The sequence below is a fragment of the Carnobacterium sp. ISL-102 genome (genome assembly GCF_018612935.1).
GTDB classification, from domain to species: Bacteria; Bacillota; Bacilli; order Lactobacillales; family Carnobacteriaceae; genus Carnobacterium_B; species Carnobacterium_B alterfunditum.
Genome location: NZ_JAGGRF010000003.1, coordinates 325,785 through 441,127, shown reverse-complemented (window position 1 = coordinate 441,127; position 115,343 = coordinate 325,785). Strand labels below are relative to the sequence as shown.

The 115,343-nt window shown below is 34.8% G+C and carries 106 protein-coding genes, 1 tRNA gene, 1 other RNA gene, 4 pseudogenes and 3 other annotated features (1 of these 115 only partly in view); of the genes and pseudogenes, 97 read left to right on the top strand and 15 right to left on the bottom strand.

The window, feature by feature from the left end:
• The 24 genes from J7E16_RS03720 to J7E16_RS03605 form a co-directional block, all read left to right on the top strand.
• Positions 1–899: the 3' portion of an amidohydrolase gene (locus tag J7E16_RS03720; RefSeq protein ID WP_214888781.1), read on the top strand. It extends 700 nt beyond the left edge of the window; only the last 899 of its 1,599 coding nucleotides appear in the window; its start codon lies beyond the left edge, outside the window; it ends in the stop codon at positions 897–899.
• A 152-nt stretch (positions 900–1,051) separates the two neighbouring features.
• Positions 1,052–1,729: a redox-sensing transcriptional repressor Rex gene (locus J7E16_RS03715; RefSeq protein WP_034548263.1), complete on the top strand. Its 678-nt coding sequence runs from the start codon at positions 1,052–1,054 to the stop codon at positions 1,727–1,729.
• A gap of 115 nt (positions 1,730–1,844) precedes the next feature.
• Complete coding sequence (gene tpx / locus J7E16_RS03710; RefSeq protein WP_214888779.1) at positions 1,845–2,363, top strand: thiol peroxidase; 519 nt, start codon at positions 1,845–1,847, stop codon at positions 2,361–2,363.
• Positions 2,364–2,390: 27 nt separating this feature from the next.
• Positions 2,391–2,629 (top strand) — a binding site (T-box leader).
• Between the two features lie 75 nt (positions 2,630–2,704).
• Positions 2,705–5,350 carry a valine--tRNA ligase gene (locus J7E16_RS03705; protein ID WP_214888776.1) on the top strand — a complete coding sequence of 882 codons (2,646 nt, stop codon included), beginning with the start codon at positions 2,705–2,707 and terminating at the stop codon, positions 5,348–5,350.
• Between the two features lie 124 nt (positions 5,351–5,474).
• Positions 5,475–6,779, top strand: coding sequence for a bifunctional folylpolyglutamate synthase/dihydrofolate synthase (locus tag J7E16_RS03700; protein ID WP_214888773.1), 1,305 nt, complete (start codon positions 5,475–5,477; stop codon positions 6,777–6,779).
• 26 nt (positions 6,780–6,805) lie between these two features.
• Positions 6,806–7,465 (top strand): HAD family hydrolase, encoded by a 660-nt coding sequence (locus J7E16_RS03695; protein ID WP_214888770.1) that lies wholly within the window; start codon positions 6,806–6,808, stop codon positions 7,463–7,465.
• A 68-nt stretch (positions 7,466–7,533) separates the two neighbouring features.
• A complete protein-coding gene (gene radC, locus J7E16_RS03690; RefSeq protein WP_214888767.1) occupies positions 7,534–8,226 on the top strand; it encodes a RadC family protein in 693 nt (230 codons plus the stop codon).
• A 157-nt stretch (positions 8,227–8,383) separates the two neighbouring features.
• Complete coding sequence (locus J7E16_RS03685) at positions 8,384–8,584, top strand: cold-shock protein (protein WP_013710476.1); 201 nt, start codon at positions 8,384–8,386, stop codon at positions 8,582–8,584.
• Positions 8,585–8,883: 299 nt separating this feature from the next.
• Positions 8,884–9,084 carry a cold-shock protein gene (locus J7E16_RS03680; RefSeq protein WP_034548280.1) on the top strand — a complete coding sequence of 67 codons (201 nt, stop codon included), beginning with the start codon at positions 8,884–8,886 and terminating at the stop codon, positions 9,082–9,084.
• Positions 9,085–9,288: 204 nt separating this feature from the next.
• Complete coding sequence (locus J7E16_RS03675) at positions 9,289–9,489, top strand: cold-shock protein (RefSeq protein WP_034548280.1); 201 nt, start codon at positions 9,289–9,291, stop codon at positions 9,487–9,489.
• A gap of 215 nt (positions 9,490–9,704) precedes the next feature.
• Positions 9,705–9,905: a cold-shock protein gene (locus J7E16_RS03670; RefSeq protein WP_013710476.1), complete on the top strand. Its 201-nt coding sequence runs from the start codon at positions 9,705–9,707 to the stop codon at positions 9,903–9,905.
• 348 nt (positions 9,906–10,253) lie between these two features.
• On the top strand, positions 10,254–11,267 hold the full coding sequence (locus J7E16_RS03665; RefSeq protein ID WP_214888764.1) for a rod shape-determining protein: 1,014 nt from the start codon (positions 10,254–10,256) through the stop codon (positions 11,265–11,267).
• Positions 11,268–11,411: 144 nt separating this feature from the next.
• Positions 11,412–12,263 (top strand): rod shape-determining protein MreC, encoded by an 852-nt coding sequence (mreC, locus tag J7E16_RS03660; RefSeq protein WP_214888762.1) that lies wholly within the window; start codon positions 11,412–11,414, stop codon positions 12,261–12,263.
• A complete protein-coding gene (mreD, locus tag J7E16_RS03655; RefSeq protein ID WP_214888759.1) occupies positions 12,264–12,782 on the top strand; it encodes a rod shape-determining protein MreD in 519 nt (172 codons plus the stop codon).
• A 12-nt stretch (positions 12,783–12,794) separates the two neighbouring features.
• A complete protein-coding gene (locus J7E16_RS03650; protein ID WP_214888756.1) occupies positions 12,795–13,529 on the top strand; it encodes a septum site-determining protein MinC in 735 nt (244 codons plus the stop codon).
• Entirely contained in the window at positions 13,520–14,314 is a 795-nt protein-coding gene (minD, locus tag J7E16_RS03645; RefSeq protein WP_214888753.1) for a septum site-determining protein MinD, read from the top strand. The genes J7E16_RS03650 and minD overlap by 10 nt, the downstream gene beginning before the upstream one ends.
• Before the next feature lie 24 nt (positions 14,315–14,338).
• Positions 14,339–14,592 (top strand) — a binding site (T-box leader).
• A 95-nt stretch (positions 14,593–14,687) separates the two neighbouring features.
• On the top strand, positions 14,688–15,485 hold the full coding sequence (locus tag J7E16_RS03640) for an amino acid ABC transporter substrate-binding protein (protein ID WP_214888750.1): 798 nt from the start codon (positions 14,688–14,690) through the stop codon (positions 15,483–15,485).
• Between the two features lie 207 nt (positions 15,486–15,692).
• Complete coding sequence (locus J7E16_RS03635) at positions 15,693–16,328, top strand: amino acid ABC transporter permease (RefSeq protein WP_214888747.1); 636 nt, start codon at positions 15,693–15,695, stop codon at positions 16,326–16,328.
• Positions 16,329–16,341: 13 nt separating this feature from the next.
• Positions 16,342–17,019, top strand: a complete 678-nt coding sequence (locus tag J7E16_RS03630) for an amino acid ABC transporter ATP-binding protein (RefSeq protein WP_034548294.1) — start codon at positions 16,342–16,344, stop codon at positions 17,017–17,019.
• Between the two features lie 109 nt (positions 17,020–17,128).
• Positions 17,129–17,200, top strand: a sequence feature (ribosomal protein L21 leader region).
• A 15-nt stretch (positions 17,201–17,215) separates the two neighbouring features.
• Entirely contained in the window at positions 17,216–17,524 is a 309-nt protein-coding gene (gene rplU, locus J7E16_RS03625) for a 50S ribosomal protein L21 (protein ID WP_013710487.1), read from the top strand.
• Between the two features lie 17 nt (positions 17,525–17,541).
• Positions 17,542–17,877 carry a ribosomal-processing cysteine protease Prp gene (locus J7E16_RS03620; RefSeq protein WP_034548299.1) on the top strand — a complete coding sequence of 112 codons (336 nt, stop codon included), beginning with the start codon at positions 17,542–17,544 and terminating at the stop codon, positions 17,875–17,877.
• A gap of 28 nt (positions 17,878–17,905) precedes the next feature.
• Positions 17,906–18,190 (top strand): 50S ribosomal protein L27, encoded by a 285-nt coding sequence (gene rpmA, locus J7E16_RS03615; RefSeq protein WP_034548302.1) that lies wholly within the window; start codon positions 17,906–17,908, stop codon positions 18,188–18,190.
• 245 nt (positions 18,191–18,435) lie between these two features.
• On the top strand, positions 18,436–19,443 hold the full coding sequence (locus tag J7E16_RS03610; protein ID WP_214888744.1) for a class I SAM-dependent methyltransferase: 1,008 nt from the start codon (positions 18,436–18,438) through the stop codon (positions 19,441–19,443).
• 25 nt (positions 19,444–19,468) lie between these two features.
• The gene (locus tag J7E16_RS03605; RefSeq protein WP_214888741.1) at positions 19,469–20,659 is read left to right on the top strand and encodes an acetate/propionate family kinase; all 1,191 of its coding nucleotides are present in this window, start codon (positions 19,469–19,471) and stop codon (positions 20,657–20,659) included.
• Between the two features lie 63 nt (positions 20,660–20,722).
• Here the strand turns inward: J7E16_RS03605 and J7E16_RS03600 are convergent, their stop codons facing one another.
• From J7E16_RS03600 to J7E16_RS03590, 3 genes are all read right to left on the bottom strand, one after another.
• A complete protein-coding gene (locus J7E16_RS03600; RefSeq protein WP_214888738.1) occupies positions 20,723–21,181 on the bottom strand; it encodes a universal stress protein in 459 nt (152 codons plus the stop codon).
• A gap of 833 nt (positions 21,182–22,014) precedes the next feature.
• Positions 22,015–22,202, bottom strand: a non-coding RNA gene (gene ssrS / locus J7E16_RS03595) — 6S RNA.
• A 90-nt stretch (positions 22,203–22,292) separates the two neighbouring features.
• Positions 22,293–23,579 carry a replication-associated recombination protein A gene (locus tag J7E16_RS03590; RefSeq protein WP_214888735.1) on the bottom strand — a complete coding sequence of 429 codons (1,287 nt, stop codon included), beginning with the start codon at positions 23,577–23,579 and terminating at the stop codon, positions 22,293–22,295.
• Between the two features lie 229 nt (positions 23,580–23,808).
• Between J7E16_RS03590 and J7E16_RS03585 the strand changes: the two genes are divergently transcribed.
• The 8 genes from J7E16_RS03585 to recD2 all read left to right on the top strand — a co-directional run bounded on the left by J7E16_RS03585 (position 23,809) and on the right by recD2 (position 34,271).
• The gene (locus J7E16_RS03585; protein ID WP_214888732.1) at positions 23,809–24,933 is read left to right on the top strand and encodes a hypothetical protein; all 1,125 of its coding nucleotides are present in this window, start codon (positions 23,809–23,811) and stop codon (positions 24,931–24,933) included.
• A gap of 84 nt (positions 24,934–25,017) precedes the next feature.
• Positions 25,018–25,545 carry a pyrophosphohydrolase domain-containing protein gene (locus tag J7E16_RS03580; protein ID WP_214888729.1) on the top strand — a complete coding sequence of 176 codons (528 nt, stop codon included), beginning with the start codon at positions 25,018–25,020 and terminating at the stop codon, positions 25,543–25,545.
• Complete coding sequence (gshAB, locus tag J7E16_RS03575; protein ID WP_214888726.1) at positions 25,546–27,837, top strand: bifunctional glutamate--cysteine ligase GshA/glutathione synthetase GshB; 2,292 nt, start codon at positions 25,546–25,548, stop codon at positions 27,835–27,837. It abuts the gene before it with no gap.
• An 88-nt stretch (positions 27,838–27,925) separates the two neighbouring features.
• Positions 27,926–29,074 (top strand): cysteine desulfurase family protein, encoded by a 1,149-nt coding sequence (locus tag J7E16_RS03570; protein WP_214888723.1) that lies wholly within the window; start codon positions 27,926–27,928, stop codon positions 29,072–29,074.
• Positions 29,075–29,218: 144 nt separating this feature from the next.
• Positions 29,219–29,560 (top strand): DUF1831 domain-containing protein, encoded by a 342-nt coding sequence (locus J7E16_RS03565; RefSeq protein WP_214888720.1) that lies wholly within the window; start codon positions 29,219–29,221, stop codon positions 29,558–29,560.
• A gap of 181 nt (positions 29,561–29,741) precedes the next feature.
• The gene (mnmA, locus tag J7E16_RS03560) at positions 29,742–30,866 is read left to right on the top strand and encodes a tRNA 2-thiouridine(34) synthase MnmA (protein WP_214888717.1); all 1,125 of its coding nucleotides are present in this window, start codon (positions 29,742–29,744) and stop codon (positions 30,864–30,866) included.
• A 181-nt stretch (positions 30,867–31,047) separates the two neighbouring features.
• Positions 31,048–31,728 (top strand): tetratricopeptide repeat protein, encoded by a 681-nt coding sequence (locus J7E16_RS03555; RefSeq protein ID WP_214888714.1) that lies wholly within the window; start codon positions 31,048–31,050, stop codon positions 31,726–31,728.
• 47 nt (positions 31,729–31,775) lie between these two features.
• Entirely contained in the window at positions 31,776–34,271 is a 2,496-nt protein-coding gene (gene recD2 / locus J7E16_RS03550) for an SF1B family DNA helicase RecD2 (RefSeq protein ID WP_214888873.1), read from the top strand.
• 101 nt (positions 34,272–34,372) lie between these two features.
• On the opposite strand, the gene J7E16_RS03545 is transcribed toward recD2, so the two are convergent.
• Positions 34,373–35,323, bottom strand: coding sequence for a diacylglycerol/lipid kinase family protein (locus J7E16_RS03545; RefSeq protein ID WP_214888711.1), 951 nt, complete (start codon positions 35,321–35,323; stop codon positions 34,373–34,375).
• A 183-nt stretch (positions 35,324–35,506) separates the two neighbouring features.
• Here J7E16_RS03545 and J7E16_RS03540 point away from each other — a divergent pair, with 183 nt between their 5' ends.
• The 13 genes from J7E16_RS03540 (at position 35,507) to J7E16_RS03480 (ending at position 47,498) form a co-directional block, all read left to right on the top strand.
• A complete protein-coding gene (locus tag J7E16_RS03540; RefSeq protein WP_214888708.1) occupies positions 35,507–36,382 on the top strand; it encodes a YitT family protein in 876 nt (291 codons plus the stop codon).
• A 344-nt stretch (positions 36,383–36,726) separates the two neighbouring features.
• Complete coding sequence (gene alaS / locus J7E16_RS03535) at positions 36,727–39,375, top strand: alanine--tRNA ligase (RefSeq protein WP_214888706.1); 2,649 nt, start codon at positions 36,727–36,729, stop codon at positions 39,373–39,375.
• Positions 39,376–39,527: 152 nt separating this feature from the next.
• The gene (locus J7E16_RS03530) at positions 39,528–39,794 is read left to right on the top strand and encodes an IreB family regulatory phosphoprotein (protein ID WP_034548343.1); all 267 of its coding nucleotides are present in this window, start codon (positions 39,528–39,530) and stop codon (positions 39,792–39,794) included.
• Positions 39,794–40,216 carry a Holliday junction resolvase RuvX gene (gene ruvX / locus J7E16_RS03525; RefSeq protein ID WP_214888701.1) on the top strand — a complete coding sequence of 141 codons (423 nt, stop codon included), beginning with the start codon at positions 39,794–39,796 and terminating at the stop codon, positions 40,214–40,216. The genes J7E16_RS03530 and ruvX overlap by 1 nt, the downstream gene beginning before the upstream one ends.
• Before the next feature lie 65 nt (positions 40,217–40,281).
• A complete protein-coding gene (locus J7E16_RS03520) occupies positions 40,282–40,590 on the top strand; it encodes a DUF1292 domain-containing protein (protein ID WP_214888698.1) in 309 nt (102 codons plus the stop codon).
• Positions 40,591–40,766: 176 nt separating this feature from the next.
• Complete coding sequence (mltG, locus tag J7E16_RS03515) at positions 40,767–41,921, top strand: endolytic transglycosylase MltG (protein ID WP_214888695.1); 1,155 nt, start codon at positions 40,767–40,769, stop codon at positions 41,919–41,921.
• Between the two features lie 73 nt (positions 41,922–41,994).
• A complete protein-coding gene (udk, locus tag J7E16_RS03510; RefSeq protein WP_034548355.1) occupies positions 41,995–42,621 on the top strand; it encodes a uridine kinase in 627 nt (208 codons plus the stop codon).
• Positions 42,622–42,833: 212 nt separating this feature from the next.
• Complete coding sequence (greA, locus tag J7E16_RS03505; protein WP_214888692.1) at positions 42,834–43,307, top strand: transcription elongation factor GreA; 474 nt, start codon at positions 42,834–42,836, stop codon at positions 43,305–43,307.
• A 605-nt stretch (positions 43,308–43,912) separates the two neighbouring features.
• Entirely contained in the window at positions 43,913–44,647 is a 735-nt protein-coding gene (gene liaF, locus J7E16_RS03500) for a cell wall-active antibiotics response protein LiaF (protein WP_214888689.1), read from the top strand.
• Positions 44,644–45,729, top strand: a complete 1,086-nt coding sequence (locus J7E16_RS03495) for a sensor histidine kinase (protein WP_214888687.1) — start codon at positions 44,644–44,646, stop codon at positions 45,727–45,729. The genes liaF and J7E16_RS03495 overlap by 4 nt, the downstream gene beginning before the upstream one ends.
• On the top strand, positions 45,726–46,358 hold the full coding sequence (locus tag J7E16_RS03490) for a response regulator (RefSeq protein ID WP_034548367.1): 633 nt from the start codon (positions 45,726–45,728) through the stop codon (positions 46,356–46,358). The genes J7E16_RS03495 and J7E16_RS03490 overlap by 4 nt, the downstream gene beginning before the upstream one ends.
• A gap of 65 nt (positions 46,359–46,423) precedes the next feature.
• The gene (locus tag J7E16_RS03485) at positions 46,424–47,083 is read left to right on the top strand and encodes a potassium channel family protein (RefSeq protein WP_214888685.1); all 660 of its coding nucleotides are present in this window, start codon (positions 46,424–46,426) and stop codon (positions 47,081–47,083) included.
• 121 nt (positions 47,084–47,204) lie between these two features.
• Positions 47,205–47,498, top strand: a complete 294-nt coding sequence (locus J7E16_RS03480; protein ID WP_034548373.1) for a HesB/YadR/YfhF family protein — start codon at positions 47,205–47,207, stop codon at positions 47,496–47,498.
• Between the two features lie 57 nt (positions 47,499–47,555).
• Here J7E16_RS03480 and rnjA read toward each other — a convergent pair whose 3' ends face one another.
• Positions 47,556–49,226 carry a ribonuclease J1 gene (gene rnjA, locus J7E16_RS03475; protein WP_034548376.1) on the bottom strand — a complete coding sequence of 557 codons (1,671 nt, stop codon included), beginning with the start codon at positions 49,224–49,226 and terminating at the stop codon, positions 47,556–47,558.
• The gene (locus tag J7E16_RS03470) at positions 49,226–49,441 is read right to left on the bottom strand and encodes a DNA-directed RNA polymerase subunit epsilon (protein ID WP_034548377.1); all 216 of its coding nucleotides are present in this window, start codon (positions 49,439–49,441) and stop codon (positions 49,226–49,228) included. Before J7E16_RS03470 ends, rnjA begins: the two co-directional genes overlap by 1 nt.
• Positions 49,442–50,060: 619 nt before the next feature.
• Here J7E16_RS03470 and J7E16_RS03465 point away from each other — a divergent pair.
• From J7E16_RS03465 to J7E16_RS03450, 4 genes are all read left to right on the top strand, one after another.
• Positions 50,061–51,791 (top strand): ABC transporter ATP-binding protein, encoded by a 1,731-nt coding sequence (locus J7E16_RS03465; protein ID WP_214888683.1) that lies wholly within the window; start codon positions 50,061–50,063, stop codon positions 51,789–51,791.
• A complete protein-coding gene (locus J7E16_RS03460; protein WP_214888681.1) occupies positions 51,788–53,563 on the top strand; it encodes an ABC transporter ATP-binding protein in 1,776 nt (591 codons plus the stop codon). The genes J7E16_RS03465 and J7E16_RS03460 overlap by 4 nt, the downstream gene beginning before the upstream one ends.
• A gap of 135 nt (positions 53,564–53,698) precedes the next feature.
• Positions 53,699–54,478 carry a Cof-type HAD-IIB family hydrolase gene (locus tag J7E16_RS03455; protein ID WP_214888679.1) on the top strand — a complete coding sequence of 260 codons (780 nt, stop codon included), beginning with the start codon at positions 53,699–53,701 and terminating at the stop codon, positions 54,476–54,478.
• A 53-nt stretch (positions 54,479–54,531) separates the two neighbouring features.
• Positions 54,532–54,602 (top strand) — tRNA-Ala (locus tag J7E16_RS03450).
• Positions 54,603–54,704: 102 nt separating this feature from the next.
• On the opposite strand, the gene J7E16_RS03445 is transcribed toward J7E16_RS03450, so the two are convergent.
• Positions 54,705–55,853: a site-specific integrase gene (locus J7E16_RS03445; RefSeq protein WP_214888677.1), complete on the bottom strand. Its 1,149-nt coding sequence runs from the start codon at positions 55,851–55,853 to the stop codon at positions 54,705–54,707.
• A gap of 50 nt (positions 55,854–55,903) precedes the next feature.
• On the bottom strand, positions 55,904–56,614 hold the full coding sequence (locus J7E16_RS03440; protein ID WP_214888674.1) for a helix-turn-helix domain-containing protein: 711 nt from the start codon (positions 56,612–56,614) through the stop codon (positions 55,904–55,906).
• A 121-nt stretch (positions 56,615–56,735) separates the two neighbouring features.
• On the opposite strand from J7E16_RS03440, the gene J7E16_RS03435 reads away from it, so the two are divergent.
• The 18 genes from J7E16_RS03435 to spxB all read left to right on the top strand — a co-directional run bounded on the left by J7E16_RS03435 (position 56,736) and on the right by spxB (position 69,146).
• Entirely contained in the window at positions 56,736–56,954 is a 219-nt protein-coding gene (locus J7E16_RS03435) for a helix-turn-helix transcriptional regulator (RefSeq protein WP_214888671.1), read from the top strand.
• A 30-nt stretch (positions 56,955–56,984) separates the two neighbouring features.
• Positions 56,985–57,263, top strand: a complete 279-nt coding sequence (locus J7E16_RS03430; protein WP_214888668.1) for a helix-turn-helix domain-containing protein — start codon at positions 56,985–56,987, stop codon at positions 57,261–57,263.
• A 49-nt stretch (positions 57,264–57,312) separates the two neighbouring features.
• Complete coding sequence (locus tag J7E16_RS03425; RefSeq protein ID WP_214888665.1) at positions 57,313–57,543, top strand: hypothetical protein; 231 nt, start codon at positions 57,313–57,315, stop codon at positions 57,541–57,543.
• A gap of 12 nt (positions 57,544–57,555) precedes the next feature.
• A complete protein-coding gene (locus J7E16_RS11495) occupies positions 57,556–57,678 on the top strand; it encodes a hypothetical protein (protein ID WP_285439364.1) in 123 nt (40 codons plus the stop codon).
• 1 nt (position 57,679) lies between these two features.
• Entirely contained in the window at positions 57,680–57,838 is a 159-nt protein-coding gene (locus J7E16_RS03420; protein ID WP_214888663.1) for a hypothetical protein, read from the top strand.
• Between the two features lie 111 nt (positions 57,839–57,949).
• Complete coding sequence (locus tag J7E16_RS03415) at positions 57,950–58,243, top strand: hypothetical protein (RefSeq protein WP_214888662.1); 294 nt, start codon at positions 57,950–57,952, stop codon at positions 58,241–58,243.
• Positions 58,244–59,095, top strand: coding sequence for a bifunctional DNA primase/polymerase (locus J7E16_RS03410; protein ID WP_214888660.1), 852 nt, complete (start codon positions 58,244–58,246; stop codon positions 59,093–59,095).
• Positions 59,076–60,635: an AICE element replication initiation protein gene (locus tag J7E16_RS03405; protein ID WP_214888658.1), complete on the top strand. Its 1,560-nt coding sequence runs from the start codon at positions 59,076–59,078 to the stop codon at positions 60,633–60,635. Before J7E16_RS03410 ends, J7E16_RS03405 begins: the two co-directional genes overlap by 20 nt.
• 304 nt (positions 60,636–60,939) lie before the next feature.
• Complete coding sequence (locus J7E16_RS03400; protein ID WP_214888655.1) at positions 60,940–61,122, top strand: hypothetical protein; 183 nt, start codon at positions 60,940–60,942, stop codon at positions 61,120–61,122.
• Positions 61,123–61,152: 30 nt separating this feature from the next.
• The gene (locus J7E16_RS03395) at positions 61,153–61,650 is read left to right on the top strand and encodes a hypothetical protein (protein ID WP_214888652.1); all 498 of its coding nucleotides are present in this window, start codon (positions 61,153–61,155) and stop codon (positions 61,648–61,650) included.
• Positions 61,647–61,937 carry a hypothetical protein gene (locus J7E16_RS03390; protein ID WP_214888649.1) on the top strand — a complete coding sequence of 97 codons (291 nt, stop codon included), beginning with the start codon at positions 61,647–61,649 and terminating at the stop codon, positions 61,935–61,937. Before J7E16_RS03395 ends, J7E16_RS03390 begins: the two co-directional genes overlap by 4 nt.
• A 36-nt stretch (positions 61,938–61,973) precedes the next feature.
• On the top strand, positions 61,974–62,588 hold the full coding sequence (locus J7E16_RS03385; RefSeq protein ID WP_214888647.1) for a hypothetical protein: 615 nt from the start codon (positions 61,974–61,976) through the stop codon (positions 62,586–62,588).
• Positions 62,588–62,974: a hypothetical protein gene (locus J7E16_RS03380; RefSeq protein WP_214888644.1), complete on the top strand. Its 387-nt coding sequence runs from the start codon at positions 62,588–62,590 to the stop codon at positions 62,972–62,974. The genes J7E16_RS03385 and J7E16_RS03380 overlap by 1 nt, the downstream gene beginning before the upstream one ends.
• 224 nt (positions 62,975–63,198) lie before the next feature.
• Positions 63,199–63,777 (top strand): hypothetical protein, encoded by a 579-nt coding sequence (locus J7E16_RS03375; protein WP_214888642.1) that lies wholly within the window; start codon positions 63,199–63,201, stop codon positions 63,775–63,777.
• A 693-nt stretch (positions 63,778–64,470) separates the two neighbouring features.
• The gene (locus J7E16_RS03370) at positions 64,471–64,755 is read left to right on the top strand and encodes a helix-turn-helix domain-containing protein (RefSeq protein WP_214888640.1); all 285 of its coding nucleotides are present in this window, start codon (positions 64,471–64,473) and stop codon (positions 64,753–64,755) included.
• Between the two features lie 194 nt (positions 64,756–64,949).
• The gene (locus tag J7E16_RS03365) at positions 64,950–65,504 is read left to right on the top strand and encodes a Panacea domain-containing protein (protein WP_214888638.1); all 555 of its coding nucleotides are present in this window, start codon (positions 64,950–64,952) and stop codon (positions 65,502–65,504) included.
• Positions 65,492–66,466: a hypothetical protein gene (locus J7E16_RS03360; protein WP_214888636.1), complete on the top strand. Its 975-nt coding sequence runs from the start codon at positions 65,492–65,494 to the stop codon at positions 66,464–66,466. Before J7E16_RS03365 ends, J7E16_RS03360 begins: the two co-directional genes overlap by 13 nt.
• A gap of 898 nt (positions 66,467–67,364) precedes the next feature.
• Entirely contained in the window at positions 67,365–69,146 is a 1,782-nt protein-coding gene (gene spxB, locus J7E16_RS03355; protein ID WP_214888633.1) for a pyruvate oxidase, read from the top strand.
• 236 nt (positions 69,147–69,382) lie between these two features.
• Here the strand turns inward: spxB and J7E16_RS11610 are convergent.
• Both J7E16_RS11610 and J7E16_RS11395 read right to left on the bottom strand, forming a co-directional pair.
• A pseudogene (locus tag J7E16_RS11610) lies at positions 69,383–69,481 on the bottom strand (SEC-C metal-binding domain-containing protein); the annotation flags it as partial.
• 1,213 nt (positions 69,482–70,694) lie between these two features.
• Entirely contained in the window at positions 70,695–71,018 is a 324-nt protein-coding gene (locus J7E16_RS11395) for a UTRA domain-containing protein (RefSeq protein WP_251006038.1), read from the bottom strand.
• A gap of 589 nt (positions 71,019–71,607) precedes the next feature.
• Between J7E16_RS11395 and J7E16_RS03335 the strand changes: the two are divergent.
• A pseudogene (locus J7E16_RS03335) lies at positions 71,608–73,032 on the top strand (6-phospho-beta-glucosidase).
• A 113-nt stretch (positions 73,033–73,145) separates the two neighbouring features.
• Here J7E16_RS03335 and def read toward each other — a convergent pair.
• The gene (gene def, locus J7E16_RS03330; protein WP_214888629.1) at positions 73,146–73,709 is read right to left on the bottom strand and encodes a peptide deformylase; all 564 of its coding nucleotides are present in this window, start codon (positions 73,707–73,709) and stop codon (positions 73,146–73,148) included.
• Positions 73,710–73,933: 224 nt separating this feature from the next.
• Here def and gdhA point away from each other — a divergent pair, with 224 nt between their 5' ends.
• From gdhA to pnp, 24 genes are all read left to right on the top strand, one after another.
• Positions 73,934–75,280, top strand: a complete 1,347-nt coding sequence (gene gdhA, locus J7E16_RS03325; RefSeq protein ID WP_214888626.1) for an NADP-specific glutamate dehydrogenase — start codon at positions 73,934–73,936, stop codon at positions 75,278–75,280.
• Between the two features lie 549 nt (positions 75,281–75,829).
• Positions 75,830–76,939 carry a pyruvate dehydrogenase (acetyl-transferring) E1 component subunit alpha gene (gene pdhA, locus J7E16_RS03320; protein ID WP_214888624.1) on the top strand — a complete coding sequence of 370 codons (1,110 nt, stop codon included), beginning with the start codon at positions 75,830–75,832 and terminating at the stop codon, positions 76,937–76,939.
• A 2-nt stretch (positions 76,940–76,941) separates the two neighbouring features.
• The gene (locus J7E16_RS03315; RefSeq protein WP_214888622.1) at positions 76,942–77,919 is read left to right on the top strand and encodes an alpha-ketoacid dehydrogenase subunit beta; all 978 of its coding nucleotides are present in this window, start codon (positions 76,942–76,944) and stop codon (positions 77,917–77,919) included.
• A gap of 129 nt (positions 77,920–78,048) precedes the next feature.
• Positions 78,049–79,674, top strand: coding sequence for a 2-oxo acid dehydrogenase subunit E2 (locus tag J7E16_RS03310; protein WP_214888620.1), 1,626 nt, complete (start codon positions 78,049–78,051; stop codon positions 79,672–79,674).
• A gap of 12 nt (positions 79,675–79,686) precedes the next feature.
• The gene (lpdA, locus tag J7E16_RS03305; protein ID WP_214888619.1) at positions 79,687–81,093 is read left to right on the top strand and encodes a dihydrolipoyl dehydrogenase; all 1,407 of its coding nucleotides are present in this window, start codon (positions 79,687–79,689) and stop codon (positions 81,091–81,093) included.
• Positions 81,094–81,342: 249 nt separating this feature from the next.
• On the top strand, positions 81,343–82,281 hold the full coding sequence (locus J7E16_RS03300; RefSeq protein WP_214888617.1) for a lactate/malate family dehydrogenase: 939 nt from the start codon (positions 81,343–81,345) through the stop codon (positions 82,279–82,281).
• A 15-nt stretch (positions 82,282–82,296) separates the two neighbouring features.
• Complete coding sequence (locus J7E16_RS03295; RefSeq protein ID WP_214888615.1) at positions 82,297–82,578, top strand: UPF0223 family protein; 282 nt, start codon at positions 82,297–82,299, stop codon at positions 82,576–82,578.
• 68 nt (positions 82,579–82,646) lie between these two features.
• Positions 82,647–83,432: an inositol monophosphatase family protein gene (locus J7E16_RS03290; RefSeq protein WP_214888613.1), complete on the top strand. Its 786-nt coding sequence runs from the start codon at positions 82,647–82,649 to the stop codon at positions 83,430–83,432.
• Between the two features lie 334 nt (positions 83,433–83,766).
• Positions 83,767–85,608: a translational GTPase TypA gene (gene typA, locus J7E16_RS03285; RefSeq protein WP_214888610.1), complete on the top strand. Its 1,842-nt coding sequence runs from the start codon at positions 83,767–83,769 to the stop codon at positions 85,606–85,608.
• 252 nt (positions 85,609–85,860) lie between these two features.
• Complete coding sequence (locus tag J7E16_RS03280; protein ID WP_214888607.1) at positions 85,861–87,003, top strand: FtsW/RodA/SpoVE family cell cycle protein; 1,143 nt, start codon at positions 85,861–85,863, stop codon at positions 87,001–87,003.
• 10 nt (positions 87,004–87,013) lie between these two features.
• Positions 87,014–90,445, top strand: coding sequence for a pyruvate carboxylase (locus J7E16_RS03275; RefSeq protein WP_214888604.1), 3,432 nt, complete (start codon positions 87,014–87,016; stop codon positions 90,443–90,445).
• A 108-nt stretch (positions 90,446–90,553) separates the two neighbouring features.
• Complete coding sequence (locus tag J7E16_RS03270) at positions 90,554–91,726, top strand: CAP-associated domain-containing protein (protein ID WP_214888601.1); 1,173 nt, start codon at positions 90,554–90,556, stop codon at positions 91,724–91,726.
• Positions 91,727–91,781: 55 nt separating this feature from the next.
• Complete coding sequence (locus tag J7E16_RS03265) at positions 91,782–92,108, top strand: YlbG family protein (RefSeq protein ID WP_214888598.1); 327 nt, start codon at positions 91,782–91,784, stop codon at positions 92,106–92,108.
• A gap of 86 nt (positions 92,109–92,194) precedes the next feature.
• Positions 92,195–92,788 (top strand): 16S rRNA (guanine(966)-N(2))-methyltransferase RsmD, encoded by a 594-nt coding sequence (rsmD, locus tag J7E16_RS03260; RefSeq protein WP_342741940.1) that lies wholly within the window; start codon positions 92,195–92,197, stop codon positions 92,786–92,788.
• Complete coding sequence (gene coaD / locus J7E16_RS03255) at positions 92,781–93,266, top strand: pantetheine-phosphate adenylyltransferase (RefSeq protein WP_214888595.1); 486 nt, start codon at positions 92,781–92,783, stop codon at positions 93,264–93,266. Before rsmD ends, coaD begins: the two co-directional genes overlap by 8 nt.
• Before the next feature lie 47 nt (positions 93,267–93,313).
• Positions 93,314–94,357, top strand: coding sequence for a SepM family pheromone-processing serine protease (locus J7E16_RS03250; protein WP_214888593.1), 1,044 nt, complete (start codon positions 93,314–93,316; stop codon positions 94,355–94,357).
• A 256-nt stretch (positions 94,358–94,613) separates the two neighbouring features.
• A complete protein-coding gene (locus tag J7E16_RS03245; protein ID WP_214888591.1) occupies positions 94,614–95,324 on the top strand; it encodes a helix-hairpin-helix domain-containing protein in 711 nt (236 codons plus the stop codon).
• A gap of 110 nt (positions 95,325–95,434) precedes the next feature.
• Positions 95,435–95,947, top strand: a complete 513-nt coding sequence (locus J7E16_RS03240; RefSeq protein WP_214888589.1) for a ComE operon protein 2 — start codon at positions 95,435–95,437, stop codon at positions 95,945–95,947.
• Between the two features lie 54 nt (positions 95,948–96,001).
• Positions 96,002–98,296 carry a DNA internalization-related competence protein ComEC/Rec2 gene (locus J7E16_RS03235; protein WP_251006037.1) on the top strand — a complete coding sequence of 765 codons (2,295 nt, stop codon included), beginning with the start codon at positions 96,002–96,004 and terminating at the stop codon, positions 98,294–98,296.
• Positions 98,297–98,368: 72 nt separating this feature from the next.
• Complete coding sequence (gene holA, locus J7E16_RS03230) at positions 98,369–99,409, top strand: DNA polymerase III subunit delta (protein WP_214888587.1); 1,041 nt, start codon at positions 98,369–98,371, stop codon at positions 99,407–99,409.
• Between the two features lie 151 nt (positions 99,410–99,560).
• Positions 99,561–99,815 carry a 30S ribosomal protein S20 gene (gene rpsT / locus J7E16_RS03225; RefSeq protein WP_214888585.1) on the top strand — a complete coding sequence of 85 codons (255 nt, stop codon included), beginning with the start codon at positions 99,561–99,563 and terminating at the stop codon, positions 99,813–99,815.
• Between the two features lie 328 nt (positions 99,816–100,143).
• Positions 100,144–102,138 (top strand): excinuclease ABC subunit UvrB, encoded by a 1,995-nt coding sequence (gene uvrB, locus J7E16_RS03220; RefSeq protein WP_214888582.1) that lies wholly within the window; start codon positions 100,144–100,146, stop codon positions 102,136–102,138.
• A 145-nt stretch (positions 102,139–102,283) separates the two neighbouring features.
• Positions 102,284–102,553, top strand: a complete 270-nt coding sequence (gene rpsO, locus J7E16_RS03215) for a 30S ribosomal protein S15 (protein ID WP_013710576.1) — start codon at positions 102,284–102,286, stop codon at positions 102,551–102,553.
• Between the two features lie 196 nt (positions 102,554–102,749).
• Complete coding sequence (gene pnp / locus J7E16_RS03210) at positions 102,750–104,858, top strand: polyribonucleotide nucleotidyltransferase (RefSeq protein ID WP_214888579.1); 2,109 nt, start codon at positions 102,750–102,752, stop codon at positions 104,856–104,858.
• A gap of 56 nt (positions 104,859–104,914) precedes the next feature.
• Here pnp and J7E16_RS03205 read toward each other — a convergent pair whose 3' ends face one another.
• Complete coding sequence (locus tag J7E16_RS03205; RefSeq protein WP_214888576.1) at positions 104,915–105,664, bottom strand: alpha/beta hydrolase; 750 nt, start codon at positions 105,662–105,664, stop codon at positions 104,915–104,917.
• 207 nt (positions 105,665–105,871) lie between these two features.
• Here J7E16_RS03205 and J7E16_RS03200 point away from each other — a divergent pair, with 207 nt between their 5' ends.
• From J7E16_RS03200 to J7E16_RS03190, 3 genes are read left to right on the top strand one after another with little or no spacing between them, the layout of a single operon-like run.
• The gene (locus tag J7E16_RS03200) at positions 105,872–106,921 is read left to right on the top strand and encodes an aspartate-semialdehyde dehydrogenase (protein WP_214888574.1); all 1,050 of its coding nucleotides are present in this window, start codon (positions 105,872–105,874) and stop codon (positions 106,919–106,921) included.
• A gap of 32 nt (positions 106,922–106,953) precedes the next feature.
• The gene (dapA, locus tag J7E16_RS03195; RefSeq protein WP_214888572.1) at positions 106,954–107,832 is read left to right on the top strand and encodes a 4-hydroxy-tetrahydrodipicolinate synthase; all 879 of its coding nucleotides are present in this window, start codon (positions 106,954–106,956) and stop codon (positions 107,830–107,832) included.
• Between the two features lie 33 nt (positions 107,833–107,865).
• Positions 107,866–109,545, top strand: a complete 1,680-nt coding sequence (locus J7E16_RS03190; RefSeq protein WP_214888570.1) for a ribonuclease J — start codon at positions 107,866–107,868, stop codon at positions 109,543–109,545.
• A 114-nt stretch (positions 109,546–109,659) separates the two neighbouring features.
• Here the strand turns inward: J7E16_RS03190 and J7E16_RS03185 are convergent.
• The 3 genes and pseudogenes from J7E16_RS03185 to J7E16_RS03170 all read right to left on the bottom strand — a co-directional run.
• Positions 109,660–110,427, bottom strand: a pseudogene (locus J7E16_RS03185) (glycine betaine ABC transporter substrate-binding protein); the annotation flags it as partial.
• Between the two features lie 196 nt (positions 110,428–110,623).
• Positions 110,624–112,429: pseudogene (locus tag J7E16_RS11380) on the bottom strand (ABC transporter permease/substrate binding protein).
• Positions 112,422–113,618, bottom strand: a complete 1,197-nt coding sequence (locus tag J7E16_RS03170) for a quaternary amine ABC transporter ATP-binding protein (protein WP_214888563.1) — start codon at positions 113,616–113,618, stop codon at positions 112,422–112,424. The pseudogene J7E16_RS11380 and the gene J7E16_RS03170 overlap by 8 nt, the downstream one beginning before the upstream one ends.
• Positions 113,619–114,066: 448 nt before the next feature.
• Between J7E16_RS03170 and J7E16_RS03165 the strand changes: the two genes are divergently transcribed.
• Positions 114,067–114,732 (top strand): HD domain-containing protein, encoded by a 666-nt coding sequence (locus tag J7E16_RS03165; RefSeq protein ID WP_214888560.1) that lies wholly within the window; start codon positions 114,067–114,069, stop codon positions 114,730–114,732.
• 54 nt (positions 114,733–114,786) lie between these two features.
• Positions 114,787–115,272: a GNAT family N-acetyltransferase gene (locus J7E16_RS03160; RefSeq protein ID WP_214888557.1), complete on the top strand. Its 486-nt coding sequence runs from the start codon at positions 114,787–114,789 to the stop codon at positions 115,270–115,272.
• Positions 115,273–115,343: the final 71 nt, after the last annotated feature.

Below are 115,343 nucleotides of genomic sequence, written 5' to 3'. Positions count from 1 at the left end.
AGGGAACTTTAAAAACTTTTCGTGATGTGATTAAAGAGCAAAAAAAACCTTTTCGCGTACATTTATTGATCCATCATAAGGAACTGAAAGCTTATAATCATTCTGCTAAATCTTTTTTAGATGGTGATCCATATATAGAATTAGGGGCTATGAAAATATTTTATGATGGAACTGTAGGATCTCGAACAGCGTTAATGAGTCAGTCGTATGTTGGAACTGTTAACAACGGTTTGCAAATTCAAGCTGATGAAGATTTTGTTTCATTGATCAAAGCAGCACGTAAAGCTAAACTACCAGTAGCGATTCATATTCTAGGGGATAAAGCATTTGAAAAAGTGATTGCAACCCTTCGTGAGTTTCCACCAATGTCTGGACAACTCGATCGTATGATCCATACCCCTTGGCTGAGTAAAGAACTATTAAAAAAAGCGGAAAATTTGCCGTTGATTTTTGATGTGCAACCGCAATTTATGAGCAGTGACCTGCCCTGGGCATTAGACGTTTTAGGTGAGAATCATCCGCCTTTGGTCTTTGCATGGAAGAGTATAAAAGACGCTGGGTTTCCAGTAGCTGGAAGCAGTGATGCACCAATTGAAATACCCAATCCATTTTATGGCATCCATTCAGCTGTTACAAGAACTGTTAGGGGGGCAACTAGTAAAAAACGTTATTTTCCAGAAGAAGAACTTTCAGTGTTTGAAGCTCTTTCGCTTTACACTATAGGAAGTGCAACTGCTGGATACAAAGAAAATACTAGAGGTAAAATAAAAGCTGGCTATATAAGTGATTTTACTATCTTGAAAAAAAATCCTTTTATGATTAAAAAAGAGGCATTAGATCAAATTAGGGTTTCAAAAACAGTTGTAGGTGGAATCGTAGTATTTCAAAAAAATAATTGACTATTAATAGTATTAGTTTAATTTAAGAAGATAGGCAATAAAGGCCTCCTTCTTTTTCCAAATACAATTGTGATGTTAATCACAATTGTATTGAGTTAATCATTAAAAGATGATATGATAATGAAGAAATTAAAGATCAGGGGGCAGAAATAGTGGAACTAAACACTAAAATACATCAAATTCCAAATGCTACAGCTCATAGACTGCCTATTTATTATCGTTCATTAAAAAAGCTGAATGAAACGTGTGTAGAACGTATAAAATCAAAAGAATTGAGTCAACTTACACAAATCCCCTCAGCAACGATCCGAAGAGACTTTTCTCACTTTGGTGAATTAGGAAGAAGCGGATACGGTTATGAAGTAGCTTATGTAACGGAAGTGTTTCGTGAATTACTAAATGTGAATAATGTCATTAATGTTGTGCTTGTTGGCGTTGGGAATCTTGGAAAAGCAATCTTAACAAATAATTTTAAGAAAGAAAAAAATATTACGATCAAGTGTGCTTTTGATATTCAACCATCTTTTTTTGGAGATGAAATTTCTGGTGTTCCTATTCTTTCAATGGAGAAGATGAAAGAAGTTGTCGTCAACCAACAAATCCATACGGCAATTTGTGCTGTACCCAGTGAAGTATCTCAAGAAGTGGTGGATCAATTAATTGATGCAGGCATTACATCGATATTAAATTTTGCTCCAGGAAGAATAAAAGTACCGAATAACATCCAAATGAAGTATATTGATTTTTCTAGTGAAATCTTCACAATGGTTTATCAAAATGAAGCTCTTTATCCAGTAAATTTTGAAGAAGCCGATCAACAGAATAGCTAGAGATAAGCTAAGTGAAACACTTGAATTAATGTTTATACCCATTCTGAGGCATTGCTTTAAAAAACTATTATTCGTATACTATTCTAAGATGATAGTTAGAATAGGAGTGTTTGGTATGGAAATTAATCGAAAAGGTACATCATATAAATTGAAAGGTAATCAGCCTAAAGTTGGGGATAAAGCACCTGATTTTAAAGCTAGAAACTTAGCGGATAGTGTGGTTGAATTAAGCGACTTTTTCGGAAAAGTTGTATTGATCAGCGTGATCCCAGATATTGATACCCGAGTATGCGACCTACAGGCAAAAGCGTTTAATAAAATTGCCAGCGAATTAGATGAAGTACAGTTGATCACGATTTCTAATAACACCAAAGCACAACAAGCTGAATGGTGTGCTGGGAAAGATATCTCAATGGAAATGCTGCACGACAGTGAATTGAACTTTGGACAAGCATATGGTTTAATTATGGAAGAGCTTGGAAATCTGGCTCGTTCAGTATTTGTTATCAACCGTAAAGGCGAAATCACTTATCAAGAAATCGTTTCAGAGATGACTAGTGAACCAGATTACGATATGGTTATCGAGGCTGCTAAAGAAGCAAGGGAACCAAATGAATCAGGCGCATTGAAATAGAACGATTTTAATGCTATTATGTAAAAATAAAAGGCAATGAACAAGAAGAGTAATTTTAGGTGCTGGCTTATTTAGAGAAGAGAACGAATGGTGAGAGTTCTTAGTCAGAATAAAATGAAAGTAGCTTGGGAGCTGACAAGGTGAAAGTAAAGTAACTTTGTTCGGAGTAACGATCCGTTAAAAATGGAACTAAGAGGTATACTTTTTATAATAGTAAAAGTATGCAATATAGGTGGTACCGCGAGTGAAAAGCATTCGTCCTAATAATAATTTATTGTTAGGATGAATGCTTTTTTTTGTTTGTTCAGATCTGTTAAGTAAAATTATAGAGGAGAGATAAAATGACTGATGAATTGAAAATGTCTACTAAATATCAACCGAATCAAGTAGAAGCTGGTCGTTATGAAAAATGGATAGAAAAAGGATTGTTCAAACCAAGTGGAGATAAGACAAAAGAAGCATATTCTGTTGTTATCCCACCTCCAAATGTAACTGGTAAATTGCATCTAGGTCATGCTTGGGACACAACTTTGCAAGATATTATTATTAGACAAAAAAGAATGCAGGGATTTGATACTTTGTGGTTACCAGGAATGGACCACGCTGGAATTGCAACGCAAGCTAAAGTAGAAGCTAAATTAGCTGAAGAAGGTATTTCGCGTTATGATCTTGGGCGTGAAAAATTCAATGATACAGTTTGGGATTGGAAAGAAGAATACGCAAGTGTGATTCGTGAGCAGTGGGCAAAAGTTGGTATTTCAGTTGATTATAGCCGTGAACGCTTTACATTAGATGAAGGGTTATCAGAGGCAGTACGTAAAGTGTTCGTTACGATGTACAACAAGCAATTGATCTATCGTGGGGAATATATTATTAACTGGGATCCAAAAGCTAAAACAGCTCTATCAGATATTGAAGTGATCCATAAAGATGTTGAAGGTGCCTTTTATCATATGAGTTATCCTCTAGCAGATGGCAGCGGGGTAGTAGAAATTGCTACGACACGTCCTGAAACAATGTTGGGCGACACGGCGATTGCTGTTCATCCTGAAGATGAACGTTTCCAGCACTTAATTGGAAAAACGGTTATGTTGCCATTGATGAATCGTGAAATACCCATCGTTGCAGATGACTATGTCGAAATGGATTTTGGTACAGGTGTAGTGAAAATTACTCCAGCTCATGATCCTAATGACTTTGAAGTTGGAAAACGTCATGACTTGCCACAAATTAATGTGATGAATGATGATGGATCAATGAATGAATTAGCTGGAAAATATGCCTCTATGGATCGTTTTGAAGCCCGTAAAGCTATTGTAAAAGATTTAGAAGCAGAAGGTCGATTGATCAAAATAGAAAAAATGGTCCACAGTGTCGGACATTCTGAACGTACAGGGGTCGTAGTTGAACCAAGACTGTCTACACAATGGTTTGTAAACATGGCTCCATTAGCCAAAGAAGCCTTAGAAAGTCAAAAGACAGAAAATAAAGTGAACTTTATACCTGAACGTTTTGAAAATACGCATACGCGTTGGATGGAAAATGTTCATGATTGGGTAATTTCGCGTCAATTGTGGTGGGGACACCGTATTCCTGCATGGTACCATAAAACAAGCGGTGAATTGTATGTAGGGATGGAAGCTCCTGAAGACAGTGAAAACTGGGTACAAGATCCAGATGTTTTGGATACATGGTTTAGTTCAGCATTATGGCCATTCTCTACAATGGGTTGGCCTAACGAAGAAGCTGAAGATTTCAAACGGTATTTCCCTACGAACACGCTAGTAACGGGATATGATATTATCTTCTTTTGGGTCAGCCGTATGATGTTCCAAAGTATAGAATTCACTGGAAAACGACCATTTAAAAATGTCTTGATCCATGGGTTGATTCGTGACGAAGAAGGCCGTAAAATGAGTAAATCATTGGGAAATGGGATAGATCCAATGGATGTCATTGAAAAATATGGTGCAGATGCGCTGCGTTGGTTCTTATCAAATGGATCCGCTCCGGGGCAAGATGTTCGTTTCAGTTATGATAAAATGGATGCTTCTTGGAACTTTATCAATAAAATTTGGAATGCGAGCCGCTTTGCATTGATGAATATGGAAGACTTCACTGTAGATCAAATTGATTTAATTGGTGAAAAAACAATTGCTGACCGATGGATCTTGACGAAATTAAACGAGACCGTTGAAAAAGTAACTGATTTATTTGAGCGCTTTGAATTTGGTGAAGCAGGTCGCCATTTATACCACTTTATTTGGGATGATTTCTGTGATTGGTACATTGAAATGAGCAAAGAAGTATTGTTTGGAGAAGATGAAAAAGCGAAACAAATGACTAGAAGTATTTTAGCCTATGTATTGGATCAAACGTTACGTCTATTGCACCCAATCATGCCATTTGTTACAGAAGAGATCTGGGAAAATATTCCTCACGAAGGAGAATCACTTGTGGTAGCGGAATACCCTGTTGTCCATCCAGAACTGTCTGACGAAGCAGCGACTAAGGGTATGGACGTATTGATGGAATTGATCCGTTCGGTTCGTAATATTCGTTCTGAGGTGAATACACCGTTGTCTAAAAAAATCGAATTATTAATTAAAACGAATGATCAAACGATCGAACAATTTTTGAAAGACAATACGTCTTACATTGAAAGATTTTGTAACCCTGAAACATTGACTATTTCAAGTGATGTAAAGGCTCCTGAAACAGCGATGACTTCTGTGATAACAGGTGCAGAAATCTATTTGCCATTAGCCGGCTTGATTAATCTGGAAGAAGAAATTATTCGTCTTGAAAAAGAATTAGATAAGTGGAGTAAAGAAGTTAAGCGAGTTGAAGGGAAACTAGCAAATAAAAAATTCATGGAAAATGCTCCTGATGCTGTAGTTGAAGCAGAAAAAGGGAAACAAAGTGATTACCTTGAAAAACAAGTTGCAGTAACTGAACGTATAAAAGTATTGAAAAATCAACTTTAAATACTAAGGCGTTAACAATAAAAACGAGCAANNTGCTCGTTTTTATTGTTAACTAGTGAAAAAGACTGCAGGGTAGTTTATAATTAAGTTGGATATGGAATATAAAGATAAGTGGAGGTAAATAATGTTCATTACCTATGAAGAAGCACTGAACTGGATCCATGCTACTAGAACTTTCGGTGAGAAACCAGGGTTAAAAAGAATGGAATGGATGTCAAGCCAATTAGACCATCCTGAAAGAAAATTTAAATCGATCCATATTGCAGGAACAAACGGCAAAGGTTCTACGCTGGCTTTTTTGAGGGATATGTTTGAAGCTAATGGCCAAATAGTAGGAACGTATACATCTCCTTACATCGAAATGTTCAATGAGCGTATTAGTGTCAATGGAGATCCAATATCAGACGACGAAATTTTGCGTTTAGCGAACGCCGTTTATCCGCTTACAATAGAATTAGAAAAAACAATATTAGGTGGTCCAAGCGAATTTGAGATCATCACGATGATGATGTTGATTTATTTTGGTGAAGGACATGCAGATATAGTTCTTATCGAAGTAGGTATTGGCGGATCATATGATTCGACAAATATTATTACACCAGTAGTTTCAATCATCACAACAATTGGATTGGATCACATGAATTTACTTGGAGATACATTGTCTGAGATTGCTGCTAACAAAGCAGGTGTCATTAAGGCAAGTGTTCCTGTGGTGATTGGTAAAATTGAAAAGGAAGCTTTGAAAGAAATTGAGGAAAAGGCTACTGAACAAGATAGTTTGTTGCTGAAATATAACCAAGATTTCTTTGTTACAAAATGGCAAACACTTCCAACGTGGGGAGAACAATTTGTATTTGAGGACGACTTCATACGGCTTAGCCCCATTCAAATAGGAATGTTAGGGCGTCATCAAGTGGAAAATGCCGCTGTAGCTATTGAAGCTTTAAGGGTCTATAGTCATGAAACAGGTTTAGCTGTAAATCACGAAAAGTTGCTTAGTGGTTTAAAACATACTTTTTGGCCCGGAAGAATGGAAAAAATAAATGATCAACCGCTTCTTGTTTTGGATGGTGCTCACAATGAACATGCTATGAAAACTTTGGTTGAAACGATTAAAAAAAACTTTGCACAACAAGAGGTCTATATCATTATGGCTGCTATGCGGGATAAAGATATCCAAGGAATGGTAGATCAGTTGCAAAGTATAACGAATAGTCACTTAATTCTTACAAGTTTCGATTATCCTAGAGCAGCTAGAATAGAGGACTTAAACAAAGTGATGCTAGAGAATGGAACTGTAACAAACTATTGGCAAGAAGCGTTAGTAGAATCGCTTAATGAGATGGATAAAAGTGGTGTATTGATTGTAACGGGCTCACTCTATTTCATTTCAGAGGTCAGAGAATATTTTAAAACAGCAGATAAATGAAGAACAACTAAAATTGGGGGAAGAACATGACTAAAATTGAAGCAGTTATTTTTGATATGGATGGGCTAATGTTTGATACAGAAGTATTATATTATGAAGCAAATCGAATTGTTGCAAAAAAAAATAATTTAATTTATACATGGGAATTTCATGAAAAATATATTGGGATTTCCGATGCAGAATTTCACAAAGAACTTTATTTGAACTACGAGATCAAACAAGCCGAAACATTTATCAAGGAAAGTGGTCAAGCTTTATTAGAGCATGTTGAAATTAACGGTCTACGCAAGAAAAAGGGATTGATTGAATTACTAGATTATTTAGAAAGTAAAAAAATAAAAAAAATAGTCGCTTCCAGCAGTATCAAGTCTCTTGTTTCTTTATTTTTAGAAAAAGAGAAACTAACTTCATATTTTGATGCTGTTATTGGAGGGGATGAAGTGTCACGGGCAAAACCAAGTCCTGAAATATATGAAAAAGCGTGGCTGAAAACAGACGTTCCTAAAGAAAAAACGATTGTTTTAGAAGATTCACTTAATGGGATCCGTGCAAGCTATGATGCTCATATCCCGGTCATCATGGTCCCAGATCTAATACTGCCGACTAGTGAAGCCAAAGAAAAGACAGTAGCGATCCTTGATGATTTAATTGCTGTAAAAACATTTATTGAACAGCAAAACAACTAAAAAATTAAATAAAATCGACTTCTTCTTTTTCGCGGATAGTAATAATGTGAAAAAGGAGGATTTTTTTTATGACAATAAAAAGTGTGAATCTTATTAAAGAAGTACCTATTCAATCGAGACCTAGAGAAAGATTAGAGCACTATGGAGAAAAAGCTCTTGCTAATCATGAGTTGCTTGCTATTTTACTTAGAACGGGTATCAAGGGAACAAATGTCGTAACATTAGCTATGACAATGCTTAATCATTTCGAAGATCTTTATTATTTGAAAACGGCTTCTTGTCAAGAGTTAATGGCTCTTTCTGGTATTGGAAAGGTAAAAGCAATTGAATTAAAAGCAGCTATTGAATTAGGCGTCCGTATCTCACAGGCCTCACAAATAAAAATTGGTCAAATCACCTCTAGTACAAAAGCGGGTGAGATGCTATTAATAGAAATGCGTGGATTACAGCAAGAACATGTAGTAGTTCTTTACTTAAATACCAAAAATGAAATCATAAAAAAAGAAACTATTTTTATTGGCGGACTTAATTCGTCGGTTGCACATCCCAGAGAGATATTTAGAGGTGCGGTAAGATATTCTGCAGCACGAATCATTGTTGGACATAACCATCCATCGGGTAATCCGGAGCCATCCGAAGCCGATATTCAGTTTACTCGTAGAATGTCAGAATGTGGCGAACTAATGGGTATTGAATTGTTGGATCATATTATTGTTGGCGAACATGAATTTATTAGTTTAAAAGAAATAGGGATTTGTTGAAAATTCATACATAAAGGTTGCTTAATTGAAATACTCATGCTACAATTACGTTGAGTTTTTGTTAGGTAGAACAAAGAAATGTTTCAGAGCATTCCGATTCGCACCGCAAGCAAGAATATCACTATATGTGCTACAAGGCACGAGGAGGAATTTCATTATGGAACAAGGTACAGTAAAATGGTTTAACGCAGAAAAAGGTTTTGGATTTATCGAACGTGAAGGAGCAGACGATGTATTCGTACATTTCTCAGCTATCCAAAGCGAAGGATTCAAATCTTTAGAAGAAGGACAAGCAGTAACTTTCGACGTTGAAGAAGGAAACCGTGGACCTCAAGCAGCAAACGTAAACAAAGCTTAATTAAAAATTAAAATTGTTTGAGAAGTTAGTCCTAGGGCTAACTTCTTTTTTTGTGAAAATAGTTAACTGGATCAAAAGACTATAAACAGATACAAGATAGGTAGATTTATAGTTTTCTTTGATTAAAAAGACATAATATGAAAAAAAACTGTGATGTCAGCTTGTGTTGTATTTAAAAATATGCTATACTTACGTTGAGTTTTTGTTAGGTAGAAAATAGAATTGTTTCAGAACATTCCAATTCGCACCGCAAGCAAGAATATCATTATGTGCTATAAGGCACGAGGAGGAATTTTATTATGGAACAAGGTACAGTAAAATGGTTTAACGCAGAAAAAGGTTTTGGTTTTATCGAACGTGAAGGAGCAGAAGATGTATTCGTACATTTCTCAGCTATCCAAAGCGAAGGATTCAAATCTTTAGAAGAAGGACAAGCAGTAACTTTCGACGTTGAAGAAGGAAACCGTGGACCTCAAGCAGCAAACGTAAACAAAGCTTAATTAAAAATTAAAATTGTTTGAGAAGTTAGTCTTATGGCTAACTTCTTTTTTTGTGTTGAAATTAGCTTGTACTATCCTTGATAACATGATATACTTAAGTAGAATTTTTGTTAGGTAGAACAAAGAAATGTTTCAAAGCATTCCAATTCGCACCGCAAGCAAGAATATCACTATGTGCTATAAGGCACGAGGAGGAATTTTATTATGGAACAAGGTACAGTAAAATGGTTTAACGCAGAAAAAGGTTTTGGTTTTATCGAACGTGAAGGAGCAGAAGATGTATTCGTACATTTCTCAGCTATCCAAAGCGAAGGATTCAAATCTTTAGAAGAAGGACAAGCAGTAACTTTCGACGTTGAAGAAGGAAACCGTGGACCTCAAGCAGCAAACGTAAACAAAGCTTAATTAAAAATTAAAATTGTTTGAGAAGTTAGCCTTAACGGCTAACTTCTTTTTTTATTAAAAAACAATAGTTTCTCTTGAAATATCAAAAAATGGATGCTACAATTACTGTAATGTTTTTGTTAAGGATCACGTAGAATTGTTTTAAAACAGTCTGAATCGTACCGTTAGCAAGAATATCAATATATGTGCTATAAGGCACGAGGAGGAATTTTATTATGGAACAAGGTACAGTAAAATGGTTTAACGCAGAAAAAGGTTTTGGCTTTATCGAACGTGAAGGAGCAGATGATGTATTCGTACATTTCTCAGCTATCCAAAGTGAAGGATTTAAATCTTTAGAAGAAGGACAAGCAGTAACTTTCGACGTTGAAGAAGGAAACCGTGGACCTCAAGCAGCAAACGTAAACAAAGCTTAAGTTTATAGAAATTTAAAAACAAAAAAACCTGGTGATTTTTCACCGGGTTTTTTTGTTTTTAAATAAAATATAGATTTAAAAACAACTGTCTTATTTTTAAAAGACCATTTCATTTTGATTACTTATATATAGAATTACTTAAATTTGTGTTAAAATATAAAAAATACGGATGTCATAACCAGAAAAATACAGTATGATGGTTTCGGTTAGAGCATTCTATTCTTTTTTTTGCTATACTGTTTGAGTGTCTACCGTTTAGTATTAAAAGGTTAAAGATACGAGAACTATGAATTTGAAAAATAAAACTTTAAATGTAAAGATCAGGTAGATTTGAGAGGATGAAATCATTTGTTTAGATTTGGTAATAAAGATATTGGAATCGATTTAGGTACTGCAAACACAAATGTGTTTGTTGCAGGAAAAGGAATTGTTTTAAGAGAACCTTCAGTAGTCGCAAAAGATACTGTAACAGGAGAAATAGTTGCAGTTGGAGAAGATGCAAGAAATATGATTGGGAGAACACCTGGTTCAATTGTTGCCATTCGTCCTATGAAAAATGGTGTTATTGCAGATTACGATACCACGGCAGCAATGATGAAATACTACATTGAAAAAGCAATAGGGAAATCAACGTCTAAACCCTTCGTCATGATCTGTGTGCCAAGTGGTGTAACAGAAGTTGAAAAAAGAGCAGTTGTAGATGCTACAAGAATGGCAGGAGCAAAAGATGCATTCATCATTGAAGAACCTTTTGCAGCAGCAATCGGAGCAGGATTACCTGTCATGGATCCTACGGGGAGTATGGTAGTAGATATTGGTGGAGGAACAACGGACGTAGCCACTATTGCACTAGGTGGTATCGTTAGTAGTCGTTCTATTCGTTTAGCAGGAGATCGCATGGATGATGTGATCATTCACTATGTACGTAAAAAATTCAACTTGCTTATAGGTGAGCGCACAGCTGAACAAATTAAAATTCAAATTGGATGTGCCTCTGTTGAAAAAGCATCAGAATATGGGGTCATGGATATACGTGGTCGTGATTTACTAACAGGATTGCCACAAACGATTGAAATTTCAGCTGTTGATATCGCTGAGGCCATTCAAGAGGTAGTAGAAGGTATCGTTGTTGCTGTCAGGGAAACACTTGAAGAAACTTCGCCTGAGATTTCAGCAGACGTCATCGATCACGGAATTGTATTGACCGGTGGTGGAGCGTTACTAAAAAATATAGGAGACGTCATCGCTGAAGAAACAGATGTTCCAGTTTTTGTAGCAAATGAACCATTGGATTGTGTGGCACTTGGTACAGGTGAGTCACTAAAACACATCAATATGTACAAAAAAAGAGCAAATAGGTAAGCAAGCCTAAATAAGGTTATAAAGGTGCGGGAAGTTTATTTTCTTCTCGCATATTTTCATGTAAAAAAGAAATAAGTTAGGCAAGTTATTTAGGTTAACTTATGTTAAAATATAGGAAGCCTGTAAAATTAATGAGGTGATATTTTGAATCAGTTTTTTTCAAATAAAAAACTAATCATTTTATTAGTAAGTATGATTGTTTCTTTAGGTCTGATAGCTTTTTCAATTACAGGAAGCGGAAATATTCCTATCATTCAACAGCTTACTAATGATATTACAGCAGTTGTATCTCGTGTGGTAGCAAAACCGACGAATGCAGTTGTTGATTTTTTAGAATCAGTAGATGGTCTGAAAAATACGTACGAAGAAAATCAATTATTAAAATCAAAAATCGATAAATTGTACGAAACAGAAATGGAAATTGCAGATTTAAAACAAAACAACGAAAAACTCAAAGAGCAATTAAGTTTGATCGATACATTATCTGATTACGAATCTATTAATGGAGCAGTATTAAGTCGTAACCCTGACAGTTGGGTCGATAAAATTGTAGTCGACAAAGGAAGTCAAAATGGTATCGAATTAGACATGTCTGTGATGTCGGGCAATGGACTGATAGGGCGTGTTGTTGAAGTCAATCCTACTAGTTCTAAAATTCAATTAGTAACAACGTTAGATCAAAATAATAATCGAGTTGCTGCTTCTGTTGATACAGATGATGGAGTCATACACGGTATCGTTAATGGGTATGATGCTGAAACAAATCGGTTGATCTTGAAACAAGTTACCACTGAAGCGGAATTAAAAGAAGGTGACAAAGTTATGACTTCTGGTTTAGGAGGCATAGCTCCTAGCGCACTACTGATTGGAACAATTGATGAAGTTAAATTAGATTCTTTTGGACTGTCTCAGGAAGCCTACATCGTCCCAGCAGCAGATACAAATGATATTCGTTACGTGACATTTATTAAACGAACCGCTGAAAGTGGTGAGTAAATGATAGAGAATTGGAAAACTTCTACTTTGATTCCATTAGTTATTACCTTTTTCTTTTTGTTGGATGGTATATTGACTGTTATTTTTTCAGAGCAATTTCTTGAAGGTACGAAGGTAATGACTCCAAGACTAATCGTCTTAGTTCTTATTTTGATGTCTTTTTATATACCAAGGAGTAGGATGCTCGTATACAGTATTATTTTTGGATTGATTTATGATAGTTATTATGTAGGGATTCTTGGTGTATATGTCCTTTTATTTCCTTTAGTTGTTTACTTAACGGAAAAAATGAAAAAAGTTCTCAATCCGAATCCTATTGTTATTGGTATGATGATCATTGTTAATTTAAGCCTAATAGAAACTTACCTTTACCTATTTTATCAAGTGTTAGGTTACACAACAATTAATTGGGCAACATTTTTGGCAGACCGATTGGGGCCAACGTTGCTATTAAATTTAGTCTTATTTATTGCAGTATTTTATCCTCTGAAAAAAACTATTGAACGTATTCAAGAATAGTAGACAGTAATAATGGCAAACATTTTGGCTGAGGGAGTTGTTAAAGTGAAACAAAGTGTGACGTTAAAAGGAACTAAGGGCAGCTTTGTATTAAGCTTAGATGAAGCAGCTTCTTTTGTATCCATCATGAAAGAATTAAATGAATTACTGGAACATCTGAATAGTGAACAAAAAAGGTCTAAAGAAGTTCAAAAAGAAATTCTTTTAGAGATAAAAACAGGAAACCGACTACTGTCTCAAGAACAGCAAGAATTAATAATTGAAGAAATAAATTCCAATAGTACCTTTTCAATAAAAACAATCACTTCTAGCGTAGTGACAGTTACAAAAGCTATCGAGTGGCAAAAAACGGTTAGTCTACAAATGGAAGTTCAAACAATCAGAAGCGGACAAGTTTTGACAGCACCAGGCAATCTTCTTTTTATAGGGAAGGTCCATCCAGGCGGAGTGCTTCGAGCTAAGGGAAGTATTTTTATTATTGGAGAACTGATGGGAACCGCTCATGCTGGATTTGAAGGCAACATAAATTCTGTGATCGTTGCCGACTTTCATACAAATGCTCAAATCAGAATTGCAGATAGTGTGCAAATTGTAGAGAAAAAGAATGAACATCCAGACAATGTTAGAAAAAATGAATTTGCCTTTATAAATGATTTACATATTCTGGATTTTCATTCATTAGAGCAATTAAAAAAGATACGTCCAAATCTAGATAAAGTGATAGGGGGATTAAGCGAATGGGTATAGCAATCGTTATTACATCCGGAAAAGGTGGGGTAGGTAAGACAACTTCCACTGCAAATATAGGTACAGCTCTGGCTCTTCAAGGAAAGAGAGTTTGTCTGATCGATATGGATATTGGGCTAAGAAATTTAGATGTTATTCTTGGTCTAGAAAATCGTATTATTTATGATATTGTTGATGTAGTAGAGGGCCGTACAAAATTGCATCAAGCTATTATAAAAGATAAACGCTTCAATGATAACCTTTATTTACTTCCTGCAGCTCAAAATGCAGATAAAAATGATATAAATGGACAACAAATGATTGAAATTGTATCTGAATTAAAAAAAGAATATGATTATATTTTAATTGATTGTCCGGCAGGCATTGAACAAGGTTTCCAAAATTCGATTGCAGCGGCAGATCAAGCAATCCTTGTAACAACGCCCGAAATATCTGCTATACGTGATGCAGACCGCATTATTGGCCTTTTAGAGCAGACTGAACTTGAACCGCCACGTCTAATTATCAACCGTATCCGTAAACGAATGATGCAAGATGGAGAAGTAATGGACATTGATGAAATAACCAGGCATTTATCCATTGAGTTATTAGGAATCGTTTTTGATGATGATGATGTTGTTCGTTCTTCTAATAAAGGAGACCCTATTGTTTTAAATCCAAAGAATCCAGCTTCTCAAGGATACCGCAATATCGCTCGTCGTGTTTTAGGGGAAACAGTACCTTTAATGACAATAACAAAAGAAAAACCAACCTTTTGGCAAAAAATATTTGGCAAGCGTAATTAATTATGCTATAGTATTAAAAAATGATTAAAAGCATTGAAGAGAAAAAGTAAGTTTAGAAACTTTCTAGAGAGATTGCGGCGGTGGGAGCAATTAAGGAACTATACTGAAAACACATCTCTGAGCTGACAATTGAACGTAGCGTTACTACAAGTAAATTGATTCGGGAGTACCCGTTATAGTACTAGTGTTTAGCAGTTGTGAACGCGATGAGGTAGTTTTCTGTGAAGAGGCTACGAATAAAGGTGGAACCACGATAATTGACATCAATCGTCCTTTGATTTTCTTAATAAAAGAAAATCAAAGGATTTTTTTGTTTTTCAGGACTGCAGCCTGGAAAAAATAAACAATATGAATAAAAGGGAGAGAATATAAAATGAAAAATACACTAGCAAAGGTAGCTTTTGGTTTAGGAATGGCAACAGTATTAGTAGGATGTGGAGCAGAAGAAACAACAAAGGATTCATTTGATCAAATCAAAGAAGAAGGTACTTTAGTCGTAGGCTTGGACGATACATTTGCTCCGATGGGCTTTCGTGATAGCAACGGGGATATTGTAGGATTCGATGTGGATCTGGCAAATGAAGTAGCTGAAAAGCTAGATGTAGAGGTTGAATTTCAACCTATTGATTGGGCTTTAAAGGAAACAGAATTAAAAAGTGGAAATATTGATGTAATATGGAATGGCTATACGATTACTGAAGAAAGAAAAAAACAAGTTGATTTTAGTTCACCTTATTTAGAAAACAGTCAAATTATTATTGTGTTAGAGGATAGTGAAATTCAAACTAAAGAAGATTTAAGTGGAAAAGTAGTTTCTGCTCAACAATCTTCAAGTGCTGTAGAAGCTATTAATGCTGATGAGTCAAATATAGTAGAAGAATTTGCAGATCAAGACGTGGTTCTATATCCTTCTAATAATGACGTTTTCAATGATTTAGCTTCTGGAAGAAGCGAAGCTATTGTTGTTGATGAAACACTTGGACGTTACTATATGAAGCAAAACAAAGAAATTAGTTACCGTGTTCTAGAGGATAATTTTGGAGAAGAAGAATACGCAGTTGGCATGCGTAAAGAAGATGATAAATTAACAGAAGCTATTGATAATGCATTGGATGAAATGAGAGCAGATGGTACATTTGATGAAATATATGCGAAATGGTTTGCTGAGTAAAAAGGTGAAATAAAATACTGTATTCTTATACTAGATGCAAGTTTTGTAAATGAAGATACTGCAGTAGGTGTAAGAAAAACAGATACTAGATTTTCAGAAAAATTGAATACTGTATTACCTGAAACGAAAAAAGAAGTAACTTTGGAACAAATTAAAAGTAAATGGATCACAGAATAAATTTAAACTAAGAAAAGGGTGAATAAAGAAATGGATTTAATAGCAGAGATAACGCCTAACTTGTTAGAGGGGTTAAAGACAACCTTATTACTATTTTTAATTATCGTTATCGTAACTATCCCGTTAGGGTTTTTGGTTGCTTGTGTAAGAGTTTATGCTCCAAAATGGATATCATGGATCATACAAGTTTATATTTACATCATGAGAGGAACACCACTGCTGTTACAATTGATGGTCGTATTTTTTGGATTGCCACTTGTGGGCATAACATTTGACCGTTTTTCAGCTGCTGTTTTCACGTTTATAATAAATTATGCAGCTTATTATGCAGAAATATTTCGTGGCGGTATCTTGTCTATTCCAAAAGGTCAATTTGAGGCCCTTAAAGTATTGGGTATTGGAAAATTAAATGGATTTAGAAAAATTATTATCCCACAAGTTATGCGAGTGGTGTTGCCATCAGTAGGAAATGAAGTTATCGCATTAGTAAAAGATACATCACTTATTTATATCTTAGGGATCGGTGAATTATTGCGAGCGGGTCAAATTGCAGCCAATACTTATGCCTCACTAATTCCCTACGCAGCAGTTGGAGCCATTTATTTAATGGTCACTGGATTAGTAACTTTACTATTAAATGCTATAGAGAAGAAGTCAAACTATTAAGGAGGCGGTTGAAATGGGATTGAAAGCAACGAACTTGACAAAACAGTTCAATGGAATTGACGTTATAAGAAATTTTGATTTTACGATCGAGGCTGGAGAAATTGTTACACTCGTTGGTAAATCAGGAACTGGAAAGACTACCTTAATGCGATCATTGAATCAACTTGAAAAAGTAGATAATGGAACGATTGCAATTGATGATAATTATTTATGCCGTGAAACATCCGAGGGTAAAACAGAATATGTTTCCAGAAAAGAGCGAACAAGCTATAATAACCAAATAGGTATGGTATTTCAAGATTATCAACTGTTCCCTAATTTAACAGTTATAAAAAATTGCATTGAAGCACCGTTAGATCAAAAATTAATGACAAAAGAACAAGCAATTGAAAAAGCCGAATTGCTTTTGACACAAATGAAAATTTTAGATAAAAAAGATGAATACCCTAGTACTTTATCAGGAGGACAACAGCAGCGTGTGGCAATAGCTAGAGCGATGATGCTTAACCCTAAGATTCTTTGCTTTGATGAACCAACTTCTGCTTTAGACCGAGAATCATCTAATGAAGTAGGAAAAATGATTCAATCAATCGCTTTGTCAGGTACAGGTATCTTAATTGTCACACATGATATAGAATTTGCTAATGCATTTGGAACAAGAGTAGTATCCTCAGATGAATTTTTGCAATAAAAAGAAATTTAAAATACTGCTGTTTTAATCTTTTAAAGATTCGGCATAAAGTATGTATTGACGAAGGTAATACAATTTGGTATGATGTTAATGTTGTAAATGTGTAGCACCACAGCTACAACCGCACTGGAATGAGTTTAAGTCCATAACGGCACTCATGACGGCGAGTCTAAGTCTAATAAGGAGGTGCGAAAGAATGTACGCAATTATCAAAACAGGTGGAAAACAAATTAAAGTTGAGGTTGGCCAAGAAATCTACATTGAAAAATTGAATGTTGAAGCTGGTGAAACTGTAGTCTTTGAAGAAGTTGTCTTAATTGGTGGAGAAGAAACAAAAGTTGGAGCTCCAACTATTGTAGGAGCTACTGTTGAAGGTACTGTTGAAAAACATGGTCTTCAAAAGAAAGTTACGACTTTTATCTACAAACCTAAAAAACATAGTCATCGTAAACAAGGTCACCGTCAACCATATACAAAAGTTATTATCAACGCAATCAACGCATAAGAAAGTGGTGTTCCAATATGATTCAAGCATTCTTTAACCGTAATAACAAAGAAGACATCGTTTCCTTTGAAGTTACAGGACATGCAGAGTCTGGACCCTACGGCAGCGATATCGTATGTGCAGCTGTTTCAGCATTAGTTATTGGAACAACAAATAGCATTTCTGCTTTATCAGGCGTTTCTCCATTAGTAGAAACAAATGAAGAAGTGGAAGGCGGCTATTTATATGTTGAACTTTTAAGCGAATTAACTGAAGAACAGTCGAAAATTTCACAAATTCTTCTCGAGAGCCTGCTTCTTTCCTTAACGGGAATAGTTGAAGAGTATCCAGAATATGTCAAACTTGCACAGTAAAAAAATTATAATAGGAGGTGCAACTCATATGTTAAAAATGAATTTACAATTCTTCGCCCATAAAAAAGGTGGCGGTTCTACAACTAACGGACGCGACTCAAATTCTAAACGTTTAGGTGCTAAACGTGCAGATGGACAAACTGTTTCAGGTGGTTCAATTTTATTCCGTCAACGCGGAACTAAAATTTATCCAGGTGTTAACGTTGGAATTGGTGGAGATGATACTTTGTTTGCAAAATGTGACGGAGTTGTTCGTTTCGAACGCAAAGGCCGCGACAAAAAACAAGTTTCAGTTTATCCAGTAGCCCAATAATTTAAAATAAAAAGCTCTTCTACTCTTAGAAGAGCTTTTTTGATTATAGAGATAAAAATAGCAGTAGGAATAACCAAGATTAGCGAAGCTTAGTTTCTTTTAAGAATATACTAACTTCATGCTTGAAACCGCATAACTTATTCGTTAGAATGAAAGGGTAGCGCTTTTTTAACAGAGGCTAATTTTATTTCATATAGGGCTAATACTAAGGTAATGTAAAAGAAAAAGGAAAGAGGTTGACCTTATTGTCTCAAAAAGAAATTGAACAATTATTTAATCAATTAGATACTTCAGCCCAACTTTTGCAAAAGGAATTAGATGTTTCTTATTTAGAGGCTCTTTCAGAAACTGGTGAAAATATTCTAGGCAATAAGATTCCTCATCAGATCGATGATGTTCCTTCGGATGAAGTAGTTGGAAAACTAACTCAAATTTACAAAGAAGTTGCGTTAGATAGTATGGAAGCTGAAGATATTCGAAAGGCAATTCAATTATCTCTTTTGAAAGCTTCAAAGACGGATGTATTGCAGCCGAATCATCAAATGACTCCAGATGCCATTGGTTTTATTTTAAACTATTTAATTGAAAAATTGATCAGTGGTAAATTGGAAAAGGTTCGTTTACTTGATCCTGCTGTAGGAATGGGAAATCTATTATCAACTGTTTATAACGGCTTAGTTTCAAAAAAAATAGCAGTAGAAGCAGAAGGCGTCGATAATGATGATTTGCTTCTAACACTTGCATCAGTCAGTACTGCTATGCAAAGGCAAAATGTGACATTGACACACCAAGATGCAATACAAGATCTCTTAATGGATCCTGTTGACGTTGTTGTGAGCGACTTGCCGGTCGGCTACTATCCATTAGATGAAAAAGCTGAAAAATTTAAAACAGCGGCAAAAAATGGTCATTCTTATGCTCATCATTTATTCATTGAGCAAAGCTTACATTATTTGAAAGATGGCGGATTTGGAATCTTTTTGGTTCCTGCTCAATTATTTGAGACAGATGAGACACCAGGACTGATGAAGATGATCCAAGAAGAAGCCTTTTTACAAGGGATGTTGAACTTGCCAAATGAATTATTTAAGACTAAGAACTCACGCAAATCAATTCTCGTGATTCAAAAAAAGGGGAATAATGCCAAACAAGCCAAACAAGTATTGTTAGCACAAATTCCGGATTTTAAAAATCAAAAGGCTATGCTTCAATTTATGCAAGAAGTGGATAGTTGGAAAAAAGAAAATATATAAAAATTTGAATTAGGAGATGGAAAATATGTCAAAAACAATTGCAATCAATGCAGGTAGTTCAAGTTTGAAATTCACCTTATATGAAATGCCAGCTGAGGAAGAAATCGCTTCAGGAATAATTGAAAGAATTGGTTTAAACAACTCGATTTTCACGACAAAATATGCCGGTGAAAAATACAAAGTTATTGAAGACATAAAAAACCATGAAATAGCTATTCAAATGGTATTAGATAAATTAATCGAACTAAAAGTTATTGCAAACTACGAAGAAATTACAGGTGTTGGACACCGTGTAGTAGCTGGTGGGGAATTGTTTAAAGATTCAGCATTGATTACTGATGAGGTATTAGCACAAATTGAAAGTTTAGCCGAATTTGCTCCATTACACAATCCAGCAAATGCTACAGGAATCAAAGCATTCAAAAAATTATTGCCAAATATTACTAGTGTAGCTGTTTTTGATACTTCATTCCACACAACAATGCCTAAAGAAAACTACTTATACAGTCTCCCGATGGAGTACTATACCGACTTTTCAGCGCGTAAATATGGAGCACACGGTACATCACATAAATATGTTTCAGAACGTGCAGCTGAAATGTTAGGCAAACCGCTTGAAGAGACTAAAATTATTACATGTCATTTGGGCAATGGCGGATCCATTACTGCTGTTAAAGGTGGAAAATCGATTGACACATCTATGGGATTCACTCCTTTAGCTGGTATCACAATGGGTACTCGTACTGGGGACATTGACGCATCACTATTACCTTTCTTAATGAACAAATTAAATATCACCGACATCAATGATATGATCTACATTTTAAATAATAAATCTGGTTTACTAGGTCTTTCTCATATTTCAAGCGATATGCGTGATGTTGAAGAAGCTGCTGAAAAAGGAAATGAAGATGCTCAAACAGCGTTAGATATTTTCTATAATCGTGTTCAAAAATATATTGGACAATATTTTGCTATCTTAAATGGTGCAGACGCAATTGTCTTTACTGCCGGAATTGGTGAAAATTCCCCAGAAACACGCCAAATTATTATTGATGGTATGAACTGGTTTGGTGCTGAGATCGATGCAGAAGCAAATAATGTTCGTGGAAAAGAACGCATCATTTCTACTCCAGAATCAAAAGTTAAAGTATTATTGATTCCTACAGATGAAGAAATTATGATTGCTCGTGATGTTGAAAGATTACGTGCCTAATTAATAAATAAAAGCAAAAAAAACAACCGTTATTTGGTTGTTTTTTTGCTATTTTAATAACTATTAATTTTTCTTGTTTTCCAAATCTGTCCGTACGATTAAAACGTCACAATTAGCATGCCGAATAACGTATTCTGAAACGGAACCTATGAAAATACGTTCTACAGCATTTAAACCAGTTGCTCCCAACATGATTAAATCAATTTTTTGATCTTCAGGAACTTGTTTTGCGATCAACACTTTTGGAGATCCGTATTCAATAGAATAAGTAACATCTTGAACACGATGGTTTTTTGCGTAACGTACATACTCTTCTAAGGTGTTTCTAGCTTGTTCACTAGCTTTATCAGCCATATCACCATCGAAAGTAGAAATGCTTTGAAATGCTCGAGTATCAATAACATGTGCAAGAACTAAAGCAGCAGAATTACGAACTGCAACTTGTACAGCCTTTTTGAAAGCTGTTTCAGCCTCAGCTGAACCATCGACAGCGACTAAGATCCGATTATATTGTTGTAACATAGACATCCACTCCATTCCTCATGATAAGATAAATGAATAACTTTTTTGCTAACTTCATTGTACTCTAAATGTAACCAGTTTCAAAGAGATATGAAATAAGAGGTGGATTAAATTTTTAAGGATAGGCTATCAATGATATTACATACGTTTATTTAAATTGAAAATAAAAAAAAGCATGGTAAGCATTACAAAGAGTAAAACGCTAAAAGCCAACCAATTTGGATGAAAGAAGACTAGTACGAGAGAACCAAGCCCACCAATGAAGAAAAGAGCGCCGTATAGTTTGAAAAAAGTTACTTTTTTTGATGGAATTTCTTTACTAGTATTTGGTAAAAGTACGACAGCTTTACCAGTATAGAAAAAGTAGGCTGCATAGATCAATAAGAGTGAAAAAATAAAAAATAACACAGATAACAGCATAATGAAACCTTCTTTCAATAAAATTAAGTTTATGTTAAGCATACCATATATTAATTTAAAGTTAAGTAAAATTCAAAAGAGACTTGAAAAAAAGGGCTGTATAATTTTTGGTGCTGATAGACTTGATTTAATGGCATTACTTACCCAAAATTTATTGAGGAATAGGGTTGCTTGTAGCCTAAAATGAAGCACTGTAGGCAAATAACGCCCGAGTGTATCCTGTTTTTGTAAGCTGCTAAAGCAGCAACAACCATGACAACTTTTAGTTTTAGGCTTTAGGCGTTCCTTGGCTCTCCACAAGCAAACCCGTCCATTCCAGAAGAAATTTTTTTGAAGCATCCACACCAGTTGTTGTAGAACAAAAAAAAGCCATTCAATTAAGAATGACTTTAAAAGTTTTAAACTTTTTTAATGAGAAATCCGATGATGCCGTTGATATGCTCAGTTAGTCTTGAACCCGCAAGTAGCAGGTGGGCTCCGCTGTCAATCTTCTAACTACCAAGTGAAAAGGCTTGTTATCCGATTGAATCAGTTTGGATCCCAAGGTAATATTAATTGTTCGGTCAACACATGTTGAGCAAAACGAGCATCTCAGAAATCTTATACTTATAGTAGCATAAGCAAATGTTATTGTCAATTATTCGCCTACTGTTTATTTGTTGGAAGTTGATTAAAACAACAAAGAAAGCGGTTAATTAGATTTGCTTCCCTTTTTCTTAGAATTAATAGACTCATATTGTTTTGCTAAGGTATCCTCATATTTTCCAGTGTGATTTGGAATATAATAGGATGCTTTTTTCAGTTTGTCAGGTAAATATTGCTGATTTACCCATGCACCTGGATAACTATGCGGGTAAAGATAATCCACACCGCGTCCAAGTTTTTTTGCTCCGCTATAATGAGAGTCTCTTAAATGATCTGGTACATCTCCACTTTTGCCAGCTCGTACATCTTGTAAAGCTGCATCGATCGCTACATAAGACGAATTTGATTTTGGAGAAAGGCATAAATCAACGACTACATTCGCTAAAGGGATCCTGGCCTCTGGAAAGCCTAATTTTTCAGCTGCTTGAATGGCGGTTACCGTTCTGGAAGCCGCCGAAGGATTAGCTAGCCCTATATCTTCGTAAGCAATGACCATTAAACGTCTAGAAATGATGGGTAGATCGCCAGCTTCAATCAGCCTTGCCAGATAATGCATAGCCGCATTAACATCGCTTCCGCGAATTGATTTTTGTAAAGCTGATATGACATCATAATGTGCATCACCATCTTTATCATGCGTCAAAGCTTTTTTTTGGATACATTCTTCTGCAATATCTAAGGTGATGTTTATCGTACCTTGCTCATTTGGAGTTGTTGATTTGATTGCCAGTTCTAAGCTGTTCAAAGAACTTCTTAAATCTCCGTTTGTGGCTCTTGAGAAGTGCAGCAAAGCTTCATCTGTTATAGCTACATTTTCTTTTCCAAAGCCTTTTTCTGAGTCATTTACTGCACTCCATAAAGCATGTTGGATATCTTCATTAGAAAGAGGCTTAAGTTCGAAAATTTGTGTTCTGCTACGGATGGCAGGATTGATCGTTATATATGGATTTTCTGTGGTTGCCCCAATCAAAATGATTCGTCCATTTTCTAAGTGCGGTAATAAGAAATCTTGTTTAGGTTTATCTAAACGATGGACTTCATCTAAAAGCAAAATAACAGTACCGCTCATTTTAGCTTCTTCCACGACAATTTGCAGGTCTTTTTTTGTATCGCTCGCAGCATTTAGAGTTCTAAAAGCAAATTTTGTTGTACCAGCAATAGCACTGGCAATACTTGTTTTACCAATTCCAGGGGGACCGTATAAAATCATCGATGAGAGCATTTTTGCTTCTACCATGCGTCGAATAATTTTTCCTTTTCCAACTAAGTGTTGCTGTCCTACAATATTATCGATATGAGTAGGCCTCATACGATAAGCTAAAGGTTGATTCATAAAGTATCCTCCCACTAACATTCTTACTGCTAGTATACCACTGTGATTAATGGGATTCTACAAGAAAGAACACTTGTTTGATTGGGGGTCAAGTTACTTTTAGAAAGTTAGTAGAATGTTTGGTTTGGCTTTTCTCTGATTATTTGCGATAATGTTTAAGAGCTCATTTATTTTGATTAGAATTAGTTGATCGTAATTATGGTAAAGGTAGAAAGAAAGGAACTTTTTAATGAATAAAAAAAAAGAAACGGATCGTCTTACTGGCCCATCAAAAGCTAAGAATAGAGACCAGCTTAACCTTTTTTTAAAAACAGGCAGAGTCATTTTGAAAAAGGTAACAGAAAATAAAAAAAGAGAAATAAAAACTCCACATACAAAGCACCAGATAAATGAGAAAGTGGCAATAGGATATTACTTAAAAGAACATAAAATGCTGCAACAAGCTAAGCAAGAAGCAGAAATTATTTTAATGGATGCTTTTCGGCAATCAGAAGAAATGTATCAAGAAGTTCAAAAAGATATAAAAAAAGCCAAACAGGAAGTGGAATTAAAAAAAAGACACTCCGTTGAACAATATAATAAAGAAATAATTGAAGCAAAAAAGATTACTCAAAAAGCTGAACAAGAGGCGAGTAATATGATTGCCTCAACTAATTTAAAAGCAACGCAAGCAGAAGAAGAACTTTTACTAAAAAAAGCCGTTTATCAGCAGGAAATAGATAGAGAATTAGAAAAACTAGTAAAAGAAAAAGAGTGGTTTGAACTGTATCAACAACAAGTACAAGAAACGATCGAAAGAAAAGAAAAAGCCCTTTTTCTTGAAAATCAAAAAAAAATAGAATACGAACAAGTAGAGAATGAAAAATTACAAAATAAAATAAATTATTTAAAAATAGTGAATACTAAACGGAAAATAAATTCTTACCGAATTGGGTTAGCCATTTTTGGATGTGCAGTTATTTTAAGTACGTTAGTATCTTTGTTTAGACAGTCGATACCCGTAGTTTCTTTTATTAATCTATGTTTAGTATTTGTGATTGCCTGCTTAGCTTTTGCATTGGTTTACATCAACTTAACAGATGGAAAAAACGAACAAAAAATCAAACGAATCTGTTTTCAGAACGCATCATTAATTGATAAAAATAAAGAATTCGTTGAAATAATAGATAATCTTGAAAAAGATGCAAAAAAATTGATCAAAGAAAAGATCGAACTGGAAAGAACAAAACGTCATTCACAAGATAATATTGAGTTTTTGAAAATTATGCAGGCTGATTTGAAAAATTCTGAAATGTATCGTAGAGTATTGGAATCAGAGAACGCAGCTTTAAGAAAACATCTAATCAACGTCTAATTTACTAATTTAATATAAGAAAAAATTAACTAAAAGAGTTATACTAAACTATAGAAGAAAAAATTTCAGGAGGAAAGCTGAATCATGAGTAAATTATCACCATTTGAACAAGTTCAAGAGTTTCATGAAGTGTTTGGTAAGACGATAAAAAGAAAACCTCAAGCTTTAACTTCTGAAGAAGCTGTTACTCGGGCAAATTTTACAACGGAAGAGCTAATAGAATTTCTTTATGCCAGTGTAAAAGGTGATATCCCAAAATTCGAATCTTTAGTTTTAGAGTGGCAGAAAGCTGCTGAAGAAGCTATCGATAAAATAAAAGAGCAGCAAAAAGAAGTACACAGTCCGTTAATCGGTCAAGTAGATGCGTTGACTGATGCAAATTATTTCAATTATGGTTCTTTCGTTCTCTTGGGTATTGATCCTGATCCAATCTTCTCTATTGTGCATCAAGCAAATATGGGGAAAGTTTTTCCAGATGGTAAACCACGTTATCGAAAAACGGATGGAAAAGTAATGAAACCAGTTAGCTGGGAAAAGGAGTTTGCTCCTGAATCAAAAATTCGAACAGAAATTGAGCGACAAATAAATCAAGCAGATGAGGGAATAGTATAAATGAAGACAGTTAAACAAATGATCCAAGAAACAGATTTAAACGAAGCTTTTTATCAAGCCGTTTTTGGAATTGAAAAAGAAGGATTAAGGGTTAAGTCGAATGGACAGCTTGCGCTGACGGATCACCCACATGAATTTGGGAATAGAAATTTCCATCCATATATTCAAACAGATTTTAGTGAATCGCAATTGGAATTGATTAGTCCTCCATTAGCTTCCATTAAGGAAAGTTACAATTGGATGGCAGCACTACATGACGTCGTGCTTCAAACAATGCCTCTGGATGAATCGATTTGGCCGGTAAGTATGCCGATGGTTCTTCCTGATGAGTCTGTCATCCCTATTGCCAAGTTAGATAACAAAGAAGCAGTCAAGTATAGAGAAATCCTAACGCATAAATACGGCAAGAAAAAGCAAATGCTCAGTGGGGTACATTACAATTTTGAATTAGATGACCAGCTGATCGCACGATTATACGAATGCCAAACAGACTATTCAGATAAAAGCTCATTCAAATCTATGCTTTATCTGAAGTTAGCAAAAAATTTCCTGCGTTATAGATGGCTTTTAACTTATTTATTAGGTGCTTCTCCTAAAGTGGATGATTCTTTTTTTACAGATCAAGAAATACCAAAAGATTATGTTCGGAGTATCCGAAGCAGTCATTATGGATATGTCAACCAGCCAGAAGTAGCTGTTTCATTCAATTCAATTGAAGACTATGTTCACAGCTTACAAACTATGGTAGAAAAAGGCTTTTTATCAGAAGAAAAGGAATTTTATTCAGCCGTTCGTCTTCGTGGAACGAATAATGCAGAAAAGTTATTGACTGAAGGTGTTTCTTACCTTGAACTACGCGGTTTTGACTTAAATCCTTTCGATCCGTTTGGTATGTCAAAACAAACGATAGAATTCATTCATCTTTTTTGCTTGTATATGATTTGGATGGATGAAACAGCTACTGTGGATGAAATTGAAATTGGAGAAGAAATGAGTCTAACAACGGCCATAGAAAACCCAGAACAAATTTCTAATTTCCAAGAAGAAGGTTTACAGCTATTAAAACAAATGGAAGAAATGCTCCAAGCAACAAATGGATCTAAAGAAGCATACAGCTGTATTCAAGAAGCTAAAAAACAAATCATTGATCCTAAACTAACGGTTGCTGCTCGTATAATAAGCGGCATCGAAGAAAAAGGGTCATATATTGAATTTAGTCTAGCATTAGCTAAACAGTATAAAAAAGAAGCCGTTGAGAAGCCGTATAATTTAAGAGGATTTGAAAAGTTAGAAATGTCTACGCAACTATTAATAATGGATGCTTTTCAAAAGGGCATTCAAGTGGAAGTGTTAGATGAACAAGATCAATTTCTAAAATTAACGGTTGGCAAGCATATTGAATTCGTTAAAAATGGGAATATGACCTCTAAGGATACCTATATTGCACCACTTATCATGGAAAATAAAACAGTCACAAAGAAAATACTTGGTTCAGCAGGTTTTCATGTTCCAGCAGGGGAAGAGTATACGACCTTGGCAGAAGGAAAAGCAGCGTTTTGGCGTTACGAACAAAAACAAATCGTAGTCAAGCCTAAGTCAACCAATTATGGCATCGGCATCTCCATTTTTAAACAGTTGCCAAGTAGGGAAGATTATGAACAGGCTATTGAGATAGCTTTCAAAGAAGATACTGCTGTGTTGGTTGAAGAATATATACCTGGGACAGAATACCGGTTCTTTGTTTTAGATGGAAAAGTTCCAGCGATATTACTGAGAACGCCAGCTAATGTTGTTGGAGATGGTAAAAAGACCATAAAAGAATTGGTTGATAAAAAGAATGAAGATCCTTTGCGTGGTGAAGTAAAACACCATTCTCCGCTTGAAAGGATAGAATTAGGCGAAATCGAACAATTGATGCTAAAAGGACAAGGATATACAGTCGAAAGTATCCCTGAGACTGATACTGTCATTTATTTAAGAGAAAATTCAAATATTAGTACTGGTGGAGATTCCATAGATGTTACAGATGATATAGATGAAAGCTATAAGCAAGCAGCAATAGATATGTCTGAAATCATTGGTGCAAAAGTTAGTGGAATAGATTTGATCATTCCAGATCCAGCTATTTCAAGTACTAAAGAACATTTAGGGTATACAGTATTAGAAGCTAACTTTAATCCTGCAATGCATATGCATGCGTTTGTCTATAAAGGTAAAGGACGCCGCTTGACGATGGGGATTTTGAAAATGTTATTCCCAGAATTATGGGAAAAAGGTAAACTTAATAGATAAAAATAGCTTGCTTGAAAATAAATAGTTCGTTGAATTTAGAAAAAATAGGAATTATTAATTTAGACCAATTAGGGAGGGCTATATTAAAATGGAAAAAATGTATTTTGATCATGCCGCAACTAGTCCTGTTCACCCAGAAGTTATTGAAGTCGTTTATGAAGCAATGAAAAATCATTATGGGAATGCATCAAGTATCCATAATTTTGGGAGAGACAGTCGCCGTATTGTTGATAATGCACGAGCAGTTTTTGCTAAAAGTATTGGAGCTAAACCGGGCGAAATTATTATTACAAGTGGTGGTACAGAATCTGATAACACTGCGATTATTGAAACAGCCTTAAAAAGACAACAAGATGGAAAACACATTATTACATCAGTTGTTGAACACCATGCTGTTTTGAAACCGATGGAATATCTAGAAAAACTGGGATTTGAAGTAACGTATTTGCCAGTAAATAAAAAAGGCCAAGTCGATCCTATGATGGTTGAAGAAGCATTAAGACCTGATACCATTTTAGTTTCTATCATGTATGCAAATAACGAAGTCGGTACCGTAATGGATATAGCTGGAATTGGCGCTGTCATTGGAAATAGTGAGTCTACAGCATACTTTCATACGGATGCTGTTCAAGCTTATGGGACAGAAGAAATCGATGTTAAAAGAGATCATATTGATTTATTGTCTATTTCAGGACATAAAATCAACGGACCTAAAGGAATTGGATTTCTTTATGTCAATGAAGAAATCTCTCTGCCAAGCTTTATACTAGGTGGAGACCAAGAAAAAAAACGTCGAGCAGGAACAGAAAATATTCCTGCCATTGCTGGTTTACAAAAAGCAGTAGAAATCTTACAACTTCAAAGAGAAGAACGTCAAACAAGATACAATGAGTTAAGGATGCAACTCATTGAACGATTGACTCAAGCGGATATAGCATTCGAGATAAACGAAAATTCCGGAAAGCAATTAGCCCATGTGGTTAGTTTGTGGTTCAAAAACGTATCTGCTGAACAATTGTTGATGAGCTTGGACCTAAATGGCATAGCCGTATCATCTGGTTCTGCATGTACGGCTGGAAGTGTTGAACCAAGTCATGTTTTACTAGCTATGTATGGAGAAAAGAGTCCAATTGTTTCTGAAACAATTCGAATCAGTTTTGGCCTTGGAACGACTTCAGAACAGGTCGGTAATTTAGCAGCACATTTAATAAAAATCAGTTCAAGACTGAAAAAATAAACCAAAATAAAATAGATAAACTAGTAGAGAGTCTGTGAAGTTTGCAGGCTCTCTACTAGTTTTTGTAGAAAAAAGCATAAAAGCTATGGTATAGTAGAAATGAAAAGGGTTACGATTAAGTTAAAAGAAAAGTGAGGGAACGACATGGCATTTGAAAAAAAAGCAACTTTACTTGGTTCCAATGAACAGTTTCAAGTAAATCCTAACGTAAAAAAATATACATTAAGAGATAATGGTTTTGAAGAAACAAAAAAAGGGAATTTTCAATTATCCCGTACGATGGATACCAATATGATAAATAATCAAGGTGTGAAATTGAAAATAGTAGTTTCAAATGAGTTAACTCAATTGAAACTATCAGTAACAACAGGTAACGGTTTGCGAACAGTAAATATCTATAGTGGAGATGCTTATAAAGAAATTCGTGAAAAAGCAGCGTTTACACTAGAAAATCTGGTGGAACGCGGCGTATTAGAAAAGGCATGATAAAATAAAAAAATTTGTTAGTCGAATAGAAAGGAGAGATGACTTACTATTGAGCATGTCTCCTTTTTGGTTTGAACAGCTTGATTTCTGACTAAAAGTTAGTATAATGATAGGGACTGGAAAAATACGACCTTCAAATCGTAAAGATTTTTCAGAATCTGTTTGAAATGATGGTGATGTAATGCAAGACAATAGCAAGACTCGTGTCGTGGTTGGCATGAGCGGTGGTGTTGACTCATCCGTTACAGCTTTAGTGTTAAAACAACAAGGCTATGACGTAGTGGGGATTTTTATGAAAAACTGGGATGACACAGATGAGTTTGGTGTTTGCACAGCGACAGAAGATTATAATGATGTCGCACTTGTAGCAAATCAAATTGGAATTCCGTATTATTCTATTAACTTTGAAAAGCAATATTGGGATAAAGTTTTTACCTACTTTTTAGAGGAATATAAAAAAGGACGCACCCCTAATCCAGATGTTATGTGTAACAAAGAAATTAAATTTAAAGCTTTTTTAGATTATGCTGTTGAATTGGGAGCAGATTATGTAGCTACCGGCCATTATGCTCAAGTAGAACGTGATGAAAATGGTGTTACACATATGTTAAGAGGTTTGGATAATAATAAAGATCAAACCTACTTTTTAAATCAGTTATCTCAAGAGCAGTTAGCAAAAACCTTGTTTCCTCTTGGGGGCATGCAAAAACCTGAAGTGCGTAAGCTTGCTGAAGAAGCTGGCTTATCTACAGCTAATAAAAAAGATTCTACAGGTGTTTGTTTTATTGGAGAACGTGATTTTAAAAAATTCTTGATGTCTTATCTGCCAGCTCAACCGGGCAAAATGATGACGATCAATGGTGAAGAAAAAGGGCAACATGATGGATTAATGTATTACACCATTGGGCAACGCCAAGGACTAGGTATTGGTGGTGGCGGAGAATCAAGTGAGCCATGGTTTGTTGTTGGAAAAGATTTAGAATCAAACACTTTATACGTAGGGCAAGGTTTTAATCATGAATGGCTGCGAGCTACTCATTTAGAAGCTTCTGATCTTCATTTTACAACGAATGAAGAAAAACCTCGTACATTCAAATGTACAGCGAAGTTCCGTTACCGACAAGCTGACACAGGCGTAACGGTTCACCTGAGCGAAGATGGAACGACAGCTACAGTTGAATTTGATGGGCCCGTACGAGCAATCACTCCAGGTCAAGCAGTTGTTTTTTACGATGGCATGGAATGTCTAGGCGGCGGTACAATCGATGCAGCTTATAATGAAACAAGAGAACTGCAATATGTTTAAAATTTAATATACTATTCAAAAAGCTAGGGTCAATTCCTAGCTTTTTGTTATACATAAGCACAACTAAGTAATTTAAATGAGGAAAATCTTGTATCAATAAAAATGGAAATCAATGACATCAGTAGAATCCTATAGAATTTTGGTGTAAAATGGATAAAGTTGCAATAAGGAGGAAATAAGTATGAATCGAAACCATGAGGCTTTTCAATTATGGGAAAAGGGCGAGTTTAATGAGGCCGTTCAGTTACTTATAGAAGAAATTAATAATGATCCTGCAAATAGCGATTGTTATTACAATTTAGCGAACATGTTTATTTTAGGAAAAAAATATGAAGATGCCAAAGCTATATTAGATACAGCAATTGAAAAGTTTCCTGAAGATCCTATTTTTATTTATGCCTTTGGAAATTTATATTATGAAATCGAGGATTATTCAACAGCGCTAAGTTATTTTAATCAAGTGATCAAATTCAATGAGACACGATTAAAAAAGGATGCTATGGTAATGATTGGACAAAATTATTTAGCATTAAATCAGACTAAAAAAGCATTAGTTTATTTTCTAAGTGCTTATGAAGAAGACAAACTAGATATAGCTTTAATTCTATTGATTGGGAATACTTTAATGCAATTAGGTTCATTTAAAGAAGCAAAAAGTTTTTTTGAATTAGGTATCGAACAAGCACCCCAGAATGATGAAGCTTGGTTTAAGTGCGGAGTAGTAGGGATGGCCTTAAAAGAAGAAGTTGATTCTCTTAAGAAGTACTTCGACAAAGCAAAGGAACTAGATCCTAAAAAATATGAGGAACGCACCAGACAATTACAAGCCATAGAGGTTATAATGAAAGATCAAAAAGAATGAATTTTTTGAACGCATAAGATAGAAAAGGTGGTGGCAGGAAAGTGGTTATGCAAGACAGTTTAGATTTATTTGCAGGAGACCCTCCCTATGTTGTAGGGCAAGTTACTGCAATCTTCTATCAAAATCCAACAAATTTCTATAAAGTAATTCTAGCACAAGTGGTCGATACAAATAGTTCCTTTACCGAAAAAGAGATTGTTATTACGGGAAGCTTTGGGCAAATTCAAGAAGATGAGACGTATCGCTTTTTTGGTCAATTGACGGACCATCCAAAATTTGGTATGCAATTTAATGCAGAACGCTACCGACAAGAGAAGCCCACTTCAGCAGAAGGCGTTATTGCCTATTTATCAAGCGACAAGTTTCCAGGAATAGGAAAAAAAACCGCTGAAACAATCGTCAAACTTTTAGGTGATGATGCAATCGATCAAATTAACGCAGATGAAACAGTTTTAGCTAAGGTTCCTGGATTGAATGACAAGAAAAAAGAAGTTATTGTTAATATGATACGTTCAAGTAATGGAATGGAAAAAATTATTATCGGGTTAAATGATTTTGGTTTTGGAAGCCGTTTAGCTTATACGATTTATCAAACGTACCAAGCAGAAACATTGGAGATCATTCAAGAAAATCCATACCAATTAATAGAAGATATTGATAATATTGGATTTAAAAAAGCGGATGTTATCGCAGAAAATTTAGGCTTTGCTGCAGATTCTCCAGGACGTATCCAAGCGGCTGTTTTATTTTCAGTAAACGAGTTGTGTCTCGGTGAGGGCAATACGTATACATTAGCGGAGCCGTTATTAAATGAGACAGTAAGGGTATTGGAAGAAAGCCGGGCGTTCATTATTGAACCGGATCTAGTAGCAAAAGAGTTATTAAATTTGATTGAAGAAAATAAATTGATTGAAGATAACCATAAAATATATATCAAATCACTGTATGCTGCTGAATGGGGAATTGCAACATCGGTAAAACGGTTAATGAAAAACAGCAAAAAAATTCAGTATCCAGCCCATAACATCCAAAAAGAAATTCGGAAAATGGAAAAAAGATTGGGTATCCAGTATGGGAATTCACAAACCGAAGCAATTGAAGAAGCCGTTGTTTCACCTTTATTCATTTTAACTGGAGGACCAGGAACCGGTAAAACAACCGTATTAAATGGTATCGTGACCCTATTTGCAGAACTGAATGGTCTATCACTAGAAATAGATGATTACAAGGATAAGATTTTTCCTATTCTTTTAGCCGCTCCAACAGGACGTGCTGCTAAAAGAATGAATGAATCTACTGGATTGCCTAGCAGCACGATTCATCGGCTTTTAGGGTTAAATGGCCAAGAAAAACCAACAGCGGAGCTTTCTGATAGAGAATTAGAAGGTGGATTGTTGATCGTAGATGAGATGTCGATGGTGGATACATGGCTTGCTAATCAATTGTTAAGAGCTGTACCACAAAATATGCAAGTTATATTTGTAGGAGATAAAGATCAATTACCTTCCGTTGGTCCAGGTCAGGTATTGCATGACATGATCAAAGCAAAACAAATTCCTAGCAGCGAGTTGACCGAAATTTATCGACAAGATGATGGTTCTTCCATTATCTCTCTAGCTCATGCAATAAAAGAAGGCAAATTGCCTGCTGATTTCACTAAAAATAAAAAAGATCGTTCATTTTTTCAATGCAATACTTATCAAATTGAACCTGTTATTCGTCGAGTGGTAGAAAAAGCTAAAGAAAAAGGGTTTACTGCCCAAGATATTCAAGTTTTGGCACCGATGTACAGAGGTCCAGCTGGGATAGATGCGTTAAATAAAATGATGCAGGAAATCTTTAATCCCAATCCTTCAGGCAAACGAAAAGAAGTTAAATTTAATGAAAAAAGTTACCGTATTGGGGATAAAGTACTACAGTTAGTAAATTATCCAGAAATGAACGTGTTTAATGGAGATATGGGAGAAATTGTTGGGATTAAGCTAGCCAAGGAAACAGATGATAAAGTGGATGAGATCGTGATCCAATTTGATGCTAATGAAGTTGTCTATAAACGTAATGAATGGATGAAAATCACTTTAGCTTATTGTTGTTCTATCCATAAATCTCAAGGATCAGAGTTTAAAATGGTTATTTTACCAATGGTACAAAATTATCATCGTATGTTGAGACGCGACTTACTTTACACTGCGATCACAAGAAGCAGCGAACTGCTCATTTTATGTGGTGAGCCCTATGCTTTTGAGGAATGTGTAGCCAAATCTTCAGCGACCAGGTTAACGACATTGACAGAACGTCTATTAGAAGGTGAAAAACAACAAATTGAATTAGTTGTGCAACCAGTATCTAATAAAGAAAAAACAGCAATTGAAGCTAAAAAAATACAAATAGCTGACGTTACCGTTGAGAAGGCATCACCTAACAAAAAAATTGAATCGATTGATGCAAACGAGCAAAAAAATTATCGTCTGACAATCGATATGATCCAATCTAATGCAGTTGATCCAATGATCGGTATGGAGGGCATTGTGCCGAGTTTATAAAAAATTATACAAAATAAAAAAACTTCAGAAGATCGATCTTTTGAAGTTTTTTTATTTTGTATAATCGTAATTAATGAAACGTTATAAATGTCTAATATCGGTTAAATCCAAAAATATCGTGAACTAGTTTTGAGTTTGAAATCAATGGGTTGATAAACTAATTCCTCACCATCTGCGTTGGAATCAATCGTATAAGTAGTTTTAAGCGAGATAGTTTCAGCTTGGAAATAATAAACATCTTTATGATCTAAATGTTTTCCTCCAAAAATCATTAAAGTAAAAAGGTAAAGAAGATTAAAAAAAGAACGTTTAGGTAGAATAATTAAATCTAGTTTCCCATCTAATTGAGATGCTTTTGGTGAAACGGGTATACCGCCGCCAAAATAAGGGTGGCTATTTATAATAACTAAAAAAGCATCTTCAAATAGTTTTATTTTTTCATCCGCCGTAATGGTTAAGGGAAAAGCAGCTTGTTTAAAAAAAACTTGAATCAAACTAGCAAAATAAACAAGAGAACCTAAACTTAGCTTGTTCAAAAGAACTTTTGATGGCGAATGGTTTGCTTTTTTAACCACTGCGGCATCGAAGCCTATGCCAACATTATTTGCAGCAAATCCTTTAATCTGTTGGTTGTGATCATAATATTGAATGATATCTAATTTTTTTGCATGTTTGGCAGTTAAAATTTGTTCTAAAGCCTTCACAGGATCTTTTGAGATACCCGCACCACGTGCAAAATCATTGCCAGAACCTGCTGGGATAAATCCTACCGGAATATGAGCAAACTGTTCTCCTAAACCTGTAAGAACTTCATGCAAAGTGCCGTCTCCGCCAATAACAATGATTAGGTGAGTTAAAGGTAGATTTTGGCTGATATCTTGAGCTAAAGATTTAGTTAATTCTATCGTGTGGCCAGGATAAGTTGATTTATGTAATTGAAAGGGTAAATTCTTATCTGCCAGCAACTTGCTGATTTTGTTGGCAACTTTTTTTCCTTTTCCAGAACCTGAAAGTTCATTTATTATGAGGTGATATTTTTCTATAGTAGACATAAATACTCCTTTAGACTGCTATTTTCTATTAGTGTTCATTTCTTATTATAGAACAAATGAAAATTAAATTTTCATAAAATTTATGAGAAAAAAATAAAACTATGCTTTAATCCAGTTTGAAGTGTTAGAATAAACAAGGATTTTGTTTCGAGATGTTTCAGGACTTAGGAAGGAAGAACGTTTATGAAGAAAAAAGTATTATCAAATAAATACGCATTAGGAGCACTTGATATTCTTTATATTATTGTCGGCTCATTTATCGCTGCTGTTGCATTTAACGTTTTTCTGTTGCCGAATGTAATTGTTTCAGGTGGTATCAGTGGGGTTAGTACCATTACAAGTAGTGTATTCAGTTGGGATCCGTCTGTTGTGCAACTGGCTTTTAATATACCGTTGCTTTTGATTTGTTTTATCTTTTTAGGGAAAGAGGCAGGCTATAAAACTATTTTAGGAAGTTTTATTTTACCGGTATTTATCGGCATGCTCAATTTTATGGAACCCTGGACAGATGCTCCTTTACTGGCAGCTCTATTTGGCGGAGTCGTAACAGGTATTGGGTTAGGTATTGTATTCAGAGCAAAAGCATCAACCGGTGGGACAAGCATAATAGCTCAAATCATTCATGAGCACTTAAGATTACCTTTAGGGATGAGTGTAGCTATAATAGACGGATTAGTGATCGTATGTGCCTTGCTCGTTTTTGATAGTGAGGTTGTTATGTATTCCATTATTTCCCTTTTCGTTATTAGTCGTACGATAGACGTTGTTCAAGTAGGATTTAATCATTCTAAGACTGTCATGATTATTTCTGAATATCCAGTTGAAGTGAAACAAGCAATTTTTAATACGATCAATCGTGGGGTAACCAACCTAGGTATTAAAGGTGGATATGGAAATTCGGATAGAGAAATGTTGATGTGTGTTGTTGCAGAACAAGAATTTACACTTTTAAAAGATGCGATTTTAGATGTAGATGAAAATGCCTTTGTAGTTGTGATGAGTGCAAGTGAAGTATGGGGTCGTGGATTTACTTTAGCTAAAGAAAAAACAATTATTTAAAAGTTATCAGCAAAAATAGTACTATAATTTATTGACAATTGAGACATATTCTCCTATAATTTAGACGTACTGAGGATAAATTAATGTAATCACTTGTTTAAAGAAAAGTTTTCCAAGGCTGAGAGAAAGCTAACAATATTATAGAGATGCTCCCTTAATAAAATAGTAGAAATACTATCGTTTCTCACGTTATCGAGACTTAAGAGGTAATGAACTGTCGAATGGCATCATTGCAAACAAGGTGGTACCGCGAATTTTTCGTCCTTGTCTGGCAATGCTGTTGTTGGACTTTTTTTGTACTTATTTTTACAACTACCAGATTTAAATTTGAAAGGAAGAATAGGATGAAAAAATTATCAAGTAACGAAGTTCGTCAATTATTTTTAGATTTTTTTGAATCAAAAGGACACAAAGTTGAGCCAAGTGCGTCACTAGTTCCTTTCGAAGATCCAACATTACTATGGATAAATTCCGGAGTAGCAACACTGAAAAAATATTTTGATGGATCTGTGGTTCCCGAAAATCCTAGAATTACAAATGCACAAAAAAGTATTCGTACTAATGATATTGAAAATGTTGGGAAAACAGCTCGCCACCATACGTTATTTGAAATGCTTGGAAATTTTTCGATTGGTGAGTATTTTAAAGAAGAAGCAATCGAGTGGGCATGGGAATTTTTAACAGGAGAGAAGTGGTTAGATTTAGATCCTGAAAAATTATATGTGACCGTTTATCCTGAAGATAAAGAAGCTAAAAAGATTTGGCAAGAAAAAATCGGTTTAACTAGTGACCATATAGTAGAAGTGGCCGACAATTTTTGGGATATCGGTGCCGGTCCAAGCGGTCCAGATTCTGAAATTTTTTATGATCGTGGTGAAGCTTTTAATGACTTGGCTGAAAATGATCCGGAAAATTATCCAGGAGGAGAAAATGAACGTTGGTTGGAAATTTGGAATTTAGTTTTCTCTGAATTCAATCACAAACCTGATGGTACTTATGAACCATTACCCAATAAAAATATTGATACAGGTATGGGATTGGAACGTGTCGTCTCTATTTTACAAGGTGCACCAACAAACTTTGAAACTGACTTATTTATGCCGATCATCGAAAAAGTGCAGTCATTGAGCAAAACTAAAAAATATGGCGAAAATGCAACAGATGATATTTCATTTAAAGTTATTGCAGATCATGTTCGCGCTGTAAGCTTTGCTATCGGTGATGGTGCTTTGCCTTCTAATGAAGGACGCGGGTATGTATTGCGTCGTTTATTGCGTCGTGCTGTCATGCATGGTAAAAAATTAGGTATCGATGAAGCCTTTATGTTTAAACTGGTTCCTATTGTCGGAAACATAATGAACAGCCATTATCCTGAAATTCTGGAACAAGAAGAATTTATCGTTAAAGTCATCAAAAATGAAGAAGAACGATTCCATGAAACAATCAATGATGGGTTAACCATTTTAAATGAACGAATCAGCGAATTAAAAACAAAAGGTGAAAAAATAATTTCAGGATCTGACATTTTCAAATTATATGATACTTATGGATTTCCAGTTGAATTGACGGAGGAATTTGCACATGAGGAAGGTCTTGAAGTGGACCATGAAGGATTCGAAATAGAAATGACAGCTCAAAGAGATCGTGCTCGTGCAGCTCGTGGCACTGGAAAATCAATGGGTGTTCAAACAAAATTATTCTCAGATCTAAAAGAAGAGAGTCGGTTTGTAGGGTACGATAAAACAACTGAAATCGGTACTTTAACAGTTATTGCAACGGATGAAGAACTCGTAAAGGCAGCACAACCAAGGGAACACGTCCGCTTAATTTTTGACCAAACGCCATTTTATGCTGAAATGGGTGGGCAAATTGCCGATAAAGGTGTGGTCAAAGACACTGCAGGTAATATTGTAGCAAATGTACTAGATGTTAAGAGAGCTCCAGCAGGGCAACCATTGCATGTAGTAGAAGTACTTGAGACGCTAATGGTTGGAAAAACCTACAAGCTAGAAGTTGATAAAGTTTTAAGAAATAAAATAACTAGAAATCACACGGCTACTCATTTATTGCATCAGTCATTAAAAGATATTTTAGGCGAACATGCAAATCAAGCAGGTTCATCAGTAACTCAGAATTATTTACGTTTTGACTTTACACATTTTGGTCAAATCACACGAAAAGAATTAGATGAAATGGAACAGATCGTAAATGAAAAAATATGGGAATCTATCCCAGTCGTTACAGTAGAAACAAATATCGCTAAAGCTAAAGAAATGGGTGCAATGGCATTATTCGGCGAAAAATATGGCGATTTAGTCCGTGTTGTAAATGTCGGCGAATATTCGATAGAATTATGTGGTGGTGTTCATGTCAATAATACGAGTGAAATCGGCATCTTTAAGATTATTTCTGAATCAGGAATAGGGGCTGGCGTTCGTAGAATTGAAGCTGTAACTAGTGAAGCTGCTTATAAGTTGTTGCAAATAGAACAAAGAATTTTGAACGAAGTAGCTGAATTAGTAAAAGCTCAACAAACACAAGATGTTACGCTAAAAGTGCAACAGCTGCAAAGTGAATTAAAAGAGGTTCAAAAAGAAAATGAATCATTACAAGCCAAACTAGCAAATGACCAAGCTGGCGATATCTTCAATAATATACAAGAAATTAATGGTGTAACAATTGTCGCTGCTGAAGTTGATGTAAAAGATATGAATCAACTGCGTCAATTAGCAGATCAATGGAAAAATAAAGCAATTTCAAATGTTTTAGCATTAGGTTTTTCAAATGAAGGAAAAGTTAATTTGTTGACGGCTATTGATCCTGAAACAATCAAAAAAGGATTTAAAGCTGGCGATCTAATCAAAACGATTGCTCCACTCGTTGGCGGTGGAGGTGGTGGACGTCCTGATATGGCCCAAGCAGGCGGCAAGAATCCAGCAGGTTTAAAAGATGCATTGGCTAAAGTTCCAGAATGGGTCAATGAAAAGAAATAAGCTCACTGAAGATGGAAAGATCTAGATAAAAGTCTAGGTCTTTTTTTTTTTTTGAAATAAAAAAATCTAATCTTCATTTCTGATAATCATTGTAGTTTGAAGTGCTTTCTTGTAAAATAAGAGTAGATGTTACAGAAATTGAGGTGTAGGCCATGAGTTCAACAGATGAAACAGTACGTTTTAATGTTGGTGACAACAGTGAAAAAAGTGTCAAAGAAACTTTGGAATTAGTTTATGATGCTTTAGAAGAAAAGGGATACAATCCGATCAATCAAATTGTTGGCTACTTGCTTTCAGGAGATCCTGCTTATATTCCACGTCATAAAGATGCTCGGAATCTAATCAGACGCCATGAACGTGATGAAATCGTTGAAGAGATTGTAAAGACTTATTTGAAAGAGAGTGGACCTAAAGCTTAATGAGAACAATGGGATTAGATGTCGGTTCCAAGACTGTTGGTGTAGCAGTTAGTGATCCATTTGGCTGGACAGCACAGGGAATTGAAATCGTTAAAATTAATGAAATACAAGAAGAATATGGGATAGATCGTATTGGCGAATTGATCAACAGTTATGAAGTTACAAAAGTAGTGATCGGTTTACCTAAAAATATGAATAATTCTATCGGTCCCCGAGCAGAAGCTTCTCTACGGTATGCCGAATTGATCAAAGAAACGTTTAAATTACCGGTAATTTTACAAGATGAGCGGTTAACGACTGTTCAAGCTGAAAGAATGCTCATAGAAGAAGGCAATACTTCTAGGGCTAAGAGAAAAAAAGTGATCGATAAGTTGGCTGCAGTTATAATTCTTCAAAATTATTTGAATCAAAATCAAAACTAGTAATTCAATAGATAGTGCGCTAAAATAGTAAAGAAACGTATTTCATATTAAAGGAGTGTTGACCAATGTCACATGACCACAATCACGACCATAATAACGATCACGATCATGAACATATTACCCTAGTAGATGAACAAGGTAATGAACAATTATACGAAATTTTATTTACATTCGATTCAGATGACTATGGCAAATCTTATGTTTTTGTTTACCCTGCTGGTGCTAGTGAAGGAGAAGAAGTTGAACTTGAAGTTTACTCATTCATTGAAACAGACACAGGAGAACAAGGCGAATTAAAACCAATTGAAACTGAAGAAGAATGGGATATGGTTGAAGAAGTATTAAATACATTCTTAGCAGATGAAGAAGAATAGTCTGGCTATTTAAACTGTATAACAATAAGTAAGATAGATGAAAAGCTGACAAATTTAATTTGTTGGCTTTTTTTTGTTCTCATAAACTATTATATCATGTATAATGATACAAGTTAGTGTCATAGTTGAAACGAAACAATCAAGGAAAACCTTGGTATAGTTAGGAGGGTCGCTTCTTGTCAAAAAGAAAAAAGAATAACCAGATAAAAAATCACAAAGAAGAAAAAATCAATTTTACTGGTGGAGCAAGTGAAAGACAAAAAGAAAAAACCCTAGTTAAGAAAATAGTCCTTAGCATTATAGCCGCATTTATTCTACTGTTAGTCCTTTTTGGTGTAATAGGGTATCGATATGTTACCACATCCTTAGAACCTTTAGATAGAGAGAATAAAACGGAATTAGTAGTCGAGATTCCAACAGGTTCTAGTTCTAAAGATATTGCACGAATTTTACAAGATAAGGGTGTCATTAAAAGTGCGATTGTATTTAGTTATTATATTCGTTTAAATAATGAAACAGGATTTCAAGCTGGAGACTATGAGTTTTCGCCGTCGATGTCTCTTGATTCGATTATTGACCAACTTCAAAAAGGTGGAACAATTGCCGAATATGAAGGAACTAAAATATTAATTAAAGAAGGTACTACGATCGATCAAATTGGTGATGATATTGCAGGGAATACAGAATACAGCAAAAAAGACTTCTTAGCTGTTATTCAAAATAAAGTCTTTTTGAAAGAAATGGAGACAAAATTTCCTGAATTATTAACTTCTGCTTTAAAAGCTGAAGATACTAGATACACTCTAGAGGGTTATTTATTTCCTGCAACTTATGACTTTCCCGAAGAAATGCCGATAGAAGAATTGGTTGAAAATATGATTAGTAAAATGGATGAAGTTATGCAAGAATTTTATCCTGAAATAACGGAGTCAAAAAAAACAGTACATGATATTTTAACGCTATCCTCATTAGTTGAACGTGAAGGGTCTACATCAGAAGATCGCAAATTAATTGCTGGAGTTTTTTATAATCGTTTAGATATCGCTATGCCTTTACAAACCGATGTTGCTGTTCTTTATGCATTAGAAGAACATAAAGAATATGTAACCAATAATGATGTTACAGTCGAGTCTCCTTATAATTTATACAAGCATCCAGGTTTTGGCCCGGGACCTGTTAACAACCCTAGTGCTGATGCAATAAATGCAACCGTCGAACCTACCGAATCAAATTATCTTTATTTCTTAGCAGATTTAGAAACTGAAAAAGTGTACTATTCCGAAAATTATCAGCAACATCTTGAGTATCAAGCAGAATATATTAATCAATAAAGAGATTTTAATGAATGAAAAAAAGCATTGAATCAAATGATTCAATGCTTTTCACAAGAAAAGAGGAATAAGTATGACGAACAAAAAAAGACCAATAGTAATTGGTGTTACTGGTGGATCTGGTAGTGGGAAAACTAGTGTGAGTCGTGCAATCTACAATCAATTTGCAGGTCATTCTATTTTAATGCTGGAACAAGATTTTTATTATAAGGATCAAAATGAATTATCATTCGATGAGCGTTTAAAAACAAATTATGACCACCCATTTGCATTTGATACAGATTTACTTATTAAGCACTTAGAAGATTTAATCGATTATAAATCGATCAAAAAACCGGTTTATGATTATGCTGCACATACAAGAAGTAAAGACATTATTATACAAGAACCTAAAGAAGTTATCATACTTGAAGGCATCTTAATTCTAGAGGATGTACGATTAAGAAAATTAATGGATATAAAAGTATATGTGGATACAGATGACGACATACGAATTATTCGACGTATCAAGCGGGATATAGAAGAACGAGGCCGGACGTTGAATTCAGTTATTGATCAGTACTTAAACGTAGTAAAACCTATGCATCATCAATTCGTAGAACCTTCTAAAAAATATGCAGATATCATCATTCCAGAAGGTGAAACTAATCAAGTGGCTATCGATTTGATGACAACTAAAATTAGAAGTATATTAGTTTAAAAAATGATTTTACCAAACAATTAAGTTTTTTAAAATAACTAAATAACAATAAAAAGATGATAGTCAAATTAAAATTTTGAGTGAATTAGATCTTTTTGTTTACAAACGAAAGACAACATGGTATCTTGTCAATGTTGAAAATATAATTACGCTTTCAACTAAATAATGAAAGCAAGAATCAGATGTGATTCTAAAAAGGAGACCGTATTTAAATGATTGAGAAAGTATATCCAATGACCTTAGAAGGCAAAAAAAAGTTAGAAGAAGAATTAGAGTATCTTAAAACAGTTAAACGAAAAGATATCGTAGAAAGAATTAAAATCGCTCGTAGCTTTGGAGATTTATCTGAAAATTCTGAATATGAGTCAGCAAAGGATGAGCAAGCTTTTGTTGAAGGAAGAGTGACCACCATCGAGAATATGTTGCGTTTTTCTGAGATTATTGATAACTCAAAAACGGCATCAGATGAAGTTTCATTAGGCAGAAAAGTAAGCTTCGTTGAGTTACCTAATGGAGACGAAGAAGAATACACGATTGTTGGTAGTGCCGAAGCTGATCCATTTAAAGGATTGATTTCGAATGACTCACCGATTGCAAAAGCTTTAATGGGCAAAAAAGTAGGCAGTGAAGTAACCTTTTCTACGCCAGGTGGAGACATGTTAGTCAAAATCACAGAAATCAGCTAGATGAATTATCTTTTTAAATGAAGAATCTAGGACATAAATCCAAGCCTCATCGTATATCTAACTATTAATCCTAAAGGGACTTCTAAAAGTTGCATCGTCGATATAAAATGAGACTGCAATTGATTATCATACCTTTAACTCTTTTTATCAAAGTTCACGTAAGACTAGTTTAATCACCTACTTGAAATTTCTTAAGGAGTAAGATCTGCTTGCAGCCATGTAAAGGACCTAATGCGAATGACAAAGCTTTAATGCTTTAGCAATTAAGTAAGCTTCGTTTGGAGCTTGAAAGTCTGATTCCTCTCTTGTAGGCTTCAGACGGTTCAATGGTCTTGCACAAGAAAATCCGTTATTCCAGAAGAAATTTCTTTTAAAGGATCAACACCATTTTATAAACAACCAATATATAACAAAAGAAGAGTCTGTTCATCAGTTTCCTGATAAACAGACCCTTTTTCTTATTCTCAGCTTGTTATGTTTTAGCCACCTTATTTTTTGAATATACGTCTTTAGTCTTAGCTGGAGTTCATGCTAAAGAACATTACATTATAGATTAAAAAAGGTATACTGAACAAAAGAAGGTGTACATGGGGGGCTTAATAGACATGAAGAATAATTGGAGATGGTTCTTAGTGATTGAATCACTTTTAGTAATAGTAGCATTATACCAGCTTATTAATAATCTATTCATATTAGGGCTCTTTGCTATTGGGTGCTGGTTAATATATTTAGGTCGAAAACACCAAGAAAGGAAAAAAAAGGCCTATTTAGTTATTGGGATTTTTTCGACGGTTTTTGCTTTAATGTCTCTCGGTGGTTTTTGGTATATGTCAATAGTGGCCATTATTTTCTTTTATATGAATTATGGAAAATTATTTTCTGGAATGGACACGTTTAATTTTCAACAAGCACCCTGGAATGAAAAAGAAATTATCGTTGTAGAGACGACAGACCGCTTACCCAAGAATGCTAAACGATTTAAAAGAAATTGGTTTGGTAATGAAAGGATAGGGAGTTCGATTTACGAATGGGATGATATTAATTTTTCAATTTTCATGGGCGATACGATCATCGATTTAGGCAATACCATTTTACCTAAAACAGAAAGTCATATTGTTATCCGAAAAGGATTCGGGAAAACACGTATTTTAGTTCCAACTGGAATAGGTTTAATGGTAGAACATAGTGCTATTAGAGGTAAAATTTTATTTGAGGAACAATGTTATATCTTGGAAAATGAATCCATTAAAATGTATAGTAATCATTATGAAGACCAAGCTAGAACTTTAAAAATAATAACAAATGTATTAGTAGGAGATTTAGAGGTGATCACGATATGAAACAAAAAGCAATCAGATCACTTTTTTTTACTAGCAGTATACTTGTTTTTCTTTTGCTTTTTATTACGATGGCTAGCTACAGTTATGCGGCTTCTCCTCAAAGCTGGTATCTAGATATCTTCACGGTACGTTTTATATATATCCCTTTTATTTGGTATTTGCTGGCTGTCTCAGTAGCGATTGGTCTAGCCGTAACATTGGGTGCGTATTATGTGAATAAACGTCAGTGGCAGCAAATTGAGGAGACACTTCAGACTCTTGTCAAAGGAGATTATTCAAAGAATCTATTTGATCAACTGCTTGATAAAAATAATGATGACTATTTTCTCTCAGATGAATTAAAAAGAACACTCGTTGATATTCGAGAAAAATTGATTGCATTAGCAAATGAAGTTCAAATAAATAGCAATAAAACATCTAACTCAATAAATGGACAGACTAAAGAGGAAATATTAGTGTCTGAGCGTCATAGATTAGCCCGTGAGCTTCATGACTCTGTCAGTCAACAACTCTTTGCTGCTATGATGATGTTGTCTGCTTTGAATGAACAAATGGATGGATCAAATGAAACTTTACAAAGACAGGTAAAATTGATAGAATCCATTGTGAATGAAGCTCAATCAGAAATGCGAGCCCTTCTGCTTCATTTAAGACCGGTCAATTTAGAAGGCAAGTCATTAAAAAAAGGAATTGAACAACTTTTAAATGAAATGAGCACAAAAATCCAAATTGAATTAAAATGGGATATCGAAGATGTTTCGTTGATGAATGGAATAGAAGATCATCTTTTCCGTATAGTTCAAGAGCTCCTTTCTAATACATTACGTCATTCAAAAGCAAAAGGATTAGAAGTTTATCTTCATGTCATTGATCAATCTGTGCTGTTAAGAGTGATAGATGATGGAATTGGATTTAATACTACTGAGAACAAAGCTGGAAATTATGGTTTGCAGAATATTAATGAACGTGTAATCGGTATGGGAGGAACCTGTAAAATCATTAGCTTTAAAAATAAAGGAACAAGTGTGGAAATAAAGATACCGATTATGAACACGATTGAAAAAGGGGGAGGTATGGTATGATTAAAGTATTATTAGTTGATGATCATGAAATGGTTCGGTTAGGGGTTTCATCCTATTTGTCTATTCAAACTGATATAGAGGTCATAGGAGAAGCAGAAAACGGAAAAATCGGCTATGAGAAAGCTATGGAGTTACGTCCAGATGTTATATTGATGGATCTAGTAATGGATGTGATGGATGGGATCGAGTCAACAAAAGCAATCATGAAAGATTGGCCGGAAGCGAAAATAGTTATTGTGACAAGTTTTATTGATGATGAAAAAGTTTATCCTGCACTGGAAGCAGGAGCCGCTAGCTATATCCTGAAAACTTCTACAGCGAGTACGATTGCTAATGCAATACGATCTACATATAATGGTGAAATCATTCTTGAACCTGAAGTGACAGGTAAAATGATGGAACGTCTGACAAAAAAACAACCGCACCAATTACATGATGATCTAACGAATCGTGAACATGAGATTCTAATGTTGATTGCTCAAGGTTATTCCAATCAGGAAATTGCAGATGCACTTTTTATCACTCTTAAAACAGTTAAAACGCATGTTTCAAATATTTTAGCCAAACTAGAAGTAGAAGATAGAACACAAGCGACTATATATGCGTTTAAGCATCACCTTATTGAATAAAGTAAAAGAAAAATTAAATAAAATGGATTTAAAAAAAATAAAGTAAAAGAAAAGCTGGTGAAGAGATGAAAAAAAATTTTGCGATTATTGGGTTAGGGCGTTTTGGTGGTAGCATTTGCCGGACGCTTGTTGAAAGCGGACATGATGTATTGGCAATCGATTCTAATGAAGATAGAGTAAATGAATACATGAATATTGCTACACATGCAGTATTAGCAAACGCTCAAGATGAAAATGTTTTGCGTTCATTAGGTATTCGAAATTTTGACCATGTCATAATAGCAATTGGTGAAGATATACAAGCAAGCATATTGACTACACTAATGATCAAAGAAATGGGTAACCCATATATCACAGCTAAGGCACAAAACGAGTACCACGGAAAAGTGCTAGAAAAAATAGGCGCAGATTATGTCGTCCATCCTGAAAGAGATATGGGGATCCGAATTGGACATCATTTGGTTTCAAGAAATGTAGTAGATTATTTGGAGTTATCAGATAAGTATTCGTTAGTTGAACTTAAAGTAACAAATCCAAAATTCTTTAATAAAACGCTTCTTGAATTAGATTTTAGACAGCGCTTTGGACTAAATGTTATCGGCATTCGAAGAGGGCAAGAGATGATTATTTCCCCTGCTGCTGATGCTGTCATCAAGGTAGATGATACATTAATGATTGTTGGTGGCAACAAAGAAATCAATTGGCTAGAAAACCAAATGCCTTAAGAGCAACTTATTTAAAGTAGGTCCAAAAGATACCTCTAGATCTGTTATTGTGTTAAAATTAATAAGTATTATAAGTTAATATGAAAGGAGGATTCACAGAGAAATTTCTGTGAGACTTACTATGAAAATAAGTATAATTGAAAGTGCACAAGAGTGGTTTGAAAATGAGGTTGGTCTTGAAAAAGGTGCTGGAGTAAGATTTTCGGGAAAAGTATATGGAAAGACGGAAGTTCATGAAGGATTTTCAGTTGGAATGGAAGTTGCCCAACCTGATGACGTTCTGGCTAAAACAGTTGTAAATGGTATAACCTATTTCATTGATAAACACGATGAATGGTTTTTTAGCGGGTATGATTTGCAAGTTAGTTTTGATAAAGAACGTGATGAACCTATTTATCACTTTATTGAACAATAGAAAAAAGGCCGTATGCAGAACTCTTAAAAGAGTCTGTATACGGTCTTTTTTATTTGATTAAACAGGCATAATAACTGGTAAAATCATAGGGTGTCTTTCAGTACGTTCATATAAGAAAGGTTTTAAACTCTCAATAATGGTGTTTTTTAAGGATTGTTCAGTTATTTTGTCATTTGCTAAACTTTTATTTAGGCTCTTTGTCATGACTTGTTGTGCGTCATTGATCAATTCTCCTGATTCACGCATATAAATAAAACCACGAGAAAGAATATCAGGACCAGCTAGCACTTCTTTAGACTTGTAATCGATTGTTACGACGACTACAACTAAACCTTCTTGAGATAGAAGTTTACGGTCTCGTAAAACGACGTTTCCAATATCGCCGATACCTTTTCCATCAACATAAACATCTCCAGCTTCGAAGTGTCCAGCATCTCTGGCAGAATCAGCTGTTAAAGCAACAACATCTCCATTATCCAAGATGAAAGAATTTTCTTTTGGAATTCCAACCAATTCAGCAAGCCCAGCATGTATTTTTTGCATTCTGTATTCGCCATGGACAGGAATAAAATATTTAGGTTTCATTAAACGAAGCATCAATTTTTGTTCTTGTTGGCTACCATGTCCAGATGTATGAACATTATTTACTTTTCCGTGAATAACATTTGCACCAGCTTCAGATAGTAAATTGATAACACGATTTACACTTGAAGTATTGCCTGGAATAGGAGAACTAGAAAAAATAACTGTATCACCAGGTTGAATAGAGATCTGACGATGAGTACCGTTAGCGATACGGCTTAGGGCAGCCATTGGTTCACCTTGTGATCCAGTACATAAAATAATACTTTCACTTGCAGGAAGGCGGTTGATTTCTCTTGATTCGACAAATGTTTCTTCTGGAGCAGTAATATAACCTAATTGACGACCTGTTGCAACAGATGATTCCATACTACGGCCAAATACAGATATTTTTCTTTTTGTTTTAATGGCTGCATTCGCAACTTGTTGCAAACGTGAAATATTTGAAGCAAAAGTAGCGAATATAATACGTCCTTCTACTTTCTGTATGATACTTGTGATAGACTCTCCAACTACTTGTTCAGATTTTGTGAAAGTAGGGATTTCAGCATTTGTACTATCTGACATTAGAGCTAATACACCTTCATCGCCTATTTTAGCCATTCTGTGCAAATTAGCCGGCTTACCAACTGGGGTGAAATCAAACTTGAAATCTCCAGTTAATACAATATTGCCGGGTGGAGTCTTGACAACAATACCAAAAGATTCGGGAATACTGTGAGTCGTTCTGAAAAAACTTATACTTGTTTTACGAAATTTAATAACGTCATCTTCACCAATTTCATGTAATTCAGTATCACGCAATAAGCCGTGTTCTGTTAATTTGTTGCGAATCAAAGCTGAAGCGAGTGGTCCAGCGTAGATTGGAATATTGGCTTGTTTTAGTAGAAAAGGAATTCCACCGATATGATCCTCATGACCATGCGTAATCACTAAAGCTTTTACTTTATGAATATTTTGTACAATATAACTATAATCAGGAATGACATAGTCGATTCCTAATAAATCGTCTTCAGGAAATTTAATACCAGCGTCAACAATGATTATTTCATCTTGAAATTGAACACCATACGTATTTTTACCAATTTCCCCTAAACCCCCAATGGCAAAGACAGCTGCTTCATTATTTTTTATAGAAGGTTTCATTAGTTGAACTCCACTAGTTTGAAGTCTGCACTAGTCTTTTCATATTCAAGATATTTTCCATCGATTTGTTGAACAAATTCAATATTATAGGGGGTGTTTTGTTCAACTAATTCACGTGCTGCAACTTCACTTTCTGCTTCTAAATAAAGTGCCTCAGTATCTTCTCTTTTGGGGTTTCTTAATTTTGTTTCTTGATAATTGACTTTAAAAATCATCTATTTCTCTCCTCTTTAAACCTTCTTTAGTTTTTTAAAGAACGTTTATCTATTTTTTTATAAAACTATTGGTGAAGTGTTTTGTATTACGAAAAAATCAATCTATGAAATATACTCATAGGTGATTAAAAGAAAACCACGTCAGTTTAATTCCTTAACATGAATGTAAAGCCACAAGAAAAAATTCTGATTTATTCTTTTATTCAGTTTAGTATTTTTCCCGAACTAGTGGTTGTGGTAAGTACACAACAGCTAACCTTATTTTAACATAATTCATTAATTAAGTATAGAAAGTTAGTTTTGATGTAAACAGTGAGTTTGACAAAAGGGTGAATAGCTCCAAATAAGCATAATTCATGGCATAGATGCTGGATCAGCTTTTTATAAACTTGATGTAGAGTAGATATGCGAATATATAAATACAGATAAACATTATTCATCATCTATTAAAAAACCTATAGAAGTTGCTGATTTAAAATCATAAAATATGCTATAGTATAATAGATATTTTTCGGCACAGTTATTTTGTAAAATAAAGATAGAATTTAGTTTCATACATAGATAAACGAAAGAAATTGAAAACGATAAATGGTTTATTTAAAGATAAGGAGATGGGGAAATGGAGTTAATGTGGAGGTACACTGTAAAATATAAAAAGTTAGTATTCTTAAATTTTTTATATGTTTTTGGTTTTATTTTAATTGAACTGGGCTTGCCAACTTTATTGGCCCAATTGATCAATAAAGGTTTAATGTTTAATGATTATGATGTAGTGGCATATTATGGAACATGGATGATTGTTATTTCTATTATCGGTTTGATTGGATTGATTGGCTTGGCTTACACTGTAAGCAAGATCACTACAAGGATCGTTCGTGATATCCGTAATGATATTTTTGAGAAAGTTCAATCATTTTCACACAAAGAATACAATGAATTTGGTGTTTCATCTTTAGTAACGCGTACAACGAATGATGCTTTTCAAATTATGGTATTTATGCAGATGGTGCTTAGAATAGGAATGATGACACCACTTATGTTCATTGCTAGTTTTATTATGATTATTCGAACAAGCCCATCGTTATCCTACGTCGTATTGATTGCTGTACCTTTTTTAATAGGAATTGTATATTTTATCGGGAAACGTTCAGCACCATTATCGAATAAACAACAAATAAATTTAGATGAAATCAATTTGAACTTACGAGAAAATTTGACCGGTTTAAGAGTTATTCGTGCATTTGTGAAAGAAAAATTTCAAGAGAGCCGATTTTACCAAGTGAACGACAGTTATATGATCGTTTCTAAAAAATTATTTAAACTGATGGCTTTAGCAATGCCTACTTTTTCTATCATATTTAACTGTATCTTCGTAGTGGTTATTTGGTTAGGGGCCATAGAAATCAACAATGGTGATCTTCAAGTTGGTAGTTTAATAGCTTTTATTGAATACATCTTTCATGCGCTCTTTTCTTTTATGATGTTTGCTAACATCTTTACAATGTACCCAAGAGCCGCCGTATCAGCTAGGCGAATTGAAGAAATCTTAAATACAGAACCTTCAATAACAGAGAATGAGAATGGGGTAACTGAAACAGAAACACATGGGTACTTAACGTTTGAAAATGTGACATTCGCATATCCTGGAGATACAGAAGAACCTGTTATAAAAAATGTTAGTTTCACTGTGAAGCCTGGTGAAACAGCTGCTTTTATTGGAAGTACAGGTAGTGGCAAATCGAGTTTGATCCAACTCATTCCGCGATTCTACGATGTTACAAAAGGCCGCATCTTAGTAGACGGTGTAGATGTTAGAGAGTACAAATTAAGTGCACTGCGTCAAAAAATTGGCTACATCCCTCAAAAAGCTTTGTTATTTACTGGGACGATCACTGACAATATGCTCTATGGGAAATCGGATGCTGATATTGAAGAAATTGAAGAAGCTTCAGATATTTCACAATCAAAAGATTTTATTTTAAGGAAACCAAATAAATTTGACGAGTTTTTGTCTGAAGGTGGAAGCAATATGTCTGGTGGACAAAAACAACGACTGTCAATTGCACGTGCAATTATAAAAAAACCGGATATTTATGTTTTTGATGATAGCTTTTCTGCATTGGATTACCAAACGGATTCAAAACTTAGAGCCCGCTTAAAATTAGAAACCAAAAAGGCTGCTGTTTTAATTGTTGCACAACGAGTAGGTACAATTATGCATGCAGATAATATCATTGTTTTAAATAAAGGCATTGTGGTTGCTCAAGGAACACATGAAGAACTATTAAAAAAATCAGATGTTTATTATGATATTGCCTCATCGCAGTTGTCTAAGGAGGAGTTAGCATGAGTCATATGAAAGATTCTGTACGTCGAATTTGGCAATATGTTAAACCCTATAAAACTGGTTTTCTATCTGCCATAGCATTAACGATCGTCTGTATGATAGTTAATGCTTTGCAACCTTATATAATAGGACTAGCTATGACTGAGTTAGCAAATAATGTTGCTGATATGCTGAATAACGTACCAAATGCAGCCGTTAATTTTTCATATCTTCGAAATATCGTCATTATTATCTTAGTGATGGCAGGTATTTATCAAATCACATTGTATCTATCTTCATATATCATGACTAATGTGGTCCAAAATACAATGCGCGATTTAAGAAATGAAATTGAAGAAAAAATAAATCGTCTTCCAGTATCTTACTTTGATCGAAATCAGCAAGGAAATATTTTGAGTCGTGTAACAAATGATGTCGATTCAATCAGTAATGCGCTGCAACAAAGTCTTATTCAAATGGTTAATTCATTTATGGGAATCGTATTTGCTATAACGATGATGCTCTATATTTCTGTTCCATTAGCTTTGGTTATTATGGCTACGATTCCACTATCTTTTATCATTTCCAAAGCGATCATTAAAAAATCGCAGCCGTATTTTAGAGGGCAACAAGAATCTTTAGGAGCGATGAATGGGCATGTCCAAGAAAGTTTTAGCGGATTTACTGAAATTAAACTTTACGGCAAAGAAAAAGATAAATTAGAAGAATTTAAAGGAATCAATGAAAATTTAAATAACTATGGTTTTAAAGCGGCATTTATTTCTGGGATTATGAATCCTTTAGTAGGCTTCGTATCCAATATGGCTTATTTTGGTATTGCTTTAGGTGGAGGGTTTTTGGTTATTATGGGAAGTTTATCTTTGGGTAACTTACAAGCTTTCACACAGTATATTTGGCAAGTCAATCAGCCTATTTCTCAAATCACACAACTTTCTGGGGTCATACAAAGTGCAGCAGCGGCTATTGATCGCGTATTTGAAATTCTGGATGAACCAGAAGAACCAATTAATAAAATAGAATACCCATTACCGGCGACTGTAGAAGGATATGTAGATTTTGAACATGTATCTTTCGGATATGATAAAGGAAAGCCGCTTATTACTGATTTAAATGTAACGGTAAAAAAGGGTCAGACGGTCGCCGTTGTTGGTCCAACAGGGGCAGGTAAAACGACATTGATCAATTTATTGATGCTTTTTTATGATGTTGATCAAGGGGCAATCAAAATTGACGGTATCGATACGAAATCAATGTCTAGACAAGATGTTCGTTCTTTATTTGGAATGGTTTTGCAAGACGCGTGGGTCTACAGCGGGACGATTGCTGAAAATATTCGTTTTGGTAAGCTTGATGCAACAGATGAAGAAGTCATAGAAGCTGCTAAGACAGCGAATGTGGATCACTTTATTCGTACGTTGCCAGATGGTTATAATATGAAATTAAATAAAGAAACATCCAACGTATCATTAGGGCAGAAACAACTCCTAACGATCGCACGTGCTATTATTTCTGACCCGAAAATATTGATATTGGATGAAGCGACCAGCTCAGTAGACACACGATTAGAAAGCTTGATCCAAAAAGCCATGAAAAAAGTTATGGAAGGCCGGACAAGTTTCGTCATTGCCCATCGCCTATCCACGATCCGAGATTCTGATTTGATTTTAGTCATGGATCAAGGTGAAATTATTGAACAAGGAACACATGAGGAGCTGCTTGAAAAAGGAGCGTTTTATGCGAATTTATATAACAGCCAGTTTAGTGAAGAAGAGTAAAATAAACGAATAAAAAATCATGAAGGTTCGGTAATACTGAATCTTCGTGATTTTTTTATTTTTCAGTCTAGCAGTCTAGGGTATAAAAGGGTACAATTACTTTAGAAGTATGAATAAGAGGGGGAAAACTTAAACATGCAAAAGAAAATGATTTTTTTTGATATTGACGGCACTCTAGTGAATAATCAGAAACTTATTCCAGATAGTACTAAATTAGCTATTAAAATGCTTAAAGAAAATGGTCATGAAGTGGCAATTGCTACCGGAAGAAATTTATTTATGGCTCAAAATATAATCGATGAATTAGAAATCAGTCATTATATTGTTTGCAACGGAGCAGCAGGATACTTACATAAGGAACAAGTTTACGAGAACCCGTTGGATCCGGTTCAGCTAGAGAAACTCATTAAAGTAGCGGATTTAAATAACCATCAAATCATCTATGAAACTCCTGCTAAATTAAGAAGAAGAAATGAATTAGCTAATGTTAGGATAACAACGGCAATGAAATCTGTCGGTTATGGCGTTCCTAAATTTGATCAAGATTTCTATCAACACAATTCACTAGTTCAGTGTTTACTTTTTTACCGAGAAGATGAAAAGCATCTTTATGAGAGTAATCAATTTTCAAAATTCCGCTTTGTGCGATGGCATGATTCTGGAGTTGATGTTCTACCTCACGATGGTTCAAAAGCTAATACTGTCTTAAGAGTAGCACTAGAAAATGGCTATGATGTAGAAAATACTATTGCATTCGGAGATGGTCTGAATGATTTAGAAATGATCGAAAAAGTCGGCATCGGAGTGGCTATGGGAAATGCTTTGGAAAGTGTTAAATTAAGAGCAGATAAAGTGACAAAAAGTTGTAATGAAGATGGAATTTATATTGCATTGAAAGAACTTAATTTGATATAATGTTAGGAGTATGACGCAGCTGTGAGAGCAATCAACTGACAGCGTTCTACTCTGGGGTCTTGGTATAATGGGATTACGACTGGCTGGCAGCCAGTTAATACGGGTTCGATTCCCGTAGACTCCATCTAATAATGTGTGATAAGTCGTTAAAACGTTGATACAACAGTATCTTTAAGACGTTTTAACGACTGTTTTTTTCATTTCACGACTAATCCCACGTCTATTGTTAGAAATCTACATAGTTTGCAAACTTTTCAGCGGTATTTTCTTTAGCCTTTTTTGATACATGTGCGTAGATGTTCATGGTGGTATGAATGTCTGAATGACCTAGTCTGTCTTGTACTTCTTTAACTGTAGCACCAGCTTCAAATAATATTGAGCAGTGGCTATGTCTAAGCCCATGAGTTGTGATTCTCTTTAGTCCGTATTTTTCTATAATACGATCAAGGTATTTTCCAACTTTAGGTGGCTGCATAATGGTATTTTTAGTACTAGGAAAGATTAATTGAGTAGGGCTTAATGTATTGAACCCTAACTTCAAGTAATCTTCTTTTTGTGTTTTTTTCCATGATTTAAGAATAGCCATTGTTTGAGCATCCATTGAGATAGTACGGACAGAAGTTTTTGTTTTAGGAGTTTGTATGATTAAAACGTTATTTAAGCCGAATGTGACAGTTTTATTTATTTTAATGTAGTTATCTGTAAAATTAATATCACGCCATTGCAGGGCTAAAATTTCACCTTTACGTGCACCAGAGAATGCTAACGTTCTAAATAGTGCAAGTTGTACAGGGTCCTCATCTTTTTTTAAACAATCGAAGAAATGAGTTAGTTCTTCTTTATCATAAAAATTTAAAACCTTATCTTCTTGTACGTTTACTTTCTTAATTGGCATACTAATCTTTTTAACAGGATTTTTCTCTAATATGCCAATTGTGATAGCATAATCAAATACGCGTGAAGCATAGTTACTTATAGCTTTATACTTTTGAACACTGTTATACCATTTGTTTACAGCTTCTTGACAGAATACTACCGTGATCTTATCCATATATAAATGGCCATATAAGGGCAGAATATGATAATTAAAAATTTCAATAGTTTTATTTAGAGTACTTTCTTTTACAGTATTTTTATATTGTTCTAACCATAGTTCATATACTTCCTTAAACTTATACCGCTTATTCTTCTTATAACCCTGCTCCTCAATCTCAATTTTCAAGCGAGATAGTGAGAGTTGGGCTTCTTTTTTTGTGCTAAAACCTTGTCTGGTTACTCTAATGCGTTTGCCGGTTGCTGAATCAGTTCCTAGATAGGCTTGAAACATATATGCAGCAGTACCATCTTTTTTAATGTATTTTCTAATGTTTGCCATTTTAATTTCTCCTCTTTACCACGGGGAACGGGTATGTAAGAGGTTGTTTATTATAAAATTATAGTAGTGTTTATTTTATCAGTATAACTGTCTACTTTATCTAATTCTTTAACCACTTTTTTGTCATCTAAATAACGAAGGCCATCTATATAAGCACGTTGGAACCTATCTAACTTTTCAAGCCTTCTAACAATTTCATCAGCACGAGTTGAGACTTTTTTTCCTTGTTCTCCATCTTTTTTATAAGTGGTATCATAAAAATATTTTTTATTATCGTTTATATCACTACTTATTTGATGGCTTATTCTTGAAGCTATCTCGAGATCTATTCTTTCGTAATTAGTCCATAATTCAATAGCACTTTTTTTATAGTCATTAAATTCTTTTTCTAAACTCTCACGATCCTTATAATCATGAGGGAAATATTTTGGAAACAATCTTCCTTCTATATCACTGATTATTGAAGCAGCTACTTCATCAGTAATTGAATCATCTTCATTTAATTCTTTCTCTAACTCTTTTAGCAAGTTTCTAGCGTAACCATCTAAAGATCCATAAAGAATGAAATCAACAGTAGTTTCACCTAGTTCAGCTATTCTTTTTAAACGTTCGTTGTTAGGTAGATAATGCCCATTTTCCCATTTACTTATGGTTCCCTTTGAAGGAGGTTGTTCTTGAAATGCTTGTGCAAATTTCTCGGTAGTCATACCTAACTTTAATCTTATATTTTTAATACGCATACCAATAGCTTTATTGTTCAATGTTATACCTTCTTTCTGAAAAAAAAGTTGGGATTTGATTCTTGACTTTATTATAGCTTGAGCTTATACTAAGGTCAAGGAGTTGGGAAATGATTCCTGTAATAAATAGAGGAGGGTTGAAATGAAAGATATTATAAGTGGTTATCGTCGAATTGCAGGTATGAAGCAATCAGATATGGCAAAATTATTTAATATCTCCCGCCAGTCTTATTGGAATAAAGAAAATGGAAGAACACCATTTACTGATGAAGAAAAAATTATCTTTAAAAATGAGGTTGCAAAAGTTATTCCAGAGATAAGTTTAGAAAAAATTTTTTTTAACCAAAAAGTTGGGAAATGATTCTTGCGATCAAATAAAGGAGGACTGAATATGGCACAAGTCAGTTTTGACATTGAAGATAGTTTCCAAAAAGACTTTACAGCAATGCTAACTATTGCAGCCAGGGACGCTATTGCAACGGCTAAAAAATTAGAAGATAGTCACGGTAAAGAGTGGCTGAAACAAAAAGAAGCGTGTGAGTGGCTGAATATTTCATACGGAACACTCCAATTATGGAGATCTAAAGGGTTAAAGATTGCAACAGTTGAAGGGATTACACTAATTTCTAAAACTGAAATCAATCGTTTCTTAAAAGAAAATCAAATATAAATAGGCCGTTGGGGAACGGGTATAAAAAGAATATTAGGAGGAAATAATAATGAATTTACATGAAAAAGTAGAACAACAATATAAGGTAGTTGAGATGTTTAATTCTATAAACGATACAACAGAGTTATTTATTAGTGAGTTAGATGATTTGTTAGAAGAATTTAAAAACGGGGAACGTGATTCAATTAGTGTAGCGAATGAAATGCAGGAAGTGATTGAACATATCCGCGTAAGTGAATACGAAAAAAATACGTTGCGCAAAGTAATTAAAAGTATTTAGGAGGGTAAAACAATGTTAAACACAGCAATTGCGGCATCTCTAATAATTGGGTGGTTTTTGGGTTTTGTTTCGTATTACGGTTTCAAAACTGGCTACAAATTATTGATGGAAGTTTTATTAGAGGAGGAGAAATGATATGACACCAACAGAAAAGAAGGCATTTGAAAGTTTGAAGTTCGAGCTTTGGAACTATCCAGAAATGGTAATGGTTACCGTTTCAAGAAAAGAGTTAGAAGCAGTTATTAATTATATTAAAAAAGAGCAAAAAAAACCTTTAACTAGCACTGGGGAGTGAGCTAAAGGCAAGTAGGGTATAAAAGGTACTTCTATCAATATAGGGTATCGATTACTCTCTATTATATATCAAGTACGATGTAATTACTAGACAAAAAGGGAGAGTTTAACAATGACAAAAGAAATACTAATTAAATTAGAAAACCATGCTGAAGATAATATTGTGAAAAATGAGCACTCAAAAGCAATTTTAGGATCTATTCAGGACACGTTTAATGCAATTATTGATTATAGCAAAGTTGAAGGTAGAGAAAATATCGCTCTTTATGAGCTTGAACGTGTAAGTAGTCGAACCGAAAGCCTGTTAAACATTTTGTATGACTTTTTAGAAGATTCAACTGAACTAAATGATCAAATGATTAAACAAATTACGGAAATGAAATGGGAAGAAAAAGCAGGTGATTAAATGGCTTATGAATCTCTTTTAATTGAAGCGTTGGAGTTATCTAAGACTTTTAAAATCTATAAGCTCGCCCCCATGACTAACATTCCTTTGAAAGGTAGTAGAGGAGAGTTGGACGCCACGCAAGACCAACAGACCATCTTAGATTGGTTTGAGAAAGATCCTTTAATTAGTATAGGAATATCATTGAAGGACAGTAACGTCTTAGTTTTAGACATAGACGATCACGACGAAACAGGCGAGGTTATAAAAGAACTAGCCAGCCTAACCAACGGTAATAGCCTAGAGGACGCTGTAATAGTAAAAACTCCTCGCGGTAAAGGTTTTCACGCTTTCTACTCCTATCCATCAAACTTGACCATTGAGAATGATAGTAACTTTAGAAACGGCATTGAACTTTTGACAACTAAAGTTACAGCACCATCATCAAGGAAGAAATTAAAAGATGGTTCTATTGGAGAATACGTTTTAAAGTCTGGTAGCCTATCAGACATTAAACCATGCCCTCAATGGCTATTAAATGCCATTACAAGTAAACAGCAAGGGAACAAGTCAAATACCGCATATACCCTTAATTTCAATGATAATGGAAAGCCTAAAACTTTTTATACTGCTAAGTTTATGACTGAATTAATGGCTGGAACCCTAAAAGGGTCTAGAAATTCATGGATAACGCAGCAGTACGGACGAATGATTTCATTAGGTATGAGCTATACAGTTGCTTATGAGTGGATAAGGTTAGTGAATGAAAATTTTGTTGATAAGCCTATTTCTGATAGTGAACTAAATAAAATCGTTTTGAGCATAACGAAACGGGAGCAACAAAAAATGGCACATGCAGAAAGGAGTGATTGAGATAGAAAATGAAGAAATGGTTTCATTGTTAAAAAAAGTAGATACAGAAATAGAAAGTATTAAAGAAGTAACCGGAAGTGAAGACAGTGGTGGTCGTGTAGCAAAAGCGAAAAAGGCTAAAATGTTAGCTTTAAATAATATAAAAGCATTCTACTATACTAGCGAGAATCTAGCTTATGTAAAAATTGATTTAGGGAAATACAGTGAGATTGTTAGGACAGATTCAAAAACCTTTAAACATTGGTTGATTTACTTGTTTGAACGAACAGAAAATACTGTTTTATCAGATGGCGATATTAAAACTGCCATTTCTTCTATTGATTCAGTTGCTTTCTTTAGAGGTTTTAGAGTAGACATCTATTTAAGAATCGCAGAAAAAGATAATAGCATCTACATTGATCTATGTAATGAGAAACGACAAACATTAGAAATAAATGCTGATGGATTCAAGATATTAGATGAAAGCCCCGTTTTATTCAGAAGAATGGACGATATGGACGAAATTCCTATACCAATACTGGAAAATACAAATGATTATATGAAGTTAGGTAACTATTTGAACTTTGACAAGATGGAAGATTTTAACATGACTGTAGCCTTCCTTTTAGCTTCATTTAGACCAAGTATGCCGAAGCCTTTAATTAATTTTACAGGTGAGGCGGGAACAGGAAAATCAATGAACACTCGTTTAATCAGAAAATTCATAGATCCCGCAAAGCAAAAAGATTTGCTCAAAAAAGAAATAAATATGAATGAAATACCACTTGCAGCAACTAGTCAATATCTTATGGCGTTTGATAATTTAAGTGGTATATCAAAAGAGGGATCAGACTTGTTGTGTATTGTTAGTACAGGCGGCGTAATGACCACTAGACGTCTTTATACTAATTCTGATGAAATTATAGTGGATTTGAAAAAAGTCGTTATCTTAAATGGTATTGATGAAATTTCTAAGCGACAGGATTTAGTTAGCAGGACAATTTTTATTGAAACTCCTAGACTTAAATCAGAAGAAAAGAAAACAGAATATGAAATATGGTCGGCTTTCAAAAAAGATTATCCTTATATTTTAGGTTCGCTTGTAAATGCTGTAAGTACAGGACTTAGAAATAAAGGAAAAGATACATCTTCTTATTCAAGAATGATAGATTTTGGCCGCTTTATCGCAGAAAGTTCGGAAGCCCTAAATTGGGAAGATGATTACTGGCAAACTATTTATTCAGATAATCAAGTGGCAGGTGTGGAGCAATCCATAAATAGCGATCCTTTCGCTTTAGCAGTAGTTGAAATGATGGAACAGTTAGCCACTGATAAGCTGACATCATGGAGAGGTACTTCAAGCGAGTTATTGAAAAAACTGGCTGATAATCTACCAAGTGAGGATACCATTTATAACAGGGCATGGCCTAAATATAATCAAGTAAAAGGTAGATTGAGAAGAATTGCACCTTTAATGGCAACTAAGGGCATCGAGTGGAGTGAAGCCCGTTCAAATGGAAAACATTTGCTTGTTTTAACAACTAAAGAAATGGCAGGGTAGACAGGGAGGGTACAGGGTAGGTTTGAATTGCATACCCTCCCTGTTTCAAACTTATATATATCAAGGGTTTCGAGTAAATAGGGCAGGTAGGGTAGGTATTTTATATAAAAGAAATATTTTAATAATAAATATATATAGGGTAAGGGTAATAGTAAAGGCGAAAAAACCCTCCCTGTCTACCCTATTGAGTAGTAACGCTGACATAACAACAAAAAAACAGGGTAGACACGTTAAAAATAGTCCGCCCTATACCTGCCCTATTCATTCTATACCTACCCTATTATTTAAAATAAGGAGCTGACCAATGAAAAATAAACAACCCATATTACTAGCGGAACCTACAACAAAATATCAAGTAAAAGTATGGTGCCCATTTTGTTCTAAGTATCATTATCATGGCATGGTAGATGGATCAAGAGTTGCACACTGTGATAAGAAAACCAATTCTCCTTTTATAGAAAGTGGCTACTACATTAAATTGAAATAACAGGCTTTTAAATCTTGGAGGTGGTGGTTATTGGCAAAGATTGATGATGACTTAATTTCTACTTATTTTTATATTCAAAAAAGGATTGATAGAGCGAAAGAACGTATCGAAGAATCTGAAAAAGAGTTTAAACATAAAAACTTTTATACCGGTGTTCAAGTAAGGTATGAAAAAATGCAGTCGGTGGCCTTTAAATTAGAAGCAGAAGTTATAGACCACGTGGATGCTATCACATTGGCCGAAAAGCATATTAAGACGTTGCAGTTTAAACTAAAACACTTTAATCACTTCTTAAATGGCTTGAATAGTTTGGATAGAAATTATTTTACAAACCGTTATAAGTACGATTATGAGGGCTTGAATGATAGATTAGATAGCTTAATCATTGATGAAGTGAAAGAGATAGAAGAAGCTGCAAACCATTGTTTCAAACAAGAAAAAGCAACTATGTATCGTGTGGGATCTAACAAATCAAATGAAGAAAAACTTACTGATTTTTCTAATATGTTGGAGGTATTGGGTGTATGAGAATGAGGCGGCAAGTAAGTAATCATAGCTTAATGGTATGGCGTAAAAGAGTTGAGGGAATGAGTGACTTAGATAAAAGGTTGTTAAAGCCATTGTATGCCGGTCTAAAGCAACTAACAGAAGAAGAAAGAGAGTTCTTAATGCAAAAGTATTACTATCCTGATAAGCCTTATACAGATAAAGAGATGGCTGAACAAACTGGCCTAACTTATCATCAATATGGCTCTAATAGAAGAAGGATAGAATCTAAACTTGTTATAGATAATGACAAAGAAATACCTTGTTAAACTAAATAAATTAAAAACAAAAGGAGAATATAAAAAATGACTAAAGAAATTATGCAAGAATTAAACAAAATTGATGAAGAATTACAAGCAATTTTGAAAGAGGGTAACAAAAAACTAGAAGCGCATCTTCAAGAAGTGGAAACTGCAAAAGCGAATGAGAAAGAAGCTAGAATGGCTGTAATTAAAGCGAAAAAAGACGCAAAAGCAAGCGTTTTTGCTAAAGCTAATCAAGACTTTCGGGACGCAAAAGATGTTGCTGAATTTTATTTAGATAAGATTGATGAAATTAAAGATAACCCATACATTAGCAAAGAAGAACACAAGGCATATAGTACTCGCATTAAATCATCATTGGACAAACTGAATCATTCTAAAAAATTAAGAGCAGGGGAATTGCTAAAAGAATTGGCAGAGATACAAGAAGAAGTTGCACCAGTCCTTCAAAAAGGACAAGAGATACTACACAACTTGCAGCACGATATCCTAAAGGACAATGCAGAAACAACAACAGCAAAAGGCGTTAAAGTGCACTTAGATAACTTAGAAGATAAATATCAAGATTACACACTTGTACAATGGATAGAATACATTTATAGACAATACCAAAGCCAACAGCTTATAAATTACACAAACGAAAGAGGGAATAAATAATGAGTGAAATCAAACAACACATTGATAACAGTAACCGTCTTGCGGATCAACTAGCAAGAGATGGTGGCATACTAGATTTGGGTGCAATCTATGCAGGAGCCCAACGCGCGGAAGAAGAACGTGCAGAGAATCAACGGAAGATTAGGGAAGTGGCAGCAGCAGCACAAGCAGCTAGAGATAAAGAACTGACTGGCCTATTAGCTAAAGCAGGTGATAAGGTAAGACAAGATAAAGAGGCCACAGCTGCAAAGGAAATCAAGGAAGCTAAAGCCAAAGCAGATAAAGAACTTGAAGCAAAGATTAGAAAACAAAATGGATTGAATAGTACTGAAGAAGAAGCGAAAAAGAACGCCTATAGAAGCATGTTAAATAAAATAAAAAAATAAATAAATAAGTTAGATTAAAAGTATCGTAAAAATATTTAAATAAAATAAAATAAATAAATATAAGTATTAGTGACAGTGAAGGCAGTTAGTAGACGAGATTATTAGGAGGGGCATGCCCCCCCTAGGTGTCCCCTATTTCGTGCTTCACGCTGTAACTGTACATATTTTCTTGTGTCATAACGTATCAGCAAGCCACCATAGGCTTAAAATGGACGTATTAGGCTTTGAAAGTACCTTTGTTGATACTTTATGCTCTTGTTTTATTAAAGAAAGGAGCGAGCAAAATAATGATTTTAAACTGTACTGTATGTAACCAATCTTATGAAACAATCTTCCCAAATAAAAAATATTGTAGTGATGTATGTGCTAAACATGGCCGAAAAAACAAACGCAAAGAGTGGGAAAAAGATACCAATTACAATGAAAAGCAACGTCTTGATAAAATGGCTAAAAGACATCAGATAAAAGAAGTGAAAACTGCCGAAGAAATAGAGCGACTGCGATTAAAAAAGTCAGAAATCGACCAAAAACACGCCGAAAGAATTAAAAATCAGCAAATTGAATTAGAAGAAATGGCTAAGAGTGGAGATCCATCAGCACGAATGAGATTGGCTAAACCTAACAGCTTAGAATATTGGAAGGCATACCAGCAATCTGAAAGCGAACAATACAACCAAAATAAAAGATTTTTAAGATTGATTAATGATATTAGTGTCCTGGATGAATATTTTGCAGAAAAAGTAGTAGAAAGCATTAAAGAAAAAGGATATATACGTGGCCACACAATGACAATTAAAAATTAAAGAAGTTAAATGGATAACTGACCATGATTTCTTTTTAAATGGCATTAAAATGCGTCTAAGAAGCACTGTATAGATGTTTTGTTTAACAGAGCATTCAATTATATGTAAATTTTTAAGAGGTCGGGCATGTAGCTTTTCTCCTTTCTACTGTAAGCCCAAACTTATGCGACTGTCCTTAAACGGACGGTCTTTTTTTATTCTAAGGGGTAGGCTTCTCTATCGGCTAAAATGTAAGTTTGTATCGTGGCTTTTAAGAACGGTTTGCGTACACTAACCCGTATTATAGTTTGAAATGGCGTTAGAATAGACTTTACAGGCATGAAAGGTTTGCGTATTTGAGCTTTTTAATAGCTGGAGTAGCGATTCGCTAGGTCGTCTTGAGAAGATAAGGCGAAAATTCAGCCCAACTAAAACCATTCTTAAGATGGATATATCTAAAAAGAAAGGGTTGTCCAAAACTGGACAGACCTATTATGTGAAGATGTTTTATGAAATAACTAGTACCAAAAATTCATTCGGCGGAAAATTCCGCTGATCTATTTCTTTAATCAAATGTATGTGAAAACAGTTTAACGCATAAGTTATAGAAAATATCTAAAAAGAAGGGGTTACCAAATTGGAAAGCTCTGCTTGTATGTATTAAAATAAAAAAAGAAGTACAATTGAGTAAAATCAATTTAGGAGGTCTAAACCATGTCAATTCAATTACAAGTATCGGACGATTTGATTGTTACGAATAAAACTCAATTGCGTGAGCTGCTTCAAGAAATACAAATAGAAATTATCAAGAAATATGATGCTGAAAGCCCAGCGATGACTATGAAGGAAGCTTCCAAGTACATCGGTGTCAGCGAACCTACTATTAAAGAGATGTTGGATAAAAAAGAAATTCCAGGTGTTAACGTAGGTCGTATTTACCGCTTTAATCGTTATGAATTAGATAAATGGTTAGCAGGCGTATATAAAAAAGAGGAATAATCAGCTAAGAGGATTTTCAACACTCATGAACGCTTCTTGTGGTAGTTTAAAGGATCAAACTATGAGGAACAAGATTTTTGACGTAAGATTAAGGGGAGGTGGATAAGTAAATATATTTTAAAAGTTAGATTTTTTGATTATTTATCCTTTTATTGTGATACTATAGATAGGTGACTAAAAAAGGAGGATTTTTTATGGAACATACAAAAAAACCCTATCATCCAATGTATATAGCCAACTACATCATAACTTTCTGTACAGAAAATGGACATGAATTAAATAATTTAAAGCTTCAAAAAATTATGTACTACTTACAAGCACAATCATTAGTTGAGAGTGATTTGCCGTTGTTTGATGAAAATCTTCAAAAATGGAAATATGGTCCAGTAGTCCCAACTGTTTACCATGAATATAAATCTCATGGTGCTTCAAGTATTAGAACTGAAGATATAGGTAAAATCATAAGAACTCCTTATGAAGGGGAGACACCAAACTTCATTAACACTTATATAATAGAAGAGTACACATCAGATAAAATTAATATTGATGATAAATATATTCTTGACGAAACTGTTCCTGTATTTGCTGGATATGATTCGTTTTATTTGGTAGAACAAACTCATAAACATGATATATGGAGAGAAGACGCAACAAATATTTTGTTAGGATTACAAGGTATAGAATATAGTAATGAAGAAATTAAAAAGTATTTCGAAAGTCACTACGAGGAACAATTATGGAAAAGGTAAATATGCATGAACTTATATTTAAGACTCTTTTAGACTATAAGATTTCTGGCGATGCTAATCCGCAGGAATCTTATAGTCTATTATATAAACTAATTTGTGAAAATTTCATTATAGATGGAAAGCTAACAAGAATACGGTATGATATTATTGCAAAATATGTATTCGTATCCTCTGAAGGTTACACAGAAGACAACGAAGTGCTAAATGAAAATTTACAAAAAATTATAGAATTAAGCGAAGAACCAAATGAAAAAAACATCTTAATATTTGCAGATAAGTTTAAAGGCCACTATAAACTTTCAAAAGAACAAAAAGAATACATACAAGATAATATTGAAAATTTAAATGCTGAAGTTCTTAGCGCTAGAAAAGAAGTCAATGGTATAAAAACAATTGTTAGTGAGACTGAAAGTAGGTCTAAAGAATTTATAAAAGATAGTAGGGCTCTAAATGAAGAAATGAGTAAGACTAAGGATAAACTTTTATCTGAATTTGTAGGTATCTTAGGGATTTTTTCAGCTCTAATTTTTGGATTATTTGGAGGTTTTGAAGCTTTATCTACTTCGGTGGCACTTATTGCAAATAATACATCTTTGGGTAAAACTATTATGACATCCTCCGCTGTAATGATTGCTCTTACTTCTTTCACATACGCAATGATGCAGTGGGTAGGTAAATTGATTGACAAGCCTATAAAATCTTGTGGGTGCTTACCTGGCGATGATTGTAAAAATAAACATAGTTTTGCAGATAGACATGCTACATATTTAATTGTGATCAGTATAATCGTATTATTCTTTTTATTAGGTACATTGATAATGGTTGGTAAATCAAGTGGAATTACTAATTCTGCAAGTAATCTGTTGAATGGTTACGCATTATTTGGTATTATTTCAATTATAATAATTGCTACTTTAGTTTTTTTAATTATTAAAATTTTTAAAAAAAGTACTCTACCTTAAATAACAGATAGAATGTACTCGTTCATAGTATATAATTCTTAACCACCGTTCCCCGTGGATATTTTCACGTCTACTTGCACGTCTAATTAATTTAAATCGTTTGAAATTGCTTGATAGTCTAAAAAGTTTCTACTATATAATAAACAATGTATTTGTTAGTAGTTGAAATTGATTAAATACTGACTTGCTAAACCCGTAGACTCCATACTTAAATTTAATAGTTGTTTGTTGAAGCGTTGATATAAAAGATTTATATCAACGCTTTTTATTTATTGAAATTTGTCTTGAGAAGATTGTTTAGGGATTGCTTATTCGATAGATTTACATTACTAGTCAAACGGAAACTTGTTAGGCACTCATTTAATTAATAAATCCATTTATTAGTCAAACGGAAACTTATTTAGTATTCATATAAACAATAAAATCACTTTACTAGTTAAATAGAGCCTTAGTCAGTATCTATTAAATCAATAAACCTAAATGAAATCTTTTTCACAATAAATACGAAGTATGTTAAAAAATAATGAAGGACAGTTAGATACCTAATAAATAATTTAGAAGATTATCGGTTAGAAAAAAATAATAATATAAGTGTATTGTGTGAAACAAGTGTAGTATTTCGTATAATTGTGTGAAGAGAAAATTATCATAAATTTTTTTGTTCTACAGATTAGGTGCTAATTTTTAACTGCGAAAGTTGAACTATTTATTATTTTCAATTATAAATATGTAGAATAAATGATGATTTTTTGAGTTGTTATTTAGATTAGATTGGAAATCTGTATATTTATTCACAGAAATGCATTTTAATGGGAAGTAAAACTTGATGCTTAATTTAAACATGTTAAAATTGTACATAAATTTATTTTTATAAAATTAATTTAGGAGGATTTTTAAAATGACAGATGGAAAAACTAACATTAGTACAGCGTCACTAAAAGTGATGGCAGGATGGGGAATAGATACAATTTATGGGATCCCTTCAGGAACTCTAGCCCCTTTAATGGAAGCTTTAGGTGATCAAAAAGAAACAGATATCAAATTCCTTCAAGTAAAACATGAAGAAGTTGGAGCAATGGCAGCCGTAATGCAATGGAAATTTGGAGGAGAATTGGGTGTTTGTGTTGGTTCGGGTGGTCCCGGTGCCTCTCATTTAATCAATGGTCTTTATGACGCAGCGATGGATAATACTCCAGTTTTAGCTATTTTGGGATCTCGCCCTCAAAGAGAATTGAATATGGACGCGTTCCAAGAATTGAACCAAAATCCAATGTTTGATCATATTGCAGTGTACAACCGCCGTGTTGCTTATGCTGAACAATTACCAAAATTGATTGACGACGCGATTCGTACTGCTATTTCTAAACGTGGAGTAGCCGTATTAGAAGTACCTGGTGATTTCGGTTACCATGAAATCGATAACGATGCATTTTACTCATCTGGTCACAGCTACCGTGATTTCGTTTCTTCTGCAATCAACGAAGCAGATATCGATGCAGCAGTTGAAGTATTAAACAATTCTAAACGTGCTGTTATTTATGCAGGTATCGGAACTATGGGACATGGTCCAGCAGTTCAAGAATTATCTCGTAAACTTAAAGCTCCAGTTATTACAACTGGTAAAAACTTTGAAACTTTCGATTACAACTTTGAAGGGTTAACTGGTTCAACATATCGTGTTGGTTGGAAACCAGCTAATGAAGCTGTTAAAGAAGCAGATACCGTTCTTTTCGTTGGTTCAAACTTCCCATTTGCTGAAGTAGAAAACACTTTCGCAAATGTTGAAAACTTCATCCAAATTGATAACAACCCAACAATGCTTGGTAAACGCCATAATGCAGATGTTGCTATTCTTGGAGATGCTGGTGAAGCAGTTCATTCATTACTTGAAAAAGTAGCACCTGTTGCAGAATCTGCTTGGTGGAATGCTAACTTGAAAAATATTCAAAACTGGCGTGACTACATGACCAAGTTGGAAACAAAAGAAAATGGTCCATTACAACTTTATCAAGTATACAATGCTATCAACAAACACGCTGATAAAGATGCAATCTATTCAATTGATGTTGGGAACTCAACTCAAACATCTATTCGTCACTTACACATGACTCCTAAAAATATGTGGAGAACTTCTCCATTGTTTGCTTCTATGGGTATTGCACTTCCTGGTGGTATTGCTGCTAAGAACACATATCCTGATCGTCAAGCTTGGAACTTAATGGGTGATGGTGCGTTCTCTATGAACTACCCAGATGTTGTTACTAACGTACGTTACAACCTACCTGTTATCAATGTAGTGTTCACAAACACTGAATACGGGTTCATCAAGAACAAATACGAAGATACAAACAAAAATACTTTTGGTACTGAATTTACTGATGTAGACTACGCAAAAATTGCAGATGCACAAGGAGCAGTTGGTTTCACAGTAAGACGTATTGAGGATATGGATCAAGTAATGGCTGATGCTGTTAAAGCTTCTAAAGAAGGTAAAACAGTAGTAATCGATGCTAAAATTACAAAAGAACGTCCAATTCCAGTAGAAACATTGAAATTAGACTCTAAATTGTACAGTGCAGAAGAAATTAAAGCTTACAAAGAAAAATATGAAGCTGAAGAATTAGTGCCATTTAGTGAATTCTTAAAAGCTGAAGGTTTAGAATCTAAAGTATCTAAATAATCTTTTTGGATATCACTTAGTTTTTAATAAAAAGGTGAGTCACCATGTTAAAGTGGTGACTCACCTTTTTTTGTTAGGCAGAATTTTGTGAAATAGTTGGGCACTCTTAACAGAGATTTTGATTTTGTATTCAAAAGGAAGAGAGAATGACGTTTTAGCTCCAACTTTGGAAAAAGTAAAAGATTTATGTAAAAAACCAACAAGCAGAAAATTGCTTGTTGGTTTTTTGCTAATAGTTACTTTCCGTGACACTGTTTGTATTTTTTACCGCTACCACACGGACAAGGCTCATTTCGACCAACTTTTTTTACTCGGATAGGTTCTTGCTTTCCTGTTTTCTTATTAGTGAAAGGAACCACATTATTAGGAACGGAGGATATTCTATTATAATTTTTAGTTATTTCTGTTGGTGTATGGCCTTTGTTTGACAATTTGCGCGAATGGTTGTTTAAGTTTAAATAGAGGCAACTAAATTCTTCTATGTCTTTCACGCTATCAAAAACAATGCTAAATTCACTGTTTAGTTCTCCAACTAGTCCTTGCATGTCTAAATCCAATTTAATATAAATCATAATCAGATCCATGATATCTTTAAGTTTTTGTGAATTCAACTTCTTAGCGAAAAATTGACTCGTTTTTTTATATTGAGCAGTTCGCTCGTCAAATTCATGGTGAGCAAAATAGGCAATATCAGCTTTTGTAGGTTGGTAATAATCGTGGTGTGAAGAACTCAATAAGAAGTCAGGTACATCATTTTCATCTAAAAAAGAGTTATCAAAAATATATTCTAAGTTATCTGAAAAACGTAGTCGTTCATTAAACCAAGCTACCCCAATTAATTCAGTCAATAATTCATTAAGGTCTAATGGGTACTGTTTGTTGTGTTGATTCCATACTTTCAAGAAAAAGTCCGTTTCAAAAGCGGCATACAGGTTCATAAAAGCCTCTGCATATCCACGAAGCAGACTTTTTCTTTTATGTTTTTCTTTAAAATCAGGATCATCAATAAAATTTTTCAGCATCTCTTTGGTCTCATTTGGCAGTACGAGGGTATAAGTATCTTCGTAATAAAATAAGAATACCCAGCGAAAATAAATCAAATCAAACAATTCTGGATTTTTGCGAGAGAAAGGAAGGAAATCGATTTCTTTTGGTCCATTCATCAATTCTTTTAAGAGGTGAAGAATTTCTTTGGGTTGATAAGATAATTGACGTTGGCTTTTTAAGGATAATTCTTTGAAAAAATCTTCGGCAATAACGATTTTTTTTTTACTGCGACGCACTTTATACTGAAGTTCATCAGATAGTGCAATCATATCTTCTTTTGAATAAGTTGTTAAGCACTCCGTAAAAGAAAAGACCGGCTTATGCAAAATAATGATATAGCCATATAGATCGTCACGCATTTCTGGAGTAAGTTCTTCTGTCATATAGTCTGTCTCCTTTAGAAAAGTAGTTGTTTATATTAATCATTCAAATTTAAACTAAAAATTATTTCCTTGCACAAAGAACTGAGCGTCTTCGTGGTGGTATTTGATATTGGAATAGTTAAACGGTCGACCATTGCTTAAATAATAGATACTTTCGATAATTAAAGAGGGGGTCATGTGTTTCCAACTGTAAATAGGCTGCCTCTTCTTGGTTTAATTTTCCGATACGCATAAATAAATCTGAAAAACGAATGTTTATTTTTAAGTCATTCGTTAAATAGTTGAAGATAGATTGACTGGCAATTTCATTGTTTAGATAAGGCACGACCGTTTTGAGGTAATAGGATTTTTCTACACAGAACGGACGTGATTCGATGTAACGGACACACGCGCCACTGCCTCTGACTTGGTAAATTACACCATTGGACTCTAAAATTTCCAATGCTTTAATAATAGTATTTTTACCGACATTGTATGTGATTTCTAATTCAGTGAGAGTAAGTAATTTATATCCACGGGTTAAATTATTTTCTTGAATGTAACTATTAATTTTTTTGCGACTTCATGGTACTTGTTCATCACTTTTGCTCCTTTACAGTTAATTATAACATAATTTAAATTGTAAGGGCATTTGTAAAGTGTATGGGTATAATTCATGATGTAATCACAATGATTTAATTATACCTATACAATTAAATGTAAAAAGGAGTAAGAACATGAAAGAGAATAAAAATCGCGATTTAGCTGAGCAGGTCCTGTAAGAAATTGGTGGAGAAAAAAATATATCTAATTCGACTCACTTTGCTAATCGCTTAAGGTTGGTATTAAAAAGAAGACGACGAGATTGTCCAGTCTGTGAATAAACTGCCAAGAGTTATTGATGTAGTTCAAAAAAAACGGACAATTTCAAATCCGTTATTGGAAACAAAGTAGATAAAGTTTACAATGAATTTAGTGAATTAACCGGTGGGGAAGAGAAGAAAGAAGCAACAGGAACTATTGTAACCATTAAAAAATAAGAGGCTATTAAAATGTCTGAATTTCCAAAAAATTTCTTATGGGGCGGAGTGTTAGCAGCCCACTAATTCGAAGGTGGCTGGAATCAAGGTGGTAAAGAGCCAAGTGTCTCTGACGTGATGACAGCTGGTGCAGCGGGTAAACCACGTGAAATTACCAAAACGGTTGAAGAAGGTAAATTTTATCTGAATCACGAAGCCAATGATTTTTACAATCGTTATGAAGAAGATGTAGCATTGTTCACTGAAATGGGATTGAACATTTTACGTACGTCTATCAACTGGACACGTATTTTCTCGAAAGGCGATGAAGCTGAACCAAATGAAGTGAGACTTCATTTTTACAATGATTTATTTGATGGATTATTGAAAAATAGCATTGAGCCGGTCATTACGTTAACTCACTTTGAAATGCCGCTTCACTTAGCACAAACTTATGGTGGATTTAGAAACCGTAAAGTAGTCGATTTCTTCGTTAAATTTGCTGAAGTAGTTTTTGAGCGCTACAAGAATAAAGTGAAATACTGGATAACGCTTAATGAAATAAATAACATGATGGACTATACAAATCCTATTTTCTTATGGACAAACGTTGGGGTTTAAGTTGAAGAAGGTGAAAATGCTAAAGAAGTGATGTACACTGCAGCGCACCATGTCCTACTAGCTAGTGCTCTATCAGTGAAAATTGGCCGTGAAATCAACCCTGATTTCCAAATTGGAGCGATGGTGTCTTATGTACCTGATTATCCGTTAATGGCTAATCCAAAAGATGTAATGTTAGCTGAAGAATCGTTGAATTTACGTTATTTCTTCCCAGTTGTACAAGTACGTGGCTATTATCCAAGCTATACGCTGAAAGAATTTGAGCGCGATGGCTTGACTGTTCCTATTCAAGAGGGTGACGCTGAAATATTAGACTAAGGTAAAGTGGATTATCTAGGTTTCAGCTACTATATGTTTAATGTAGTGGATCATAAAAATGAATAAATCGATGACTAAGCTGCTAATGTTCATGGCAAGATTACTTATCAAGTAGACATTCCATATAAAAAAGCTAGTGACTGGGGTTGGACGATTGATTCTATAGAGTTGAGTTACACGTTGAATCGTTTCTGGAATCGTTATCAACCTCCGCTATCTATTTTGGAAAATGGGTTCGGTGCGATTGATACTGTTGAAGAAGATGGCAGTATTCATGATGAAGCTCGTATTTCTTATTTGTGTGAACCTATCAAACAAACGGGCATCGCAATAGCGGACGACGGTGTTGAACTAATTGGTTATACACCTTAAGGCATCATTGATAGCGTTTCGTTCACTTCTGGAAAAATGAAAAAAAGTTATGGCATGATTTATGTCGACCGTGATAACGAAGGTATTAGAACGATGGAATGCAGTAAGAAAGATTCCTTTGACTGGTATAAAAAAGTCGTTGAATAGAATGGAAAGACCTATAAGATAACTTGTGACCTAAATTGAACTGCTCCTATCAAATAGATAAATAAACATAAAAAAGCCATTCATGATTAGTTATCATGAATGGTTTTTTAGTATTAAGAAATAACTTTCACATCATCTTCGATTTTAAAAGGCTGATCTACATTGATATGATCGTAAAACATAATTCCGTTGATATGATCGATTTCATGTTGAATAACAATTGCTTGATAGTTTTTTAAACGCATTTTATGAGCATTGCCCTCTAAGTCAAAGTAAGTAATTGTGATCCGACTGTGACGAGGGACATAACCTGGGACTTCACGATCAACAGATAAGCAACCCTCTCCTTCAGTTAAACAAGCACTTTGAACAGAATGGCTGATAATTTTTGGGTTGACCATAACAGTACTAATGATTGGTTCGTCGGTTTCTTCTTCGATGCCTGGGATATGAACAGCAATCATGCGCTTTGAAATATCTAATTGCGGCGCTGCAAGGCCGACTCCAGCTCTTAAGTTGTACTCTTCAGCAATTTCTGGGTCTTGGCTATTTTTAAGAAACTGCAGCATATCTTTTCCTAATTGTTTTTCTTCATCACTGATCGGTAAAGTTAGTTCTTTAGCTACCATTCTTAGAGTAGGATGGCCTTCTTTAATAATGTCTTTCATCGTAATCATAAATGTTCACTCCTAATGATATTTCATATAGTAATTTTTTAAATAAGAAAAATTAGTTATCTATTTCTTCTTATTTATTTTATCAGTAAACGCACTAATTTGCACGAGGTATAAAAATACTAAATAAAACTTTTTTTTGCATATAGATTATGAGATAATGGTGAGCATGAAATAGAAAGTAGTTTTAAATCGAAAGTAAATCGAAAGTTTGAGGAGATTAAAATATGGTAGATGCAAAAAATTACATTAATGAGGTCTATGCTAAAGTTTCAAAACGGGACCCAGACCAACCAGAATATTTACAAGCAGTAAAAGAATTTTTTGGGACCATCGAACCAGTCTTCGCAGCACAACCAGAATTAATTGAAAAGAATATATTAGAACGGTTAGTAGAACCAGAAAGAATTATTCAATTTAGAGTTCCGTGGGCAGATGATCAAGGTGCAGTGAATGTAAACCGTGGTTACAGAGTTCAATACAATTCTGCTATAGGACCTTATAAAGGAGGACTACGTTTTCACCCATCAGTTACGCAAAGTATTGTTAAATTTTTAGGATTCGAGCAAATTTTTAAAAATAGTTTGACGGGATTGCCAATTGGTGGCGGTAAAGGCGGTAGCGACTTTGATCCTAAGGGTAAATCCGATGATGAAGTTATGCGTTTTTGCCAAAGCTTCATGACAGAACTGCAACGACACATAGGACCAGATATCGACGTTCCAGCTGGTGATATCGGTGTAGGAGCACGCGAAATCGGATTTTTATTTGGACAATATAAAAAATTAAATGGCTTTCAAGCAGGAATCTTGACTGGAAAACCAATTTTCTTAGGTGGTAGTTTAGCACGAACAGAAGCAACTGGTTATGGACTAGTTTACTTCACTAAAGAAATGTTGGATGATATCGGCAAATCTTTCAAAAATCAAAAAGTAGTTGTTTCTGGGAGCGGAAATGTAGCAATCTATGCGATTGAGAAAGTTCAAGAATTTGGCGGGACCGTTATTGCTTGTTCGGACTCTGATGGCTATATTTACGATGCTGAAGGAATTGATTTAGACATTGTTAAAAAAGTTAAAGAGGTCGGAAGAAGCAGAATTTCAGAATACCTTAATGATCGTCCAAATGCAGTATATGAAACTGGGAGTATCTGGGATTTAGAAAAAAAATATACTATCGCACTTCCATGTGCTACTCAAAATGAAATTAATGGACCAACAGCCCAAAAAATGATTAGCCAAGGAGTATGGGCCGTCGCTGAAGGGGCAAACATGCCATGTAATTTAGAAGCAATTAAAGAATTCCAAAAAGCCGGCATTGTTTATGGACCAGCAAAAGCTGCGAATGCAGGAGGAGTAGCTGTCTCAGCTTTAGAAATGAGTCAAAATAGTCAAAGACTAAATTGGACATTTGAAGAAGTTGATGAAGAATTGAAAAAAATTATGAAAAACATCTATAAAGAAATAAGAGATACAGCTAAGTCATATGATTTAAATGGTGATTTTGTAGCAGGAGCTAATATTGCTGGTTTCACAAAAGTTGCAAAAGCTATGATGAGTCAAGGCGTTATTTAAGATTAAAAAGAGAATCCATTGATTTGGGTTCTCTTTTTTAGTTTTTTTAAAAACAACATTGTTTTTATCAGTCGTATTTTGCTTTTTTATAAAATAAAAATGTGATTTTAGGAAGAAAAAGACAAAAAAAGTAAAAGTCAGCTAATTCTAATCAAAAAATAATTTTTTTGTGAAATAAATCTTATTCAAAAAAAAGAAAACACATTTATTTTAAAGTAGTACAGTTTTTAATAAATTATATAACAGTTAAAGAAAGAGAAATAGAGTTTTTTCACAAAAAAAAATTATAAAAAAAAGTGCTATATAACAAAGAATTTTTAAAATAGTTAGTGAATAACTTCACTTTCAGGAACGCCGTCATAGATAAAAATAGGGTGAATTTAAGTACGTTAGTTGCTTTTAAAAGGATTGGTGCAGAGTTTACTTGCATCTAATTTGAAAGCGTGTTAAATTTAGAGTGTAAAAAATTCTGAGTAATACAGTTTTAGAGGTGTACAAAACAGAATTTTAAAAAAACAATATGGTTATAGAGAGAGGAATGGGTTATACATGGTTAACAAAAAACAACCAGTAGATTTTGAAGCATTGTTAAGCACCATTGATGCGGCTTTCCCAATGGTACAAATCTTAGATAAGGACGGTAAAGTTGTAAACAAAGACATCATGCCTGATTTATCTGACGATCAACTAGTTGAAATAATGGAAAAAATGGTTTGGTCTAGAATTTTACATGAACGTTCAATGGCTTTAGCTCGTCAAGGACGCTTAGGTTTCTACGCTCCAACAGCTGGACAAGAAGCTTCTCAATTAGCTAGTCATTATGCATTCGTAAAAGAAGATGTATTATTACCAGGATACCGTGATATTCCTCAACTTATCCAACACGGATTGCCAGTTTCAAAAGCATTTTTATGGTCTCGTGGGCATTCTTTAGGGAATGAATACCCTGAAGATTTAAATGCTTTACCACCGCAAATCATCATTGGTGCTCAAATCATCCAAGCAATGGGTGTGGGTATTGGTTTGAAAAAACGTGGCAAACAAAACGTAGCATTCACTTATACTGGTGATGGCGGTTCATCTCAAGGAGATTTCTACGAAGGATTGAACTATGCTGGTGCTTACAAAGCTCCTGTAGTATTTTTTATTCAAAATAATGGCTATGCGATCTCAACACCTCGCCATAAACAAACAGCTGCTACAACATTAGCTCAAAAAGCTGTTGCTGCAGGAATTCCAGGGATTCAAGTAGATGGTATGGATGCTTTAGCTGTGTATGCTGTTACTAAACAAGCAAGAGATTGGGCAGTAGCTGGAAACGGTCCTGTATTAATTGAAACGATCACTTCTCGTTTTGGGCCTCACTCTACATCAGGGGATGATCCAACACGTTACCGTGACCAAGAAAGTTTTGATTATTGGGAACAACGTGATCCGTTGATTCGTTACCGTAATTTCTTAACTGAAAAAGGCATATGGTCAGAAGAAAAAGAAAATCAATTAATTGAAAAAACTAAAGAAGAAATTAAAGCATCTGTTACAGAAGCAGATCAAGCACCAAAACAAAAAGTTTCCGATTTCTTGAAAAATATGTACGAAACACCAACTCAAGTTATCGCTGAACAAATTGCAACTTTCGAAGCAAAGGAGAGTAAATAAACATGGCACAAAAAACAATGATCGAAGCGATTACCCAAGCGCTTGACCAAGAAATGGAACGTGATCAAGATATTTTGATTTTCGGTGAAGATGTAGGTAAAAATGGCGGTGTATTCCGTGCAACTGCTGGTCTTCAAGAAAAATACGGCGAAGAACGTGTTTCAGATACACCCCTTGCTGAATCAGGTATTGGTGGATTAGCTATTGGGCTTGCTCTACAAGGTTTCCGTCCTGTTCCAGAAATTCAGTTTATTGGATTCTTATTTGAAGTATTAGACTCAATCGTAGGACAAGCAGCACGTACTCGTTACCGTATGAGCAGTACTCGTAACATGCCTATTACTATTCGCACACCATTTGGTGGTGGCGTTCATACTCCTGAAATGCACTCAGATAACCTTGAAGGTCTACTTACTCAATCTCCAGGTATCAAAGTAGTAGTTCCATCAAACCCATATGATGCAAAGGGCTTATTGACCTCTGCTTTACGCGACAATGATCCAGTTGTCTTCATGGAACACATGAAACTATATCGTTCATTCCGTGATGAAGTTCCGGAAGAATCTTACACTATTCCTCTTGGAAAAGCAGCTATCACTCGCGAAGGTAAAGATGTTTCAGTTATCACTTATGGAGCTATGGTTCGCGAAGCAATCAAAGCAGCTGACGAACTTGAAAAAGAAGGAATCTCTGTTGAAATTGTTGACTTAAGAACTATTTCTCCTTTAGATATTGAAACAATTATAGCTTCTGTTGAAAAAACTGGGCGTGTTGTAGTTGTTCAAGAAGCACAACGTCAAGCTGGTGTTGGGGCTATGGTTATGTCAGAAATCTCTGAACGTGCTATCCTTTCATTAAAAGCTCCAATCGGGCGTGTTGCTGCACCAGATACAGTTTTCCCATTTGGTTTAGCAGAAACTTCTTGGTTGCCAAATGCAACTGATATTGCTGAAAAAGTAAAAGCAACTTATAATTTCTAATCTATTCAAAGTGAAATAGCAAATACAATGATTTTACAAAAATTATTGTATTTGTTTCTTCTTATTGTGTTAAAAACTGAGAACCATTTCCAGAAAGAATAGCTAATTAAAGAAGGGAAGATATAAAAAATGGCATTTAAATTTAAATTACCAGATGTTGGCGAAGGCATGGCAGAAGGCGAAATCGTAAAATGGTTAGTGGCTGAAGGCGATACAGTTGAAGAAGAAGATTCAATCGTAGAAATCCAAAACGACAAATCTGTAGAAGAAATTGCAACACCTGTTTCAGGAACAATCAAAAAGATCATGGTTGAAGAAGGAACCGTAGCAACAGTTGGACAAGTTATCGTCGAAATCGATGCTCCAGGACATGAAGAGGATGAAGAAGAAGAATCAATTCCAGTTACTTCACCAGCAGCTCCAGCAGCGGCAACTCCTGCAACGCCAAAAGCTTCATCAGGAACTTCTTTCTATGAATTCAAAATGCCAGATGTTGGCGAAGGAATGGCAGAAGGCGAAATCGTAAAATGGTTAGTAGCTGAAGGCGATACAGTTAATGAAGAAGATTCTGTTGCAGAAATTCAAAACGATAAATCTGTAGAAGAAATTGCAACACCTGTTTCAGGAACAATCAAAAAAATATTAGTTGAAGAAGGAACAGTTGCTTTGGTAGGTCAAGCATTATTAGAAATTGACTCTCCAGAACATAACGCTGAAAGTGCAGCACCCGTTGCTGAACCAACAGCAGCTCCAACGGCTCCAACAGCACCCACAGCAGTCGGTTCTACTGTAGCGCCTGTTTCAAACGAAAATGTTCTAGCAATGCCATCAGTTCGCCAATTTGCTCGTGAAAACGATGTAGATATTACTCAAGTTGTTGCAACTGGAAAAAATGGTCGTACAACAAAAGAAGATATTGAAAACTTCATGAGTACTGGCGGAAAAGTACCCGCAGCTGCACCAACTGAAATAGTATCTGAAGCTAAAGCTAAGGCTCCAGCAGCTAAGAAAGAAGCGGCACCAGCTAAAGCGTTCAAATCTAATCAAGCTGAACTTGAAACTCGTGAAGCAATGACTCCAATGCGTAAAGCTATCGCTAAAGCAATGGTGAACAGCAAAGCAACCGCTCCACATGTGACTTTGTTTGATGAAGTAGATTCAACTAAATTGATGGCTCACCGTAAACACTTCAAAGATATTGCAGCTAGCAAAGGTGTTAAATTAACATTCTTGCCGTATGTTGTTAAAGCTATCGTTTCAGTGTTGCGTAAATATCCTGCAATGAATGCTTCAATTGACGATTCAACTAACGAAGTTGTTTACAAACATTACTTCAACATTGGTATTGCTACAGATACTGATCGCGGATTATTCGTACCAGTTATCAAAGATGCTGATGCTAAGAGTATTTTCTCTATTGCTGGTGAAATTACTGAACTTTCCGGCAAAGCTACAGAAGGTAAGTTAGCACCTAATGAAATGAGCAATGGTTCAATCTCAATCAGTAATATCGGTTCAATCGGTGGCGGCTGGTTCACTCCAGTAATCAACTATCCTGAAGTTGCTATTTTAGGTGTTGGTCGTATCGCTAAAAAAGCAATTGTTAATGCAGATGACGAAATTGTTGTAGCACCAGTTATGCAACTGTCATTAAGTTTTGACCACCGTATCATTGATGGAGCAACTGCACAAAAAGCAATGAACGAATTAAAAGCATTGCTTGCTGATCCAGAATTATTATTAATGGAAGGGTAAGGTGGATTTAAAATGGTAGTAGGAGATTTCGCAATAGAGTTAGACACAGTTGTTATCGGTTCTGGTCCAGGAGGATATGTAGCAGCCATTCGCGCTGCCCAAATGGGACAAAAAGTAGCAATCATAGAAAAAGAATATATAGGTGGAGTTTGTTTAAACGTTGGATGTATTCCTTCGAAAGCATTAATCAGTGCTGGTCACCACTATCAAGAAGCTTTGGATTCATCTGTTTTCGGAGTAACCGCTGAAAATGTAGTTTTAGATTTTGCTAAAACTCAAGAATGGAAAAACAATAAAGTCGTATCAACTCTAACAAAGGGTGTTGAAGGCCTATTGAAAAAAAATAAAGTAGAGATTCTTCGTGGTGAAGCTTACTTCAATGATGAACATACTTTACGTGTAATGACTGAAACAGCTGCACAAACGTATTCATTTAACAATGCAATCGTTGCAACTGGTAGCCGTCCTATCGAAATTAAAGGATTTAAATTTGGTAAACGTGTAATTGACTCAACTGGTGGATTAGCTTTACCAGAGGTTCCCAAAAAACTTATTGTTGTTGGTGGCGGTTATATCGGAAGTGAATTAGCTGGAGCTTACGCAAACTTAGGAGCTGAAGTAACAATTCTTGAATTTGCACCATCTATTTTACCAACATTTGAAAAAGATATGGTCAAATTAGTAAAAGATAACTTTGAAAAGAAAAATGTTACGATCGAAAACGGTGCTATGGCTAAACAAGCTGTTGAAACTGAAAACGGCGTTTCTGTCACTTATGAAGTTAAAGGCGAAGAAAAGACAATTGAAGCTGATTATGTAATGGTAACAGTTGGTCGTCGTCCAAATACTGATGAAATGGGCTTGGAATTAGCTGGTATTGAACTTAATGACCGTGGTTTAGTTAAAGTTGATGCACAAGGTCGTACAAATGTTAAAAACATTTATGCAATCGGAGATATTACTCCAGGAGCAGCTTTAGCTCATAAAGCTAGCTATGAAGCAAAAATTGCTGCAGAAGCAATTTCTGGTAAAAAAGTAGCAATCGATTATAGAGCTATGCCTGCTGTTGCATTTACAGATCCTGAATTAGCTGTTGTAGGGTTAACAGCTGCAGATGCTAAAGAAAAAGGATTAGATGTAAAAACATCTAAATTCCCATTAGCTGGAAATGGTCGCGCATTGTCATTAAATGCTACAGAAGGTTTTGTTCGCTTAGTTACAACTAAAGCTGATGGTGTTCTTGTAGGAGCACAAATCGCTGGTGTTAGTGCTAGTGATGTTATTGCTGAACTTGCTTTGGCAGTTGAATCTGGAATGGTTGCAGAAGATATTGCTTCAACTATTCATGCTCACCCATCTTTAGCTGAAGTTTCTATGGATGCTGCTGAGTTAGCATTAGGTTTACCAATTCATATGTAATAAAAAAAGCTACGCTATTTGGTAGTCATCTTAATTGTTCCAGTTAGGATGTGTCCGTACTGAAAAAGAGCTTCTCATTCTAAACGGAATGAGAAGCTCTTTTTAATTTTGAAAAAATACGGATAAATGCAACATAATTATAGCCACTTGAACGATCCATTTTGTTATACTAGGTTTGTCAAGGTGTTAGTAAATAAAGTAATGAATAAAAAAAAGAAGTAAGCATACACGACACTTGGGGGAAAACAAATGAAAAGCGAAAAAAAAATAATAGTAATCGGATCTGATGACTTGGCCTATCAGATTTGTTTATTGAGTATGGTCACTTTACAGTTAAAAGAAGTCTATTTGATCCCATCCTCAAATCAGCAGGACAATAAAATAAATGATTTGCAGTATGCTTCAAAATTATTTTCTATGAGCAATCTGAAAATCGGTACTGAAAAAGATTATGCAGATGCTGAAATTTTAATTTTGACTGCTAGAGAGCCAAAACTTGAAAATGAACAGGAATCAGATTATATTAGGAGAAATATTTTATTGGTACGCAAAATCGTTAATCAAGCTATGGCTTCAGGGTTCAAGGGGCTAATTTTAGTTGCTAATGAGTTGAATGATTTATTTACATACTTAGTATGGAAATTTTCCGGTTTGCCCAAATATAAAATTTTTGGGATAGGGACTTATATCGATACGATCTATTTCCAGAAACTATTGAGTGAAACATTGGATGTTTCTTTTTGCGATGTTAAAGGTTATATTATTGGAGGAAGGGATCCGTTGCATAAATCTGCAGCTTGGAGTCGTTCAAGCATTGGAGGAAATTCATTGTTGGGATTAATGATGGATCCAAATACCGCTATTAGCCAAGAGAATATATTCGAAATTGAAGAGAAGCTGAGTAAACAGGACCAAATAAATGAAAATGTCGATTTAACGGTAACGACGGCGACAGCAGTACTCAAACTTGTACAATTCATTATAACAGATGAAAAAGCTGTTGTTCCACTCGTCCATCTTATGGATATAGAAGAAATAAAAGATATACCTTTATCGATACCTGTTTTATTGGGAGAAAATGGAGTCAGGCAAATTAGTGGATTGAACTTTTCTGAAACAGAGCAAAAAAAATTATTGGTGGTTGCAAAAGAGATCAGGAGTCAGTTAGACTGGATAGAACAAGGGTAAAATATGGAGGATGAAATGGAAAAAAATTATAGTTATCCAATTGATTATGATTGGACAAAAGAACAAATGGAAGATGTAGTAAATGTTTGGCGTATGGTAGAATTAGCTTATGAAAAAGAAATTGATCGAGAAGAATTTTTAATGAAGTATAAGAAGTTTAAAAAAGTTATTCCTGCTATCGGTGAAGAGAAGAGATGGGGAAATAAATTTGAAGCACTTTCAGATTACTCTCTCTATCGTGTAGTAAAAGAAGCCAAAACAACGACTAAAAAAAAGATCCGCTTGGGCGAAAGATAAGCTATTTATAAATGATTCTTTTCCTGATAAGCTACATCAAAATTATTTTTGAAAGGAAGTGAATTCTTTTGGATCAGTTTACAGAAAGAGATCAATTAATAAGAAAATGGATTTATGCTGCTGCTGCGACAATAAAAGAATCATTCGATGATGAATTAGATATCGAACGAAAATCAAATCGAAATGATCTAGTTACAAATATGGATAAAGCTATCGAAAAGCAGTTCATTGAAAAAATCCAACATTTTTTCCCTGGAGAACGTATCTTAGGAGAAGAAGGGTTTGGAGATGAGATTTCTCTTTTAGATGGTGTAGTGTGGATCATAGACCCCATCGATGGAACCTTGAATTTTGTTAAACAGCAGGATGATTTTGCCATTATGATAGCTATTTATGAAGATGGCAAAGGTCAATTAGGATATATTTATGATGTTATGCAAGATAAATTATATTCTGCTCGAACTGGCAAAGGAGCTTACTGCAATAAAAGACTGCTTCCTACTATTGAAGATAGACCTTTAAAAGAAGGTCTTGTGGCTATTAGCAGTGCTCTCATGTCAAAAGAAGAAGGGCTAGCTAGAACGGTTGGCAGAGCGAGTTCTGGCGTTCGTTTAATTGGTTCTGCAGGTATTGAAACAGCTCATGTTGCTTCAGGAAGATTGATTGGTTACTTGGCAGCAACTTTAGCCCCTTGGGATATTGCTGCAGGCAAAATAATTGCTGAAGAAGTTGGATTGATCTATACAAAGCTAAATGGAGATAAGGTTGATTTATTACAAAAAACCCCTGTGCTGGTTGCTTCTCCTACAGCTCATAAAGAAATTATCGAACTTTTGAAAAGCCAAAAAATATAGAATAATTATAAAAAATTTACTCAGCTACTCAATTCATTTGGATAATCACCTACTATATGTACAAAATGTAGATGTGAAACATGCAATGAATAAATCGCTTTCAATAAAAAAGTTACCTTTATCTTCTCTTTTTTCTTTCCAAATGCTTCTATAAGTGTTAGAATAGATAAGTTGATAGTTGTCTTCATAAGTTTTCAGTGCGTTTTCATCAAATAATTGCAAAAAAACTTATGGATAGTTCAAGTGCAAAAAAAAGGTATTGGACAAATTTTTATTCGTAGATAGCGATTCAGTAGCATTGAAATAACTAGAAGAATCTTGGAGGAATACATTAATGAAAAGAAGAGAAAATCTTAGAAATATAGCTATTATTGCCCATGTCGACCACGGTAAAACAACCCTAGTTGATGAATTACTAAAGCAATCAGATACATTAGAAGGACATAGTCAATTATCAGAACGTGCAATGGATTCAAATGCATTAGAGCAAGAACGTGGAATCACAATCTTAGCTAAAAATACTGCTGTTAGATACCAAGATACTAATATCAATATCTTGGATACACCAGGACATGCTGACTTTGGTGGAGAAGTTGAACGTATCATGAAAATGGTAGATGGAGTCATCTTAGTTGTCGATTCTTATGAAGGAACAATGCCACAAACTCGATTCGTATTGAAAAAAGCTTTGGAGCAAAATTGTGTTCCTATTGTTGTTGTAAACAAAATTGATAAAGATTCAGCTCGTCCAGCAGAAGTAGTTGACGAAGTATTAGAATTATTTATTGAATTAGGTGCTAATGATGATCAATTAGATTTTCCGGTTATCTATGCTTCAGCAATGAATGGAACAACTAGTTTATCAGATGATAAAGAAGATCAAGAACCAACAATGAACTACATCTTTGATACGATTCTTTCAGAAATTCCTGCTCCAATCGATAACTCTGACGAACCTTTACAATTCCAAGTATCATTATTAGATTACAATGATTATGTTGGACGTATTGGTATCGGACGTGTATTCCGTGGAACAATTAAAGTTGGAGATGCTGTAACTTTAAGTAAATTAGATGGTTCAACTAAAAACTTCCGTGTAACAAAACTTTTAGGATTCTTTGGTTTAGATCGTGTTGAGATCCAAGAAGCTAAAGCAGGAGATTTAATTGCTGTTTCGGGTATGGAAGATATCTTTGTTGGAGAAACCGTAACACCAGTTGATCACGTTGATCCATTACCAATTCTTCACATCGACGAACCAACATTGCAAATGACTTTCTTAGTAAACAATTCTCCTTTCGCGGGTCGCGAAGGTAAATGGGTGACTTCACGTAAAATTGAAGAACGCTTAATGTCTGAATTGCATACGGATGTTTCATTACGTATTGAAAATACTGATTCTCCAGATGCTTGGATCGTTTCAGGACGTGGAGAATTACATTTGGCAATTCTTATTGAAAACATGCGACGCGAAGGTTATGAATTACAAGTTTCTCGTCCAGAAGTTATCTTGAGAGACTTTAATGGTGTTCAATGTGAACCATTTGAATTAGTTCAAATCGATACTCCTGAAGAATACATGGGTTCAATTATTGAATCTCTAAGTGCTCGTAAAGGAGAAATGAAAGATATGGTCAATAACGGGAATGGTCAAGTTAAATTGACTTTCCTAGCTCCAGCCCGTGGATTGATCGGTTATTCTACAGAATTCCTTTCAATGACTCGTGGATATGGAATTATGAACCATACATTTGATCAATACTTGCCACGTTTGAAAACTAAAATTGGTGGACGTCGTAATGGGGCATTAGTTTCAACTGAAACTGGTAAAACAACAACTTATGGTATCATGGGTGTTGAAGATCGTGGAGTAATCTTTATCGAACCAGGTACTGAAATTTATGAAGGTATGATCGTTGGAGAAAACGCTCGTGATAATGATATTACTGTAAATATCACGAAAGCTAAACAAAAAACTAACGTTCGTTCTGCTAATAAAGACCAAACTAACGTAATTAAAGCACCTCGTCATTTAACACTTGAAGAATCATTAGAATTTATAACAGATGATGAGTATTGTGAAATCACTCCTGAAAGTGTTCGTTTACGTAAACAAGTATTAAACAAAAGTGAACGTGAAAGATCAGCTAAGAAAAACAAATCTTCACAAATCTAAAGCTAAAATTAAAAAGACAGATTTCCAAAAATGTGTAAAATCATTTTTGGAAATCTGTCTTTTTTTATAGAAAGCCTTCATTAAATAAGTTATTAAATTAAATTACCACCCTTTGTTATTGTTGGATAGATATTTTGTTGCTATAATAATAGTGTTGCGAAAATAATCATTAGTTTAAGAAGACTAAATAATTTGTCAACACGAATAAAATCAGAGAATAAAGGAGGCTAAAGGCATCTTCTAGCCGTAAATATGAAAAAATTCAAATACCTAGATTATTATATTTTTATCCCTTATTTAGTTTTATCCATAATAGGGATCTTAATGGTCTACAGCGCTAGTAGTTATATTGCCATTAGCCAGTACGATGACTCCCAACGTTATTTTATCAGACAAGCATTTTTTGTCTTTTTGGGTTTAGTCACTAGTATGGTTGTTTTTTTATTCAAATATAAATTATTGAAAAATAAACGCTTTTTAATAGTTGCCAGTGGTTTGGTCGCACTACTGCTTCTTTACTTGTTCTTTTTTGGGAAAGTCACAAATGGAGCAAAAGGGTGGATATTTATTTTAGGTTTTGGGTTCCAACCGGCTGAGTTTGCAAAAATAGTCGTTATTTGGTATTTTGCTTATATTTTTTCAAAGAAGCAAAATCAGTTAGTGCATAATTTTAAGGAGACCGTTACTCCACCATTAACACTTTTCGGATTTTATTTGTTATTGATTCTCTTGCAACCTGATGTAGGTGGAGCTGCCATATTACTTGTTACTGGAACTATTATGATTTTAGCAAGTGGCGTTTCAACAAAATTAGCAGCAGCTGTTGGAACAATAGGAATCGCTTTAATAGGGGGCATACTTGCTCTTGTACGTACGTTTGGTATGAGTTTGCCATTAATAGAAAAATACCAATACGATCGTTTCTTAGCTTTTTGGGATCCGTTTGCTGTTTCTGAAAGTGCGGGACTTCAATTAGTAAATTCATATTATGCTTTAAGACGTGGAGGACTCTTTGGAGTAGGAATCGGAGAGAGCATCCAGAAAACGGGTTATCTTCCTGAACCGTATACAGACTTTATCATGTCTATAATTGGTGAAGAGATGGGATTGCTCGGTATACTGGTCATTGTTGGTTTATTTGGTCTATTGATTTTACGGATCTATTTAGTCGGCATTAGGGCAAAAGATTCATTTGGAGCGTTGATTTGTATAGGGATCGCAACTATGTTATTAGTCCAAGGACTTGTTAATCTGGGTGGAGTTATAGGTTTGATGCCTATAACTGGAGTAACCTTTCCTTTTATCAGCTACGGAGGATCAAGTACGATCGTGCTGACTATTTCTATTGGCTTAGTTTTAAATGTTAGCGCAGCGGATAAAAAAAACAATAATTAGGAGTGACATAATGAAAAAAGTATTAGTAGCAAATCGTGGTGAAATTGCCATTCGTATCTTTAGAGCATTAACAGAGCTAGCTATTGAAACAGTGGCGGTTTATGCGCAAGAAGATGAAGGTTCTGTTCATCGTTTTAAAGCGGATGAAGCTTATTTGGTTGGAAAAGGTAAAAAGCCGATTGATGCTTATTTAGATATTGAAGACTTAATTCGTATTGCCAAAGACTCAGAAGTGGATGCTATTCATCCAGGATACGGTTTTTTATCTGAAAATATAGACTTTGCTAGACGTTGTGAAGAAGAAAATATTATTTTTATTGGGCCTAAACTTCATCACTTAGATATTTTTGGGGATAAAATTAAGGCTAAAGAAGCGGCAATTGCTGCCGGTATTCAATCTATTCCAGGATCTGACGGACCAGTCGCTGACTTAGAAGGCGTTAAAGCGTTCGGAAATAAATACGGCTACCCAATTATCATCAAGGCTGCACTTGGTGGAGGCGGACGTGGAATGCGGGTTGCCAGCAGTGAAGCAGATGTAAAAGATAGTTTTGAACGAGCAAGAAGTGAAGCTAAGGCAGCATTCGGTAGTGGTGAGATTTACGTTGAGCGTTATATACAAGATCCCAAGCATATAGAAGTCCAAATTTTAGGTGATGCGCATGGGAATATCGTGCATTTATATGAAAGAGACTGTTCTGTTCAAAGACGCCATCAAAAAGTTGTTGAAGTCGCTCCTTGTGTATCTATCTCAGAAAAATTAAGAATGGAGATGTGTCAATCAGCTGTACAATTAATGGAACACGTAGGTTACGTGAATGCCGGAACAGTTGAATTTCTATTAGAAGGTGACAACTTTTACTTTATCGAAGTTAATCCTCGCGTACAAGTTGAACATACCATTACTGAAATGATTACAGGAATAGATATTGTTCAAGCCCAAATCCTTATCGCTCAGGGCAAAGATTTGCATAAAGATATTCGAGTACCGCAACAAAAAGATATCCCGTTGATTGGAGCAGCAATCCAATGCCGTATCACAACGGAAGACCCGATGAATAATTTCTTGCCAGACACTGGTAAAATCAATACGTATCGTTCACCAGGTGGATTTGGTATTCGCCTTGATGCTGGAAATGGCTTCCAAGGTAGTGTTGTCACACCTTTCTTTGATTCGCTATTAGTCAAGGCTTGTGTTCAAGCATCGACTTTTGAATTGGCTGTTCAAAAAATGGGACGCGCATTAAAAGAATTCCGTATTCGAGGTGTGAAAACAAATATTCCGTTTATGCAAAACGTTATCTCTCATCCTGTTTTTCTATCAGGTGAAGCTAAAACAACTTTCATTGATACGACACCTGAATTGTTTGAATTCTCAAAAGTTAGAGACCGCGGAAACAAAATGATGCAGTATGTTGGAAATATTACTGTTAATGGATTTCCTGGGATTGAGAAAAGGGACAAAAAATTCTTTACACCAGCAAGAAAACCTGCAAAATTACTGACTTTAGAAAATGAATATGTAAGTGCAAAAAATGTATTAGATAAAAATGGTCCAGAAGCAGTCGTAGAATGGATCAAAAACAAACAAGAAGTATTGCTGACAGATACAACATTTAGAGATGCACATCAAAGTTTATTGGCTACTCGTGTGAGAACGCAAGATTTTTTGAACATCGCTGAAGAAACCCAAAAAGGCATTCCGCAATTATTTTCTTCAGAGATGTGGGGAGGGGCAACATTTGATGTAGCTTATCGCTTCTTAAATGAAGATCCATGGGAAAGGCTGGCAAAACTGCGCAATAAAATGCCAGATACTTTACTGCAAATGTTATTCAGAGGATCAAATGCGGTCGGATACCAAAATTATCCCGATAATGTTATTGAAGCTTTTATCCAACAGGCAGCCCAAAATGGCATTGATGTATTCCGTATTTTTGACAGCCTAAATTGGATCCAACAAATGGAAAAAAGTATTCAAAGTGTGCGCGACAATGGAAAGATCGCTGAAGCAGCCATCTGTTATACTGGGGATATTAACGATCCTACAAGAGATAAATATACAATAGAATACTATAAAGATATGGCAAGAGAATTAGAAAATCAAGGTGCTCATATAATTGCAGTAAAAGATATGTCTGGGATATTAATGCCCCAAGCGGCATATCGATTAATTAGTGAATTAAAAGCGACAGTAAATGTACCAATTCATTTACACACACATGATACCAGTGGAAATGGAATATTTACCTATGCTGCTGCAGTAAAAGCAGGTGTGGATATCGTAGACGTCGCGATGAGCGCTATGAGTGGCGCAACTAGCCAACCAAGCATGAACAGCTTGTATTATGCCTTAGTAAATGCAGATAGAGCTCCAGATATTTCAATCGAAAATGTTCAACAAATCAATCATTATTGGGAAGATATTCGTTCGCATTACAGCGATTTTGAAGTAGGGATCAGTGCGCCCTCGACTGAAGTCTATCAACATGAGATGCCCGGTGGACAATATACTAATTTACAACAACAATCTAAAGCAGTAGGGCTAGTAGAACAATGGGATGAAGTTAAAACAATGTATGCAACAGTTAACCAAATGTTTGGCGATATCGTTAAAGTAACACCTTCATCAAAAGTTGTTGGTGATATGGCTTTATTTATGGTTCAAAATAAGCTATCAGAAGAAGATGTTTATGAAAAAGGCATGTCTATTGATTTCCCAGAATCTGTTATTAGTTTCTTCATGGGAGACCTAGGACAACCGACTGGTGGTTTTCCTGAAAAACTACAACGCATTGTACTAAAAGATAAGAAACCAATTACTGTTCGCCCTGGTAGTCTAGCTAAACCAATTGACTTTAACGAAGCAAAAAAAGAACTAGCTGAAAAAATACAAACAGAGCCAACCCAAGAAGATGTGCTCAGTTATATTATGTACCCACAGGTCTTTTTAGATTACCGTAAAAATCTTGAAAGTTTTGGTGAAGTAACATTACTGGATACGATGACCTTTTTCCATGGTATGCGAACTGGGGAATCCATCGAAGTTCAGATTGAAAAAGGGAAAACATTGATCATAAAGTTAAATCAAATTGGAGAACCAAATTCTGAAGGGATGCGTATCCTATATTTCGATTTAAATGGTCAAGGAAGAGAAGTAGTCGTAAAAGATCATAGTATTACAAGTACAAAATTGGTTCGGAAAAAAGCGGAACCTACAAATAAAGAACATATTGGTGCAACAATGCCAGGTTCTGTTCTTGAGGTACTGGTCAAAAAAGGGGATCGAGTGATCCAAGGTCAACCAATTATTATAACGGAAGCCATGAAAATGGAAACGACCATTAAAGCAAATATAGAAGGAATTATTGATCAAATTTACGTTGAGGACAACGATGTTATTGAAACGGGAGATTTATTGATTGAAATCAAAGCCAAATAAATTTTAAATAGTGAAGAATCGGACTAAGAAAGAGCTTATTTAAATAAGAAATATAGCAAGAATAGTAGTTTAGAATTCTTTAGCTACCAAATTGAGGAGGCTAAATGAGTGAAGACATTTTTAAGAGCTATGCCGCTGGTTTTTATTATGCTTCTTATTGTTTATTGGTTACCGGAAGTGATTTCAAAAAATCCAACGGATATTATCACACCAAAAGAAGAAAGTGAATCCATTCAATCTGAATCTTTTGACTATCAAACAACTGATTTAGAACCGGAGCAGCTTCCCGTTTTAGGGTTAGGCAGTTATATAGGTAAAAATGTTGAAAGTTTCACAGAAAATTTTGGGGATCCAAAGCGAATAGATCCAACGATATATGGTGAAGAACAGTGGATATTTGGAGAACATGAAACAGATTATGTCCAATTAGGCGTTAAAAATGGAGTGATAACAGATTTATTTGCATTGGGATCTGATTTAAATGTTGCTCCTTTTGAAATTGGTATGTCTATTACAGAAGTATTTCAAATTGCTAGTTTTTATCCAACATATTCTGTTGAGAGTCAAGATAAACAAGTAACTTTAGAATTAACAGAAAGCGACTTGAATTATCGTCCTTTGATTGCTTTTGATAACCAAACATTCGCAGTATTAATGATGGATCGTTCAACGAATCAGATTACTGCTGTTCGTTATTTAGATGCTTCGTCCTTGCTTCGTTTAGGGGTGTATGATGATGGTTCTGTAGTAAATGATGATTATTCTATAGATATTGATGAAACCAATCAAATAGTAATCAGCGAAGCCAACAAAAAGCAAGTATACGAGATATTAAATATATTGCGCCAAAGGTATGAACTTTCTGTATTAAACGAGAGTGACGCTCTATCTGAAGCAGCTCAAACTATCTTTATAGATCAAGAGATGCAACTAACTCTTGATGGGGATGGACAATTGGAAGAAGAAGGCAGCTTTGCTGAAACTAGCGGTTTATCCTCTACTGAAACATATATCCTTAATGATAAGTCTAGATACGTTGAAGATAATACAAATCAAGAGTTCCAACCTCTTACGAGTGAGCAAATAAAAGACACTTTACAAAAAACGAATTTAGAACTAGATGAAGTGCGTATTTTGTATTCCAATCAGAAAACCGATATGACTTGGTTAGTAACGAATTGGCTCACACTTGAGATTGAACGGAAATTTCTAATGGATGCTAGAATGACAGAGATTGGGGTAGCCTATCGCGGTAATGATATTTTACTTATACTTCATTAAGATTTAAAAATTTTCAACACAATAGGCAAAAGTCAACAACAAAAGGAGGAAAGACATGGAGTTAACTACAAATGAAAGACAAGGAATCATAGTTTGGGTATATAGTTTAAGGCACTTTAAAACACTTAAACGTTTTGGGTTGATTCATTATGCTTCCCGACGGATGAAATATGTTGTTATGTACATCAATCAATCCGATTTAGAAATGACGCAAAAAAAATTAAACGAACTACATTTCGTTCGAAAAGTAGAACTGTCGTATAGACCTTTTATTAATTTAGATTTTAAAGATTTCTTTGGAAAAGAAAAAAAAAGTTCTAATAAGGAACATTCTAACAAAAAAGATATTGAAGAAAACAAATCTAGCGAGGCTGTCTTTTAATTACAAATGCTGAATAAGTCGGTATATTATCGGCTTGTTTAGCATTTAGTATTATGGAAGCTAGTTCTGTTTATAACGTAAACTAGATAACGAAAGGAAGATTAAAAATGCGAATTATTACAGGTGAATACGGAGGCAGAAAATTAAAAGCTGTTCCTGGAAACAATACAAGACCAACGACAGATAAAGTAAAAGAATCTATTTTTAACATTATAGGACCGTATTTTGACGGAGGAGCTTGTTTGGATTTATTTGCTGGGAGCGGAGGGTTAGCAATCGAAGCTGTTTCTCGAGGTATGGATAAAGCTGTATTGATTGATCAAGATCCTTTAGCTATTAAAACGATCAAAGAAAATATAAACGTAACAAAAGAACCTGGAAAATTTGATGTCTATCGAAATGATGCTAATCGTGCTATAGATCTACTAAAAGGCAATAAAAAATTCGATCTTTTATTTTTAGATCCCCCATATGCTAAGCAAGAAATTGAAAAACAAATCGAAAAAATAATAGATTCTGGTTTATTAAATGATGAAGCCATTATCATTTGTGAGGTAGATAAGCGTACTCACTTAAAAGAAAAAATTGGAGCAGCAACAGCCTATAGAAATGAAATTTATGGAGCAAGTCAAATTGTCATGTATGAATATGTTAGTAATACGGAGGAGACAAATGAATAGAATAGCCCTGTTTCCAGGAAGTTTTGACCCATTTACTAATGGACATTTAGATACTGTAGAAAGAGCTTCAAAGTTATTTGATCAAGTCGTAATAGCCGTTTCGACTAATACGTCAAAGAATGCTCTATTTTCTTTAGAAGAAAAAATGACTTTTATAAAAAATGCAGTAGAACATATTGAAAATATAAGTGTAACAGAGCATAGTGGTGGGCTGACTGTTGATTTAGCAAAGAGAATAGGTGCAGTAACTTTGTTAAGAGGGTTACGGAACAATGCTGATTTCGAATACGAATCAACTATTGCGGCAATGAATAAAGTTCAACATCAGGACATAGAAACGATATTTTTAATGTCAAATGAAAAATATCGTTTCTTAAGTTCAAGCTTGATCAAAGAAGTAGCGATGTTTGGAGGAGATGTTTCCAGTCTAGTCCCAATAGGTGTTAATGATGCCATAAAAAGAAAGTATAAAAAGTGAAAATGATTAATTAGTGAGTAAATTTATGCACACAAAGGATGAATGAAATGAACAACAAAGAAAGAAAAAATCGTAAGAGTCTCTTTATTGTGTTGATTGTGTTCATTCTTGCTGGAATATTTATGCCTATACCGTATTATATAGAAGGACCTGGTTCGGCTGTTCACTTAAATGAATTAGTAGAGGTCAACAACGAAAAAGATCAAGAAGAAGGTTATTTTATGTTGACCACTGTTGCTATTCGAAGAGCTACTCCTCTGACATATTTTATGAAGTACATGCCTTTTCATGAAGGACTGACTAAAGAAAAACTTTTTGGTACGGGTACTTCTGATGCAGAGTATACAAATCTACAAAATTATTACATGACCAGTTCAATTAATTCGGCTGTTGAAATGGCGTATGATGCAGCTGGAAAAAGCTATCAATTGACGTATAATGGCGTTTATATCATGTCTGTCTTAGAAGGTTCTAATTTTGACGGGAAGTTAGAAATCGGGGATACGATTCTTTCTATTGATGGACAGTCTTTTGATAGTTCAGTTGAATTTATCGAATACGTGCAACAACAAAAGGTTGGTCAAATAATCGAAGTAGCCTATGAGCGTAACGGCGAAAAACAAACGACTTCCGATAAACTAATGGAAATGAAAGAAACTAAAAAAGCAGGTCTAGGTATCTCTTTAGTAGATAATACCTCAATTAAAACCGATATTCCGGTAGCTATAAATGCTGGAGAAATTGGTGGTCCATCTGCTGGCTTTATGTTTGCTCTACAGATTTATACGCAATTGGTCGACAAAAATCTGCGCGAGGGGAACGAAATTGCTGGTACTGGAACGATAGAATCAGATGGGACGATTGGCCGGATAGGTGGGATCGATAAAAAGGTTGTTGCGGCTAGTGATGAAGGAGCAACAATATTTTTTGCTCCAGACGACACTATTGATCCAGTAATACAAGCTAATTATCCTGAAATGACCTCTAATTATCAAGAAGCACTTAAAGCAGCAAAAGAAATTGATACAGAAATGAAAATTATACCTGTTAAAACATTCCAAGATGCAATTGATTATTTAGAAAAATTATAGTCGGTTAAATGAAACAAATCGATTCTAGAATAGGAAAGAGGGTTAGGACAAAAATGTCTTAGCCCTTTTTTTGCTGTTAAAAAAAATAGATTTTTGTTTATTTGCCAATAAATGGCGTAGTGCCATTTAACTAATGATCATCCAACCTATTTGACTATATTAAAAACTCAAAAATCAATTAAAGTGATTGGTTAAATGGAAAAAATATTTTTTACGTATATTAGATTTAGAAGAACTCAAAAAGGAGTTTAAGGAGATGTTGAAAACTGGCAAAGAGTGGTTAATAAAGCAACGTTTATTTATTGAAATAGGTATACTTGGCTGCCTGATCCTAAGTATAGTTGGCATTAGTTTTCTATTTTTTAAAGATGCAAATTCAGTAAAAGAACCCTCAACTATGATGAGTTATTTGGAAAGTGAAAGTCAGAGTCAGAGTTCAATAGAACTGAATCAAATAGCTCAAAGTTCAACAAGCCAAACAGAAAAAATTTATGTGGACGTCAAAGGTGCAGTTTATCTTCCGGGAGTGTATGAAGTGACAAATGACATGCGCCTAATTGATGCCGTTAATTTAGCTGGAGGTTTTAGTGATAAGGCTGATCAAAAACCAGTAAACTTGTCGTTAAAATTAACAGACCAGATGGTTATATTTATTCCGGAGATCGGAGAAGCTAGAACAGAGGAAACAGTCCAAGAAACTTCCGCACCTTCACTGGAAGCAAACATTGTTACAGTAACTGAAAATACAGAGGAAATGACAAATTCTGCAAAAGTGAACATCAACCTTGCAGACGCAATTCAGTTGCAGCAACTATCGGGGATAGGAGAGAAAAAAGCAGAACAAATTGTGAACTATAGACAAGAAAATGGTTCTTTTCAGACAATTGAAGACTTGAAAAATGTGTCCGGCATTGGTGAAAAAACTTTTGAAGCATTAAAAGCGAGCGTAACAGTGGGCAATGATTAAAGAATGCAACGGTTAAAAATGAAGTGTTGAAAGTCTTAACGGCCTTTTGTATACTTGAGAAAATAGGTAAAATAAAAAAATTAAACAGATAAATTAGTAGGAGGATGAATATGGCGGAACGCATACCTTGGGATCAATATTTTATGTCTCAAAGCTTATTGCTGTCTTTACGAAGTACATGTACTCGTTTAACTGTTGGAGCAACAATTGTAAGAGAAAAAAGGATCATTGCAGGAGGCTACAATGGGTCAGTCAGCGGAGATGTACACTGCATAGATGAAGGCTGTTATGTAGTTGATGGCCATTGTCTGCGAACTATTCATGCTGAAATGAATGCGATTCTTCAATGTGCAAAATTTGGAGCACAAACTCAAGGTGCTGAAATATATGTTACTCATTTTCCTTGCTTGCAGTGCACAAAAATGATTATCCAAGCCGGCATAGCAAAAATAAATTATTTAGAGGATTACCATAACAACGCTTATGCAGTGAAGTTGATTGAACAAGCCCATGTTCAATGTCAAAAAGTCGCACTTCCAAAAGATTTTTTCCAACAACTAGATTTCAATACCAATATCCAAGCTAGTTTAAGCCGTAGTGATGGACACACACCTATTCAATAGTTGAAAGGATATGTCCTTTTTCCAGCCATTTCTTGTTTATTGTGTACTATTATTATGTTAAAGACTCATTGGTTAGGGTTTTTATTGCTTTTTTTTTGGCTGATTCGATTGGTATGTACACGTAAAAAAAATATAATTATTTATTCTTGTTTACTAATGATTGTAACAATTTTTTTGGTAGGATTAGAAAAAGATAACAACCAAACGAACCTTCTAGCAGAGGAACAATCATTTTTGATTGAACTTGATCCAAATAAGTTGAAGATCGATGGAGATCAACTTCAATTTTACGGTAGAGTTAAAGAATCTGGAGAAAAAGTTAATCTTTCTGAAAAAATCGTTGTTTTTTATCGCCTATCTACTGAAGCAGAAAAAAACAGTTGGGAGAAGCAACGAAAAGTAGAGGATTTTATAGTGACGGGTTCATTAAGTAAGCCTGAAAAAAATAGAAACTTAAATCAATTTGATTACCAAAGTTATTTGTACCAAAATAAAATTCATTGGACATTACAGGCTGAAACAATCGACACTCGTTCTGAAATCCAGAAAAACTTTTTTTTTGATAAACTGAATTTAAAAAACATGAGACAAACTATTTTAGCTCATATTGAAAAAGAAACAACAGTTATGGTCTCAAGTTATATCAAAACACTTCTATTTGCTGATACTAGTTCTATTGACGATCAAGTGATGAATGGGTATAAACAAATTGGCATTATTCATTTGTTGAGTATTTCTGGTCTGCACATCCAATTTTTCATAGCAGGATTAACGTATATTCTCTGGCGGATTGGTGTTACTCGAGAGAAAACGTATTTATTTTTATTGTTTTTTCTACCCATATATGGAAGTTTAACTTACTGGGGAACAAGTATATTTAGAGCTATTGTGATGAGTTTGATCAGTCAAACTAGTTCACGCCTTGGAAAACCTATTTCTGGTCTTGATGCATGGTCATGGACGTTAATTATCGGTCTTTGGATAGATCCTTATCAAATTTTTTCTATCGGCTTTCAATTGAGCTATTTACTGAGTTTAACATTGATTCTATTTTCAAACTCTTTATTTAATCAATCAAAATTCAATAGTGTAAACAGTTTGCGTATTTCTTTTATTTTGACTCTTATTTCGATTCCAATTCTCAGTTTTCATTTCTTTGAATTTTCATGGCTAGGAATGCTTACAAATTTGATTTTTGTTCCTTTATTTACTTGGATCATTATGCCTTTGATCATTGTACTTTTTATTAGTTCCTATCCACTGTCAGGAACGCAATGCTTTTATTTTCTTATAAGGGTAACAGAAGGTCTATTGAGGATAATTGAATGGTTGGTTTTAAAAATCAAGCTCTTCCCATATGGAACTTTCGTTACAGGGAAAGTTCCCGCTGGTCTATTCATTTTGGTAATAGTTGTACTGATTATTTTTCTTATAGCATTAGAAGAGCAAAAAAAAATAAAACGGTCAATTATTTTGCTGACCCTTGTTTTTACTGTTTTTATTTATTACCAAAAATATAATCCTTTTGGAGAAGTTCTCTTACTAGATGTTGGTCAAGGAGATGCTATTTTAATCAAGGAGCCTTTTGGGGCTGGTGTCTATTTGATTGACACAGGTGGGACAATAGCATTTGAAAAAGAAGAATGGCAAATAAGAAAGAATCAGTCAACTGTGGCAAGCCGTGTTTTGATACCTGTTATCAAATCTTTAGGTTTAACACAATTAGATCAAGTTTTTATTACGCACAGTGACGAAGATCATATGGGTGAATTAAAAGAATTAGCTCAGAATATTGAAGTGAAAGAACTGATTTTCCCTGTAGGTACAACAAAAAAACAGTTATTTCATGATGTAGCACAAACGTTAGAAAGAAATGAAACACAACTAAGGGCAATTACGGCTGAAAATACGAAAAAGCAACTTTTTGGTCCATCTTTAGCAGTATTATGGCCAGTAAAAGCTGGAGAAGGCGGAAACAATGATTCATTAGTGCTGTATGGAGAAATAGGAAGCTACTATTGGTTGTTTACTGGAGACATTGAAGAAGCAGGAGAAGCAGAATTAGCAGCTTTCTATCCCAACTTAAGGGTAGATATTCTAAAGGTTGCACACCATGGAAGCCAAACATCGACTAGCGAGCAATTTATCCAACAAATGAAACCCAAAATAGCATTAATTTCATGCGGATTAAACAACCGCTACAATCACCCTAATGGCGAGGTATTAGAACGAATGGCTGATTTGAATACGATTGTTTACCGAACAGACTTACAGGGCAGTTTTAGGTATACGTATTCAAATCGTTTAAGTGGTATGATAGAAAAAGATTTTCAAACGATTCTAAAATAATTCATTAATAGTCTTGCAAAATAATTTAATGCTTTGTACCATAGAGAGAATACAAGAAAGCGGTGGAACAGAGTGAACTTTGTATCAGAATTAGCAAAGATAAAAAACGGGACTATTGCCCGTATTTATGTGGTACTAGGAACAGAGTCGTACTTAGCAAATGTAGCTAGGAAAACGCTACTTGATTCTTTATTAAACACAGAAGAAATAGAACTGAACTATGGTGCATACGATATGGAAGAAATATCTATCGGCACAGCCTTAGAAGATGCAGAATCTATTCCATTTTTTGGCGAACGTCGCGTTGTCTTCGTGGATAGACCTTTTTTCTTAACAGGGGAAAAAACAAAATCAAAGTTAGAGCATGATTTGAAATGGTTAGAGAATTACTTAACTCATCCTTCTGAGTCAACCACACTTGTATTCTTTGCTCCATATGAAAAATTAGATGAGCGTAAAAAAATAACTAAATTACTAAAAAAAACAGCCACAATACTCGAAGTTAATGCCTTGTCAGAAAAAGAGATGCGCAAATATCTCAAGGATACGATTGCAAATGAAGAGTACCGTTATTCTCCAGAAGCGTTTGAATTATTTATTCAATTAACGGATGCTAAATTATCGGTAGCGATGGGAGAGTTACCGAAACTTTTTCTTTATGCACAGGACACTAAATTTATTACAAAAGAAGCTGTTCAAGAATTAGTAGCTAAATCGCTAGAACAAAATATTTTTGCGTTAAATGAATATGTCTTGAAAAAAAATGTAGGACAAGCGCTTAACTTATATCAAGACCTGTTGTTGCAAAAAGAAGACCCAATAAAAATAAATGCAATCATGACTTCTCAATTTCGATTGTTGATCCAAGTTAAAATTTTAGAAAAAAAAGGCTACCAGCAAGGAGATATTGCTAAACAGTTAAAAACGCATCCTTACCGTGTGAAACTAGCTGTTCAGCAGATGAGGAAAATCGAGGAATACGCACTAGTTGAAGCTTATAACGGATTAATTGATGCTGAGTATCGTTTGAAAACAGGAAAAGGCGATAAAGAAATGCAGTTTGAACTATTTGTTCTGCAGTATGCTCAAAAAAAGGTCAGTAAAAGAACATAGATATAGGAATTTAAGATGCTATAGCTATCAAGTAAAAAAACTTTACACATTTTTATTGCATTGAGAGATATCTTTATGTATAATTGAGTTTGTTGAAACAACTGGAATAAACTATTTTAAGTTGTAAATAATTGAAAGTGGGGTGAATCAAATGCCAAACATCGAAGCTGCAATCAAACGTGTTCGTACTTCTGAGAAATCAGCTGCACAAAACAACGTTCAAAAAAGTTCAATGCGTACTGCTATAAAAAAATACGTTCAAGCTATTGAAGCAGGTAACGAAAACTCTGAACAATTACTTAAAGAAGCAATCAAATCAATTGACATGGCTGCATCTAAAGGATTGATTCATAAAAATAAAGCTAACCGTGACAAATCTCGTTTATCTGCTAAATTAGCTAAATAAGAGGTCATTGTTATAAAGAGTCATAAAAAAAGTAGTAAGGTCCTGATTAGTCAGGCCTTACTGCTTTTTTTATTTTGGGTATTTCGAGCATCAAAAGAAAGGCTGTAGTATTTAGGGTACTACCACGATCCGTTAACTGAATGAAGAAGCTGCTCGAGTTTCCGATAGTAATTAACATAAATTTTTCAATTACTTATGTAACCTTTAGCTAATTAGTTGTAAGAACACATGTTCAATGATAAGATAATAGGGTAGAATTAAAAATGATGTGTTTTACATTAGTTAGGATGCGTTTTAGATTTAATAGAAGAGCAAGGAGGTACGTAAAATGCCAAAAGACCAATTTGAACTGGTTTCTAAATACCAGCCTAGTGGTGATCAGCCAGAAGCAATCAAAAAGTTAATTGCCGGTCTCGAAAAAGGTGAGAAAGAACAAACTTTATTAGGTGCCACAGGAACTGGGAAAACATTTACGGTCTCAAATGTAATCAAAGAAGTAAATAGACCAACTTTAGTTATTGCACATAACAAAACTTTAGCAGGTCAATTATATGGAGAATTCAAAGAGTTTTTCCCCGATAATGCTGTAGAATATTTTGTTAGTTACTATGATTACTATCAACCAGAGGCCTATGTTCCTTCAAGTGATACCTTTATTGAGAAAGAATCAAGTGTCAATGATGAGATAGATAAATTACGTCATTCTGCTACAAGTTCTTTATTAGAAAGAAGAGATGTTATTGTAGTTGCTTCAGTTTCGTGTATTTATGGTTTGGTCAATCCAAAAGATTACCGAGACCATGTGCTTTCTTTACGTGTAGGTACTGAAATGAACCGAGATGAAATGTTGCGTCGCTTAGTTGATATGCAATTTGAGCGCAATGATATCGATTTTCAGCGTGGACGATTCCGTGTTAGAGGAGACGTAGTAGAAATATTCTTAGCATCGCGTGACAGCGAAGCGATACGTGTAGAGTTCTTTGGTGATGAAATCGATCGTATCAGAGAAGTAGATGTGTTAACAGGCGAAGTTAAAGCTGATGTTCAACATGTCCCTATCTTTCCAGCGACTCACTTTGTAGCCAATGATGAACAAACAAGGTCAGCTATTAAAAATATTCAAGAAGAACTAGAACAACGATTAAAGGTTCTTCGTGCTGAAGATAAATTAATTGAAGCACAACGGTTAGAGCAACGGACAAATTATGATTTGGAAATGCTATTAGAAATGGGTTATTGTTCAGGTATTGAAAATTATTCTAGGCACATGGATGGTCGTAAACCTGGAGAAGCACCTTATACACTAATTGATTTCTTTCCAGATGATTTTCTAATCGTGATAGATGAGTCTCATATCACCATGTCTCAAATTAGAGGAATGTACAATGGCGATAGAGCTAGAAAAGAGCAATTAATTGAATATGGGTTCAGACTACCAAGTGCCTTAGATAATAGACCGCTTCGCTTGGAAGAGTTTGAGAAACACGTCAATCAAATTATGTACATTTCAGCAACGCCGGGACCATATGAATTGGAAAGAGCTCCAGAAGTGATCGAACAAATCATTCGTCCAACAGGATTGCTCGATCCAATCATAGAAGTACGTCCAATCAAAGGGCAAATTGATGATTTAATTGATGAGATAAATGAGCGTTCTGAAAAGAATGAGCGTGTCTTTATAACGACCTTAACTAAAAAAATGTCAGAAGATCTGACGGACTACTTAAAAGAAGTAGGAATCAAAGTTGCTTATCTCCACAGTGAAATAAAAACGCTTGAACGAACAGAAATCATTCGAAATCTACGTTTAGGCGTATATGATGTGTTGATCGGTATCAACTTACTGCGTGAAGGTATCGACGTACCAGAAGTATCATTGGTTATTATTCTAGACGCGGATAAAGAAGGATTCTTGAGAAGCGAACGCGCACTTGTTCAGACTATCGGACGGGCTGCACGTAATGAAAACGGGAGAGTTATTATGTATGCAGATCGAATTACCGACTCCATGCGTGCAGCCATGTCAGAAACGGAAAGACGTCGTGAAACGCAAAAAGAGTATAACGAAAAATATGGTATTACTCCTAAAACAATCATCAAAGATATTCGCGATTTGATTTCAATCACCTCTGTAATAAAAGGAAAAGAAGACGGAGCATCAGGTATCGAGAATATCGCTAAAATGACTAGAGCACAGCGATTAGAAGTGATCGACGGTTTAGAAATAGAAATGAAACTAGCTGCAAAAGAATTAAACTTTGAAAAAGCGGCTAATTTGAGAGATATGGTATTAGAAATAACAGCTCAATATAAATTGAAATAAAATAATCTATCAAATAAAAACTTGCATTTTACTATAAATTCTAGTAAAATTTAAGAGTGTATTAAGCACAGACCTTCTACTTGGTAAAACGAATCACCAACGTCTACTCAGTAAGAGGAAAAATTGAGGAAAGAGGTGTTTAGAAATGTCAATTTCTAAAGAACGCAAAAATGAGATCATCAAGGAATACGCAATTCATGAAGGAGACACAGGTTCTCCCGAAGTACAAGTTGCTGTATTAACAGCTGAGATCAACCACTTAAACGAACATGCACGTGTTCACAAAAAAGACCACCATTCTTATCGTGGACTTATGAAAAAAATTGGTCACCGTCGTAACTTGCTTGCGTACTTACGCAATAAAGATATTACTCGTTACCGTGAATTGATTCAAAGATTAGGTCTACGTCGTTAATTTTTCGTAGTCTATTTAGAAGCGAGGTTCTAAGGAATCTCGCTTCATTTTGTTTGTAAAAGAAAAAGCTTTTTATTTTGTTGTCCATCCTACTATACAAATGTGAGTATTTAAATGAAATTGAATTTTGACATTTGTTTAGTAGTCTGTTTGGAAAAAACGAATAAAAGCTTCAAAAAAAGGAGAAATGCACACAATGACAGAGAAACAAGTTTTTACTAAAGAATGGGCAGGACGTACATTAACAGTTGAGGTTGGGCAATTAGCAAAACAAGCTAATGGAGCGACTTTGATTCGTTATGACGATACTGTCGTGTTAACTGCAGCAGTAGCTAGTAAAAAAGCGAAAGATGTTGATTTCTTTCCTTTGACTGTAAATTACGATGAAAAAATGTATTCAATTGGTAAAATCCCAGGTGGGTTCATTAAAAGAGAAGCGCGTCCAAGTGAAAATGCTACTTTAACGGCTCGATTAATTGACCGTCCAATTCGTCCAATGTTTGCAGAAGGATTTCGTAATGAAGTTCAAATCACGAATACAGTCATGTCAGTAGACCGCAATTGTTCACCAACCTTTTCAGCAATGTTTGGTTCTTCTTTGTCTCTTGCTATTTCTGACATTCCGTTTAATGGCCCTATTGCAAGTGTTGATGTAGGTCGCGTAGACGGAGAATACATTATCAATCCAACTGTTGAGCAAGAAGCATTATCTGACATTCATTTAACTGTTGCAGGCACAAAAGAAGCCATTAATATGGTTGAAAGTGGAGCCGCTGAAGTTTCTGAAGAAGATATGTTAGGTGCTTTGATGTTTGGGCATAGAGCAATCCAAGAATTAGTTGCTTTCCAAGAGGAAATTGTAGCTGTTGTTGGGAAAGAAAAAATGGTTATCCAATTGTTGCAGATCGATGAAGAGTTAGAAAAAGAAGTAAATGACGCTTTTCAAGCTAAGATGGTAGCAGCTATCCAAACAGAAGAAAAATTAGCTCGTGAAGAAAATATTGAAGATACTAAAGACGAAGCAAAGGCTTTTTATGAAGATAAATATCAAGAAAATGCTGAAATTAAACGGATCAATAAAGAAGTAAAACAAATTGTTGAAGACATGGAAAAAAATGAAGTGCGCCGTTTGATTACAGTCGATAAAATCAGACCAGATGGTCGTAAAATCGATGAAATCCGTTCTTTAGCTTCAGAAATTGGGCTTTTACCAAGAGCACATGGATCCGGTTTGTTCACACGTGGACAAACGCAAGCCTTGTCTATAGCAACTCTAGCTCCATTAGGCGAACATCAAATTATTGATGGTCTTGGAGTTGAAAACAGCAAACGATTTATCCATCATTACAATTTTCCACAGTATTCTGTTGGAAGTACCGGCCCCGCACGTGGACCAGGTCGTAGAGAAATTGGACATGGAGCATTAGGAGAACGCGCTTTATCACAAGTCATTCCAAGTGAAGAAGATTTCCCTTACATGATTCGCTTAGTTGCTGAAGTTCTTGAATCAAACGGTTCTTCATCGCAAGCAAGTATTTGTGCCGGAACATTAGCTTTAATGGATGCTGGTGTACCAATCAAGGCTCCTGTAGCTGGAATCGCAATGGGTCTTGTTAAAGAGGGCGAAAATTATACTGTCTTAACTGATATTCAAGGATTAGAAGATCACTTAGGCGATATGGACTTTAAAGTAGCGGGTACAAGCAAGGGAATTACTGCTCTTCAAATGGACATCAAAATTGAAGGTATCACGGAACAAATTTTAGAAGAAGCATTAACTCAGGCTAAAAAAGCTAGAATGGAAATTCTGAATGAATTGACGTCTACAATTGCTGAGCCGCATGAAGAATTAAGTGCATATGCTCCTAAAATTGAAATGATGCAAATCAAACCTGAAAAAATCAAAGTTGTTATTGGCCGCGGTGGCGATCAAATCAATTCAATCATTGATGAAACCGGCGTTAAAATTGATATAGACCAAGAAGGAAATATCAGTATTGCATCTGAAGATGCATCAATGATCAAACGTGCCAAAGAAATTATTGAGGAATTGACAAAAGACATTGAAGTTGGAAAAGTTTACTCAGGAAAAGTGAAACGAATTGAAAAATTTGGAGCATTTATTGAGATTGCTAAAGGAAAAGATGGATTAGTCCATATTTCTGAATTAGCAAATGAACGTGTTGCCAAAGTCGAAGATATTATCTCTCTAGGCGATCAATTTGATGTTAAAGTTATTGAAATCGATAAACAAGGAAGAATCAATCTTTCTCGTAAAGTGTTATTGGAAAGTGAAGAAAAATAAAAAAGTAAATAGAAAAAAGAGCTCAATTTGAAAAAATTGGGCTCTTTTCTTTTGATTTAGTTTACTTCGATTGATCTTAGCCATTCCGTTAATAGTTTAACAGTTTCTTCTTGCTGTTCTTCAGGTAAGATGCTGGCAGGTTTATCGCCTTCTTGGTTTCCATAATCACCAAATCCGGCATGGTTTCCGCCTTTAATAGTATGAAACAAAGTGGAGTCAGGTAAGTAATCTTTCCCTGATTGATAAGCCTCATTATCAATCAGTCCATCATTAGAACCAATAATCGAGATAACTGATATAGGCAGATCATCTAGCCGATTTTTTTCATCGGTGTAGCTGGCCAATAAAAAAACACCCTTTAATTGTTTAGAACTTGATTGATTTGCAAACTGGCTAGCCATGACACCACCTAAGGAATGGCCACCTATAACATAGTTTTCGATTTTTTCTTCAGCGATAATAGCACTCGCTTTATTTTTATCGGTAACAGCAAGGTTCAATGTATGTTTAACTAAGTAAACAGGATAACCTTTCGCAGCAAGCTTAGCCGCAATCGTGCTATAACTTTTTTCTTCTACTAGACCTCCTTGGTAAAATAGGATAGAAGTTTCCTGTTGATCATTCAATGGGTAAAAAATAATCGATTCTTGCGTTTCCTTGACTGTGTATTGATTGGTAGATCGAGCTTCTTTTAAAGCTTCACTTACAGGCTGGTAAGTCTTATTGTGCACTAAAAATAAACCACCTAAAAGAATCAGCACTAACAGAACTAAACTAGCAATTAAAATTTTGTATCTAGACTTCATAAATGCTCCTTTCAAATTTATTTAAATGAGAGTATGTAAAAAAGTGTAGCATAATTTTGTTTTATTCGTTAGATAAATAAAACAAAAAAGAGCGAATAATCTACATTTGTATAAATTCCTTTGAAATTGTGCTAAAATATATATTGGGAGTACATGTGGTTAATAGATAAGATTAAAAAAAGAAAATTGTAGTAGGAGAGATAAAAAATGAATGGATATACGATTGCAGTTGTGGGAGCAACTGGAGCGGTAGGAACAAAAATGATTCAAATGTTGGAACAAGCTACTTTTCCAATAAAAAGTGTGAAATTTTTAGCTTCTAAAAGATCTGCTGGAAAAAAGTTGCTTTTTAAGGGTAAAGAAGTAGAAATTCAAGAAACAACAGCTAAATCTTTTGAAAATGTTGATATTGCATTATTTAGTGCGGGCGGATCAATTTCAAAACAATTTGCTCCTGAAGCTATAAAATGCGGTGCAGTTGTCATCGATAATACAAGCGCATATAGAATGGATCCAGATGTTCCTTTAGTCGTTCCAGAAGTAAACGAAGAGGTTATCCGTTCTCACAAAGGGATCATAGCTAATCCAAACTGTTCTACTATACAATTAATGGTTGCATTAGAACCTATTCGTAAGCAATATGGATTAGACCGTATAATCGTTTCGACTTATCAAGCAGTCAGCGGGGCAGGTATCTATGCGATTAACGAAATGAAAGAGCAAGCACAACACATGCTAAATGGTGAACCATATGAAGCAGCTATTTTACCATCGGGCGGGGATAAAAAACATTTTCCAATTGCTTTTAATGCTTTACCTCAAATTGATTTATTTGCTGAAGATGGCTATACATTTGAAGAATTAAAAATGATCAATGAAACGAAAAAAATTATGGGTGATGACAAAATAAAAGTTTCTGCAACATGTGTTCGTATTCCAGTTGTTTCAGGGCACTCAGAATCCGTATACATTGAAGTGAAAGAAGATGGAACTAGCGTAACGGCTATCCAAGAAATTTTGAGAAATGCTCCTGGTGTAGTGCTTCAAGATGATCCAGCTAACCAAATTTATCCAACAGCCTTGGAAGCAGAAGGAAAGAAAGAAACTTTTGTTGGAAGAATACGAAAAGATAGAGATGAAGACAAAGGTTATCATATGTGGATCGTTTCTGATAATTTATTAAAGGGTGCAGCTTGGAATTCTGTTCAAATAGCTGAAAGTTTATACAAACTAGGATTGATCAAAGAAAGAAACTAAAAAAGTTAAATTTAAAACGAAGGGTGATTTTAATGGATTTAAAAAAAGCTCGCATTATAACAGCTATGACAACTCCATTTGATGAACAAGGATCGGTTGATTATGGGAAATTAGAAAAATTGATCGATTTCTTGCTTGAAAATGGAACCGAAGGACTAGTTGTGGGAGGAACAACTGGTGAATCTCCTACACTAGCTCATGAGGAAAAAGTAGCATTATATCGTAAAACAGTTGAACTAACAGCAGGACGTGTTCCAATCATTGCCGGTACAGGATCATTTAATACGGCTGAAACGATTGCTTTTACAAAAGAGGTTGAAAACATTGCTGGCATCGATGCAGCACTAGTAGTGGTTCCTTATTACAGCAAACCCAATCAAGCTGGTTTATACGCTCATTTTGAAGCGGTGGCGGCTAGTACAACCCTACCAATCATTATTTATAATGTTCCTGGTCGTACGAGTGTGTCTATTGATCCTGAGACGACGATCAAACTTTCCACTATTAAAAATATCATTGGTGTGAAAGAATGTTTAGGTCTAGATGCTGTAAGTGAAGAAATCAAAAGAACTTCTGAAGATTTCTTAGTCTATACTGGTGAAGATGGAAATGCTTTTCCTGCAAAATGTATAGGGGCTACTGGTGTGATTTCTGTAGCTAGTCATGTTTTAGGGAATGAAATCTCTAAAATGTACGATTTTTTAGAAACAGGTTCTTTGGCTGAAGCGGCACAGATACACCGTGATTTGGTTCCAAAAATGAATAGTTTGTTCAGCGTCCCCTCTCCGGCACCGGTTAAATTGGTACTAAATCATTTAGGAATTAATGTAGGCGGTGTAAGATTGCCATTAGTGGCTTGTACGAAAGAAGAAGAAGAAGTTATATTGAAAGCATTAAATTTAAAAAAATAAAAATAATAAATTGAAAGTAAAAGAGGTGAAGAAATGAGTACAATAAAAATTATCCCACTAGGTGGCGTGCGCGAAAATGGAAAAAATATGTATGCTGTTGAAGTGGACGAAGACATATTCGTTTTAGACTGTGGATTGATGTATCCTGAAACAGAATTACTAGGAATAGATGTAGTCATTCCTGACTTTAGTTATTTAGAAGAAAATAGAAATCGTGTTACTGGAGTATTTCTAACACATGGACATGAAGACGCAATTGGAGCATTGCCTTATTTCCTTCAAAAATTTGATGTTCCCGTATTTGGAACTGAACTAACGATAGCATTTGCAAAGTTATTTGTTGAAAAAGATAGTCAAGTGAGTACATTTGATGACTACCACATTATTGATGAAAATACTGAGATAGAATTTGGTGATGTAATTGCCAGTTTCTTCAGAACAACCCATACTATTCCTGATTCTGTTGGGATAGCTCTTAAAACAACTGAAGGAAGCATCGTTTATACAGGCGATTTTAAATTCGACCAAAGTGCTAAACCAATGTACCAAAGTAATTTATCCCGTATTGCTGATATCGGAAAAGACAATGTTTTAGCATTATTAAGCGATTCAAGCGAAGCTGAAAGTCCGATTGAGAATATAAGTGATTTGAAAGTAGCAGAAGAAGTATTGGATACATTCCAAAATGCTAACGGCCGTATCATTGTTGCAAGCGTAGCGAGCAATATTTTGCGTATTCAACAAGTATTAGACGCTGCTCAAAAATCGCATAAAAAGATTTTTATCACTGGGAGTAATCTTGAAAAAATCGTTCAAATTGCAATGCAGTTGAATAAACTTCAATTGCCAAGTGAAGATTTAATCGTCCCAATAGCAGACATTGAAAAATACGATGATCAACAGATAGTTGTTTTGGAAACAGGAGCTACGGGTGAGCCTATTAAGACATTATCGCGCATGGCGAAAGGGAAGCACACTCAAGTGAATATAAAAGAGGGCGACTTAGTTTATATCGTAACAAGCCCATCAACTGCAATGGAAGTAACCGTTGCCCAAACAGAAAACTTGATTTATCGAGCAGGCGGAACGGTAAAACATATTTCAGATAATTTGAAAGCTTCTGGTCATGCTACTCCTAATGATTTAAAATTAATGATCAACTTGATCAAACCAACTTATTTCATTCCGGTTCAAGGACAATATCGTATGCTTTCTGCACACGCAAAACTTGCACATGAAGTAGGAATGTCATACAAAAATATCTTTATTCCAGGTAAAGGCGACATCATGGAATACAAAAATAACCGTATGCATGTAGCAGGTCAAGTGACTGTTGGTAATACGATGGTCGATGGTATTGGAATAGGCGATATTGGAAATATTGTTTTACGCGATCGCAAATTGCTATCAGAAGATGGTATATTCGTAGCGGTAGTTACTATTAATCGCAGAAAGAGTAAAATTATCTCAGGTCCTGAAGTTATGACTAGAGGGTTTGTATATGTTAAAGACAATACTGATTTAGTCAATCAAAGCAATGAGATTATTAGAAAAGTAGTCGAAGAGAATTTAAACCGAAAAGAATTTGAATGGAGTCGTCTCAAGCAAGAAATTAGAGATGCTTTAAATAAACATCTTTTTGAACAAACACGTAGACGTCCAGTTATTCTACCAATTATTATGGAAACAAGTTCACGTAACCGTAGAAATTAATTAGACTAAAAAACTCTCATTTCCTTTTAAAGGAAATGAGAGTTTTTTTGTTAGATGGCAGAAAAAAGAGCACTCACAAAATGTGAATGCTCTTTAACTGTGTTTAATGAAAGATTATTTTGTTACGCCTTCAGTCCATTCAGCGACACGGTCTGGATTCTCTTCAATCCAAGCTTCTGCTGCATCTTCAGGATCTTCACCTTCAGAAATAGCTAGCATAATGCTTTCCATTTCTTCAGTAGTCCAATTAAATTGATCTAATACTTGATAAGCTTCAGGTAGATCTTCTTCTAAGCCTTTACGAGCCATAGTGTTGATTGTTTCTTCTCCACCAAATGCACCTTCAGGATCTTCAAGATATTTCAAGTCATAAGTGGCGAACATCCAATGTGGAGACCAGCCGGTAATGATAATTTCTTCTTCATTTTTAATAGCTTGACCTAATTCAACAGTCATTGCACCAGATGAAGAAGTTTTAAGGTTCCAATCACTCAAGTTAGGGTAAGTTTCTAACGCTGTTTCAGTTGCGGCAACGACACCAGCACCAGGTTCGATACCTGTGATGGTCATTTCAGCTTCATCAGCAAGGTCAGCGATAGAATCGACATCCATATATTCAGGAACAACTAAACCAACTTTTGCGCCTTCTAAGTTCGAGCCTAAGTCAACCACTTGATCGCCATACTCTTCAAATTGAGAACCATGAGTTTCAGGTAGCCAAGCAGCTACCATTGCATCAGCATCGCCACTAGATACGGCTTGCCACATAACAGCGTTATCTAATGGTGTCAATGATACGTCATAGCCTAAGTTTTCTAAAACTTTACCGATAACGTTAGTAGAAGCAACTTCACTATCCCATTCTACATAAGCTAAATCAATTTCTTGGCCATTACCAACGTTTGTAGCTTCATCATCGGCAGTTTCTTCTGTTGCGCAACCTGCAGCAACTAATGACAAACCTAGACCTGCTGTAAGCCCTAAATATTTCCAGTTTAATTTTTTCATAATTGATAAATCTCTCCTTTATATTTAAATTAAATCTTTTAGTAAGATTATTTTAGATAGAATAAAACGATTATTTTATTACGCCTTCAGTCCATTCAGCGACACGGTCTGGATTTTCTTCAATCCAAGTTTCTGCTGCATCTTCAGGATCTTCACCTTCAGAAATAACTAACATAAGGCTTTCCACTTCTTCAGAAGTCCAGTTAAATTGATCCAATACTTGGTAAGCTTCAGGCATATCTTCTTCTAAACCCTCACGTGCCATAGTATTGATTGTTTCTTCTCCACCAAATGCACCTTCAGGATCTTCAAGATATTTCAAATCATAAGTGGCAAACATCCAATGTGGAGACCAACCAGTGATGACAATTTCTTCTTCATTTTTTATAGCTTGGCCTAACTCAATAGCCATCGCGCCAGATGAAGAAGTTTTAATTTCCCAATCACTCAAGTTAGGGTAAATTTCTAATGCTGTTTGGGTTGCAGCAACGATACCAGAACCAGGTTCGATACCTGTGATGCCCTTTTCAGCTTCATCAGTAAGGTCAGCGATAGAATCGGCATCCATATATTTAGGAACAACTAAACCAAGTACTGCACCTTCTAAGTTCACTCCTAGGTTAACCATTTGGTCACCATATTCATTAAGCTGAGGACCATGAGTTTCAGGCAGCCAAGCAGCTACCATTGCATCAGCATTGCCACTAGCTACGGCTTGCCACATGACGGCGTTATCTAATGGTGTCAATGTTACATTATAGCCTAAATTTTCTAAAACTTTACCGATAACGTTAGTAGAAGCGACTTCAGTATCCCATTCTACATAAGCTAATTCAATTTCTTGTCCTTTACCAACGTTTGTAGCTTCATCTTCTGTTGTTTCTTCTGTTGCGCAACCTGCAGCAACTAATGATAATCCTAAACCTACTGTAAGACTTAAATATTTCCAGTTTAATTTTTTCATAATTGATAAATTTCTCCTTTATAATTAAATCAAATTTCCGAGTAAAAGATTGTTAAATAGAACGAATTATTTTTTGTTTAATTTTTGTGTCAGACGATCAATGATGATCGCCAAGACAACTAAACCTAAACCAGATACGAAACCTGTACCGACTTGAGCACGTTGTAGGGAAGAAAGAACTTCTCTACCCAAACCAGGTGCCCCGATCATTGAAGCAATAACGACCATTGATAAAGCCAACATAACGGTCTGGTTGATACCAGCCATAATAGTTGATTTAGCTAAAGGCAGTTCGACTTTAAATAATTTTTGAGCGCCGGTGCTACCAAATGATTCAGCAGCTTCAACTAGCTCAAATGAAACTTGTCTGATCCCAAGGTTAGTAAAACGAACAGTGGGTGGGATAGCAAAAATTAAAGAAGCGAACACTCCTGGGACCATACCAATACCAAAGAACGCAACTGCCGGAATTAAATAGACAAATGCAGGCATTGTTTGCATGAAATCAAGAATAGGAGCAATAATTGCATTCGCAATTTTACTTTTAGCCATCAAAATCCCAAATGGAACGCCAATAACAATAGACAATAAACTAGCAACCAAGACTAAAGTCAAGGTATTCATTAAGTCTGACCAAAGATCTTGATTATAAATGAACCAAAGACCAATTATTGAAAATGTAGCTAATCCGAATGTTTTCTTTGAAGCAAAGAAAGCAATCGCAGCAATAATCAAAATAAACAAAATAGGAGGAACTAATAATAAGGTTTCTGTTGTAAATTCCATTGCAATTTCAGAATATTTTTGGATTGGATCAAACAAGAAAGCAAAAGTATCTGTTAACCAAACTGTAAGGTTCTCAACTCCGTCTGCTACGGGTAATTCTGGGATGATATCTAATATACTAGACATTTTCAAGGACCTCACTTTCTCCTGCAAGAGCGGCTATTACAGCACCTCTGACAATAATACCAACTAATTTACCTTCATCGACAACTGCCACTGGTGTAGTTGAATCATGAATAACTGTAAAGATATCATTCATTGATGTTGTTCTAGTAACAGTGGGGATATCAACTTTAAGGATACTATCAATTGTTTCAATATTTTTCTTACGAGCAGCTGAAGCATCTTCAGCTGTGATATAGCCTAAAAGAGTGCGGTGACTATCTACAACTAGCATACTTGATATTCCTTGTTTACGCATTTGCTCTAGTGCAAAGCGTGGTCCGTGATTTTTAATATTTAAAGTCTCTGGACGTTGCATAATATTTTCGGCTGTCAATACTTTAGAACGATCAACGTCTTCAATGAATTTTTCAACGTAATCATTTGCAGGGTGAGTTAATATTTCTTCAGGTGAACCAATTTGTACAATTGATCCATCTTTCATTAAGGCAATTTTATCGCCTATTCTTAAAGCTTCATTTAAATCATGAGTAATGAAGATAATGGTTTTTTTAACATTGGATTGAAGCTCGATTAATTCATCTTGCATTTCACGACGTATCAAAGGATCTAATGCTGAGAACGCTTCGTCCATTAATAAAATTTCAGGATCATTAGCTAAAGCACGTGCTAATCCAACTCTTTGCTGCATTCCACCGGATAATTGATTAGGGAATTGATCTTTATAATCGCCTAATCCTGCATTATCTAAAGCTTTTTGAGCTTTTTGTTCTCTTTCAGCTTTTTCCATACCTTGAATTTCTAATCCGTATTCGGTATTTTCTAGAATAGTCCGATGAGGGAAAAGACCAAAATTTTGGAAAACCATACTCATTTTTTCTCTTCGTACTTGACGCAATGCTTTCTTATCCATAGTAGATAAGTTTTCATTATCTATATAAATATTTCCTTTAGTTGGATCAATCAGACGATTGAACATTCGAACAAGAGTTGATTTCCCACTACCGGATAATCCCATAATAACAAAAATCTCACCCTCTTCAACCGTAAAACTAACATCATCGACTCCAACAGTGACCCCAGTTTCTTTAAATATTTCTTGCTTAGATTTCTGTTGATCTAACAGTTCTAAGGCTTGCGTTGTTTTTTTACCAAAAACTTTTGTTACATTTTCAATAGTTATTTTTGACAAAATAACAGCTCCTTCCCATTTTTTATTTATGAATCTCAAATTAACTAACCAAAAATGATTAAGATAGAATTGAAACATAAATTGATTAGCAAACCACCGTCAAAAGTGGTTTTTCAAAAAATCTTTTTTAAGAAAAATTAACATCAATTATTCTTAAAAAAAACATTTCTAAATTAGATACAAGTGTAAGTGTAACACGAATGTCATAAAAAAAAAAATAAAACCATTTTCAAAAATAAGCTTTAGTAGCCCTTTTTTGCCTTTGCAATAGACCTTAGAGCATTTAATAAAAAAGTAATCTTTTTTTAAAAAAACGTTTTCATTCCTCTTTTTATGAGTTACCTTAAAAAAGATAGGTATGAAGTTAAAGATAAAACTTGTGATTTTTTTGTGAGATTGATAGACTTATTTCATGTAATTAAAAGGTTAGAAAAGAGGTAGAGGATCAATGTTGACAAAAGTGCAGAAAATAATAATAAAGGATACCGAAGAATATGTCTATCACCTGTTAAAAGATGATGCTAGTGGCCATGATTGGTGGCATATCGATCGTGTCAGAAAGCTAGCTAAAAATATAGCTGAAAACGAACTAGAAGACATAAACCTCTTTGTCTGTGAAATGGCGGCTCTTTTGCATGATGTAGCAGATGGGAAGTTAAATGATACAGAAGCTGAAGGAGAAAAGAAAGTTAGAAATTGGCTATCACAGTATCGATTGACAAAAGAAGAAACTCAGCAAATAATGGAAATTATTCTTCATCTATCTTATAAGGGTGGAACAAATAAAGTAGTATTATTTTCTATAGAAGGGAAAATCGTTCAAGATGCAGATCGTCTAGATGCAATGGGCGCAATTGGGATTGCACGAACGATGGCCTATTCTGGGTCAAAAAATCGTTTGATTCATGACCCAGCAAAAAAAGCACGTGACCATCTTACAATAGAAGAATATCGTTCTGGCGAAGATACTGCCATTATGCATTTTTATGAAAAATTATTAAGATTAAAAGACGAAATGAATACAACTGTTGGGGAACAACTAGCAGAAAAAAGGCATGTTTATATGGAAGATTATTTGAGAGAATTTTACGCTGAATGGGATGGAGAAAGGTAAAGTCCTGTTAAAAATCAACTTGATTTGAGATAACGAGGTAGGGGAGGTCAACTGATGAATGGAATAGAAGAACTTATATTAATAGAGGCGACTGTAGGCGATATTCCTATGATAGAAAATTATGTGATAGAAGAAAATCCTTATACAGTGACACCAATAGATGGGATGACGGAAAGTTTACATGAATATAAAAAATACCCGATTTTGATTTTAGATAAAGATAAAATGGTGGGTTTTTTTATTCTTCAAATAGGAGAATCCATTTTAAACTATACTTCAAATCCTCATGCAATTTTATTAAAAGACCATTCAGTTGATAAGCGTTATCAAAAAAGAGGCTATGGAAAATTATCAATGGAAAAATTGCCTGAATTTATAAAAAAACATTTCTCTTCTATTAATGAGGTTATTTTATTGATTGATTATGATAACATTGGTGGACAAATGATGTATTTAAAATCAGGGTTTAAGGATACTAAAAAAAGAGTAAAAGAGTTAAATGGGTACAAGTTTATCTATTCTAAAATCATAATAAACTAATTTGAAAAATAGAATAAGAATAAGCTAAAGAGATGATTGACAATTTTAAACAATAACCGTATCATAATGTG

Bases quoted from the DNA above. Each gene is read 5' to 3' on its own strand.
- J7E16_RS03250 (WP_214888593.1), top strand. From the start codon at position 93,314: ATGAACAACAAAGAAAGAAAAAATCGTAAGAGTCTCTTTATTGTGTTG.
- J7E16_RS03430 (WP_214888668.1), top strand. From the start codon at position 56,985: ATGGCACAAGTCAGTTTTGACATTGAAGATAGTTTCCAAAAAGACTTT.
- J7E16_RS03205 (WP_214888576.1), bottom strand. From the start codon at position 105,664: ATGAAGTCTAGATACAAAATTTTAATTGCTAGTTTAGTTCTGTTAGTG.
- J7E16_RS03455 (WP_214888679.1), top strand. From the start codon at position 53,699: ATGCAAAAGAAAATGATTTTTTTTGATATTGACGGCACTCTAGTGAAT.
- J7E16_RS03365 (WP_214888638.1), top strand. From the start codon at position 64,950: ATGGAACATACAAAAAAACCCTATCATCCAATGTATATAGCCAACTAC.
- dapA (WP_214888572.1), top strand. From the start codon at position 106,954: ATGGATTTAAAAAAAGCTCGCATTATAACAGCTATGACAACTCCATTT.
- J7E16_RS03670 (WP_013710476.1), top strand. From the start codon at position 9,705: ATGGAACAAGGTACAGTAAAATGGTTTAACGCAGAAAAAGGTTTTGGC.
- J7E16_RS03235 (WP_251006037.1), top strand. From the start codon at position 96,002: ATGTTAAAGACTCATTGGTTAGGGTTTTTATTGCTTTTTTTTTGGCTG.
- rplU (WP_013710487.1), top strand. From the start codon at position 17,216: ATGTACGCAATTATCAAAACAGGTGGAAAACAAATTAAAGTTGAGGTT.
- greA (WP_214888692.1), top strand. From the start codon at position 42,834: ATGATTGAGAAAGTATATCCAATGACCTTAGAAGGCAAAAAAAAGTTA.
- mnmA (WP_214888717.1), top strand. From the start codon at position 29,742: ATGCAAGACAATAGCAAGACTCGTGTCGTGGTTGGCATGAGCGGTGGT.
- tpx (WP_214888779.1), top strand. From the start codon at position 1,845: ATGGAAATTAATCGAAAAGGTACATCATATAAATTGAAAGGTAATCAG.
- J7E16_RS03240 (WP_214888589.1), top strand. From the start codon at position 95,435: ATGGCGGAACGCATACCTTGGGATCAATATTTTATGTCTCAAAGCTTA.
- pnp (WP_214888579.1), top strand. From the start codon at position 102,750: ATGACAGAGAAACAAGTTTTTACTAAAGAATGGGCAGGACGTACATTA.
- J7E16_RS03445 (WP_214888677.1), bottom strand. From the start codon at position 55,853: ATGGCAAACATTAGAAAATACATTAAAAAAGATGGTACTGCTGCATAT.
- J7E16_RS03650 (WP_214888756.1), top strand. From the start codon at position 12,795: ATGGCAAACATTTTGGCTGAGGGAGTTGTTAAAGTGAAACAAAGTGTG.
- J7E16_RS03485 (WP_214888685.1), top strand. From the start codon at position 46,424: ATGAAAAAAAATTTTGCGATTATTGGGTTAGGGCGTTTTGGTGGTAGC.
- J7E16_RS03275 (WP_214888604.1), top strand. From the start codon at position 87,014: ATGAAAAAAGTATTAGTAGCAAATCGTGGTGAAATTGCCATTCGTATC.
- gshAB (WP_214888726.1), top strand. From the start codon at position 25,546: ATGAAGACAGTTAAACAAATGATCCAAGAAACAGATTTAAACGAAGCT.
- J7E16_RS03400 (WP_214888655.1), top strand. From the start codon at position 60,940: ATGAAAAATAAACAACCCATATTACTAGCGGAACCTACAACAAAATAT.
- gdhA (WP_214888626.1), top strand. From the start codon at position 73,934: ATGGTAGATGCAAAAAATTACATTAATGAGGTCTATGCTAAAGTTTCA.
- J7E16_RS03570 (WP_214888723.1), top strand. From the start codon at position 27,926: ATGGAAAAAATGTATTTTGATCATGCCGCAACTAGTCCTGTTCACCCA.
- J7E16_RS03630 (WP_034548294.1), top strand. From the start codon at position 16,342: ATGGGATTGAAAGCAACGAACTTGACAAAACAGTTCAATGGAATTGAC.
- J7E16_RS03300 (WP_214888617.1), top strand. From the start codon at position 81,343: ATGAAAAGCGAAAAAAAAATAATAGTAATCGGATCTGATGACTTGGCC.
- minD (WP_214888753.1), top strand. From the start codon at position 13,520: ATGGGTATAGCAATCGTTATTACATCCGGAAAAGGTGGGGTAGGTAAG.
- J7E16_RS03590 (WP_214888735.1), bottom strand. From the start codon at position 23,579: ATGAATCAACCTTTAGCTTATCGTATGAGGCCTACTCATATCGATAAT.
- J7E16_RS03465 (WP_214888683.1), top strand. From the start codon at position 50,061: ATGGAGTTAATGTGGAGGTACACTGTAAAATATAAAAAGTTAGTATTC.
- J7E16_RS03200 (WP_214888574.1), top strand. From the start codon at position 105,872: ATGAATGGATATACGATTGCAGTTGTGGGAGCAACTGGAGCGGTAGGA.
- J7E16_RS03360 (WP_214888636.1), top strand. From the start codon at position 65,492: ATGGAAAAGGTAAATATGCATGAACTTATATTTAAGACTCTTTTAGAC.
- J7E16_RS03685 (WP_013710476.1), top strand. From the start codon at position 8,384: ATGGAACAAGGTACAGTAAAATGGTTTAACGCAGAAAAAGGTTTTGGA.
- J7E16_RS03700 (WP_214888773.1), top strand. From the start codon at position 5,475: ATGTTCATTACCTATGAAGAAGCACTGAACTGGATCCATGCTACTAGA.
- J7E16_RS03420 (WP_214888663.1), top strand. From the start codon at position 57,680: ATGACACCAACAGAAAAGAAGGCATTTGAAAGTTTGAAGTTCGAGCTT.
- J7E16_RS03495 (WP_214888687.1), top strand. From the start codon at position 44,644: ATGAAACAAAAAGCAATCAGATCACTTTTTTTTACTAGCAGTATACTT.
- J7E16_RS03245 (WP_214888591.1), top strand. From the start codon at position 94,614: ATGTTGAAAACTGGCAAAGAGTGGTTAATAAAGCAACGTTTATTTATT.
- J7E16_RS03580 (WP_214888729.1), top strand. From the start codon at position 25,018: ATGAGTAAATTATCACCATTTGAACAAGTTCAAGAGTTTCATGAAGTG.
- rpsO (WP_013710576.1), top strand. From the start codon at position 102,284: ATGTCAATTTCTAAAGAACGCAAAAATGAGATCATCAAGGAATACGCA.
- J7E16_RS03435 (WP_214888671.1), top strand. From the start codon at position 56,736: ATGAAAGATATTATAAGTGGTTATCGTCGAATTGCAGGTATGAAGCAA.
- J7E16_RS03680 (WP_034548280.1), top strand. From the start codon at position 8,884: ATGGAACAAGGTACAGTAAAATGGTTTAACGCAGAAAAAGGTTTTGGT.
- J7E16_RS03635 (WP_214888747.1), top strand. From the start codon at position 15,693: ATGGATTTAATAGCAGAGATAACGCCTAACTTGTTAGAGGGGTTAAAG.
- J7E16_RS03165 (WP_214888560.1), top strand. From the start codon at position 114,067: ATGTTGACAAAAGTGCAGAAAATAATAATAAAGGATACCGAAGAATAT.
- J7E16_RS03160 (WP_214888557.1), top strand. From the start codon at position 114,787: ATGAATGGAATAGAAGAACTTATATTAATAGAGGCGACTGTAGGCGAT.
- J7E16_RS03315 (WP_214888622.1), top strand. From the start codon at position 76,942: ATGGCACAAAAAACAATGATCGAAGCGATTACCCAAGCGCTTGACCAA.
- J7E16_RS03695 (WP_214888770.1), top strand. From the start codon at position 6,806: ATGACTAAAATTGAAGCAGTTATTTTTGATATGGATGGGCTAATGTTT.
- J7E16_RS03460 (WP_214888681.1), top strand. From the start codon at position 51,788: ATGAGTCATATGAAAGATTCTGTACGTCGAATTTGGCAATATGTTAAA.
- spxB (WP_214888633.1), top strand. From the start codon at position 67,365: ATGACAGATGGAAAAACTAACATTAGTACAGCGTCACTAAAAGTGATG.
- J7E16_RS03620 (WP_034548299.1), top strand. From the start codon at position 17,542: ATGATTCAAGCATTCTTTAACCGTAATAACAAAGAAGACATCGTTTCC.
- lpdA (WP_214888619.1), top strand. From the start codon at position 79,687: ATGGTAGTAGGAGATTTCGCAATAGAGTTAGACACAGTTGTTATCGGT.
- J7E16_RS03640 (WP_214888750.1), top strand. From the start codon at position 14,688: ATGAAAAATACACTAGCAAAGGTAGCTTTTGGTTTAGGAATGGCAACA.
- J7E16_RS03190 (WP_214888570.1), top strand. From the start codon at position 107,866: ATGAGTACAATAAAAATTATCCCACTAGGTGGCGTGCGCGAAAATGGA.
- J7E16_RS03425 (WP_214888665.1), top strand. From the start codon at position 57,313: ATGAATTTACATGAAAAAGTAGAACAACAATATAAGGTAGTTGAGATG.
- radC (WP_214888767.1), top strand. From the start codon at position 7,534: ATGACAATAAAAAGTGTGAATCTTATTAAAGAAGTACCTATTCAATCG.
- def (WP_214888629.1), bottom strand. From the start codon at position 73,709: ATGATTACGATGAAAGACATTATTAAAGAAGGCCATCCTACTCTAAGA.
- J7E16_RS03555 (WP_214888714.1), top strand. From the start codon at position 31,048: ATGAATCGAAACCATGAGGCTTTTCAATTATGGGAAAAGGGCGAGTTT.
- J7E16_RS03540 (WP_214888708.1), top strand. From the start codon at position 35,507: ATGAAGAAAAAAGTATTATCAAATAAATACGCATTAGGAGCACTTGAT.
- J7E16_RS03380 (WP_214888644.1), top strand. From the start codon at position 62,588: ATGAGTGAAATCAAACAACACATTGATAACAGTAACCGTCTTGCGGAT.
- J7E16_RS03295 (WP_214888615.1), top strand. From the start codon at position 82,297: ATGGAAAAAAATTATAGTTATCCAATTGATTATGATTGGACAAAAGAA.
- J7E16_RS03565 (WP_214888720.1), top strand. From the start codon at position 29,219: ATGGCATTTGAAAAAAAAGCAACTTTACTTGGTTCCAATGAACAGTTT.
- J7E16_RS03310 (WP_214888620.1), top strand. From the start codon at position 78,049: ATGGCATTTAAATTTAAATTACCAGATGTTGGCGAAGGCATGGCAGAA.
- J7E16_RS03480 (WP_034548373.1), top strand. From the start codon at position 47,205: ATGAAAATAAGTATAATTGAAAGTGCACAAGAGTGGTTTGAAAATGAG.
- J7E16_RS03545 (WP_214888711.1), bottom strand. From the start codon at position 35,323: ATGTCTACTATAGAAAAATATCACCTCATAATAAATGAACTTTCAGGT.
- J7E16_RS03385 (WP_214888647.1), top strand. From the start codon at position 61,974: ATGACTAAAGAAATTATGCAAGAATTAAACAAAATTGATGAAGAATTA.
- J7E16_RS03585 (WP_214888732.1), top strand. From the start codon at position 23,809: ATGAATAAAAAAAAAGAAACGGATCGTCTTACTGGCCCATCAAAAGCT.
- alaS (WP_214888706.1), top strand. From the start codon at position 36,727: ATGAAAAAATTATCAAGTAACGAAGTTCGTCAATTATTTTTAGATTTT.
- J7E16_RS03265 (WP_214888598.1), top strand. From the start codon at position 91,782: ATGGAGTTAACTACAAATGAAAGACAAGGAATCATAGTTTGGGTATAT.
- J7E16_RS03405 (WP_214888658.1), top strand. From the start codon at position 59,076: ATGCAGAAAGGAGTGATTGAGATAGAAAATGAAGAAATGGTTTCATTG.
- udk (WP_034548355.1), top strand. From the start codon at position 41,995: ATGACGAACAAAAAAAGACCAATAGTAATTGGTGTTACTGGTGGATCT.
- J7E16_RS03605 (WP_214888741.1), top strand. From the start codon at position 19,469: ATGTCAAAAACAATTGCAATCAATGCAGGTAGTTCAAGTTTGAAATTC.
- J7E16_RS11495 (WP_285439364.1), top strand. From the start codon at position 57,556: ATGTTAAACACAGCAATTGCGGCATCTCTAATAATTGGGTGGTTTTTG.
- J7E16_RS03410 (WP_214888660.1), top strand. From the start codon at position 58,244: ATGGCTTATGAATCTCTTTTAATTGAAGCGTTGGAGTTATCTAAGACT.
- typA (WP_214888610.1), top strand. From the start codon at position 83,767: ATGAAAAGAAGAGAAAATCTTAGAAATATAGCTATTATTGCCCATGTC.
- pdhA (WP_214888624.1), top strand. From the start codon at position 75,830: ATGGTTAACAAAAAACAACCAGTAGATTTTGAAGCATTGTTAAGCACC.
- J7E16_RS03675 (WP_034548280.1), top strand. From the start codon at position 9,289: ATGGAACAAGGTACAGTAAAATGGTTTAACGCAGAAAAAGGTTTTGGT.
- J7E16_RS03415 (WP_214888662.1), top strand. From the start codon at position 57,950: ATGACAAAAGAAATACTAATTAAATTAGAAAACCATGCTGAAGATAAT.
- recD2 (WP_214888873.1), top strand. From the start codon at position 31,776: ATGCAAGACAGTTTAGATTTATTTGCAGGAGACCCTCCCTATGTTGTA.
- mreD (WP_214888759.1), top strand. From the start codon at position 12,264: ATGATAGAGAATTGGAAAACTTCTACTTTGATTCCATTAGTTATTACC.
- J7E16_RS03530 (WP_034548343.1), top strand. From the start codon at position 39,528: ATGAGTTCAACAGATGAAACAGTACGTTTTAATGTTGGTGACAACAGT.
- J7E16_RS03390 (WP_214888649.1), top strand. From the start codon at position 61,647: ATGAGAATGAGGCGGCAAGTAAGTAATCATAGCTTAATGGTATGGCGT.
- J7E16_RS03470 (WP_034548377.1), bottom strand. From the start codon at position 49,441: ATGATTTTTAAAGTCAATTATCAAGAAACAAAATTAAGAAACCCCAAA.
- J7E16_RS03520 (WP_214888698.1), top strand. From the start codon at position 40,282: ATGTCACATGACCACAATCACGACCATAATAACGATCACGATCATGAA.
- liaF (WP_214888689.1), top strand. From the start codon at position 43,913: ATGAAGAATAATTGGAGATGGTTCTTAGTGATTGAATCACTTTTAGTA.
- J7E16_RS03370 (WP_214888640.1), top strand. From the start codon at position 64,471: ATGTCAATTCAATTACAAGTATCGGACGATTTGATTGTTACGAATAAA.
- rnjA (WP_034548376.1), bottom strand. From the start codon at position 49,226: ATGAAACCTTCTATAAAAAATAATGAAGCAGCTGTCTTTGCCATTGGG.
- ruvX (WP_214888701.1), top strand. From the start codon at position 39,794: ATGAGAACAATGGGATTAGATGTCGGTTCCAAGACTGTTGGTGTAGCA.
- rpmA (WP_034548302.1), top strand. From the start codon at position 17,906: ATGTTAAAAATGAATTTACAATTCTTCGCCCATAAAAAAGGTGGCGGT.
- J7E16_RS03705 (WP_214888776.1), top strand. From the start codon at position 2,705: ATGACTGATGAATTGAAAATGTCTACTAAATATCAACCGAATCAAGTA.
- J7E16_RS03600 (WP_214888738.1), bottom strand. From the start codon at position 21,181: ATGTTACAACAATATAATCGGATCTTAGTCGCTGTCGATGGTTCAGCT.
- coaD (WP_214888595.1), top strand. From the start codon at position 92,781: ATGAATAGAATAGCCCTGTTTCCAGGAAGTTTTGACCCATTTACTAAT.
- rpsT (WP_214888585.1), top strand. From the start codon at position 99,561: ATGCCAAACATCGAAGCTGCAATCAAACGTGTTCGTACTTCTGAGAAA.
- uvrB (WP_214888582.1), top strand. From the start codon at position 100,144: ATGCCAAAAGACCAATTTGAACTGGTTTCTAAATACCAGCCTAGTGGT.
- J7E16_RS03280 (WP_214888607.1), top strand. From the start codon at position 85,861: ATGAAAAAATTCAAATACCTAGATTATTATATTTTTATCCCTTATTTA.
- J7E16_RS03490 (WP_034548367.1), top strand. From the start codon at position 45,726: ATGATTAAAGTATTATTAGTTGATGATCATGAAATGGTTCGGTTAGGG.